The sequence below is a fragment of the Roseibium sp. genome (assembly GCF_965229775.1).
Lineage (GTDB): Bacteria > Pseudomonadota > Alphaproteobacteria > Rhizobiales > Stappiaceae > Roseibium.
On the sequence record NZ_OZ245929.1, the window covers coordinates 748,763 to 864,105 of the forward strand.

A 115,343-nucleotide genomic window follows, 5' to 3' on the forward strand; every position below is an offset into this window, starting at 1 on the left:
CAGGATGTGACAGTCTGGTGCTCCAATGACTATCTCGGCATGGGCCAGCATGAAAAGATTGTCGGTGCGATGCAGGACGTCATTGCCAAGTGCGGCGCCGGTGCCGGTGGTACACGCAACATTTCCGGTACCAACCATTACCACGTACTTCTCGAGCAGGAGCTTGCGGACCTGCACGCCAAGGAAGCCGCGCTGATCTTCACGTCGGGCTACGTGTCCAACTGGGCCGCCCTCGGAACTCTGGCGTCCCAGGTTCCTGGCATGATCGTCTATTCCGACTCGCTGAACCACGCCTCCATGATCGAGGGTATCCGCCACGCCCGCTGCGAAAAACGCATCTTCAAGCACAACGACTATGAAGACCTGGAACGGCTGATGGCAGCCGACGATCCGGACGCGCCCAAGATGGTCGCCTTCGAAAGCGTCTATTCCATGGACGGCGACATTGCCCCGATCCGGGAAATCTGTGACGTCGCGGACAAGTTTGGCGCGATCACCTATCTTGATGAAGTCCACGCTGTCGGCATGTACGGCGCGCGCGGCGGCGGTGTTGCCGAACGCGAAGGCCTGATGGACCGGCTGACGATCATCGAAGGCACGCTCGGCAAGGCTTTCGGCGTCATGGGCGGCTACATCACCGGCAGCAGAACGGTTGTCGATTTCATCCGTTCCTTTGCCTCCGGCTTCATCTTCACCACCGCGCTGCCGCCGGCACTTGCCGCCGGCGCGACCGCATCGATCAAGCATCTGAAGGAAAGCCCGTTCGAGCGCAAGGCGCACAAGGACCGGGTGGAACAGCTGCGCGCGGCGCTCGACAAGCGTGGCATCCCGCACATGGAAAACCCGAGCCACATCGTGCCGGTGATGGTCGGCGATGCCAAGAAATGCAAATGGATTTCCGACATCCTGCTGGAGACCTATGGCATCTACGTGCAGCCGATCAACTACCCGACCGTTCCGGTCGGCACGGAACGTCTGCGCTTCACGCCGACCCCGCTTCACACGGCAGCCGATATCGAGCATCTGGCCGATTCAATCAACGATCTTTGGTCGCAATGCGCGCTCGCCCGCGCGGTCGCCTGACCGGTTCCTTCTCCTCCCGAAGGTACATCCTGCCCGCCCCGATGGGGCGGGTTTCTTTTTGCGCAAAAGCAAGCGGCCGGGCGCCGAACAGGCCTGTGCCGCCTTTTCGGTGATGCCAGCGGGCTTTCTCTTTTCGCATCGCTGCCCTAGCTTTCATCGAGGAGCCTGTTTTCGGGGAGCGGAAATATGAGAATCGCGTGCATTGTTGTTGCCTGGCTTTTGCTCTTCGTGACGCCTTCGGTTTCCGAGGAACTCGACCTCGAACTCGTTCTCCTTGCAGACGCCACCGGTTCGATCGATGAAGCCGAAATCCGCTTTCAGCGCGCCGGATATGCCGCCGCCATCACCGATCCGTCCGTCTTGAATGCCATCGCGGGCAATGCCTATGGCAAGATTGTCGTCACCTATGTCGAATGGGCCGACATGTTCTCGCAGGATGTGGTGGTTGACTGGACGGTGATCGACGGGAAGGCCTCGGCAGACGACTTTGCCGCCAGGCTCATGGAAGCGCCGAGACAGGCCTATGGACGCAACGCCATCGGCGCGGCACTTCTGAAGGGCAAGGAACTCATCGACACGAACGACTACACGGGTCTGCGCCGCGTGATCGATCTTTCGGCGGACAGCGCCAACAACTGGAACGGCCCGCCGATCCGCGAGGCGAGGGACATCGTGGTCGGTTCGGGCATCGTCATCAACGGTCTTGCCGTCCTCTGCCGTCACTGCTCCGGGCGTCCGGTCTCATACGATCTGGAACAGAGGTTTTACGACGAGATCATCGGCGGCCCTGCCGCCTTCGTCGTCACCGCCGACAGCGCGGCAACCTTTGCGGATGCCGTGCGCAAGAAACTCATTCTCGAGATCGCCGCCAGGCCGGAAGATGCGGAGCGCATCCTGTTGCGGCTTGCCCGCGCGGACTGAAGCGCGGCAGCAATTCTGCAATGCTGCAACCGGCGTCAATCACAATTCTCCCCTTCGGTAAATTCACGATTGCCACACGGCAGTGTCATCTGCTTATGATTTGAATCAGGGGGCAGCCGTCTGCATTTGTATCGCGTGGGCTTCGGGAGAGAGAACGTAATGGCCACCGGTCTTTTGATGCTGGCGATGTTTACGGTCTGCTACACGCTGCTGGCGAAAACGCTGTCGAACGGAATTCTGACCGCCCCGATCCTCTTTATCGGTTTCGGTTATGTCATGGCCCAGACAGGCCTGATGCCCTTCGCCGAAGCTGAACATCTTCTGCACATTGTTGCCGAGCTTGCCCTGATCATCCTGCTGTTCCTGGACGCTGCTCAGATCAATCTGCGCGCGCTTCGCGAACGCCATCAGTGGCCGCTCCGGATGCTGCTTGTCGGCCTGCCGCTTGCCGTCGTGATCGGCACGGCCGCTGCCGCACCGTTCATGACATCCTACCCGCTGATCGTCGCCGCGCTGGCCGCTGCCCTGCTCGCCCCGACGGATGCGGCCCTCGGTCAGGCTGTCGTCACAAACGAGGCCGTACCGGAAAGGGTTCGCCGTGCGCTCACCCTCGAAAGTGGACTGAATGACGGCCTCGCCCTGCCGGTCATTCTGCTGTTTGCCAGCCTGACAGCCGAAGTGATGCATCAGGACGCCACCAACTGGCTGGTCTTTGGCGCGAAACAGCTGATCTTCGGGCCGCTCGTCGGCGGCATCATGGGGCTTGTCGGCGGCTATCTGTTCCTTGCCGCCAAGCGCCGCAAGATGACCTCCGTGACGATCGAAGGCATCGGCGCCATCGCCATGGCGGGCGCGGCCTATCTCGCTGCCGGTCTTTTGGACGGCAACGGCTTCATCTCCGCCTTCGTTGCCGGCCTGTGCTTCGGCAACATCATCAAGGGCCAGTGCGCCTTCATCTACGAATTCACCGAAAACGAAGGCCAGATGCTCGCCTGGGGGGCGTTCTTCCTGATCGGCCTTGCCTTGCTGCCGGGCGCTATCGCGCATCTGGATACCGGCATGCTGGCGATCATCCTGACCAGCCTGTTTGTTGTCCGCCCGCTCGCCGTCTGGCTGTCGCTGTCGGGAACGGATGCCGCCCCGGTGACGAAACTGTTCTTCGGCTGGTTCGGGCCGAGAGGCCTCGCCACCGCCCTGTTCGCCCTTCTCGTGGTCGACCAGATCGATCATGACATCGGCGAATATCTGTTGAACCTTGCCGTCAACGCGGTCTGGATCAGCGCCGTGCTGCATGGCGTGACCGCCGTTCCGTTCGCCAGGTGGTATGGTGCGCGCATGTCGGACGACGAAGACGCCGCGGAGATGGCCGCCGTCCCGCCAATGCGCCCGGAAGGGGCAGCCAAACACTAATTAACCCAAGAAAACACCAGAATATCAGCCAAGGTTTCACAAAGAATCAGAAGCCGTTAGCCGGGGGAAAAAATGAAAAAACACGCTGTAGCCACCTTGAGCGCCCTGCCGGACCGCGACCCGCAATACGCCCTTGTCGCGGATGTCGATCTGGTGGTCGTCCGCTTCGATGAAGAGGTGTCCGTCTTTTACGGCCGGTGCCTGCATCGCGGCGCGCTGATGTCCGATGGCTACGTCCAGGGGGACAATCTCATTTGCGGTGTCCACTACTGGGACTACCGTGTCGACAGCGGCGTTTCCGAATACAACAATTCCGAGGCCCTGCCCAAGTTCAAGAGCTGGATCGAAGGGGACGAGGTTCTGGTCGATGAGGACGAGATCGCGGCCTGGGCGAAGGACAACCCGCAGCCGTTTCAGCGCGATCGGTACCTGGGCCTTTATGCCGACACCAGCCACGGCACGGAGGAAGAACCTTACAACGGCCTGATCCAGCAATATGCGCGCGACGGCCTGAGCAAGACCGGTCACCATGGCCGGGTCGATGCAATGGGTGTGCCCCGCACCCAGCTGCCCGACTGGGACGACATCCAGATCCTGACTGCGCAGCTGCAGCGCTTTCCGCTTCTAGACGATGATCCGGTCGGAACCGACGTCGTCATCGGACCCAATGCACAAAAACCGCTCCGCCTGAAAATCCCGCTCTTCGTGTCCGACATGAGCTTCGGTGCGCTGTCCGAGCCGGCCAAGGTGGCGCTTGCCCGCGGCGCGGAGCTCGCCGGCACCGGGATATGTTCCGGAGAAGGCGGCATGCTGCCGGAGGAACAGGAAGCCAATTCCCGCTATTTCTATGAACTCGCCTCGGCCCGTTTCGGCTTCGACTGGGAAAAGCTCGACCGGGTTCAGGCCTTCCATTTCAAGGGCGGTCAGGGTGCCAAGACGGGAACCGGCGGTCACCTGCCGGGGGCCAAGGTCAAGGGAAAGATCGCCGAGGTGCGCGGCCTGCAGGAAGGCACCGACGCGATCTCGCCGCCCCGTTTCCCGGACTGGACCGACGTCTCCGAAGTCAAGGACTTCGCCGACGAAGTGCGCACCCGGACCGGCGGCATTCCGATCGGCTACAAGCTGTCAGCGCAGCATATCGAGAAGGACATTGACGCGGCGCTGGAAATCGGCGTCGACTACATCATCCTGGACGGGCGCGGTGGCGGCACCGGCGCGGCCCCCATCATTTTCCGTGACAACATTTCCGTCCCGACCATTCCGGCTCTTGCCAGGGCGCGCCGCCACCTGGACAAATCCGGAAGGTCGGACGTCAGCCTGGTGATCACGGGGGGCCTGCGCAAACCGGCCGACTTCGTGAAGGCAATGGCGCTCGGCGCGGACGCCATTGCGGTCTCCAATGCGGCCATGCAGGCCATCGGCTGCATCGCCATGCGCGCCTGCCACACCAACAACTGCCCGGTCGGTATCGCGACCCAGAAGCCGCATCTGGTCAGCCGCATTCAGGTCGAAAAGTCCGCCCGCCAGCTCACCAACTTTTTCGACGCGTCGGTGGAACTGATGCAGGTGATGGCGCGCGCCTGCGGCTACGCGCACCTGAACGAATTCAACCCGGACGACCTGACCACCTGGAAGCGGGAAATGTCCGACCTGTCGGGCGTCGCCTATGGCGGTGTTGCCTGACCCGGTCAGAAAGTTTTGAGGGAGACGAACATGAACACCCAATCGCTTGACTGGATCAGGGTCGGCCACACCGACGATCTGCCGGAAGGCCGCGTGAAGACAGTGACCGCGCGCACCACCTCCATCTGCCTGTCGCATTTCGACGGCCAATGGGCCGCCATGGAAAATCACTGCCCGCACCAGCGCGGGCCGCTCGGGGAAGGATCAATCGAAAAGGGCACCGACGGCAAGTGCTGGATCCGCTGCCCCTGGCACGGCTGGGATTTCGACCCGCTCACCGGCAAGCCGCCCGGCGGACACGAAGACAGCGGCCAGCAGATCTACCCGCTCAAGATCGAAAACAACGAGATCTTCGTCGGCCTCGAGCCCGAACCCGAGCACGAGCGCACCGCAACCGATGTCATGGCCGAGACCATGGTCAACTGGGGCGTCAAGCGTGTTTTCGGCATGGTCGGCCACTCCAATCTCGGCCTTGCCGATGCGATCCGGCTGCAGGTCAACAAGGGCAAGCTCGGTTATGTCGGCATCCGTCACGAGGGAGCAGCGGCCTTTGCCGCCTCGGCCTATGGCAAGCTGACAGGCAAGCCGGCCGGCTGCCTGACCATTGCCGGCCCGGGCGCGACCAATCTGATGACCGGCCTTTGGGACGCCAAGGTTGATCGCGCCCCTGTCCTGGCGCTCACCGGTCAGGTGCAGACCCAGGTTTTCGGCCCCGGTGCGTTTCAGGACATTGACCTGAAGTCCGCTTTCGAAGCCGTTTCCAGGTTTTCCCAGCCCGTCCTGAGCACCTCCAACCACGCCGAACTCATGTCGCTCGCCCTGAAGACAGCCATTGTCGAGCGCGATGTCGCCAACCTGATTTTCCCCGACGATGTCCAGACGATCCCGAGTGAAAAGCCCGCGGGGCATCCGGAAGGACGGCTCGGCGGAACCGGTATCTCGCCCTCGCCGGACGATCTCGCGAAAGCCGCGGAAATGATCAACGGCGCGAAACGGCCGACGATCGTCCTCGGATACGGTGCCAAGGACGTGCGCGACAAGGTCATCGCACTGGCCGAGAAAATCGGCGCTCCGGTGATGACCACCTTCAAGGGCAAGGGACTGATCCCGGACACCCATCCACTGGCCGCGGGCGTGCTCGGGCGGTCCGGCACGCCGATCGCCAGCTGGTTCATGAACGAGGCGGACCTGATTATCTCGCTCGGCTCGTCCTTTGCCAACCACACCGGGATCGCGCCTTACAAGCCGATCATCCAGGTGGATTTCGAGCGTATGCAGCTCGGCAAGTTCCACCCCGTGACACTTCCGGTCTGGGGTGAAATCGGTACCTTCTGCGACCTGATTGCCAGCTCCGTGTCCAAGGCGGCGGATGCCGCCGACCAGAAGGCGGAACTCGTCGAGCGGTGGGCCATCTGGCGGCAGGAAAAGGAAACACGCCTGTCGGAAGATCATGGCGGCGGTATTCATTCCGCCGCGATCTTCAAGGCGCTGACCGAGCTGTGCCCGGACGATGCCATCATCCCCGTGGATGTCGGCAACAACACCTATTCCTTCGGCCGCTATTTCGAACCGCGCGGCCAGCGCATCCTGATGTCAGGCTATCTCGGCTCCATCGGCTTCAGCTTGCCCGCCGCGCTCGGAGCCTGGTGCGCAACACAGGATTTCGAGGAATATCAGGGCCGCAAGGTCATCTCCATTTCGGGTGATGGCGGCTTCGGTCAATATGCGATGGAATTCACCACCGCCGTCAAATACGGGATGAACATCACCCATATCCTGCTCAACAATTCCGAACTCGGAAAGATCTCCAAGGAACAGCGTTCCGGGGAATGGCCCGTCTGGGAGACCAACCTCACCAATCCGTCCTTCGCCGCCTTCGCCCGTCTTTGCGGAGGACACGGGCACCGTGTCACGGAAGCATCCGAACTCGGCGATGCCATTGCCACGGCCATCGCTTACGACGGCCCGTCGCTTGTAGAGATCATCACCGACGCGGATCTGGTGTGACCGGCCTTGCAGCGCGCCAGAACCTCATCCTGAGGAGGGCCGGCAGGCCCGTCTCGAAGGGTGGCGACAAAACGCTGGATCAGACCGGCCATCCTTCGAGACAGCGCTTTGCGCTTCCTCAGGATGAGGCTAACGTTACGTGTCGATCCCGGCCTCGCGCTTCGCTTCAGCCGGGATGACAAACGAAGGAAATACGGAGGGCACCCGTTGCAGACTGCAGAACTACTCCTTGAGCTGGGCCGCATCTACCTGATCACCGGCGGGATTGTTGCCGCGCTGTTTCTGGTCATCGGCATCGATCGCGTGGAACCGTCCGCGCGCGGGTCCTACGCGTTCCGCCCCCTGCTGATACCGGGCATCTGCCTGATCTGGCCGCTGGTCCTGTATCGCTGGATCACACTCGAAAAACACGGAGAAGATGCCCGGTGAAACGCGCCCATCGCACAGCCCACGCACGGATCTGGACGGTCCTCGGCATCCTGCTGCCCCTCGCCTTTTTCACGGTCCTGGCGTTGCGTCAGACGCCGCCTGCTGACCGGCCCGCCATTCTGATCGAAGCACCGGCCGGCGGTGCGAACGGGACGGAGGCCGCGCAATGAGTGTGCAATACACACCGGTCATCTGGAATCGGAACAAGATCTTCTATGACGCCGTCCTGCTGATTGCCGTGGCGCTTTATCTCTACATCTATATCCGCGTGGCCCCCGGCTTCGAGGATGTGACCAAGCCGATTGACGGCGCGACCCTGCGTATGCGCGCCTTCGGCAGTTGCGCCTTCCTGATGCTGACGGTGATCCTGTGCATCGGGCCGCTTGCTCGGCTTGACCGCAGGTTCCTGCCGCTTCTTTACAATCGCCGTCATTTCGGTGTCATGACTGCCGGGATTGCGGCCGTGCACGCCAACTATGTGCTGGGCTGGTATTACAATTTTTCGCCGACCGACAAGTATGTCGCGCTTCTGTCCTCCAACACGAATTACGGCCAGGTCCTCGGGTTCCCGTTCGAGACACTCGGCATAGCCGCGCTCCTGATCCTGTTCGTGCTTGCTGCCACCAGTCACGATTTCTGGCTGAGTTTCCTGGGGGCACCGATCTGGAAAGCGCTGCACATGTTCATCTATGCAGCCTACGCCTTCGTCGTGCTGCATGTCGCGCTCGGCGCGCTTCAGGGAGCGGGCGATCCGATCTTCACCAGCGTCGTCGCAGCCAGCGTCGTTCTGGTTTCCGCGCTGCACGTCACCACGGGCCGGATGGAAGCAAGACGCGACCGGGGCGAGGAAACCGCGAAGGCATCGCTCCAGCAACAGGGCTGGCTGGTCGCAGGGGAACTCGACGAGATCGACGACGACTGTGCCAAGGTCGTGACCCTGTCGGACGACGAACGCGTCGCCATCTTCAAGTATGACGGCAAGCTGTCCGCCATCACCAATGCCTGCGCACACCAGAACGGTCCGCTCGGAGAAGGCAAGGTTCTGTGGGGCTGCATCACCTGTCCCTGGCATGGCTACCAGTACAATCTAAGCGACGGGCGCGCCCCGGCGCCCTTCACCGAGAAAATATCCACGTACCGGCTGCAGCTGATCGGGTCGACAATCCTGCTCGACCCGAACGCATTGCCACCCGGCACCCATGTTGACCCAGTCGAGATCGGAGAACCGGCATGAGCTGGAGACAGACAAAAGACGCGCCGTTCTATGTCGGCTATCTCAACGCCGTCCCGAAACCGCTCGTGACCTTTCTGGCGGTCTTCGCAATCTGTTTCACCGGCGGGCTCGGGCTTGCAGCGCTCGCCCTGTCATCCACCCAGAACGATCCCGGCAGCGGCGGCTTCCAGTGGGGCAACCGCTTTGAGAATGTCGGCATTCTGGAACTGCGCCCCTATCCGGTCCTGAGGATCGCGGCGGATGGCGAAACCGGGGCACGCACCTACATGCTCGCCGGACAGGGCAAACGCGGCGCCTTCAACCAGGCGGAGAAGCACGGCAGCACGCCGGTGACCCTGCGCGGCGTGCCGGTCAACCGCGGCGATCTCACCATGATCCAGGTCGGCAGGGTCGAGACCGCCGGGGATACAGGTGCATCCTTCACCCCGTCCGAACCGGTGCCGCTCGGGCGCTGGAAGCTGACCGGAGAAATCTGCGACGGCAAATGCTATGCCGGGGCGATGCGGCCGGGACGCGGTCTTGCGCACAAGGCCTGTGCCGACCTCTGCCTGACCGGAGGCATCCCGCCGGTCTTCGTTTCATCCGGCCCGGTCGAGAACCGCAACTTCTTCCTGATGGCGGACAAGGACGGCAATCTCCTCGGCGATGAAATCAAGCCGTTGCTTGCGCTCTATGTCGAGCTGGAGGGAGACGTCGAACGCCTCGATGATCTGATGGTCTTCAAGGTCGACCTCGCAAAGGCGAGGATCCTGAAATGAGCGAAGACCAGACCCCGAGGCCCGCCTGGCAGACCATCCTGATCTCGCTCGTTCTGACGGCTGCTCTCACAGCAATCGCCTATTACGCCTGGATCTACGCCAATATCGGTGTGCGCCAGTGGGACATCACCAAGAACAGCCTGACAACGGATCTCCGGTTTTTTGTCGGACTGCTGACGGTCTTCGTTGTCCTGACATTCCTCGACAAGATCATCATCTTCGTGAAATCGAAGATCGGCGGCGGCGACTGAGACGCCGTCAACGCTGGTCGATCAGATCCGTGAGCAGCGTGTTGAACCGGGCTGGTTCTTCCATATGCGGCGCGTGGCCCGAGCGGTCGAAAAGGTGCAGCTGAAAGTCGGGCACATGCGCTTCATGCCAGCGATGGACGCCTTGCCCATAGAGCTGGCTCCTGCGTCCCGCGACAAGGTGAAACGGCACCGGAAAATCCTGCAACAAAGACCGGAAGTCCTGCGCGGTGAGCGACGCCCACATCGGCTTCAAGAGCACGGGATCGGCTTTCGCGATCTCCTGCGCCGCCCTTTCCTTCTGCGCCTGCGTGACGGGCAGCCCATCCGCGAACAGCCGGCTCGCGATCCGTCCAGGCAGCTTCGGCCAGTCCGGAACGATGGCATCGAGGAACACCTGGTTGAGCTCCGCATTGAGCCCGTTCAGCGTTCCGTTCTGCCAGGTGGACGTGTTCAGTACTTTCGGCGTCATGTCGATCGCAACGAAAGCCGACAGCCGATCCGGGCCGTAGCGCTCGATCATCGAATAGGCGACCAGAGCCCCCATGGACCAGCCGCAGACGATGGCGTCGGTTATGTCCCGTTCCGCCAGTTCGGCATGCACCGCGTCGGCCGCCGCCTCGATCGAAAGCGGCAGGCGGTCGCCGGTCAGCCCGTGCCCGGGAAGATCGGGCACGAGGCAACGCGCTTGCCCCTGGAGGCCGTCAATCTGATTGCGAAAGAACTGGCCGGGACAGGACCAGCCGTGAATGAGCACCACGGGGCGTCCTGCCCCGGTGTCGCGTATGTAAAGTCCCTCGTTGCTCAAGCACGCCCCGCCCGCAATCTTCCGACAATCCCGCTCGGAAAGAAATAAACCGAGAGGATAAATAGCACGCCAAGCCAAAGCAGCCAGCGTTCCGGCGCAACAAACGTGGAGACAAGCGGCACGGAGCTTGTCGCCTCCGCCGCAACACCCATCAGGTTTTGCAGATAGGTCTGCGCGAGAATGAACAGCGTCGCTCCGAGAACAGCCCCGTAGAGTGTGCCCATGCCCCCGATCACCACCATCAGCAGGATGTCGATCATGATCTCCATGGAGAGCGTCGTGGCCGGTCCCGTGTAACGCAGCCAGATCGCCAGCAGGGATCCGGCAAGCGCTGCCATGACGGCGGACAGGACCGTTGCGGTGGTGCGGTACCAGACCACCTTGTAGCCGATCGCCTCGGCCCGGAACGCATTGTCCCGAACGGCCTTGAGCGTCCGCCCGAACGGCGAATTGACGACCCGGAGCATGACCAGAAAAAGCGTCAGCGACGCAAAGAACACGAGGTAATACGCCAACAGCTTGCCGTTGATCCGGACACCAAAAACCTTCTCCTTGACCAGCTTGAACGCCGGTGTCAGCTCGCGCGGGATCTTGTAGTTGAGCCCGTCCTCGCCACCCGTCAGCCAGGACATCTGCGACACGAAAACCGCGAACGCGCTTGCCACCGCCAGCGTCACCATGGCGAAGAAGATCGCCTTGACGCGCAGCGAGAAGAGACCGATTGCGAGGGCAAAGACAGCTGCGACGAACGCTCCGGCAAGGGTCCCCCAGGTGAGCGACCAGTAGCTCGGGCCGGAGGTACTGAGCGCGAGCGCCGTCCCGTAGGCGCCGATACCGAAGAACATCGTGTGCGCGAACGAGACAATCCCCGAATAGCCGAGCAGGAGATCATAGCTCGCCACCAGCACGATGAAGATGCAGATCCGCGCCGCGGTTTCCAGCGACTTGGTTCCCGGGAACAGGAACGGCGCAAAGGCGAGCGAGATCAGAACGGCCAGGAGCAACAGGGTCAGGAGACCGCTGCGCGGTGTGTCGCCGGAAAGAAGTCTGGTGAGCATGTCCGGCCCCTCACTTTGCCTTGACGACGGGATAAAGGCCCTGCGGCCGCCACATCAGGATCACCACCATCAGCGCGATCGTCGAGATCAGCGCCACCTTGGGCGCGAGGAACGCGGTATAATTGGCGAGCAGACCGACCAGCAGCGCGCCGATGAAGCAACCCTCGACGGACCCGAGCCCGCCGATGATCACCACGATGAAGACCAGCACCATGATCTCCGATCCCATATGCGCGGTGATCGTCTCTTGATAAAGGCCCCACATCACGCCGCCGAGACCGGCAAGTGCCGACCCGGTCATGAACACGATCAGGAACAGCCTGCGGATCCTGTATCCGAGTGCCTCGACCATTTCGCCGTTCTCGACCCCGGCCCTCACAAGCAGGCCGACCTTCGTGTTCTTCAGGACATGGCGCATGGCCAGGAACAGGGCGAGCCCGATGGCGACCGCCACGAGCCTGTATTTCTCGATGGCCGCCTCACCGAACACCACTGAGCCCTGAAACGCCTCGGGGCGCGAGATATGCAGTTCGTCCGGCCCCCAGACCACATAGATCATCTGCTGGGCAACAATCAGACCGCCCATCGTGACGAGGATCTGCTTGAGATGCTCGCCATAGACCGGCATCACGATGACCCGTTCGAAGGCGTAGCCGAGCAGACCGGTCACCACCATCGCCGCGAGGATGGCAATCAGAACCGCGGCGAGATTGAGCAGGACGCTCGGCGAGGCCGTCCAGCCCGCGAGCCAGGCCAGGACCGTGAAGCCGACGAAGGCGCCGACCGCAACAAAGGCCCCGTGGCCGAAATTGATGACATCCATCAGTCCGAACACCACGGTCAGCCCGGAGGCCATGATGAAGATCATCATGCCCATGGCCAGGCCCGCCACGGTCAGCGTCAGCCAGCTTGCCGGGTTGCCTATGGCGATGAGCCCCAGCAGCGCGAGCACGGGCACCAGCAGAACGGGCAGTTTCTGCAACACCTGTTCGCGAAGCGGCACCTTCTCGATGCGCGGCTTGATTGCGGTTTCGCTCATTGATGCGCCTCCAGGCTCAGCCCCATGAGTCTCTCCTGCAGGTTCTCGTCTGCCACCAGGTCCTGCATCTCGCCTGCGTGGATGATGCGGCCGTCATCCATGACGGCGACCGTGTCTCCGATGGCGGACGCCATCGCGAAATTCTGTTCCACGAGCAGGATCGTGGTGTCGGTCTGTTTCAATTCGCGCAGGGCGTCGGTCATCGCGTTGATGATTGCCGGTGCGAGCCCCTTGGTCGGCTCGTCGATCAGGATCAGCCGGCGCGGTTCGATGATGGCGCGGGCGACGGACAGCATCTGTTTCTGACCGCCCGATAGCGTTCCGGCGGACGCCTCCCAGAAGGTGCCGATCGGTGGAAACAGATCCTTGATCCACCCGAGGCGTTTTTGATCGATCGGTCCCGCCGAGGCCGCGAGCGCCATGTTCTCGGCGACCGTGAGATCCGTGAAGATGCCCATGTCTTCCGGCACATAGGCAACGCCGCGCCGGGATATGTCGGGGGTATCCAGCTTCGTGATCAGGTGATCATCGAAACGGATCTCGCCCTGGCTGGCGGTCCACAGACCCATGATGGTCCGGAGCGTCGTTGTCTTGCCCGCACCGTTTCGCCCGAGGAGAACGGTCACGCCGCCTTCCGGCACAACAAGATCAACGCCTTGCAGTATGTGATAGGGCCCGATCAGGGTGTGTACGCCGGAAAGGGAAAGCAGGGTTCCGGACATCAGGCCGCCTCCGGAGCTTTGCCGAGATAGGCCTCCTGCACCACGGGAAGCGCAATCACTTCGGCAGGTTCCCCGTCGGCGACCAGTTCGCCGTTATGCAGGACGACGATGCGGTCCGCCAGCGACCGGATCACGTCCATCTTGTGCTCCACCAGCAAAATCGTCCGGTCCATGTCCGCCTTGAGCTTCCGGATCAGCTCCAGAATGACCGGAACTTCGTCGACGCTCATTCCTGCCGTCGGCTCGTCGAACATCAGAACCTGCGGCCCGAGGGCAATCAGGAGGGCCACTTCGAGCTTGCGCTGGTCGCCATGGGGCAGTGCTGAAACGATTTGGTCGGCCTGATCGATCAGCCGCACCTCAGCCAGAACATGATCGGCGCGCTCCAGAAGTTCGACATGGCTTTCCGCGATCGAAAACAGATCGAACCCCTTGCGTGCCTTCGATTGTGCGACAAGGCGCACGTTCTCGCGCACGCTCAGGGTCGGAAACAGGTTCGTCAGCTGGAAGGCGCGGCCGATGCCGCGATCGGTGCGCTCGGGGACGGATTGCCTGGTGATGTCCTCGCCGTTCAGCGTCACGGTGCCGCTCGTTGGCCTGAGCTGCCCCGACACGAGATTGAAATAGGTCGTCTTCCCTGCACCGTTCGGTCCGACGATTGCCGTCAGCGTTCCCCGGTCGAAGCTGCACGACACACGGTCGACCGCGACGTGACCGCCAAACCGGATCGTCAGGTCACGGGTTTCGAGAATGGGCTTTTCTGTCGCCACCGGAACGCATCCTGTGAATTTGAAGACATTTGCCGGCAAAGACCCGGCCGGCCGGGCTGCTTTGCCGGCCGGGTACCTTACAGGATTTCTGGAAACGGCGCGTGGTCGATGGGGTGAAACGCGCCACTCGCTTTACTGGTTACGGACCGGAATGTTCATGTCCTCGATCTTCAGTTCGCGAACAAGTTCCGGAATGCCCCATTCCACGTCCGGGTCGACCCGGATCTTGAAGTGATACATGGGCTGCAGGGCCTGGTGGTCTTCGGCGCGGAACATCATCTTGCCCTTCGGCGTTTCGAATTCCATGCCTTCCATCGCACCGATCAGGTCTTCCGTTTCCGTTGACCCCGCCTTGCGGATGGCCTCAACAATCGCGATCCCGGCAGACATGCCGCCTGCGGTAAAGAAATCGGGCGGCGCGTCGAACCGCTTCTGGTGCTCGGACACCAGCCAGTCGTTCACCGGGTTCTTCGGGATCTCGTAGTAATAGTAGGTCGCCCCTTCCATGCCAGGCAGTTCCTTGTAGGCTTTCATGGCCGCCAGGATGTTGCCGCCCGTCGCGATCTCGACGCCGAACCTCTCCGGCTCCATGGCCTGGATCTTGCTGATCGGATTGCCGCCGCCGGCCCAGATCACGAACAGGAATTTCCTGCCCGGTTCATCCTTCAGGGCATCGAAGATGCGCTGCGCATTTGCCGTGAAGTCCTTGGTATCCGTCGGTGCGTATTCCTCGAAAACGAGATTGGCGCCGGTGCCCGCAAGGGCCTCCTTGAAGGCGGCAACTCCGTCCCGTCCGAAGGCATAATCCTGCGCGAGCGTAGCGATCGAAACACCCTCCTGCCCGAGCGCAACGGCGTTGGCGATCGCGTCCTGCGAGGAGTTGCGCGACGTCCGGAACACATACCGGTTCCAGTTGCTGCCCGTAATGGAATCGGCCACGGCCGGCTCCACGATCAGCAGCTTTTCGTACTCCTCCGCAACCGGCAGCATCGCGAGCGCGACGCCGGAAGACACCGGCCCGACCGCAATATCGACCTCGTCGTCGCCATAGGCTTCCGCCAGCGCCGCCTTGCCGATATCCGGCTTCAGCTGCGTGTCCTTTTCGATCACAACGATCTTGCGGCCGTCAATCTCCATCGAGCCGTCAGTGGCATATTCAAGCCCCATCATTAGGCCGGTATGGGACTGTTTGGCGTAGGCCTCGAACGGCCCCGTCTTGCCATAGACATGCGCGATCTTGATGTCTTCAGCCAAGGCGCCGGCAGTACCGGCGGCGAGCAGTCCGACAGATGCGAAAAACGGCAGAGACCAGCGGAAAAGGCGTTTGGTCATCATGTTTCCTCCCAGTGCGCGAACAGGCTTCCGTGGATCCTCGAACGTGCGCTTGACACCCGAATGACACTGGACCTTCCCCTGACGCGTGGATATATATGAAACCTGAATCAGTATTCATGTCAAGGGCAGACAGAGCCAACCACCGCATGCCGCCCACCTTTCGCCGCGCTCGCTGAGCGTGCGTCCACCGGATGAGGAGTTCCACTCCTTGTTGTCATCCCGGCCAAGCGGAGCGCAGAGCCGGGACCCACTCGTTTCCGGAGCCGACGGAAGAAGGCTGGGAGGCGGCGGTTGTTGGACCAATCCCGTCTGTATGTGATAATGGCCCCGCACCCCGCGCCGTCCCGGACCTGATCCGGGTCACTCCAACCCACAACCTCATCCTGAGGAGCACGCCTGCGTGCGTCTCGAAGGATGGATTGCGGGCACCCTGCCGTGCAGCCGATCCTTCGAGACAGCGCTTGCGCGCTTCCTCAGGATGAGGTTTTTTTGGCGCCCGTCACCCCGGACGCAGCGTAGCGCAGAGCCGGAATCGGGGAGGCAGAGGACTTGAGGGTCTTGCTCCGCCCTCCCGGAACACCGGGGCTCCCCGGCCCCGGGTCTCACGATGATCGCCCGGGGTGACGAAGGAGGGGATCGGTTGCGTTTCCCTCCGTCATTCCAGACAGGTTGGTATTCGGCTATGCTGAACGCTGATCCGGAACCTTTGCCTGGCTTGATCCGGTAACCGGAAATCAGTGTGAGTGCAACGAACCTGCATATCAATTGAGCAGGACGGGACTTGCGGCAAAGATGCGGTCTGTCGTTTTCCGGAGGGATTTTTCATGCAACCCAAGATTTCGCTTTCATCGTAAGAAATGACAGGCTAAATCTGTTCAGGTGTGGGGGACGTCAGTACCAGTAGGCGTCCAGAATGAAGAAGTTTTCTCGTCAGCTGCTGCTGACCATCTTTTCCGCCGGTGCGCTCGTTCTTGCGCTGGCCTCCCATGCCCTTTCCCAGGATCTCATCATCGATGGGCCCGTCACCAATACACAGACCGTTGACAGCATCACCTACGACACGATCGTCATCACCGGCGACGGCAGTATTTCAACGACAGGCAATAACAACCATGGTGTTTCCAGCACGGGCGGCGGCAATACGGTCCGCAACCAAGGCCTGATCCTGACGGAAGGGGACTACGCATTCGGGATTTACAGCACCGGTGCCAACGCCACGATCACCAACAGCGGTGACATCCTGACAACAGGGGTCGACGCATACGGGATTCTCAACATCGGTTCCGACGCCACGATCATCAACAGCGGCGATATCCGGACATTCGCGGACAGCGCAGGCGGGATTTCCAACATCGGTTCCGACGCCACGATCATCAACAGCGGCGATATCCGGACATTCGCGGACAGCGCAGGCGGGATTTCCAACATCGGTTCCGACGCCACGATCATCAACAGTGGTGACATCCGGACATTCGGGGACAGCGCACGCGGGATTTACAACTGGGGTAACATCACCACGATCATCAACAGCGGCGATATCCGGACAAGCGGGCAAGACGCAATCAGCATTTACATCTACAGTTCGGATTACACCAAGATCACCAACAGCGGAGTGATCGTCAGTGAAAAGAGCCACGCAATCTTTGTTGACTCCTTCTCCACCAGCACCACCGTCAATCTGAACGTCCCCTCCTTTCTCGGCGGGGCCATCACCTTCGATTCCGAGACGACGCTGAACCTCACCACCGGGGCCTCGCATTCGGTGCTCTGGCAGCTGCCGACGACGAATGTCGCGGGCGGTCAGGCCAATGTCTCGGGTCCTGTCCCCTGGTTCTATGACAGTACCACCGGCCAGTTCGCCACCTTCGACCCGACGGGCCTCACCGCCAGCTTCAACCAGATGGCCAACACTGCCAACATGCTCGGCCGTCTCGGGCGCTACGGCCTCCGGCAGGCGGGGCGCGGCGGGTCTGCGGGTGCACCTTCGTCCGCTCTGGCCTATGGCGAGGACGGAACACAAACACCAGAAAGCTTCGATCAGCTGCTCGCCACCAATTCCGGACCGAAAGCGGCTTATGGCCTCAGGACCGGGTCCTTCTGGCTCACCGGTTTCGGCGGCGAAGCCAATTATGATGGCGATGACACCACCCTCGACCACACAATTGATCAGATCGGGGCGGCCCTCGGCTATGCCTGGAACCAGTCGCCCGATATGCGCCTCGGGTTCATGGCAGGCTACATGAACGGTTCCATCACCGCGAAAAGCACCTGGGCGGATTCGCAGGATATCACCAGCAACGGCGTCTTTGCCGGTGTCCATGGCGACCGGCGCTTCGGGCGGCTGACATTCGGCCTCGGCCTTGCCGGCGGCTGGCAGACAAATGACAGCAGCCGCTTTGTCAACGACAACACGGCGCTGACCGGCGGTCTCACGCTTGGCGAGAGCACCGCCGATGCCTCCTATGACAGCTGGTTCGTGACCCCGGAAGCATCGCTCTCCGCCGACATCGGCCTTGGGCGAACCGGCATCGTGCTGACCCCCTCCATACGCGGGCGCTATGCCCTGCAGCAGACCGGCAGCTACACCGAAAGCGGCTCTGCCGCCAATGCCACGGTGGACAGCCACACGTTCGGTGTTGTGGAAGGCGATTTTGAACTCGCCCTTTCCAGAAGCTTCGGCATTGCAACCGTGACAGGGCGCGCGGGCTATCTGCTGCGCAGTTCCACCGGCGATGATAATGTACCGGTGACGCTGCTCGGCATCACCAATTCCATCGGTCTCGGCGAAACCGGCCGCTCCGCCGCCTATCTCGGCGCGTCGATGGACCTCAACCTCGGCCCGCAGGCCAGCTTCACCCTCGACGGTCAGGGATACCTTTCCGATGACATCGACGCGCTGGAAGGCATGGCCCGGTTTGCGATCAGGTTCTGATGATAGCCCCGCAGCCCGCGCCGTCCCGGACATGATCCGGGACCTGAGCACTTGGCAATGTGGCCCCGGCTCAGGGCCGGGGCGGCGCTCGGGATTGCCTCGTCCTTCTTCTTGCAACGAGGTATTGCGTCGTGCACTCGACCCACCGCAAGGTCGATAACCTCTCCCGGTGGGAGAGGTCAGCCTGAAAGGCCGGGTGAGGGATGAGATCTGACAGCACGCCTCAGACATTTGCCCCCTCACCCTGCCCTCTCCCGGCGGGAGAGGGAAACCGGGGCGGCGGCTTTTCGACCAATGCCGTCTGTATGTGATGACGGCCCCGCAGCCCGCGCCGTCCCGGAGCTGAACACGGATGGCGGGGGCCCCGGCTCAGGGCCGGGGCGGCGCTCGGGAATGCCTCGTCCTTCTTCTTGCAACGAGGTATTGCGTCGTGCACTCGACCCACCGCAAGGTCGATAACCTCTCCCGCTGGGAGAGGTCAGCCTGAAAGGCCGGGTGAGGGATGAGATATGACAGCACGCCTCAGACATTTGCCCCCTCACCCTGCCCTCTCCCGGCGGGAGAGGGAGAACGGGGCGGCAGTCGTTGGACAAACTCGGTCTGATTTTTGATGTTGACCTGCAGCCGGCAACATCCAACTCCTGATCTGGAGACCTCATCAAGCTCCGACCTCATCCTGAGAGACAGCGCTGCCGCGCTTCCTCGAAGATGAGGTGTTCAAGTGTCACGCCTCTCCGGTAAAACGTGACCCTGTGCGGCAAGGTCTGACACGGCGGCAGCTCTTCCCGAACTCACCGCAACCGCTTCACTGCCTCCGCATCGAAGAAGAAAGCCGAGGACGGATCTTCTCTCTTATTTGCCAACCCGGTCATACGCAGCGCAGAATTGGGACCCACGCGTTTCCGGAGGGGTTAGAGGGGCAAAGCGGCGAAAGGAACCTGCCGGTTGAGCAAGCAGAGATGAGAGGAGGTTCCGGTTCGAGGCCAGAACCGCACGACGTCCATCCGCTGTTTTACTGAAACACGAATTGGCATATCCGTTTACCGTGGGCACCTAGTCTGCCGATTGGCCCAAAAAACTGATCGACTTTCATTGTCCGTTCAGGACACTTGGGTTAAAAAATGGGTGTGTGGGGGACGTCCGATTCGAGAGACGTCCGAAATGTCGAGCTTGTCCCGTCAGCTTCTGCTGACCACCTTATCGGCCGGCGTATTTGCCGCCGCGTTGAACGCGCCTGCAATACGCGCCGACGACTTTGTCGTCGAGACGCCCGAATTCACCACACAGTCGGTTGATGGTGACGACACGCTCACTATTACCGAAGATGGCAGCATTTCGACAACGGGAGCCAGCGAGTACGGCGTCTTCAGCTCCGGCGAGAATACGATTGTCAACAGTGGCAACATCCGAACGGGCGGCGACGATGCCGACGGGATTCGCAACAACACAAGCGGCGCCAACAGCACGATAGTCAACAATGGCAATATCCAAACGGACGGGCAAGATGCCAACGGGATCTACAACCAGGGATCCAACGTCACGATTACAAATGAAGGCGCAATCCTTACGACCGCGAATGGTGCAGAAGGGATTTTCAACTTAGGAAATGACGCCGAAATCACCAACAGCGGTATTGTCAGGACGACGGGCAACGGTGCAAGCGGTATTCGCAGCTGGGGAGATCGTACCGTTATCTCCAACAGCGGTCGTATCCATACGGCCGGGCAAAATGCGTATGGGATTTACATCTACAACTCTGACGATGCCGTTATCTCCAACAGCGGCGTGATCATCAGCGATCAGAGTTATGCAATCCGTGTAAACAATGCTTCCAACGGCACCTCCGTAAATCTCAACGCCCCCGGTTTCCTTGGCGGGGCCATCTGGTTCCAGCGCGCGACAACGCTGAACATCAACACCGGGGCCTCGCATTCGGTGCTGTGGCAGCTGCCGACATCGAATGTCGCGGGCGGTCAGGCCAATGTCTCGGGTCCTGTCCCCTGGTTCTATGACAGTACCACCGGCCAGTTCGCCACCTTCGACCCGACGGGCCTCACCGCCAGCTTCAACCAGATGGCCAACACTGCCAACATGCTCGGCCGTCTCGGGCGCTACGGCCTCCGGCAGGCGGGGCGCGGCGGGTCTGCGGGTGCACCTTCGTCCGCTCTGGCCTATGGCGAGGACGGAACACAAACACCAGAAAGCTTCGATCAGCTGCTCGCCACCAATTCCGGACCGAAAGCGGCTTATGGCCTCAGGACCGGGTCCTTCTGGCTCACCGGTTTCGGCGGCGCGGCCAATTACGACGGCGATGACACCACCCTCGATCACACCATCGACCAGATCGGTGCGGCCCTCGGCTATGCCTGGAACCAGTCGCCGGGCACTCGCCTTGGTCTTATGCTCGGCTACATGAACGGCTCCATCACCGCGCAGAGCACCTGGGCGGAGTCTCAGGACATTACCAGCAACGGCGTCTTTGCCGGTGTCCATGGCGACCGGCGCTTCGGACGCATTACGTTCGGCCTCGGTCTTGCCGGCGGCTGGCAGACCAGTGACAGCAGCCGCTTCGTCAACGACAACACCGCCCTCACCGGCGGTCTCACGCTCGGCGAGAGCACCGCCGATGCCTCCTATGACAGCTGGTTCGTGACCCCGGAAGCGTCGCTCTCCGCCGACCTCGGCCTCGGGCAAACCGGCATCGTGCTGACCCCCTCCATACGCGGACGCTACGCCCTGCAGCAGACCGGCAGCTACACCGAAAGCGGCTCTGCCGCCAATGCCACGGTCGACAGCCACACGTTCGGCGTTGCGGAAGGCGATTTTGAACTCGCCCTTTCCAGAAGCTTCGGCATTGCAACCGTGACAGGGCGCGCGGGCTATCTGCTGCGCAGTTCCACCGGCGATGATGATGTACCGGTGACGCTGCTCGGCATCACCAATTCCATCGGACTTGGAGCAACGGATCGCTCCGCCGCCTATCTCGGTGCGTCCATGGACCTCAATCTCGGCCCGCAGGCCAGCTTCACCCTCGATGGTCAGGGATACCTTTCCGATGACTTCGACGCCCTGGAAGGCATGGCCCGGTTTGCGATCAGGTTCTGATGATGGCCCCGCAGCCCGCTCCGTCCAGGGCATGATCCGGGACCTGAACACGGATGGCAGGCGGCCCCGGCTCAGGGCCGGGGCGGCGATGGTGGGTGCAACACGCTCCCGCCGTCATCCCGGCCAAGCGTAGCGCAGAGCCGGGATCGGGGAGGCAGAGGACTTGAGGGTCTTGCTCTTCCCTCCCAGAACACCGGGGCTCCCCGGCCCCGGGTCTCACGCTGTTCGCCCGGGGTGACGATCGAAAAGAGGAGGCTGTTACCGTAGACATGGTTGCTTCGAGACAGCGCTGCCGCGCTTCCTCGAAGATGAGGTGTTCAAGTATCACGCCTCTCGAGTCAAACGTGACCCTTTGCGGCAAGGTCTGACGCGGCGGGCAATCTTGCCGGACTCAGCGCAGACGCTGCTCTGTCTCCACATCGAAGAAGAACGCCGAGGACGGGTCGAAGGATATCTCGACATGCCCTTCCGTGACGGGCGCTTCCTCGCCCTTGGTTTCCACGATGATGCGTTCTCCGGTCGGGCAGATCAGGTAGGAATAGGCGACACCGCCGAGCTGCTCGCAAAGGTCGACCGTTGCGCCTTCCGCGCTTGCGGCAATCTTCAGATGCTGCGGGCGGACGCCGACGAGAACTTTCTTGCCTTTTTCCGGAAGCGCAACCGGCGTCGGAACGCTCGCACCGCCGAAGGCCGGCACCGAGACGGCGCCGTCGTCTGCGACGCCCTCCACGAAGTTCATGCTCGGCGAGCCGATGAACCCTGCAACGAACCTGTTATCGGGGTCGGAATAGAGCTTCATGGGCGATCCGACCTGTTCGATCTTGCCCGCACGCAGGACGACGATCTTGTCCGCCAGCGTCATCGCCTCGACCTGGTCGTGCGTCACGTAGATCATGGTCGCGCCGATATCCTTGTGCAGCCGCGCGATCTCGACCCGCATGTCGACACGCAGTTCGGCGTCAAGGTTGGACAGCGGTTCGTCGAACAGGAACACTTCCGGTCCGCGAACGATTGCGCGTCCGATGGCGACACGCTGACGCTGGCCGCCCGACAGGGCCTTCGGCTTGCGCTTGAGGTAGGGGTCGAGTTTCAGGATCCGGCTCGCCTCACCGACCTTTTCGGCAATTTCCGCCTTTGGGTGGCCGTTCATCTTCAGGCCAAAGCCCATGTTTTCCTCAACCGACATATGCGGGTAGAGCGCATAGGTCTGGAACACCATCGCGACGCCGCGCTCGGACGGGTCAAGCCTGGTCACGTCACGGCCACCGATATGGATATTGCCGTCGCTGGTCTCCTCCAGACCCGCGATCATGCGCAACAAGGTGGATTTGCCGCAGCCGGACGGGCCAACGAACACACAGAACTCACCATGTTCGATCTGAAGATCCACGCCGTGGATAACTTGCAGTTCGGCATATTTCTTGACAGCTTTGGTCAGCGTGACGCCAGACATTTGGTTTCTTCTCCCTGGGAATTTCTTATGCGGGGAACTGCCAGTCTTCAACGGCTGCAGCGATTTCGGAAGCGGTCTTCAAAAGCACGGGCTGTACCTTTGAAAGCTCTTCCAGACCCTTACGTGTGGTGGACGTTGTAACGGACAGGGCCCCGATCGGGCGCCCCTTGGACGATAGCACCGGCGCAGCGATGCAGACGATACCGGGCTCATGCTCCTCCCGGTCGAACGCGACACCCTGCCGCCTGATCTCTTCCAGGTCGGCTCTCAGCTCGGCCTCTGAACTGAGTGTTGCCGGCGTGTAGCGGTAGAACGACTGTTTCTTGATGGCCTCTTCGAGCTCGGAAGGTTCGAGGAAAGCCAGCAGGGCCTTGCCGACGCCGGTGCAGTATCCCGGGCCGATCTTGCCAGCCTGAGAGTACATGTCGATGGGGTTGATCGCGTTCCGCTTGTCGACGTAAAGCACCTGGCCGCCGTCGAGCTGGGCAAGGTGGACGGTTTCACCGACCTCCTCCGACAGCTTGCGCACGAACGGGCGCGCGATCGGCGCAATGGAGCTCTGGCGCCACGCGGCATGCGCCAGGCGCACGAGACGAATTCCGAGCGAATAGGTCTGCTGCCCTTCGTCATAGGCAAGCATGCCCTGGCTCACCAGTGTCTGCAGCAAGCGGTACAGCGTCGCCTTGGGATGGACGCTGTCGGAGAGCAGTTCGGTGAAGCGAACCGGACGTCCGACGGCAGCGACCCTGTCGAGCACGTCGAGCGCTTTGCCGACAGTTCCGTCGCCGGTGGCCTGCTTGTTCATGTTTTCCTCCATAGGCCCGTTTCTTTTCGCCGAACCTGTTGACAACTTAACCTGATCGCATCAAGGTATCAATATACAAAACCAAGTTTCACATAATGGAACCTAAAGGGAGGACACCATGCGTTCCATGTTGAAGACGTCCGCGGCTGCTTTTGCCATTCTGGCAGGCACGATGGGCGCTGTTTCTGCTGACGGCCTGACGGGCGATCTGAAAATTTTCCTCGACACATCCAACCCGGCGCCGCGGGCTACGATGGAACAGATGATCGCGCAGTTCCAGGAGAAGAACCCTGACCTCAACATCGAGACGACCGTGATCGATCGCGAGGCCTACAAGACCCAGATCCGCAACTTCCTGACTGCGAATGCGCCTGATGTCGCGACCTGGTACGCTGCCAACCGCATGCGTCCCTATGTCGAGGCAGGTCTCTTCGAAGATGTTTCCGATCTCTGGGCCGAGCCCGCGATCGCCGACAACCTGGCATCGACCAAGGGCGCGATGACCATCGACGGCAAGCAGTGGGGCGTGCCCTATACCTACTATCAGTGGGGCGTTTACTACCGCAAAGACATCTTCGACGAACTCGGCCTGAGCGAGCCGGCGACGTGGGAAGAAGAAAAAGCCAATTGCCAGAAGATCATCGATGCCGGCAAGAAGTGCTACACGATCGGCACCAAGTTCCTCTGGACCGCAGGCGGCTGGTTCGACTACCTGAATATGCGGACGAACGGTTTCGACTTCCACATGGACCTGCTGACGGGCAAGGCGTCCTGGCAGTCCGATGAAGTCCGCAAGACCTTTGCCAACTGGCGCGAACTCATCGACATGGGCGCGTTCATCGACAACCACCAGACCTACAGCTGGCAGGAAGCCCTGCCGTTCATGGTCCAGGGCGATGCAGCGGCCTATCTGATGGGCAACTTCGCGGTAGCGCCTCTGCGTGACGCCGGCCTGAGCGACGACCAGCTCGATTTCTACCAGTTCGTCGAAATCACGCCGGGTATCGAAAAGGCGGAAGACGCTCCGACCGACACCTTCCACATTCCGGCAAATGCCCAGAACAAGGAAGCGGCCCGCGAGTTCCTGCGCTTCGTCGTGTCTCCCGACGTTCAGACCGAAATCAACAACGGCAAGAACCTCGGCCAGCTGCCGGTCAATGCCCAGTCTTCGGTTGACGACGACAAGTTCCTCGTCGAGGGCTTCGAGATGCTGTCCACCAACTCTCCTGGTGGTGTTGCCCAGTTCTTCGACCGTGACGCACCGGCTGAAATGGCGAAGGTCGCCATGGAAGGCCTGCAGGAATTCATGGTTAAGCCGGACAACCTGGACAAGATCCTGGCCCGTCTGGATCGCGCCCGTGAGCGCATCTACAAGTAAGTTCCGCGTCTCGGAACCGGACAGGGTGCCCGTGCACCCTGTCCTTCTTGAAAAGGTCCCGGTAGCCAAATCCTGAAGAGGCAAACATGGCCCAAGAGTCCGTTGCCCAAGACCACCAGAGCTCGTGGTGGCACAGAAACCAGCAGCAGCTGACACCCTGGCTGTTTCTGGCTCCAGGAATCCTGTTCTTCCTGTTTTATGTGATCTTCCCGATCTTCCAGTCCTTCAACCTGTCGCTCTACGAGTGGGACGGGCTCGGCAAGGCGGAATATGTCGGTCTCTACAACTACGAAGAACTCTATTGGGACGAGGCGTTCTACACGTCTTTGAAAAACAACGTCATCTGGCTGTTGCTGTATCTTCTTGCGATCCCGGCCGGCCTGTTCATCGCCCTGTTCCTGAACCAGACGGTTACCGGAATACGGCTCTACAAGTCCCTGTTCTTTTTCCCGTTCGTCATCTCCCAGGTCGTCGTCGGTCTCGTGTTCACGTGGTTCTACGATCCGACCTTCGGCATCCTCAACGTTCTGCTTGGCTCCATCGGACTGCCACCGATGAACGTGCTCGGCGACGAGAACTGGGTGACGGTTGGCATCATCGTTGCCGGTCTCTGGCCGCAGACCGCCTATTGCATGATCCTCTACCTGACGGGTCTGAATGCGGTAGACCCGGAGCAGATCGAAGCCGGTCGTCTCGACGGGGCAAAGGGCTGGAAAATGCTCTGGTACATCATCGTGCCGCAGCTGCGCCCCGCCACCTTCATCGCCTTCGTTGTCACGATCATCGGCGCGCTGCGCTCGTTCGACCTGATCTCGGTCATGACCAACGGCGGCCCGTTCGGCGCCAGCCGCGTTCTCAGCTTCTACATGTTCGAGGTCGCCCTGTCCGAATACGGGTTCCGCATGGGCTATGGCGCTGCGATTGCCGTCGTCCTGTTCCTGATCATGCTGGCCTTCATCGCCTACTTCCTGTGGTCGATGTATAAAGAAGAAAAGGCGCGCTGAGATGTTTCCGACACCGATCGAACGCACACCGCGCTCCTGGCAGGTCACGTATCAGGCCTTCCTTCCGCTGGCGCTGATCCTCTGGCTGCTGCCGCTCATCGCCGTCGCCATCTTTTCCATCAAGCCGGATTCCGATTTCGCCAACGCGAACTATTGGGGATGGCCCTCCGAGTTCAAGGGCTTCACCAACTACTGGCTGGTGTTCACGGCATCCGACATGCCGCAATACCTGCTGAATTCGTTCAAGATCACGATCCCGACGGTGATCGGTGCGGTGGCGCTCTCCTGCATGACCGGCTTCGCGCTCGGCATCTACAAGTTCAAGGCGAATATCTGGATCTTCTTCATGTTCGTCGCCGGCAACTTCGTGCCGTTCCAGATCCTCATGGTGCCGGTCCGCGACCTGACGCTGCAGCTGGGTCTCTACAACACGATCACCGGCCTCGTCCTGTTCCACGTCGCGTTCCAGACCGGGTTCTGCACCCTGTTCATGCGCAACTTCATCCGCGCACTCCCCTTCGAGCTCATCGAGGCGGCGCGGGTTGAAGGCATCTCGGAATGGCGGATCTTCTGGTTCGTGGTCCTGCCGCTGATGAAACCGGCGATCGCGGCTCTTGCGGTGCTCATGTTCACCTTCATCTGGAACGACTACTTCTGGGCGATCGTGCTGACGCAGGGTGTCGAAAGCCAGCCTGTCACCGCGGGGATCACCTCCTTCAACGCGCAGTACCGTGCCGCGTATCACTTGATGAGCGCAGGCTCCATCGTTGCCGCGTTGCCGCCGGTCGCAATGTTCTTTTTGATGCAACGGCACTTCATTGCCGGTCTGACACTCGGGGCTGTGAAATGATCGGCCTCCGAAAGGCCGGTCTGGACACAAGAGAGAGTGCGGGAGTCTTGGGAATGCAGGCGAAGACCTGGCATCTTGGCGATTCTCATCAGAGCCTGGTTCTCGCCAGCTTTGGAGATGGCCTGCCCGAGGCGGTTTATTGGGGCCCGCCTCTTCCCGAACACGAAGACCTGCCGTCGCTGGCGGCGGCATCGGCAACCGATGTCACCGGCGGCATGGTGGACAGAAACGCTCCGATCAGTCTCTGTCCGGAAGCCTCGCAGACCTTCCCCGGCCAGGTCGGCCTGACTGGACGTGACGCCGAAGGCCGGACCCTTTTGCCAAGGTTCCGCTTCGAGAGCGAAACCGTGTTGGAACACGGTCTGATCCTGGTCTACACCGACACCGACCTTGAACTCTGTCTCGTCCTCGATCTGTCTCTGACACCCGGAACATCGCTGTTCCGGATGCAGACCCGTCTGGAAAGTGCACGCGAGATCACTGTCGACTGGCTGGCGGCACCCGTCTTCCAGGTCCCGGCCCATATCGGCGACATGATCGAGTTCTCGGGCCGCTGGTGCGCGGAGTTCCAGACCCGAAGGCTGCCTTTTGCCCCGGGGGCCCGGACGCGCGACAACAGGACCGGCAGATCGGACCACGCCCATTTTCCAGGACTGATTGCCTGTTCCGGCCGGACCTGCAACACCTCCGGCGAGGCCTATGCATTCCATTATGGCTGGTCGGGCGGACATCGGATGGTTGCCGAACAACTCGCCGACGGCAGACGTCAGGTTCAGTTCGGACACGCGTCGGCGAGCATGAAAAGGGATCGCAGCTTCAGCACAGCGCCGCTCTATGCCACCTATTCCGGCGCGGGTTTCAACGGTGCGGCTGTCCGCTTCCAGAGACATCTGCGCGACCACATCGTGGTCGGTGCGAGACAGCCACGTCCCGTGCATTACAACTGCTGGGAAGCGGTTTATTTCGACCACGACCTGGAAGAACTGAAGGCGATCGCAACCAGGGCGGCGGGCCTGGGGGCCGAGCGTTTTGTCCTAGATGACGGCTGGTTCGGACTGAGGGACGACGACACGTCTTCTCTCGGTGACTGGGGTATCGACAAACGGAAATACCCCGACGGACTGACCCCGTTGATCGATCATGTCAAAGCGCTCGGCCTCGAATTCGGGATCTGGTTCGAGCCTGAAATGATCAACGAGGACAGCGACCTGTTCAGGAGCCGTCCGGACTGGGTCCTCGGTCCGCTGGACCAGGTAAGGGGACGCCAGCAGCTCGTTCTGGACATGGCGCGCGAGGACGTGCGCGCCTATCTCTACGACTGCATCTCGGCAACCCTTGCCCAGAATGACATCGGCTACATCAAGTGGGATCACAACCGGGTTCTTCCCGTTGTCGACGCGGCCCAGACCGAGGGCGTCTATGCACTGATCGACAGGCTGCGCGCCGACTTCCCCCACGTCGAAATCGAGAGCTGTGCATCCGGCGGCGGCAGGATCGACTTCGGCATCCTCGAACGTACACAGAGAGTATGGCTTTCCGACAGCAACGACGCCCTTGAACGCCAACGCATTCAGCACGAGGCTGCACTGTTCCTGCCGGCGTCCGTCACCGGGTCCCATGTCGGGCCGCGTGTCAGTCACACCTCCGGGCGCACGCTCGACATCAGGCTGCGCGCCTGGACGGCTGCCCAGAGGCACCTTGGCTTCGAGATGGACCCGCGCGAGTTGTCCGACAGCGAGATTGCGACCCTGAAGGAGGTCACCGGCTGGTGGAAGGCGAACCGGGACTGGATGATGCGGGCCGACATATTGCGGCTTGACGCGTCCGACCCGGCCGTTGTCGCGGAACAGCAACTGGCCGAGGATGGCGCCAGGTTCGTGGTGTTCGCAGCGCTCTTGCGCGCCTCGGACCCGATCCTGCAGCAACCGCTGCGCCTGACGGGTCTCGACGCGGAGGCGCGCTACAGGATCAGCCTTATCAATCGCCAAGATGCGCCCGGGCTGTCCCGCGGCGCACCGCTCCTGAAGGAAAAGGAACTGGACGTGAGCGGGCAGTACCTGATGTCACACGGACTCATCCTGCCCTGGCGGTTCCCGGAAACGATCTGGGTGATTGAAGGCCACCGGCAATAACACGGAATGACGTCGCACGGCCCTGGACAAGGGCGGACGCGACACGAAAAGAGGAAGCGTCTGATGCACGCAAACTATCCGGACCTCAAGGGAAGGTCGGTCTTCATCACCGGAGGCGGCTCGGGAATCGGTGCCGCCCTGACGAGCGGATTTCTGGCGCAGGGCGCGCGCGTTGCCTTCGTCCAGCGCTCGGATGCGAGCGAGTTCTGCGACGAGATGGAACGCCGGCACTCCAACCGCCCCTTCTATCAGCCGTGCGACATATCCAACATCGCCGAGCTGAAAGGCACCATGGACAAGGCTGCCGAGGCGCACGGGCCGATCACGGTTCTCGTCAACAACGCGGCCAATGACAAGCGCCACGCCACCGAGGACGTGGACGAGGATTTCTGGGACTGGTCCCAGGCGATCAATCTCAAGGCGTATTTCTTTGCCTGCCAGCATGTCATTTCGGGCATGCGGTCCGCCGGTGGCGGCTCGATCGTGAACTTCACGTCGATTTCCTACATGATGGGCAACGCCGGTTATGCGGCCTACACGACCGCCAATTCCGGCATCAACGGCATGACACGCAGCCTCGCGAGGGAATTCGGCCCGGACAACATCCGCGTCAATGCAATCGCACCCGGCTGGGTTCTGACGCAAAGACAGAAAGATCTCTGGGTGACACCGGAGGCCCTCGCCGCGCATATCGACCGGCAGTGTCTCAAATTCGAGCTGTCGCCGGAAGATATGGTTGACCCGGTGCTGTTCCTTGCGGCAAAGACCAGCCGTGGAATGACCGGACAATCGCTCGTGGTTGACGGCGGAGTAGTGGTGACGGGATGAGCCTTCAGGCAAAAGCGGACTGGATCGCAGTGGATTGGGGCACAACCAATCTGCGCGTCTGGGCGCTTGATTCTCGTGGCGACGTGTTGGCCCACCGCACATCCGGCAAAGGCATGAGCAGTCTTGCCCGTGACGAATTCGAACCGACACTGCTGACGCTCATCGATGACATTCTCGTCCCGGGCGTCGAAACCCCGGTGATTGTCTGCGGCATGGCCGGCTCACGCCAGGGCTGGGCGGAAGCGCCTTACAAGTCCACACCCTGCACGCCCCCGGAGCTCAAGGACGCGACCATCGTGGAAACGGCCGATCGCCGCCTTGACGTCCATATCCTTCCCGGCATCAAGCAGGCCGACCCCGCCGACGTCATGAGGGGCGAAGAAACACAGATAGCCGGTTTCCTCGCGGCAAACGCCGGTCATTCGGGAACGCTCTGTCTGCCGGGCACGCACACCAAGTGGGTTGCCATGAGAAACGGGGTTGTCGAGCACTTCAGAACCTGCATGAGCGGCGAACTCTTTGCGCTCCTGACACGGCAATCGGTCTTGCGCCACAGTGTCGATTCCCCCGAACTTGACGAGACCGCGTTCGAAAACGCCGTTCATGAGGTCACGCAGCGCCCGCAGGCCCTTGCCGCAAGCCTGTTCGGCATTCGTGCATCGGGTCTCGTCTCGGGCATGCCTGCAGATACCGCTAGGGGCCGTCTCTCCGGTCTTCTGATCGGCGCGGAAATCGCAGCCGTCAGGGATGACTTCGACCTGGCGTCCGTGTCTCTTCTGGGCAGCGATCACATCGCAAAGGCCTATCACGCAGCCCTGGGCAAACTCGGGCATACCGCATCGATGCTGGACGCGGCCTCCATCACGCTGAACGGCCTCGCGCTGGCACATTCAACATATTCGAAGGTTTCCTGATGAGCCGAAATCTGATTGCCATTTTGAGGGGCGTGACCACCCAGGAGGCGTTGCCCGTCACCGAGTGCATCCTGAATGCAGGTATCACCCGGATCGAGGTGCCGCTGAACTCGCCCGAACCGCTGAAGAGCATCGAGGCCATGGCAAAGACCTTTGCCGGCCGCGCCGAGATCGGCGCCGGCACCGTGCTCTCCGCGGATCAGGTGCTTCAGGTCAGGGCGGCCGGCGGAACCCTCATCGTGTCGCCGGACTGCAATCCGGACGTCATCCTGGCAACAAAGGCGGAAGACATGTTGTCCTTCCCCGGCGTCATGACGCCGAGCGAGTGCTTCACGGCATTGCGCAACGGTGCGGACGGATTGAAGTTTTTCCCGGCCTCGCTGATCGGGCCGGACGGCTTGAAAGCCGTGCTTGCCGTTCTTCCCAAGGGAACTCCAACCTACGCGGTCGGCGGGGCCGGTCCCGACAATTTCGGCGCCTGGCTTGCAGCCGGCGCGACCGGCTTCGGGATCGGAACCGCTCTCTTCAAGCCGGGTCTGACGGTTGCGGAAGTCAAGGACCGGGCCGAGCGGATCGTCGAGGCCTATGACGCCGCCACGTCGGCAACTGGATAAACTGGCATGAGCAACGTGTTTGACGAGCGCCGCTGCGTGCTCGGTGAAGGGCCGCTCTGGCACCCCGAGCGGCAACAGCTGTTCTGGTTCGACATCCTGAGCAAGCAGCTGATGACCCGCGAGAACGGCAAGGCCGGCAGCTGGGAATTCGACGAGTGTGTTTCCGCGGCGGGCTGGGTCAGCAAGTCGGAGCTGATCATCGCAAGCGCGAGCAGGCTGTTCCTGTTCAATCTCGACACCGAGGCACAGACAAAGCTCTGCGACCTGGAAGCGGACGACCCGGTGACGCGCTCGAATGACGGGCGCGCCGACCCGAAGGGCGGCTTCTGGATCGGGACGATGGGGTTCAATGCCGAACAGGGCAAAGGGTCGATCTACCGCTACTACAGAGGCGAGCTGCGACGGCTCTACAGCGGCATCACCATCTCCAATGCGATCTGTTTCTCTCCGGACGGCCGGACCGCCTATTTTGCCGATACGGCAACCAGATCCATTCAGCAGGTCGCCCTGGATGCCGACGGCTGGCCGGACGGCACACCGACGCTCTTTGCTGACCTGTCGCAGGAGGGTCTCAATCCCGACGGGGCCGTCATCGACGCGGACGGTCATCTTTGGAACGCACAATGGGGCGCGAACCGGGTTGCCAGATACGCGCCCAACGGCAGTTTCGTGGAGGAAATCGGCTTCACTGCGCATCAGGTGTCCTGCCCGGCTTTCGGTGGCGCCGATCTCGGCACGCTCTTCGCCACCACGGCTGCCGAAGGGCTGGACGGGACGGTCGAGGGCCAGACCTATTTCGCGCAGACAGCCGCTGTCGGTCAGCCGGAACACCGCGTCATTCTTTGAATACATTTGGATGCCAACCAACCGGACGAATGTTCCTGCAGTCCGGGCCGAATGGCCCCGTATTGTTCAAAAGGGCTCTAACATGAAGCGTACGCTTGGAACCTGCTACTACCCGGAACACTGGCCGGAGGAGATGTGGGAAGCCGATGCCCGGCGCATGGTGGACGCGGGCCTCACCTGGGTCCGTATCGGCGAATTCGCATGGTCCAGGCTGGAACCCGCTCCCGGCGATCTGAGATTCGAGTGGCTTGACCGGGCGATCGATGTGCTCGGAAAGGCAGGTCTGAAGGTTGTCCTGGGCACGCCCACGGCGACCCCGCCGCGATGGGTTGTCGCGAAACATCCAGACATGGTCGCACTGGACGCGGACGGCAAGGAACGCGGCTTCGGATCCCGGCGCCACTACTGCTTTTCCCATGAAGGCTATCGCGAAGAGTGCGACCGCATCGTCAGGCTGTTTGCCGAACGCTATGGCAGGAACAGCCATGTCGGCGCCTGGCAGACCGACAATGAATACGGCTGTCACGACACCACGCTTTCCTATTCTGCCGCCGCGCTCGCTGCCTTCAGAACCTGGCTCGAAAACCGGTATGGAACCATTGAGGCGCTCAACCGCGCCTGGGGCAACGTCTTCTGGTCGATGGACTACCGCGCGTTCGACGAGATCGGACTGCCCAACCTGACGGTCACCGAGCCGAACCCGTCGCACACGCTTGCGTTCCGGCGGTTTTCCTCCGATCAGGTGGCAAGCTTCAACAGGCGCCAGGTCGAAATCATCCGGGCCCATTCGGACGCGCCGGTCAGCCACAATTTCATGGGCCGGATCACCGAGTTCGACCACTTCAAGGTGGGCGACGACCTCGACATCGCGACCTGGGACAGTTACCCGCTCGGTTTCCTCGAGGATCGCGTCGGTGCGGATGCCGCGCACCAGCGTGCCTATGCGCGCCAGGGCGATCCCGATTTTCAGGCCTTTCACCACGATCTCTACCGGTCCGTCGGCAAGGGGCGCTGGTGGGTCATGGAACAGCAGCCGGGCCCGGTCAACTGGGCGCCGTACAATCCCGCACCCCTGCCCGGCATGATGCGCCTCTGGGCCTGGGAAGCCTACGCGCATGGAGCGGAAGCGGTCTGTTATTTCCGCTGGCGGCAGGCCCCGTTTGCGCAGGAGCAGATGCATGCCGGCATGCTCCGCCCCGACAATGCCGACGCACCGGCTCTCATCGAGGCCCGTCAGGTGGCCGACGAACTGCGCAACGCAGGCGTTGTTGCCGTTCATAAAGCGCCGGTCGCCCTCGTCTTCGACTACGATGCGGACTTTGCCTGGGCGACCCAGCCGCACGGCGCCGGGCTGAATTATTTTCAGGTCGTCTTCGACGCTTACCGGGCGCTTCGCAAACTGGGCCTCTCGGTCGATATCCTGCGGGCGCAGACACGTGATTTTGCAGGCTACGGCATCGTGGCCGCCCCCGGCATGATCTACATGCCCCAGGACCTGAAGCGCGCACTTGCCGAAACAGACGCGGAGATCGCGCTCGGACCGCGCTCCGCCGCGCGCAATGCCGACATGATCATCCCGGTCCCGCTGCCGCCGGACATGCCGGATCTCGACGTGACCGTTGCCCGCGTTGAAAGCACGCGCCCCGACATGCCGATGCCGCTCAAGGGCGGTGGCCATTTCGTCGGTTACCGGGAAGAGCTGGAAGGATCCGCCGACGTCGTTTTCGAACTGGAAGACGGCCAGGCCGCCGTCATGCGCTCAGACAACCTGACCTATGTCGGCGGCTGGTGCGATGACGCGGCCTGGACACGCCTCTTCAAGGATCTGTGCGGCAAGGCCCGCATTCCGACAATGGATCTCGCCGGCGGCGTGCGCTGCCGCGACGCTGGTGATCTCAGGATCTGGACAAACTACGGCTCTGCGCCGGCAGATACGCCCGCCGGCCGGATCGAGGCCGCCGGGGTCCTGTTCGAACACCTGTGACGCGGTCAACTCCAACGCCGCCTGAGCTGTAGATAGGGATACCGGTTTTTCCAAGAGATTGTCATCCCGGTTTGCCGCACGAGCGGCAAGACCGGGATCCAGTATTCCGGGCAGCAGGCGATTGGAAAAGACACATCGACAAGCGAATACTGGGTTCCGGCCTTCCGCTTCGCTCCAGCCGGAATGACAATCACAGGCGGAAGAGGGAGGCCGCTGTCGCCTCCCTGAATATTGCCTGAGGCTCTCCTTGCAATCTTGAACCCACGCCTTTGTAGATCCACACCGTCTCGCCTGCGGCTCTGGTCACCGCGTCAGGCCGCCTCGCCGTTCGTAAGCTGCCGGATGATCGCCGTGTAGTTGTCGACGCCCTGTGCCCCGGACACGAGATGGCGGCGCTCGAAGATGACGGCGGGTACGCCGTGAATTCCGTTCTGCGTCCAGAAGGTTTCCTCCTGGCGCACCTGGTCTGCGTAGCGGCCGTCTTCCAGCACTTTCAGTGCCTCGGCACGATCAAGATCCACAGCTGCCGCGACGCCGGCAAGGACCTCGTTCTCGTTCAGGTTTTTCCGCGCCTGAAAATAGGCTTCGAACAGCGCCATTTTCAGCGCATGCTCCTTGCCCTCACTGGCCGCCCAGTGAATGAGCTGATGCGCCTTGAACGTGTTCACCATGCGCATGTCGTCCGTGAAGCGGAAATCGAAACCGAGACCCGACCCGATTTCGGTCAGGCGCTCGCGCGCTTCCTGGGACTGCTCCCGGCTTGTCCCGTATTTGCGCATGATGTGCTCACGCAGGTTCTCTCCTTCGTCCGGCATGTCCGGATTGAGCTCGAACGGATGCCATTTTACGGCGGCGGAAACCCCTGTCTGCGCAATTGCCGCTTCCAGCTGCTTGAAGCCGACGATGCACCAGGGACAGACGACATCGGACACGATGTCGATCTGCAGAACGTTTTCCAAGTCGAGGTCAGCCATGTCAGCCACGATTGTCTTCTCCTTCCGGCGTCAGTCCCAGGGTCGCATCGCTCTTCGGAGGCGGGTTCCAGCCCCGTTCCGTGCGTTCGTGGCGTTCTTCGCCACGGTCGACCTTCATGATGTCAAACAGCGTTTCCGCATGCGCGCGCATGGCATCGAGATAGGACTTGTCGACGCCGCCGTCATTGTAGTTCTCGCGAAGGTCATCAAGCATCGCGAAGTCGTGATTGCGGAACTCCTTCGCCTTGGTCTGCGCCCGGAACGGATGGCTTCCGAGCTCGACGAGCGCCTGCTTTCCAAGCGCCAGCGCCCCTTCGAAAACCTCGCGTTCAGCCACATGCGCACCGACATTTTCCAGTTCGTAGACATGGTGGCGGTCGCGTGCCCGCGCAAGGATCTTGACCTTCGGATAGGTCTTGGCGACGTGTTCGACCACGAGCGTCTGCTTGTCCCGGTCATCGATCGCGGCGATGAAGAGATCCGCCTCGCCGACGCCGGCCGTGTGCAGAAGATCGGGCCGCGTGGCGTCGCCATAAAACGTCCGGATGCCGACCTTGCTGAGATTTTCGACCGTTTGCGGATCGTGGTCCAGAATGACGACGTCATAACCGCTGGTCAGTAGGAGCCGCCCGACGATCTGGCCGAAGCGCCCCATGCCGACGATCACCACGCGGCCCTTGCTGTCGACGACATCCGGCTCCCGGTCCGACCGGGCCGCGGCCCTTGGCGCGATCACCTTTTCATAGAGGATGAACAGCGCAGGTGTCAGCAGCATCGAGATGGCAACGACAAGCGTCATCGTCTGCAGCAGGCTTTGCTCGAGCGCGCCGGAACTGCTGGCAAAGCCGAACAGCACGAACGCGAATTCACCGGCCTGCGCCAGCCCGAGCGCAAACAGCCATCGGTCCGGACCATCCAGGCGGAACAGCGTACCGAGGGCGAACAACAGCGCGAACTTGACGGCCATCAGCCCCAGCGCCAGCCCGAAGATGGTGACCGGTGCCCCGAACAGGAGATTGAAATCGATCCCCGCGCCGACGGTCAGGAAAAACAGCCCGAGGAGCAGGCCCTTGAACGGTTCGATGTCGCTCTCAAGCTCATGCCGGTAATCGCTGTCTGAAAGAACGACCCCCGCGAGGAAGGTTCCGAGTGCCGGAGACAGGCCGACGAAATCCATCAGGAGGGCGATCCCGATCACCAGGAGGAGCGCGGTTGCGGTGAAGATTTCGCGCAAATGCGCTTCGGCGATGAACCGGAATACGGGTCTGAGCAGATGCCGTCCGGCGACGATGATCGCGATGATGACGGCGATGATCACCAGCGCCTGGGCCCAACCGGGCAGCGCGGCGAGTGCCTCGCCGCCATGCGCGCCGCCACCTTCGTGTCCCCCATGGCCGTCCGAATGCGCCACGCCGCCGCCGGTGGCGTGGCCAACTGCAAGAAGCGGCAGGATCGCCAGCATCGGAATCACGGCAATGTCCTGGGTCAGGAGCACGGAAAAGGAACTCTGTCCGCCCTGGGTCTTGAGCCAGCCTTTTTCATTGAGGGTCTGAAGAACGATGGCGGTCGAGGACAGGGCGAGGATCATGCCGAGCGCAAGGGCCGCCTGCCAGGCAAGGCCGAAGGCAAGCGCGATCCCGGCAAAGACGGCAGTCGTGCCGACGACCTGCAGCCCACCGAGGCCGATCAGCTGCTTGCGCATCTTCCAGAGCACGGCGGGTTGCAGCTCCAGGCCCACCAGGAACAGCATCATCACCACGCCGAATTCGGCAAAATGCTGCACCTCCGTGGTTTCGGACCCGACGATCCCGAGCACCGGCCCGATGACAACGCCGGCAATCAGGTATCCCAGGACCGAGCCGAGACCGAGCCTGTTGGCGATCGGCACGGCGATGACGGCCGCGCACAGATAGACGAATGCGTCGCTGAGAAGCTCCATCAGGCCGGCTCCCCCTTGAGAAGAAAATCGTAAAGGTCTTCGGTCAGAACGTCGGCCCGGGCCGCCTTTTCTAGGTCCAGCCGCTCGGCCACCAGCGCTTTCAGCAGGTCGTCATAGGCGTTGCGATGCACATCGAGACGCCCCTCTTCCACCGCCCGCCCGGCACCGAACAGAACAAACGGCGCGAGATATGTCATCCGGCACAGATCGGCGGTTTTTTCAAACGGGGCCAGCAGGCTGCGCAGGTCCGCGTGGTTCATGCCCTCTTCCGAGTAGGCCGCCGACTTGGCACCTGTCGTCACCGCGTTCAGGAACACCTTGTCATCGAGCGCGTGTCCGTGCTGTCCGTAGGCAAACCCGTATTCCAGGACGAGATCCTGCCATTCCTTCATGATCGAGGGTGCGGAATACCAGTAGAGCGGGTGCTGAAAAATGACGACGTCATGCTCGGTGAGACGCGCCTGTTCGGCATCGACATCGATATTGAAGTCCGGATAACGCGCATAAAGATCAACGGCGGTGACACCTTGCACCCCCTGCGCCGTTTCGAACATCGGGAGATTGACCTCCGACCTGTCCGGTCTCGGATGTGCGAATAGTACCAGTACCTTGGCCAAGAGTTCCCCCGTCCGCCCAATTGACACCGGGCGGCTTTGCCGCCCGGTTGAAAACAAGTCTGTCCTCATCGCGGCGAAGACCGCAAGGCCTGCATCCCGCGATGAGGGTCTGACGTCTTGCCCGCTCCGTCACCGGCCATGCGGCTCAGGTTGCCGGAGGAGGCCCCTCTCCCGAAGAGGTTACGCGTCCTTTACGTCGCTGGCAAAACGCGCCGCATTTTCTTTCAGGAATTCAGTTTCGTCCGCCTGTCCCCAGAAGGCCGGCTGCGCCTTCGGTATCGTCAGCGCCTTGCGGACCGCCGGGCGGGCATCGATCCGGTCGAACCATGCCCTGAGGTGGTCGAGACCGTCCACGGACACCTTCGCCCAGACATAGGCGCGCGCCCAGGGATAGGTTGCCATATCCGCAATCGTATAGGCATCCCCCGCCAGCCACTCACGGCCGTCAAGCCGGGTGTTCAGCACTTCCAGCAGGCGGCGCGTCTCGTCGACATAGCGCTTGATCGAGAAGGGTTCTTCCTGTCCGTTCGGAGCCGCGATCCGCTGAAAATACATCGCCTGCCCCATCATCGGGCCGATCCCGCCCATCTGGAACATGAGCCACTGCAGCGTTTCCGATCTCGCCTTCGGGTCTTGAGGCAGGAACTGTCCGTACTTCTCGGCAAGGTACCAGAGGATCGCCCCGCTTTCGAAAACCGCGAAGTCATCATTGCCCCGATCGACGATCGTCGGGATGCGGCCGTTCGGATTGAGCTTCATGTAGTCCGGTGCCTTCTGCTCCTTCTTCGCGAAGTCGATGAAGGTCAGGTCATAGGGAACACCCGCCTCCTCCAGGAAGATCACCGGCTTGTAGCCGTTCATGGTGGCGGCGGTGTAAAGGTGGATATCAGGCTGCGGCATTCAACGTCCCTCCCGAAAACGGATGAGTCTGGTGGCCCTTGATGATCAGGACTTTTGCCATGGTGTGCTCGACCTCCCGGCTTGCCTGCCGCCGCAGCAGCAGCTTCATGTTGATTTCCGCCAAGAGATGAGGGACAAGGTAACAAAAATCAACCAGTATACTTTTTGTAACCTGAAAAGAAATTGGAGATCGGCAATGACGGGACGCCTTGCAACGGTCGGCAGGAGCAGAATTGTTCTGGAAGCCTGCACCGAACCGTGTCCGATCGAGCGCGGCATGCGCATTCTCGGCGGCAAATGGACCGGGTCGATCCTGTGGCACCTGAAGGACGGGCCGGTCCGCTTCAACGACCTCTCGCGCATGCTCGGCGGCGCCAGCAAGAAGATGATCGCGGAGCGCCTGAAACAGCTGGAAGCGCGCCGCCTGATATCACGGAACGTGCTGCGGACGGCGCCTGTAACGGTGCAGTACGAGATAACGGAATTCGGCCGGACCGCCCTGAAATTCCTGGACGAACTCAGGATTTGGAGCGAGACGCTCCCCGAAGATCAGATGCGGCCGACCTGAACCCTCTGCCCCGTTTCGCCGCTTTCCGCGATCGCGTGAATGACGGCTTCGAAGTGGAGCGCTTCCCTGAAGGACGGCACCGCTTCCCGGTCTTCCGAGATCGCACTCAGGAACTCGTGAACCTCGATGACCTTCAGATCGTTGAAACCGAGCTGATGCCCCGCGGCAGGCACGAACTGGCCATATGGCGGATGGGCCGGCCCCGTTAATAGCGTCTTGAAGCCCTGCTCCGCGAGCGGGCCACGGTTCTGGTATAGCCGCAACTCGTTCATGCGTTCCTGGTCGAAGGTGATCATGCCTTCGGTTCCATGCACTTCGAAACCGATGTAGCTCTTGCGTCCCCACGCGCTGCGCGATGTCGAAACAACACCGTGCACACCGTTTTCAAAGGTCAGCAAAGCCGAAGCGATGTCCTCGTTCTCGACTTCGCGCCGCTCGCTCGATCCGTCTCCCATCGGCCGCGTGACATGGACAGTCCTGGTTTCCGCGATCAGGCTTTCGACCGGCCCGGCGAGAGCCGTTGCCAGTGAGATCACGTGACAGCCGAGATCGCCGAGGGTACCCAGACCCGCGTCGGCCTTTGTCGCCCGCCAGGTCCAGGCGAGGTCCGGGTCTGCCTGATAGTCTTCATCGACCATTCCGCGGAAATGTACGATCCGCCCGATCGCGCCATCGGCGATGAGTTTCTGCGCGTGCCGGAAGGCCGGATTGTGCAGGTAATTGTAGCCGACGATCGTCCTTGCGCCCGTTTCTTGCGCCAGCGCCAGCATTGATTTGGCATCATCGAGCGTGAGCGCCATCGGTTTTTCCAGGTGCACGTGCTTTCCGGCGGCAAGAGCGGCCATCGCCATGTCCTTGTGCACCTTGTTGGGCGTCGTGATGCAGACGATGTCGACCTTTGGATCGGCGACAAGATCCCGCCAGTCATCCGTTCCCCGCGCAAAGCCGAACTGGTCTGCAAGGCGCGCGGCCTTGTCGGCCGGAACGTCGCAAAGAACTTCCAGACGCGTCGCGGGGACGTCCCCGAAAACGGCGCGCACCGAGCCATAGGCAAGTGCATGGCACTTGCCCATGAAACCGGTGCCGATCAGTCCGATGCCAACGCTGTCCATTTGCTGTGATCCTTTGTTGCGATCCGGAAGTACTGCACGGTCGTCAAGGCGCGCGCCTCAGATTTCGTCAACGCCCACGGAACGGCGTTCGGCCACCGACTTGAGCGCGGCCTCGGCGAGTAGCAGTGCCTTGAGCCCATCATCCCCGGACGGATGCGGCGGCGTCCTGGTCTCGATCGCTTTGACGAACGCCGCAATCTCGGCAGCATAGGCATCGATATATCGGGTCATGAAGAAATCATGCAGCGGCGGCCGCACAAAACCCGCATCCGTCGCGACTTCGATTCCGACCGGCCGCTGGTTTTCCGCGGCAACCGCGCCCTTCGATCCATGCACCTCGATCCGCTGGTCGTATCCGTAGGTGGCCCGGCGCGAGTTCGAGATGGAACATTGCTTGCCGGACCCGGTCGTCAGCACGACCGTCGCGCTGTCATAGTCGCCGAGCTTGCCGATCTCCGGGTCCACCAGAACCGAGCCGGTCGCGTAGACCGTCGACACTTCCTCGCCGAGCAGAAACCGCGCCATGTCGAAATCGTGAATGGTCATGTCACGGAAGATCCCGCCGGAGACCTGAATGTAGGTACCGGGAGGCGGGCCGGGATCGCGCGAGGTGATGTGCACCATCTCGACATCGCCGACGAGACCGTCGTCTATCGCATCGCGGACCGCCTTGAAATGCGGATCGAAGCGCCGGTTGAATCCGATCATAAGCGTTGCGCCGAGCTCTTCAACGGTCGCGAGGCAGGCCTTGACCCGTTCCACGGAAAGGTCGATCGGTTTTTCGCAGAAGACCGCCTTGCCGACCCTGGCGAACTGTTCGATCAGATCGGCATGGGTATCGGTGGGCGTACAGATCACCACCGCGTCGATGTCGTCCGCCGCGGCGATTTCATCGATCGTGCTCACCCGCGCACCATGGGCACCGGCGAGCGATTCGGCGGCTTCTGCAAAAACATCGGCAACGGCCACCAGCGACGCTCCTTCGGTGGCAGACAGCGCCTTCGCATGTGCCTTGCCGATGCGGCCGGCTCCGAGCAATCCTATTCTTACAGTCATGTCTCTCTCTCCCGAAGTTTCCGGTACGCGTATGGCCTTCACTGCCACCTTGCCATTTTAGAATAAAAATTCCAAAATCACTTTCAACGGAATGTGTCAAGTAAGAAAAGAAGACGGACATGAGTGAGCCTGACCCCGATCCGGTATCCGCCAGCCCCGCACCGGAATCGATGGACGCCTTCTTCCGGCGTCTGGGAAGCACCACGGAAAAGCTCCCGAAGCGGCTGAAGCAATTCGCACAATACATAGCCGCCAACCCGGACCGGGTGGCCGTCTCGACAATTGCCGAACTCGCCGAAGGAGCAGCGGTGCAACCGTCTGCCGTCATGCGCTTCTGCCAGGAGATGGGGTTCTCCGGTTTCTCCCATATGCAGAAACTGTTCCGGTCCGATTATTCCGACAAATGGCCCGACTATGCAACTCGGCTGGAACAGCTTCGGGAGCAAGGATCCGACACGCCCTCGGCGCTTCTGGCGGAATTTGTCGATGTCGGACGCTCATCCCTGGAAAATCTGACGAACACCGTGGATCCGCGTGCACTGCAGCAAGCCGTCGATGTTCTGGCACGGGCGGAAACAATCCATCTTGTCGGGTTCCGGCGCGCCTTTCCGGTCACGTCCTACCTCGCCTATGCCTTCGAAAAAATGGAGGTGCCCGCCATTCTTCACTCCGGGCTCGCCAATATGAACATGGACCATTTGATCCGGCCCAACGATGCGGTCATTGCGGCCACATTCGCACCCTATACGGAACTGACGCTCGATATCGCCGCGAAAGCGCGCGGGACCGGTGCGGATATCGTCGCCATCACCGACGTGGTGACCAGTCCGCTGGCGCGGCTGAAGGCCATCCAGCTGCTGGTCGCAGAACTTGATGTCGGCGCCTTCCGCGCCCTGTCGGCCAGCCTGTGTCTCGCGATCACCCTCGCCGTTTCGGTCGGGGCGCAACGAAATGGAAAGTGATTTTTCAGAAAATTTCTGTTGCAAATAGGAAAAAACAGAATATTAATTCCAAAATCAGAATTCAGAGCGGGTCCGGCTGAGTAAAAACGCTTGGGCGCGCCGGGGGAGCCCGGGAGGGCATGCGCAGATGACAGAATGGGCTGCAACACGGCGCAGCAGTGTCTCGAGGGTTTGCCGATGACCGTCAGGATCGGTTGCTGTACCTGGATTTTCGGCGACGCCCCGCTTGCGAAAATTGCGCAGCGCGTCAGGCGCAGCGGCCTGGACGGGGTCGAGCTTTTTGGCGATGTTGACGGCCTCGACCCCGCCAGTGCGCGCAAGGTTCTGGACGGCGAAGGCCTGGAAGTCTTCTCGATCACACCGGCAGATGCGGATATCTCCCATCCCGACGCCGATATCCGGAAGGCCGGCATCGACTACTACGACCGGCTGATGGACTGGGCCGGCGATCTGGGAGAACCGCTGATTTCCTGCCATGGACAGGTCGGCCGCATCAAACCGGTCGCGAGCCAGCAGGAAGAAGACGATCTGCTGACCGCCTCCGTGGACCGGATTTGCGCAATGGCCCGGGCGCGCGGCCTGGACGTCGTGTTCGAAATCCTCAACAGGTACGAGACCCATCAGATCCGCACGGTGGCGGAAGGCTGTGCGCTGCTGGACGCTGTCAGGGCGGACAATCTCAAGCTTCTGCCGGACGCCTATCACATGAATATCGAGGAAGACGATCCGGCCGCCGCGCTCAGGCACGGTGCAGGCCGCATCGGTCTCTATCACGCCGCCGACAGCAACCGGTGCGGCATCGGCCAGGGGCATACCGATTTCGCCGCCCAGCTTGGAGCCTTGCGCGACATTGGCTACGGCGGGCCGATCATCCTGGAAACGAATGCGCCCGGACCAAACCCGTTCACGCCGGCAAAGGGCCGGGATTTCAGGGAGATTGTCGAAGCGCAGCTGTCGGCTTCCGGCACCGAGCTCAGGAGGCTGGCGGCATAGAATTCGGCCAAGGGCCGATAGTGAACCGCGATCCCGCGGTTGGTTTGTAAAAAACACTCGGGAGGAGTGAGTAAATGAAAAACTTCGTAAAAGGTGTGGTCGTTGCCAGTGCGATGGCTCTGACAACCCCCGCATTTGCGACGGACATCATTGTTGTGTCGCATGGTCAGGCGAATGATGCGTTCTGGTCTGTTGTGAAGAACGGTGTTTCGCTTGCGGCCGAGCACACGGGTGCGAATGTGGACTACCGGGCTCCGGAGACGTTTGACATGGTGGCCATGAGCCAGCTGATCGATGCGGCCGTGAACCAGGAGCCTGACGGGCTTGTCGTGTCCATTCCCGATGGGGATGCGCTCGGGCCGTCGATCCAGCGTGCGGTCGAGGCCGGCATTCCGGTGATCTCGATGAACTCCGGCTCCGATGTTGCCCCGGGTCTCGGCGTGACGCTTCACGTCGGCCAGTCCGAGTATGACGCGGGCGAGGCGGCCGGCAAGAAGCTGGCCGAGATGGGCGGCAAGAAGGCCGTGTGCGTGAACCACGAAGTGGGCAACGTCGCGCTTGACCTGCGCTGCGAAGGCTTCACCAAGGGCTTCGGCGGTGAGGTGACGGTTCTGCCGACCTCCAACGATCCGGCCGAGATCGAAGCCAAGGTGGCCGCGGCCCTGTCGTCCGATGAGGACGTCGACACGGTCATGGCGCTGGGTGCCAGCACCGCCGGTGAGCCGACCGTTGCCGCTGCCAAGGCCTCCGGCCGGGACCTCAACGTGGCGTCCTTCGACCTGTCCGCGAACTTCCTGCAGTCCATCGTTGACGGCGATGCCGCCTTCGCGATCGACCAGCAGCAGTTCCTGCAGGGCTATCTCCCGGTCGTGTTCCTGGCCAACAATGCGGCCTACGGCCTGATGCCGGGCGGCAACGTTCCCTCCGGTCCGAACCTCGTCACCAAGGACAAGGCGGCCCAGGTGATCGATCTGTCCGCCAAGGGCATCCGCTAAGCGCGTGCCGCTGGGCAAATAACAAACAGAACAAGGGGGCGGCGCGCCCGCGCGCCGTCCTTCCATGAAAGGGAGGCAACAATGAGCGACGCCGCTCCGACAGATGCAGACGAACGGGTCAAGAAGGAATCGTTCTTCTCCAAACTCATGAAGAAGCCGGAACTCGGCGCGATTGCGGGCGTGATCCTTGTCACCCTGTTTTTCCTGGCAACCGCCGACGAGGCCATGTTCAGCCTGTCCGGCATCATGAACTTCATGACCCCTGCGGCCCAGCTCGGCATTCTGGCCATCGGCGCCGCCATGCTGATGATCGGCGGCGAGTTCGACCTGTCGATCGGCTCCATGGTTGCCTTTGCCGGCCTGTTCTTCGCCGCCTGCGTCGTCACCTGGGGACTGCCCCTGGTGCTGGCCATTCCCCTCACCTTCGTCTTTTCCGCCTGTGTCGGCGCCATCAACGGCACCATCGTGATCCGCTCGGGCCTGCCCTCCTTCATCGTCACCCTGGCCTTCCTGTTCATCCTGCGCGGGCTGTCCCTCGTCGGCCTCAAGTGGGCCACCGGCGGCGCCACCCAGCTGCGCGGTGTCCGCGATGCGGTCGAGGGCGACTGGCTCGCCCCGTTCTTTTCCGGCGATGCCTTCGGCGGTCTCTTCAACTGGCTGGCCACCAACGGCATCGTCGACACCTTCAAGAGCGGCGCGCCCAAGGTTCCCGGCATTCCGGTCGAGATCCTCTGGTTCATCCTGATCGCCCTGATCGCGACCTACATCCTCCTGCGCACGCCCGTCGGCAACTGGATCTTCGCCGCCGGCGGCGACAAGACCGCCGCCTCCAATTCCGGTGTTCCGGTCAACCGGGTCAAGATCTCCCTGTTCATGCTGACCGCCTGCTGCGCCGCCCTGGTGGCCATCATCACCGTCATGGATGCCGGCTCCACCGATGCCCGCCGCGGCTTCCAGAAGGAGTTCGAGGCCATCATCGCGGCCGTCATCGGCGGCTGTCTGCTGACCGGCGGCTACGGCTCGGCCATCGGCGCCTTCTTCGGCTCCATCATCTTCGGCATGGTCGTCATCGGCCTGACCTACACCAACTTCGACCAGGACTGGTTCCAGGTCTTCCTCGGCTCCATGCTGCTCATCGCCGTTCTGTTCAACAACGCGATCCGCAAGCGCGTCACGGGGGAGCGCTGACATGACCCAGGACACCAAGTTCCATCACGGCGATGCGCCCGAGTTCGAACCCATCATCCACATGGTCGACATCGAGAAACACTTCGGCAACATCATCGCCCTGGCCGGCGTCAGCTTCGACGTCAGGCCCGGCGAGTGCCACTGCCTGCTCGGCGACAACGGCGCCGGCAAGTCGACCTTCATCAAGACCATGTCCGGCGTGCACCGGCCCACGAAAGGCGAGATCTTCTTCGAAGGCAAGCCGCTCAGCTTCGCCACCCCGCGCGATGCCATGGAGGCCGGCATTGCCACCGTGTTCCAGGATCTGGCCATGATCCCGCTGATGAGCGTGACCCGCAACTTCTTCATGGGCCGTGAGCCGACCAAGGGGCGCGGCCTGGCCAAGCGCTTCGACGTGACCCGCGCCAACGAGATCACCATGGAGGAGATGCGCAAGATGGGCATCAACCTGCGCGGTCCCGACCAGGCGGTCGGCACCCTGTCGGGCGGTGAACGCCAGACGGTCGCCATTGCCCGCGCGGTCTATTTCGGCGCAAGGGTCCTCATCCTCGACGAGCCCACCTCCGCCCTCGGCGTGCGCCAGACCTCCAACGTGCTGGCCACCATCGACAAGGTCCGCAAGCAGGGCGTCGGCGTCGTCTTCATCAGCCACAACGTCCGCCACGCCCTTGCCGTCGGCGACCGCTTCACCGTCCTCAACCGCGGCAAGACACTGGGAACCGCAAAACGCGGCGAGATCACCCCGGAACAGCTCCAGGACCTCATGGCTGGCGGACAGGAAATGGCACAACTCGAAGGATCCCTCGGAGGAACCGTTTAGGAACGCCTCCCGCATCCGTTTCGACACGGGGCCAAGGCAAAGTCCACGGCCCTTCAAAAATGGAAGACTGACGTGAAAAAGCTCGATGTCATCACCATCGGCCGGTCTTCGGTCGACCTTTACGGCGCACAGGTCGGCGGCCGGCTCGAGGACATGTCGTCCTTCAACAAGTATATCGGCGGTTCGCCCACGAACATGGCCGCCGGAACTGCGCGTCTCGGATTGAAGTCCGCCGTGATCACGCGTGTCGGCGATGAACACATGGGGCGCTTCATCCTCGAGGAACTTGAACGCCACGGCGTGGACACGCACGGTGTCGTCACCGACAGGGAGCGCCTCACCGCGCTTGTTCTTCTGGGTATCCGTGACCAGGAACAGTTTCCGCTCATTTTCTACCGCGAGAACTGTGCCGACATGGCGCTGTGCGAAGATGATATCGATCCTGACTTCATTGCCTCGGCGAAGGCCGTCGTTGCGACGGGAACCCACCTGAGCCACCCGCAGACGGAAGCGGCCGTCCTTAAGGCGCTGAAACTGGCGCGCAAGAACGGTGACCGCACCGCGCTTGACATCGACTACCGGCCAAATCTCTGGGGCCTGTCCGGTCACGGCGACGGCGAAAACCGGTTTATCGCGTCGGAAAAGGTCACGGAAAAACTTCAGTCGACCCTGCACCTGTTCGATCTCATCGTCGGCACCGAGGAGGAGTTTCACATCGCGGGCGGGACGACCGATACCATCGGGGCGCTTAGGAATGTGCGCAAGGTGTCGGGTGCGACGCTGGTCTGCAAGCGCGGGCCGATGGGCGCGTCCGCGTTTGAAGGCGAGATACCTGACCGGCTGGATGACGGTGTTTCCGGACCAGGGTTCCCGATCGAGGTGTTCAATGTGCTGGGTGCGGGTGACGGCTTCATGTCCGGCCTTTTGAAGGGCTGGATCACCGGAGAGGACTGGGTCACCAGTCTCACCTATGCAAATGCCTGCGGTGCCTTTGCCGTCTCCCGCCACGGATGCACGCCGGCCTATCCGAGCTGGGAAGAACTCCAGTTCTTTTTGAAGCGCGGTGTCAAGACGAAGGCCCTGCGCAAGGATCCTGAACTGGAGCAGATCCACTGGTCGACGAACCGTCATTACATTCACGGCGGCGACTGGTCGACGATGCGGGTGTTCGCCTTCGACCACCGCATCCAGCTCGAACAGATGGCCGATGAGGCGGGTGTGACCCACGAACATATCGGCTTCTTCAAGAATCTGTGCCTGGACGCGGCGCAGAAGGTAGCCGGTGGCCAGCCGGGCTACGGTATCCTCTGCGACAGCCGCCTTGGCCAGGACGCTCTGTTCCGCGCCGCCGGAACCGGTCTCTGGATCGGGCACCCGGTTGAATGGCCGGCGTCGCGTCCGCTGAGCCTGGAACCCGAAATCGGTGAAGATTTCGGTGGTTTGAGCGAGTGGCCGGCCGAACACGTGGTCAAGGTGCTGTGTTTTTGTCATCCGGACGATGACGGCGGCATGAGAGCGCAACAGGAAGACGTCCTGAAGCGCCTGTTCGCGGCCTGCCGGCGCAATCGGCTGGAACTGCTGCTCGAGGTCATTCCTTCCAAGGTTGCTCCGGTCAATGACGATACCAACGCGCAGATCATCCGCCGCATCTACGAACTCGGCATTTACCCGGACTGGTGGAAACTGGAACCGATGACCTCACTGGACGCCTGGTCGAAAGCCTGCGCGGCCATTACGGAGAACGATCCCTACACGCGCGGAATCGTGGTTCTTGGCCTCGACGCACCAGAAGAGCAACTGGCCGAGAGCTTTGCTCAGGCAGCCCGCTTTCAGCTGGTCAAGGGATTTGCGATCGGGCGCACGATTTTCGGCGACGCTGCGCGTGGCTGGCTGTCCGGAAAGATCACCAACGAAGCGGCGGTTGAGGACATGTCTAACCGCTTCGAACGCCTTTGTCAGATCTGGGACAACGCGCGTGACGAGGCGCGCCTCAACTCCCTGCAGGGAGAACCGGCATGAAGACGATCCGCCTCACGGCCGCGCAGGCGATGGTGCGCTATATCGCGGCCCAGATGAGCGAAGACGGCGACCGCTTCATCGACGGGATCTGGGCCATCTTCGGTCACGGCAATGTGGCCGGTCTCGGCGAAGCGCTGCAACAGGCGGGCAATCAGCTACCGACCTGGCGCGGCCAGAACGAGCAGACCATGGCCCATACCGCCATTGCCTATGCAAAGGCCAGGAAGCGCCGGCGGGCGATGGCGGTGACGTCGTCCATCGGCCCCGGCGCGACCAACATGGTCACGGCCGCGGCGCTTGCCCATGTGAACCGTTTGCCCGTGCTGCTGATACCGGGCGATGTCTTTGCCAACCGGGCACCGGATCCGGTCCTGCAGCAGGTGGAGGATTTCGACGACGGCACGGTCTCGGCGAATGACTGTTTCCGGCCGGTATCGCGCTATTTCGACCGGATTGCCCGGCCCGAGCAACTGCTCACCGCTCTGCCGCGCGCCTTCCGCGTCCTGACTGACCCCGCCGCGTGCGGTCCGGTGACCCTGTCTTTCTGCCAGGACACCCAGGCCGAAGCGTTCGATTATCCGACGAGCTTTTTCGAACCGAAGGTCTGGCGCATCCGCCGGCCCCAACCCGACAGCCGTGACATTGCCGATGTTGCGGAACTGATCAGGTCTTCGGCGGCACCTGTGCTGGTGTGCGGCGGCGGCGTCGTTTATTCCGGCGCAGAGGACACACTCGCCGCTTTCGCCACCCGTCACGGTATCCCGGTGATCGAAACGCAGGCGGGCAAGTCCGCCCTTGCCCAGGCGCACCCGATGAACTTCGGCGCCGCAGGTGTCGACGGCGCGGAAAGTGCGAACAAGCTGGCGGAAGCCGCCGATCTCGTGATCGGTGTCGGCACCCGCTTTCAGGATTTTACCACCGGGTCCTGGGCGCTTTTCAAGCAGCCGGACCGGAAGCTGGTTTCCATCAACATTCAGGGTTACGATGCCGACAAGCACGGCGCGGTCGGTGTTGTCAGCGATGCAAAGGTTTCTCTGGAACGCCTGTCCGCTTCCCTTGAAGGCTATCAGGGCAGCGCTTTCGATCCGCAATCCCGCCTTGACTGGCTTGCCAAGGTCGATGCCCATTGCAGCGCCAGGACCGGAATGCCGGAGGGCTATCTGCCGCTCGACGCGGAGGTGATCGGCGCCGTCCAGCGCACCGCGACGGAAAAGACGATCGCCATGTGCGCGGCCGGGACCATGCCCGGTGCGCTGAAGCTTCTGTGGCAGGCACCGCAGGGCGGCTATCACATGGAATACGGCTATTCCTGCATGGGCTACGAGATTGCCGGCGCCATGGGCATCAAGCTCGCCCAGCCGGACCGGGACGTGGTCTGCTTTGTCGGCGACGGATCCTACATGATGGCCAATTCCGAACTGGCGACGGCGGTGATGCGGCGTGTTCCCTTTACGGTGGTCCTGACCGACAACCGCGGATTCGGCTGCATCAACCGGCTGCAGATGGGCACCGGCGGAGCCCAGTTCAACAATCTCTACCGGACGAGCAATGTCGAGGCCCAGCCGGATATCGACTTCGTCGCCCACGCTGCGGCGATGGGCGCGTATGCGGTCAAGGCGAAGGACATTGCCGCTCTCGAGGCCGAGATCCTGGCAGCGCGCGATCGTGAGATCCCCTCGGTGATCGTGATCGACACCGACCCCATGCACGGTCCGGGCGAGGCCGGCGGCGGTCACTGGTGGGATGTCGCCGTGCCGGAAGTCTCTGCACGCCCGGAAGTGAAGGCGGCGCGCGAGGGCTATGTCGCGGCCCTGAAGGATCAACGGGCGGCGGATTGAACGCTGGAAGCAAGAAAGAACAACCGAACCGAAATCCTCATCCTGAGGAGGGCCAAAGGCCCGTCTCGAAGGATGGGCCGCAGGGCACTGAATATGCCGCCCTTCCTTCGAGACAGCGCTGTCGCACGTCCTCAGGATGAGGCTCCCGGGAAGAAACCAACCAATAGAACGGTGCAAGGAACGTTACAGGACGAATGCCATGATCCTATTCGGCGCAAATCCCATTGCCTGGGCCAATGACGACGACCAGTCGCTTGGCGCGCACATACCAACGGAACAGATCCTGTCGGAGGCATCGGAAATCGGCTTTGACGGCATCGAGAACGGTCACCGCTGGCCGGACGATCCGGAGGAACTGAAACAGCTGCTCGGAAGCCACGGCCTCAAGTTCATTTCCGGCTGGTACTCGCTGAACCTGCTGGCGCAGACGGTCGAGGATGAGAAGACGGCGATCCAGCCGCACCTCGACAAGCTGAAACACAATGGCTGCAAGGTCTGCATTGCCTGCGAAACCTCCAACACCATCCAGGGGTCGGATGTCGACATCTCCACCAGCCCGGTGCTGAGCGACGCGGAGATGCAAGCCTTCGGCGCGAAAGTGGAAGAACTGGCCGTCTTCTGTGCGGGTCAGGGCATCGACCTCGTCTATCACCATCACATGGGAACGGTGGTCGAAACGCTGCCCGAAATCGATGCCTTCATGGCGGCGACAGGACCGGCGACAAAACTGCTGTTCGATGCCGGCCATTGCTACTTCGGCACCAGGGGAGAAGACCCGGCGCCTGTCTTGCGGAAATACATCGACAGGGTCGGCCATTTTCATGCCAAGAATGTACGCCCGGCCGTGATGAACGACATTCGGTCGCACGGAAAGTCCTTCATGGATGGCGTCAGGGCGGGTGTCTTCACCGTTCCGGGCGACGAGGAAGGCGGCATCGAGTTCACTCCCCTTCTGCAGATCCTGAAAGACGCGGACTACAGGGGCTGGATCGTCATCGAGGCCGAACAGGACCCTGAAGTCCATAATCCGTTCAAGTATCAGAGCCTGGGGCTGAAAACGCTCAAGGCGATCGCAAGCGAGTTGGATTTGAAATGAGCGATCTGTTGCGCAAACCGTCGGCAACCTCCGGCAAGGTTCACGACATCACCATTGAGAGCGCCAGGGGGCCAAAATCTTCTGACTGGGGTTATGTCGGCTTCGGTCTCTACCGGCTGCGCGCCGGGGATATCGTTTCGGAACAGACCGGCGACCTGGAAGTCATTCTGGTGATGGTCGAAGGCAAGGCGTCGATCTCCGCCGGCGGCACCGATTTCGGTGAGCAGGGCAACCGCATGAACGTGTTCGAGCAGTTGCCGCCGCACAGCGTCTATGTGCCGAACGGATCGGACTGGTCGGCGACGGCGACGACCGACTGCACCATCGGGGTCTGCACGGCCCCCGGCAAGGGCGGGCATGAAGCGCGCGTTCTGCCTGTTCCGGAGAAGGTCATCCGCGGCAAAGGCGCCAACACCCGCTACATCTTTCCGATCGCGATGGAAGAAACGGACGTTGCCGACAGCCTGCTGGTGACGGAAGTGTTCACGCCCCAGGGCAACTGGTCGTCCTATCCGCCGCACCGGCATGACGAGGACAACTTCCCGGACATGACCTATCTGGAAGAGACCTACTATCACCGGCTGAACCCGGATCAGGGCTACGGCCACCAGCGTGTCTTCACCGAGGACGGTTCCCTTGACGAGACGATCTCGATGAACAGCCACGACGTGGTTCTCGTCCCAAAGGGGCACCATCCTTGCGGCGCGCCCTATGGCTACGAGATGTACTATCTCAACGTCATGGCGGGGCCCATGCGCAAGTGGCGCTTCAAGAACCATCCCGAGCATGACTGGATCGCGCAACGGGACGCGTAAGCCGGAACGTGAACAAGAAAAGGGGCGCTGCAATGCAACGCCCCTTTTGACTTCGCATTGGATGCGATCAGGCAGCGACAAGGACGTGATCATCATCCAGACGATCAACGAATTCGATGCCGCAGCTTGACCCGGTTTGCCGGGCGACCGTTCCACGCAGTTGCGTTCCGTCCTTGAAGCTGAGCGACAACCGGGCACCGACCGGCAGATCGGGCATATCGACGATCTGGGCGCCCGAAACGCTGACATCTACAAGCTGCACCGAATGGGCAGCGCCGTCCTCAAGTGTCAGGGTCACGTTCTCGGAAAGCGATTTGCGTTCGACTTTCCGTCTGTCTTCGACATCCTTTGTGACCTCGAACAGGAATTGTTCAACCTCCTCGGCGAGCGTCGTGCTTGCCTCCGACACGAGGTCGGACGCCGAGTTGACCGAGCTTGCCTCTTCCGATGTCTGCTGTACGGCGGTTGAAACCGTCTGCATGCTGCTCGCCGCTTCGCCGGTGCTGTCGCTCGCGGACTTTGCAGAACGTGCGATCTCCTGGTTTGCGGAACGCTGTTCCTCGATTGCACCAGCAACGGAACTTGTCAGGCTCTTGATTTCGGACACCTTGTCGGCAATGTGCTCGATCGCGCCTGCCGCGTCTTTTACCGAGGTCTGGATGCCGGTGATCCGGCCGGAAATCTCGTCTGTCGCCTTGGAGGTCTGCTCCGCGAGTTCCTTGACCTCGGACGCGACAACCGCAAAACCACGTCCTGCTTCCCCGGCACGGGCCGCTTCGATTGTGGCATTGAGCGCAAGGAGGTTCGTCTGTTCAGCAATGTCGCGGATCAGGTTCACCACGCTGCCGATATGTTCGGCCGCTTCCGAAAGCGTCTGAACGTTCTTGTTACTTGCCTCGGCAGCCTCCACGGTTTCGGTGACGATCCGGGTGGTTGTTTCCGTCTGGTTCGCGATTTCCTGCACCGTCGCCGTCATCTCCTCAGTAGCTGCAGCAACCGCAGCAACATTATCCGACGCGCTGGACGATGCATTGCCCGCCTGGTCGGCTTCCGACCTTGCGTTAGTGGCAAGTCCGTCCAGTGTCGTGGCGGCCTGGCGCATCAACCCCATCTGTTCGGAGACCGTTGCCAGGCGCTGCGAGATTGTGGACTTGAAATCGTTGATCAGGCCTTCAAGGAATACCTGGCGCTGACGTTCCCGGTCTCTTTCACTGCGCGCATGCGTTTCAAGTTCGTGACGCTTCAGGGCGTTTTCCCTGAAGATGACGACCGCCTTGCTCATGTCGCCGATTTCATCCACGCGGTCGGCATCGACTATGTCGAACTTGGTATCCCCGGTGGCAAGGCTGTTCATGGCCCTGACGATCCGGTCTATCGGACCCGTGATGCTCCGCGCGGCGAAATAGCCGCCAATCGCTGCAACCACCAACAGTCCCAAACCGACGAGAAGCATTCTGTTGCGCATGGCGACAACAGGGGCGATCGCTTCTTCATGGGCCTGCATGGCAAGCAGCATGAAGTGTTTGCCCTGATAGTCGAACTTGATTGCCTCGACATCCATGAGTTGGCCGCGATAAAGATCCGAGTATCCGAACGCCATGCCATTGGCCTTGGCTTCCTCGACAACCGGTGCGTCGATTTTCGTGGTCAGAATGTCATTCACGTCCGGCGTGCTCGGTGTGTCGTTGCGCATGAGACCGTCTTCGCCGATCAGCGCGAGTTCGCCTGTCTCGCCAAGCCCGAGGTCGTGTTGCATCAGTTCGTTGATGCGGTCGACCGGCATCTGAAAGGCCAGGACACCGACTGTCCTTTGCTCCGCGTCAACAACCGGGTGCGCCACAAAACTCGCCGGTGCGTCATAGCTCGGCCCGTAGGGTGCAAAATCCTCGAAGGCCACATCGGAACGGCCCGTAATCTTCATCGCCTTGCGGTACACTTCGCCAAGGTCCGATCCGGCCCATTTGCCGCCGTCCGGCTTGAAATTGGTTGCGTAGTCCAGCTCCTTGAACACGGAGTAGATCAGGTTTCCCTCGGTATCGAACAGGAAGACATCGTAATAGCCTTCATCCTGCTGAAGCTTGTGGAACCAGGGATGGTATTTCGCATGCACCGCGTCGTAGGCTGTGTCGGTCGCCGCTGCGTAAAGCTTGTCTTTTTCGCCTGTCGGATGCGGGTTCTCGGTGATGTAAGCCTTCTGAAGTTCGCTCTCCATGTCGATTCCCTGGTTCGACATGGTCTGCCAGACATCCGCGAATTCCTCGACCGCGCCCACCGTTCCCGGGTGCTCCGCGACCAGCACGAGCTGGTTCTCGATGGCTTCGAGATAGGAATGGATCTCGTCGGCTCCCGACTGAGCGGCTGCAAGAAGCCGCTGCTTCGTCAGATCCTCAAGACTGGCAACGGAGGTGAGGTAGCTGGCCACCCCAATGCCGATGCCGACAACGGCGGCGGCCCCGACCAGCAAAGCAGGAATTTTCTTCGACAGTCGCATACTTGAGAGCATAAAAACCTCGCAAGGAAACAGATGCCTGCCGCCCGGCATAAACAGCGGAGGACCTTCGGATTTCCGATGATTGTTTGTTTCAATTACTTGAAACTAATATCTTGGATAGGGCCAGAATGAATGGTTAAGAAATTTCGCCAGACACGGCTTAGAATTGACCAATTACGACATTTTCTTTGCAAATTGACCCAGATGGACCCAGTCATAATACTAATGCAGAAAAGTCGTAATGAAGAATACACGTACGTATAATTCTGCACTACCCGCGAACAATCTTGCCTTTTGCTCTGAAGACTTCGGGTGACCGTTGCATATTCCACCGAGCGTGCATCATGCGTGCCGGCTGTCTTTTCAATCGCAAATGAAAGTTGAACCAGTCCGGGAACCGGACTGGTTCGTGTTTGCAGGCTTCGCGGACACGCACTCATGGCCGCGAAGCTGCGTGGGAATCAGGTAAACTTCTTGATTTCGTTGCTCTTCAGCCGCGTCAGGTAGCTGTCCAGTTCGCGCTTGACGATCGGCATCAGCGCGTAGAGCGCCACGATGTTGACAACCGCCATGGCGAAGATCGCCGCGTCGGAGAAGTCGATGACCGGGCCGAGGCTGGCAGCCGCGCCGATTACGACGAAGATGCAGAAGATGACCTTGAAGACCAGTTCCTTGGTCTTGCCTTCGCCGAACAGGAAGGTCCAGGCCTTCAGGCCGTAGTAGGACCAGCTGATCATGGTGGAGAAGGCAAACAGCACCACGGCCACGGCCAGCACGTACTGGAACCATCCGAAGGCGGACGAGAAGGCTGCAGAGGTCAGCGCAACACCCGAATTCCCGTCAACGGTCTGGATTGCGGAACCGCCCTCATTGAGAAGGTAGAGACCGGTTTCCGGGTCGGAGACCAGCTGTCCCGTGATGATGATGACCAGCGCGGTCATGGTGCAGATCACGACGGTGTCGATGAACGGTTCCAGAAGCGACACGAAGCCTTCCGTGATCGGTTCCTTGGTCCGTACCGCCGAGTGCGCGATCGCCGCCGAGCCGACGCCAGCCTCGTTGGAGAAAGCTGCCCGCTTGAAACCCTGGATCAGGGCGCCGACAAAGCCGCCGGCAACGCCGAGACCGGTAAACGCACCTTCAAAGATCTGGCCGAAGGCCCAGCCGATCTTGTCCGCATTCATCAGGAGGATGACCAGTGCGGTAAGGACATAAAGAACGCCCATGAACGGAACGACTTTTTCAGTGACCGATGCGATCGACTTCAGACCGCCGACGATCACCGCAAAGACGATGGCCGCGAAGATGAGACCGGTGATCCAGCCCGGGTAATCGCCGACTACGTTGGCGATCTGCGCATGCGCCTGGTTGGCCTGGAACATGTTGCCGCCGCCGAACGCGCCAAGGATACAGAAGATCGCGAACATCACCGCGAGGATCTTGCCCGCAGGCAACCCGCGTTCCTCGAACCCCTTGGTCATGTAGTACATCGGTCCGCCGGAGACGGTGCCGTCGGGAAATTCGTTCCGGTATTTCACGCCGAGGGTACACTCGGTGAACTTGGACGCCATGCCCATCAGCCCGGCAAGGATCATCCAGAAGGTCGCGCCCGGACCGCCGATGCCCACGGCAACCGCGACACCGGCAATGTTGCCGAGACCGACGGTGCCCGAAAGAGCTGTCGCCAGCGCCTGGAAATGGCTGACCTCACCGGCATCTTCCGGATCCGAATAGTCGCCGCGCACCAGCGCGATCGAATGCGGAAACGCTCGGAACTGGATGAAGCCGAAATAGATCGTAAAGACGGTTGCCGCGATCACCAGCCAGCCGACGATCCACGGAAACGACGTTCCGGGAAACGGGCTGAAGATGAAGCTGACGAACCAGCCTGTCGAATTTGCGAACAGCGTGTTGACTTGTTCGTCGATGGATTGAGCCATTGCCGGCAGCGTGCAGGCAAGGACAATGGAGGCGGCAAGAGCCGCTGCGAAGGATTTTTTCATTTTCTGAGCCCCTGGAAGTTTTATGGAACGATGGTCACCGGCACCGGTGACGCCTGCGCAAGGCTGCCCGCGACGGATCCGAACACCCGGGTGGACAGCTGCGAATGCCCTGTCCGGCCAATCACGATCTGCTCGACACCGTCCTCGTCGGCAATCTTGATCAGCGTTTCGGCGATGTGCCCGTACCGAAGTTCGGATGTCGCTTCCAGGCCGTCGCTCGAAAGCTTCTGCATCACGGGATCGAGCACGGCCTTGCGTGCACGCTCAAGCTCCTCGGTCCTGCGCGCGTGCCGTTCTTCAATTTCGTTTGGCGTCAGGAATGTGTAGGGCGACCATTCAAGTACATGTGCAATCACAAGCCCCGCTTGACTGGCCTTTGCCAAGTTAACAGCGAAATCGACCGCGTTGTCCGATGCGCTGCTGCCGTCGTAACCGACGACTATTTTCTTGTTCATTTAGGTTCCCCTTTTCAACGGCCCCATGCCGTAGAGGAAACGATATCCCACGTTGCAAAGGAAAGGTTCTCATTTTTCAATTGAATTCAGAAATTTTCTCAATAATTATCGAAATATCGCAAATTTTTCGGAATTCTTACGATGGATCGGCTTGATCAGAAAATACTTTCGATTTTGCAGAAAAACAGCCGCATTTCGATGGCGCGGCTGTCGGAGCAGGTTGGACTGTCCCTGTCGGCATGCCACCGGCGGGTCAAACTTCTGGAATCGAGCGGGATTATCGAGGCCTACACGGTCCGGCTGGACCGGGCATCGCTGAACCTGGAAATGCAGGTCTTCATCGAGGTGAAACTGACCAGCCCGCGCAGGGAGGACGCACTGGCGTTCGAAGACGAGATAGCGCGCATGCCGGAGGTCCTGGAATGCCACCTGATTTCCGGCGAATTCGATTATCTGATACGGCTGATGACGAAGAACACGGCGGCTTACGAGAAGCTCTACAGGGGCAGGCTGTCACAGATCCCGTCGGTCGCGCAGATGAAGACGCTGCTGAGCCTCAGCACGGTCAAGGAATTCGAAGGCCTCAACCTGGACGAAACCACCATCACCGCCACCGACAACGCCGTCATCTGACCGTGGTTCAGGCAGGCTCGAAGCAGTCCACCAGGGCGCCGCGATGCTGGATCACCGTTCCGGCGAGCCGGGCACCGGCATCGACACTGGCGGCGATGTTGCCGCTGACCAGGTATTCCGCCAGAAACGCGGCGTTGAAACTGTCTCCGGCGGCGGTCGTGTCGACGATATTGGAGACCGGCCTGGGCTGAAACGCCTGCCGGCTTTCGCTGGAGGCACAGATGACCTCTTCCGGCCCGTTCTTGACCACGACCATGCCGGCCCCGGCAGACAGGTAGCGGTCGGCGCTGACCTCTGCCGTCCCATCCCCGAAATGGGCCAGCTCATCCTCGAAGGACGGCATGACGAAGTCGCACAGCCCGGCAGCTTCGGTGACACAGGCGCGCATCGTGTCTTCCGTTTCCCAGAGACGCGGGCGCAAGTTCGGATCGAATGCCGTTTTAGCGCCGCGTGCACGGGCAGCTCTCAGCACGTCGAAAAAGGTATCGCGATCCCGCTCCGGCAGGATCGCAAGGGTGATACCGCTGAAATAGATCAGCGCGGCATCGGCAACCGCTGCCTGCAGCTGACCGGCATCGGCCGCGAGTTGACGCGCAGCCGCCTGGGACCGCCAGTAGGCAAAGCTGCGCTCCCCGTCCTTGAGCTGGATCATGTAAAGCCCGACGGTCCTGTCGTCCAGCCGCCGGACCGGTCCGACATCGATGCCGGACTGCTGCAGAAACCCGAGCATCTGGTCCGAGACCTGGTCGCGGCCGACCGCGGTGCAGTAGCCGACAGTCCAGTCTGACGGCAGGCACTTGCGGGCATACCAGGCCGTGTTCAGCGTGTCTCCGGCAAATCCCATGGCAAACGTGCCTTGACCGGTCGGAGCCATCTCGACCATGCATTCGCCGACGGCCAGAAAAGTTTTGGACACAGGTTTCCTCCCAGGAAATCACAGCGCACAGCGTTGTTCAAAGTCGCTGATTTCTGCAATTTAAATCCATTTAAATTCGCCTTGAGTTAATAGCATGAATGCAGCGCGCGTCAATCATCCTAAAGATTGAATTCGGTCGCCGGCCGGTGACGCCAACCGGTACCGAAACCCGTCACCGCGCGAAAATTTCCGAAGATTTGGCCGGTTGACGCCAGGAATTTCTATTTGATGCCGGCGCGCATGAAGCTCTGGACAAACTGCCGCTGGAACAGGAGAAACGCGATCAGCAACGGCCCGGAGGTCATCAGGGTCGCCGCGTTGATCACGGACCATTCGATGCCGCTGTCGATGGCCGAGAAGATGCTCAGACCGACCGTGACGGGGCGCGTCTCGACGGAATTGGTCACGATCAGCGGCCACAGGAAGTTGTTCCAGTGATGGCTCACCGACACCAGGCCATAGGCGAGATAGGTCGGCTTTGCGAGCGGGATATAGACCTTCCAGAGCACCCCGAGAACCGACGCCCCTTCGATGCGGGCCGCCTCGTCCAGCTCCTTCGGAATGGTCATGAAGGTCTGCCGCAGCAGGAAGATGCCGAAGCCGGACGCGACATAGGGCAAGGCGATGGCCGGGATGGTATCGACGAGATCGAGGAGCCGCATGGTCTTGTAGTTCTCGACCATCAGGATGTCCGGCATGACCAGAAGCTGCAGCAGCACCAGCGCAAACAGGATGTTGCGGCCCGGGAACTCGAACCGGGCGAAGGCAAAGGCCGCCAGGGTGCACAGGAAAAACTGGCCCGCCAGGATCATCGTCACCAGGATGAAGGTGTTCAGGAAGTAGCGGGCAAACGGTGCCGCATCCCAGGCCTTTGTAAAATTCTCCAGCGTCAGGGGCGCAAACAGTTCAAACCGCGCCTCGTAGGCAGCCGGGTGAAACGCGGTCCAGACCGCATAGGCCAATGGCAGGACCCAGAGCAGCGCAAGAGCCCAGGCTGCAATGGTGTTGAGCGCGCGGTCGAAGACGTCGGAAGGGCCGGTCATTTGTAATGCACCTTCCGGTCAAAGAAGAAGAACTGCCCGATCGCCAGCAGCGACAACAGCGCGAGAAGGGCGACCGTCAGCGTCGCGCCATAGGCCGTTTCCCAAAAACGGAACGCGACTTCATAGATGTAGAAAAGCAGAAGCGCGGAGGCATTATCCGGACCGCCGTCCGTCAGGATGAAGATATGGTCCACGAGGCGGAAGGAATTGATCACCGCATTGACACAGACGAAGAGCGTCGTCGGCATCAGTAGCGGGAAGGTGATCCGCCAGAAGATTGTCCAGCGCCCTGCCCCCTCGATCTGCGCCGCTTCCTTCAGCGAGACGGGAATCGCCTGCAGCGCGGCAAGGTAGAAGATCATGAAGAAGCCGGCTTCCTTCCAGACGGTCACCACGATGATCGCGTTGAGCGCGGTATCAGGGTTGCCGAGGTAGTTGCTGGCAGGCCACCCGAACAAGAAGCCCGTGATCTGGTCGAACAGGCCGAAGCCGGGCGTATAGAAGAACAGCCAGATATTGGCGACGGCGATCAGCGGCAGGACGGTGGGGGTGAAATAGGCCATGCGCACGAAACTGCGCCCCGCGAGCTTGTCGTTGACCCACAGGGCCATGACGATCGCCAGGGCGACGGAAGCCGGGATCGTGCCCAGCGCGAACCAGAGATTGTTCCAGAGCACTTTCCAGAACACCGGGTCGTTGATCATGCGGTCATAATTGTCGAGACCGATGAATTTCGCCGACCGGCGGCCGCGCGGCGTCGAAAAGAAACTGTTGATCAGGGTCGTGACCGCCGGAATGTGCGTGAAGGCAAACAGGAACACCAGCGCCGGCAGCAGCAGCAGCCATCCGTGGATCCAGTCCCGCTTCAGTTTCAGTTCCCGCATCGTCGTCCCAGTCAGACCGTTGAATTCAGTTGAATGAAGGCGGAGCGCCTCAGTGGGGTGGCGCTCCGCTTCGACAGGACCTTAGCGATACTCGGCCAGGATCTTGTCAGCCTGCTCCTGCGCTTCCTTCAGCGCCGTGGCAGGGTCCTTCTGTCCGGTGATCGCGGACGCCAGCGCGTCGTTGAAGATGCCGGTGACGCGCTGGTTCTGGAAGGTGGAAAGCTCCGCCTTGGCAAACTCCAGCTGGTCGCGGGCAACAAGGGCCGGAGCGAAGTCGGCCGTATAGGCTTTCATCGTTTCCGTGTCCCAGGTTTCTGCACGCGGCGCCACATAACCGGTTGCGATGGTCCACTTCGCGGCCTGTTCCGGAGCCGTGATCCATTTCACGAACTCGACCGCGGCCTTGGACTGTTCATCGGAGGCACCCTTGAACAGGTAGAAGTTGCCGCCACCTGTCGGCGCGCCGCGGGTTTCCTTGGCCGGAAGCATCGCGACCCCAAAGTCGAACGGTGCATTGTTGCGCACGTTGGTCAGGTTGCCGGTGGACGTCCACATCATCGCCGTCTGCCCTTCGAAGAACGCTTTCGGTGTCGCGCCCCATTCGATGATGCCGGGTGCCATGACCGCGTCCTTGGTGCTCAGATCGACCAGGTACTGAAGTGCTTCGACAACTTTCGGATCGTCGAAATTGGTCTTGTTGCCGTCGGCATTGGCCAGGATCGCGCCATTCTGGATGGCCAAGCCCTGGAACAGCCAGTAGGGGAAACCGGACGAGGGAATGCGCACACCCCACTGGGTGACCTTGCCGCTGGCATCCTTCTTGGTCAGCTTCTTGCCGAACTCGACCATTTCATCCCAGGTTTCAGGCGCGACATCGGGGTCGAGACCGGCTTCCTTGAAAGCTTCCTTGTTCCAGTAGAGCACCGGCGTCGAGCGCTGGAACGGAATTCCGTAGGTCTTGCCGCCGGTCTGGCTGTTTTCCATGAAGGCCGGGTAGAACCCCTCGATCCATGTCTTGTCTTCGTCGCCGGAGAGATAGTCGTCGAACGGCACGATCAGGTCTTCGTCGATCAGCGTGAACATGTCGACGGACAGGATCACGGACAACTGGGGCGGATTGCCGCCGCGAGACGCGGTGATCGCCTTGGCAACCGTGTCCTGGTAGGAACCGGCGTAGACAGCATCGATGTTCACATCCGGGTTCTGAGCGACATATTCATTCGTCAGCTCCTGGATGGTTTCAGCGGCCGTACCGCCAACGGCGACCGGGAAATAAAACTGCAGGTCAACGGCCTGAGCGGACGCCCAGGTGCTGAACGTAAGAGCCGTTGCCGCAACGGCTTTCAGGAAAGTGGACTTCAACATCTCAATACTTCCTAAGGTTTGAACATCCGCATCATTGCGGCTGATCTACGCAGGCGCGCGCAGTCGGTCAGGAACGCAAAAGCGTTCCGAATTCGGTCACGAGGTCGTCCCGCCGCCGGCCTGTATCGGCGTCGAAAACGTGAAGGGCGTCGGGTTCGAATCCCAATTGGATCGATTGCCCCGGCGCCACGGATCGGTTGGTCGGCAGCCGCACCTGGAAGGAGGTATCGGCAACGACGCAATCGGCCAATATGTCCGCGCCCAGATATTCAACGGCCCGGATGTCGGCCGTCATGGGCCCGTCGTCGGCAAGGTGCATCGCCTCCGGACGGATGCCGAGCTGGAAATCCGGCGCGGTGGACAGTTTCTTGAAGGCATTCGCCGGAAACAGGTTCATGGGCGGCGTCCCGATGAACTTCGCGGCAAAGGGGCTAGCCGGTTTCTCGTAAAGTTCACGCGGTTCTGCCGCCTGTTCCAGCTGGCCCTCGTTCAGGAGCACGACCTGGTCGGCCATGGTGATTGCCTCCACCTGGTCGTGCGTCACATACACCATCGTGAAGCCGAGCTGCTGCTGCAGCGACCTGATCTCCAGGCGCATTTCGTGCCGGAGCTTGGCGTCGAGATTGGACAGCGGCTCATCCATGAGGCAGATGGGTTTTTCGCCGATGATCGCGCGGCCGAGCGCCACACGCTGCTGCTGTCCGCCCGAGAGCTGGCCCGGCTTGCGCTCCAGCAGAAGCGACAGGCCCAAGAGGTCGGCAACACGCTTCAGGCGCGCATCGCGCTCGCTCCGGTTCACCCGGCGCACCTTCAGCCCGAAGATGATGTTCTCGGCGACACTGAGATGCGGAAACAGGGCATAGGATTGAAACACCATCGACAGATCGCGCTTGGAGGACGGCTTTCCGGTCACGTCGTCACCTCCGATCAGGATCCGTCCCGCGTTGACGCTTTCCAGCCCTGCGATCATGCGCAAGGTGGTGGACTTGCCGCAGCCCGAAGGACCGAGCAACGCCGTGAAGGAACCGGCCGACACTTCGATGGACAAGTCGTCGACGGCCAACGTTTCTCCCCAGGACCGCGAAACATGCTCAAGCGTTATCGGCTTGCCGGATATCTCAAGGGCAGTTTCCGCCATCAGGCTGCTCCCTCCTGATCCGCAATGAAGACATCCGTTTTGGAACCCTTGAGACTTTCAAGAAAGACCGCGGGAACCGGGCGGTCGCAGAATACGGCGTCGACATCCGAGAGATGACCGCCGCGCACATGAGCACTGCGTCCGAACTTGCTGTGATCCAGAACCAGGCAGGACGTGCGGCAGTTCTTCAAGATGGACTGGCGCGCGGCAACTTCGTCTTCGTGAAAATCGAGCAGGGTGCCGTCTTCATCGACGCCGGCAACGCCGAAAACACCGACATCGACCTTGTAATTCGAAAAGAAGTCCTGCGCTGCCGACCCCAGGATGTCGCGGTCGCCGTGCCGGAGGCGTCCACCGGCGATCGTCACCTGAAAGGACGGGTTGCTGGACGCGGTGAAGGCGACATTCAGATTGTTCGTGAAGATTGCCAGCTGCTCATGGCCTGCCAGCGCCTGCATCACGATCTCCGGTGTCGTGCCGATGGAAAATGCGAGCGACTGATGGTTCTTTATCCGCTCCGCCACCAGTCTCGCGATCTGCTGCTTCTGCCGCAGATTGAGGATCTGCCGGGTCGAATAGTGGATATTCGAGGCAGGGGCCGGCGGCTCGACACCGCCATGGGTCCGGCGAAGCATGCCGAGTTCGCACAGGCCGTTGACGTCCCGGCGGATGGTCTGCGTCGTTACATCAAAACGTTCGGCGAGCTCTTCGACGGACGCAAAACCGGTCTTCTGAACGAGATCGGTGATCTCGGCCTGGCGTTTGGAAATTTCTATCTGGCCCAAGGTGCGCATATATGTCTGTGCCCATTGCCCAAACCAGCCGGAACCGGCCTGGTTTCATTAGACGTCAATTGAACGGCAGCGAGGTGAACCGTTCTGGAAACATCATACACCATTTTCATATGAACATAATTCGACGTTCATATGAAAATCATATGACAAGAACGAACAGGCGTGAAAACAACGGGATGCCAACAAAAATTCATGCCGGCGGAGGTCGGGCACGGCGCGAACGGGCTGCAAAACAGGCGCCGCGGCCGTCTGCGCAGGCAGGCCGCGTCGACCGGCGGGCATGCCGGAAACTCAGGTAAACGGACTGTCGTCTCCGGGCCGCGTCTTTCGGCGAACCCGGGTGGTCAGCGGCTCTACAGACGGAAAATCGGTCCGTCTGGCCAGGGTCCGCACCCTAACGGTACAGGAACGATCTGCCGTCGCTGTCGAACAGATGCAGCTTTTCCGGAACCGCCGTCAGACGGATGGTCGTGCCCTTGTCGATCTTGTGAATACCGGGAAGCTTGGCGATGAGCGCATCTTCTCCGTTCTGCGACTTGAAATAGAGCACCGTCGTCTCTCCGAGCGCCTCGACAATCTCGACTTCCGCGGACACGAGATAGTCGTCGCTTTCGGTAACCGTGAGATCTTCGGGACGCACGCCGAGCTTGACGGCATTTGCAATGTCGCCGTCGCGCGACTGAATGGGAACATCCGCGTGACCGCCGTCGGACATCTTGACGGACGTCACGTTGCCGGTTGCCGTCACTTCAGCCGTGATCAGGTTCATCGCCGGCGACCCGATGAACTGCGCCACGAACGTGTTGGCGGGCCGTTCATAAAGGTCCAGCGGCGCGCCGAACTGTTCGACATTGCCACCATGCAGCACGACGATCCGGCTGGCCAGCGTCATCGCTTCCACCTGGTCGTGGGTGACGTAGATCATCGTGCTTTCCGGCATGCTTTCCTTGAGCTGCGCAATCTCGATCCTCGTGGCCACCCTGAGCGCCGCATCCAGGTTGGACAGCGGCTCATCGAACAGGAACACCTTGGGATCGCGCACGATCGAGCGGCCGATGGCGACCCTCTGGCGCTGCCCGCCCGACAGCGCTTTCGGCAGCCGGTCGAGATACTGCGTCAGCTGCAGCGTTTCGGCCGCGCTCTTGACGGCCTTGTCGATCTCTTCCTTCGACTTGTGCGCCAGCCTCAGGGCGAAGGCCATGTTGTCATAGACCGTCATGTGCGGATAAAGCGCGTAGGACTGGAACACCATCGCGATGCCGCGCTGGGCCGGCGGCACGTCATTGACGACCACGTCATCGATCTCGAGCGTGCCGCCCGTAATCTTCTCCAGGCCGGCGATCATGCGGAGCAAGGTGGACTTTCCGCATCCCGACGGCCCGACGAATACGATCAGTTCGCCCTGCTCGATCTCAAGGTTGATGTTCCGCAGAACCTCGATTTCACCATAGGACTTGCTGACATCTTTCAAGGACAAGGAGGTCATGCCGGCTGCTCCCCAATGTGTTTCTTGTTCATGTTATTTGACCGATCCTGCAAGGAGACCACGAACCAGGTACCGCTGCATCGCGAAGAAGACGGCGAGCGGAACGGCAATCGAGACGAAGGCCGCCGTCGCCAGGATTTCCCAGTTGCCGCCGCGTGTACCGAGCAGTTCGACGATCTGGTTGGTCATGACGGTCGTCGATCCCGTCGCGTCGATCAGGAACACCTTCGCGACCAGAAGGTCGTTCCAGGTCCAGAGGAACTGGAAGATGGCGAAGGACGCGAGGGCGGGAAAACTGAGTGGTAGGATGATCCGGGTGAAGATCTGGAAATCGGTGGCGCCGTCGACCTTGGCGTTCTCGATGATATCCCGCGGAAGCCCGACCATGTAATTTCGAAGGAGATACACGGCCAGAGGCATGCCGAAGGCTGTGTGCGCAAGCCAGACCCCGAGATAACCCTTGCCGATGCCGATGCCCAGATGCAGCCGCAACAGCGGTATGAGCGCCAGCTGCAATGGCACGACAAGCAGCCCGACGACCGCCGCGATCAGCAGCGCACGGCCGGGAAATTCCATCCAGGCGAGCGCATAGGCGGCAAAGGCCGCGACCACGATCGGTATGATCGTTGCCGGGATCGTGACCGTCAGCGTGTTGAAGAAGGCCTTGGCCATGTTGTCCTGGCCCGAGCCGGAAAACAGGATCGTGCGGTAATTGTCGATCGTGAACTCGGGCGGAACTGTCGCGGTAATGAAGATACGCTGCCCGCGCCCCGACAACTGCTTGTCGTTGCCGCGCCAGACATAATTGCCGTCGGCGTCGAGCGTGACGCTTTCGCCGTCCTTCATCTCCGCGGTTTCACCGGGCTGAAACGCCGAGACGTCCCTGGACGAGATTCCCCAGGCCCGGATCTGGCGGGGATCACCGTCGAAGATGTTTCCGGTCACCACAAACATGTCGCCGTCGGCAACCCGGTTGTCGTCCGGATCGGCGGCGCGGTAGACCTCGTTCTGTTCGGATTCAAACAGCGCGGCCCACCAGCCGGAACTCGAGATCTGGTCGGCGGTCCGGAACGACGACACGAACAGGCCGATCGTCGGAAACAACCAAAGGAGGACAAGGAAGACGACGGAGATATGGACTGCCCAAACCAGTCCGGATTTCTTGCCGGCGATCGTGGCCATTATCTCATCTCCTTGCGCGCGTTGTAGACGTTCCAGACGAGGATCGGCGTCACCAGCAGCATGATGATGATCGCGCTCGCGGACCCGACACCCCAGTCATTGGCGCGGAACAGCTTGTCGTACATGTAGTTCGCCAGGACCTGTGTCTCCCACTGACCGTTGGTCATCGCGAAGACGATATCGAAGACCTTCAGAACGGTGAGCGTGATTGTCGTCCAGACGACCACGATCGTGCCCATGATCTGCGGCACCTTGATCTTGAAGAAAATCTGGAAGGGATTGGCCCCGTCGATGATCGCCGCCTCAACGGTCTCCTCCGGAATGCCGCGCAGGGCGGCACTCAGGATCACCATCGCAAAACCGGTCTGGATCCAGATCAGCACGACCATCAGGAAGAAATTGTTCCACAGCGGGATCGTCAGCCAGGTCTGCGCTTCACCGTAAGGCAATTCACCGATCCAGAGCCCGATCAGGGAACTGACGGAGACCCAGATCAGCCACAGCGCGCCGCCGGCAACAAGCAGGCGGAGCGGCAGCAGCCAGACGGACTTGTCTTCGCCCTTGGCGATGATGCCGCGTGCGAATGACCAGGCGACGGAGGCGACGATGACGATAAACCCGATGAGCAGCATCGAGGGCAGCACCTGCAGCATCAGCACCGAGCCGATGCCGCCGTCGAATTTCAGCCAGACGGCGTTCAGGATACCGATCTGGTTCTGATCCTCCGGCCGGGTATCGTAAATCAGCTTGAAGATGACCGACGCGCCGACGAAGGAAATCGCCATCGGCATGAAGATGAGGGACTTGGCAAGGTTGCCCCACCTGATCCGGTCTGTCAGCTGCGCGACGAGAAGACCGAAAGCGGTGGAGATGGCTGGCACCACGATCAGCCAGAGCATGTTGTTGCGCACGGCCTCCCAGAACTTGGGTTCCGCCATCATCTGCTGGTAATTGGCCAATCCGACGAAAGCGCCGCCCTGGTCCCTGTCCGTCAGCGACAGGCGGAGCGTTTCGAAGACGGGATAGGCAAGATAAAGCAGCAGCGCGAACAGGGCCGGGAACAGAAACAGCCAGGGCCGCACCATGTTCGCCCGGTTGATGTTCCGGCCCGCATTCGGTCCGGAAGCCGGAAAGATGACCTTGTCCAGAACTACGTTCGAAAAGAAGAAGTAACCAAGGCAGGCACCGACGCCGATAACGATGGTCGCCAACCCGAGGAGTGCCGGGTTATCCGCAAACATGGCCGTTCCATCCCATATGTCGTTATGGAGGTTTTCCGGTCGAGCCGGACAACACGTCTCATTCAGGCAAGGCGCGAAGTTGACGCTGCCTCGCCGGAAACGGCCGGCCGCCTGTCACATGGAAGGGCGGCCGGCAGAGTGCTACTTCAGAGCGTCCCAGCTTTCCTGGATCTCTTTGGTCACCGCCGCGGCATCCTTGCCGCCGGTGTAGTCGACCATGCCGGTCCAGAAGGTGCCGGCACCGACACCGCCCGGCATCAGGTCGGATCCGTCGAAGCGGAAGGTCGTCGCATTGATCAGGATCTCGCCCTGGCCCCGCAGCGTGTCGTTCAGATAGGCGTCGAGATTGACACCCTTGTGCGGCGTCAGGAAGCCGGTCTGCGCCATCATGATTTCATGCGACAGCGGCAGCTGGAAGAACTTCATCAGCTCGGTCGTCGCGTCGGACGGCTTGGTGATCGCCATCAGCGTGCCGCCACCCAGAACCGGGTTGCCGAGATCTTTTTCCGCATAGGCAGGGAAATAGAAGAAGTCGACATCCGCACCGAACTCGACACCATCCGGGAAGAAGGCCGGAACGAACGACGCCTGGCGGTGCAGGTAGCACTGCGGCGGCGAGGAGAACAGGCCCTTCGGGCTGTCGCGGAAGTCGGTCGAGGCGACTGCATCGGCGCCGCCGGCAACCTTGTCGTCGTCACGGGCGAACCAGCCGAACTCCTCGATGGCCGCGACAACGCGTTCGTCATTGAACGGAATTTCGTTCGAGACCCACTGGTCGTAAACGTCTGCCGGCTGGGTGCGCAGCATCATGTCTTCCACCCAGTCCGTCGCCGGCCATCCGGTCGCAGCGCCCGATCCAAGGCCGATGCACCACGGCGTTTCGCCGTCGGCAACGATCTGCTCAGTCAGCGCCTTGAGGTCTTCCATGGACTCCGGCACTTCATAGCCGGCATCCTCGAAGTTCTCCGGCACGTACCAGACGAGGCTCTTGACGTTGACGTTGTAGAAGAAGCCGAAAAGCTGGTCGTTGCCGTCACCGTCCTTGTAGGTGCCGAGATTGACCCAGCTTTCGCCCGCACCGTAATTGTCGCCGACCCAGCTTGCCATGCCCTCGGGAAGCGGCTGCAGGAGACCGCGCGATGCCATGTCCGACGCAAGGCCCGGCTGCGGGAACACGGCGATGTTCGGCGCAGCGCCCGCTTCCGCGTCGATCACGATCTGCTGTTCGAAGGAATCGGAACCGGTGTAGATGACTTCAGCACCGGTTGCCTCCGTGAAATAGGCGAGCACATTGCGGAAATAGCCGTCTTCCGGCTGCAGCCACGGGCCTGCGATCGTCACGGTCTGTCCCGAGAGATCAGGCGCACTTTCCGCCCACGCAGTGTAGCTGTCCCAGGTGAAGGGGCCCTCGCCCGGAGGGAATTGCAGCTCCGCAGAAGCGCTTCCAAGTCCCAGCGAAACGCTTAGTGCCAAACCGGCCGCACAGGCCATCAAACGTGATTTCATGTCAGTCCTCCCAGATTGTCCCCTTGGCGGGACATTCCCTTTAAAGTGGCACACCTTACCAGCCGGCAGCAATACCGAGGCTCCTCCCTCATGCAGCAAACCAACCGGAACCCGGCATCCAAACCGCTTTGGATTTGCCCTAAACATGTCGCTACGCTTCGGACTTGTCAAGCGAACAACTCACGAATTAATGTTGCATTTCAATAACAGCCTGAAGGGAGGGCGCTTTCAAAGCGTTTTGGGCACACATGAGCAAGGGTGTGAATCTGAAGGAACTGTCGAATCGGCTGCAACTTTCGCAGACGACCGTCAGCCGTGCATTGAACGGATATCCGGAAGTCAGTGCCGAAACGCGGCGCAGGGTTGCCGAAATGGCGGAGAAGCTCGGATACGCCCCCAACAGCCAGGCTAGGCGCCTTGCCACGGGACGATCGATGGCGATCGGCCATGTCATCCCGCGATCGATCCACGAGATGATGAACCCGATCTTCCTGGAATTCATTGCCGGTGCCGGTGAAACCTATTCCAAGCACGGCTACGACATGATCATTTCGGTGGTCGAGGACGATCACGAGGAAGATGCCTACCGCCAGATCGCCTCCCGCAAGAAAGCCGACGGCGTGATCATTCATGGACCCGCAGCTGATGAAAGCCGGCACAGGCTGCTGCGCCAAATCAACCTTCCCTTCGTCGTTCACGGCCGCATCCCCGGTGCCGAAAAGGAAACGTCCTGGGTCGACATGAACAACCGACGCGCCTTCGAGCGGGCGACGAACCTGCTTCTCGATCTCGGTCACAAGCGGATCGCCCTGTTGAACGGCCTCGAGCACATGGACTTTGCGCGCCGGCGCCGCGTGGGCTTTGAAGACGCACTCAAGGCAAGAGGCCTGACACCGGACACTGAGATCATGCGCAGTTCCGACATGACGGAGCCCTACGGCTGTGACAATGCAATGGAGATGCTCAGGTCCGGCAACCCGCCGACCGCCTTTCTGGTGTCCTCGATGATTTCGGCCATCGGCGTCGCGCGCGCCATCGGCCAGTGCGGGCTGGAAACCGGGAAAGACGTCTCCATCATCACCCATGACGACGCTCTCTCGTTCCTGCCGAACAGCGGTGAAGTTCCGATTTTCACCTGTACGCGTTCGTCCGTGCGCTATGCCGGTCAGCGCGCCGCCGAACTGCTGCTCGACCACATCGCCGACCCGGAGCGAGAACCCTCATCCTTGCATCTCGATGCGGAATTGATCGTCGGCCAGTCGACCGGACCGGCGCCCGATCGCTGAACAACAACCGGCAGGACCGTCACCGGTCACACATAGGAAAGACCGCTGTTTCGAAGCAGATCGTCCATCGTTTTCAGACCACTGAGGCGGTGCGCATTTGCAAGCTCGGCGGCTTGCTCCGCCTCGCCGGCGGCAATCGCGTCGACAATCTTGCGATGCGTCGCATCGCGCGCCGCAGGGGCATTGTTCAGCCGGAGCAGCACGGAGTTCGCCCTGAAAACCTGGTCCAGGAGACCGCAGATCTCCGAATGCAGTCTGTCGTTGCCCGAAAGCCCCGCAACAAGGCGGTGAAACGTGTCGTCGAGTTGCGCCCAGGCCGAAATGTCTTTCGCCCGAAGCGCCGTTTCACCTTCTTCCAGAACCTGGCGAAGACCTGAGAGCGGTTCGCTTGCAATACCGATCTGGGCGGCAGCATGTGCCGCCAGGCCTTCAAGCACGGCAAGTATCTCGAAAATCTCGCGAAAGTCCTTCTGCGAAATCGCAACAACGCGTGCGCCGCGGCGCGGAATCAGGTCGATCAGCCCTTCCGCCTCAAGCCGGATCAGGGCCTCCCTGACGGGTGTCCGGCTCATGCCGAGACGACTGGCAATGTCAGGTTCCGGCGCTTGATATCCGGGCGGCAGCACACCATGCAGGATCTCGTCTTTCAGACGGTCATAGGCGCTGTCGACGCGCGTTGACTTGACTTTCGCTAACATTGCGGAGGCTCTCAGAACACGATTTCGAAAATGACGGCGCGCCCGGATCACTCGGCGGAAATGGCCTCGCCGGACTTTGATGTTCTTGCAAACAAACCCATTCAGCATTGATAATAATACTGATAAAATTTTACTCAAAGTGGATCGAAACTGGAAAAGACGCGGCGCGATCGGCCTTCGACACCACTCAAAATATTGATTTTAAACGTGAAAATCACACAGTTCAGCAAAAAACATCGTAAAAATTACTGACTTATTTCAGCGCGAACGCGTTTCCGGAGTGTGGATTCGAACGAGTGCGGCTGCAGGCGTCTTAACGGTTTATGCATACCCCGTGCAGGTGCACGCCTTGACGCACGGATCGCCGGCATCTTCCTGCTTGGCGATATGGGCCGTCTTGCACCGGGCCGCTCCCCGTTTGGCGCACCGTGTCCGGACCGGCTTCTGCCACGCTGCCTTCCTCTTGTGCCGGGCGCCGCTCCTGCACTAGAGCATTTTCCGACCAATTTGGATCATTTGACCGAGGCCCTTTTTCGCGCTGGCGAGACGGTTCGCCCGCCGTGGTGTTGCCCACCACAAGGGTGAACCAACGACGCCAGAGCGGAAAAGGGCCCGGCCAATCTTGATGTTTGTCGCTTGAATGCGTTCCACAAAGGGTGAGGATATCCAGCCCATCGGCTGCGTTGTGCCACTTGCACGATGCACCGCATCGCGCTTCGTGACCCGCCTGGCCGAGTGAACCGGATATCCGCATCAAATGATTCAAATTGGTCGGAAAATGCTCTAGGGTCAGGACTTTCCCTTTCATGCGCGCGGGTTGTGTTTGCGAACCGATGCGTTTTCCGGAGCTGCCATTGATGAAGCCAGTTGTTCCCTTCATTCCCGAAGCCCATTCGCATGAGCGGGAGGTCTGGCAGCAGGAACTGTCCGGATCGCTCAGTGACCTGGCCGAACTCAAACCGTTCGACGCGCTCAGCGAAGAGGAGCGTCTTGCCGCCAGAGTTGCCATCGTCGCAAATCCGGACCCGGCCCATGTCGCGGCCCTGCCAAACCTTGTCTGGGTGCAGAGCCTTTGGGCCGGCGTCGAAAGGCTGATGTCCGAATTGCCGGAAGAGGGTCCGCTGATTGTGAGGCTTGCCGATCCGCAAATGGCCGAAACCATGTCCGAGGCGGTTCTGGCCTGGACGCTCTACCTGCATCGCGACATGCCCCGTTACATGGCGCAGCAGCGCCGGGGCGTGTGGCAGGAGCATTTTCTGAAAACCCCGGCGGAACGCACGGTCGGAGTTCTCGGACTGGGCAATCTCGGCACGGCTTCCGCACAGCGCCTGCGGGCCAACGGGTTCACGGTTGCCGGTTGGAGCCGGACGGAGAAAACCATTGACGGGGTCCGCTGTTTTCACGGTCCGGACGGTTTGAAACAAATCCTCGGCGAAGCCGACATCGTCGCCGTGCTGGTCCCCCTGACAGACCAGACGCGGGGACTGCTCGGCACGAACGAATTCGGTTCCTGCAAGCAAGGCGCCGCGATCATCAATTTCGCGCGCGGCGCGGTGATCGAGACCGGTGCATTGGTCGACGGTCTCGACACCGGGCACCTGTCTCATGCGGTTCTCGATGTTTTCGATGAAGAGCCGCTGCCATCCGAAAACCCGCTCTGGCGGCACGAGAAAATCACCGTGCTTCCGCACATCTCGGCGCCGACGATCATCAGCACGGCCTCGAAGCTTGTTGCCCGCAATCTCAAGACGTTCCTGGAAACGGGCGCAGTTCCCGATCACGTCGACCGAAAACGTGGATACTGACCTTCCCTTGCCCGGGCGTCGCAATACCGTCAAGGATTGCACGGTATCAGGCAAACAGATTCACTTGCCTTGAAGGTACATCATGCCGACCCTTCCGATCCTGGGCGCAGCGCTCAACGTCAACAGCCTGGAAACCCATCGCAAGCTCATGCTCGACAAGCCACGGGACCTCGAGCTTCAGGATTTCTGGCCCGGCGAGGTACTCAACGGAGACTGGATGCCCCTTGTGGAGCGCGCCAGGGCATTGCTTGACGGCCACGAAGGCCGCCTCGGTATCCATGGGCCCTTCTGGGGCTTCACCATCGATGCGGTCGACGTGGACGTGCGCGAAGTGGTCAGGAAGCGCCTCCTGCAGGGTCTCGAAGTCTGTGAAGCGCTCGGCGCAACGCACATGGTCGTGCACAGTCCCTATTCCACATGGGATCACAACAACCTCGACAACTACGAGAACGGGCGCGAACGCAAGATCGAGCTCTGCCACCTGACCATGGGGGCTGCCGTTAAGCGGGCTGAGGACATCGGCTGCGAGCTCGTCATCGAGAACATCGAGGACAAGGATCCGCATCTCCGGAAGATACTCGCCGATAGTTTCGGGTCCCCGATGGTGAAAGTCTCCATCGACACGGGCCATGCCCACTATGCCCACGGGTCCACCGGGGCTCCCCCGGTCGACTACTACGTGAAGGCAGCCGGAAACGACCTGCGCCACGTGCATCTTCAAGATGCCGATGGCTATGCCGACCGCCACTGGGCGCTTGGCGAGGGAACCATCAACTGGCACGCGGTCTTTGCGGCCCTGTCGAAACTGGAAAGCGATCCGCGCCTCATTGTCGAGGTCCGCGATCACGCCGACGTGCCCGTTTCGATCAAGAACATGGCCGCTCTCGGACTGGCACAATGATGCCGAGAAACGGCCCGCAAGCCCGACCCCACAAATTTGTGAAGAGGCGTTAGCGGACAGGTCGCCGGCCTTTGCCTAAGTACAGGTCTGAACCGAGGTGTGTTCCGGCGTTCCGCGACCGGAACGGGCTCTTGCAAAGGTGTGCTGACAAATATGCTTGAACTGCCGCTTGCGTATCTTGCCGGTCTTCTGACCCTCATAAATCCCTGCGTCCTGCCGGTTCTGCCGATCGTGCTTGCGTCAGCGCTCAATGCGGACAAGCGTGCACCAATCGCGCTTGCGGCGGGAATGAGCGTTTCCTTCGTGACCGTCGGAATGCTGGTTTCGACGGTCGGTTACGCCATCGGCCTGACAGAGGATGTCATGGCAAGGGTCGGCGCGACGCTGATGATTGTCTTCGGCCTCGTGCTGCTGGTGCCGGCGTTCAGCCAGCGCTTCGAACTTGCCACGGCCGGCTTTTCCGGTTCGGCCGGACAAAAGCTGCACAGCACCGACACCAGTGGCCTGCGCGGTCAGTTTCTCGGTGGAGCCCTGCTCGGTGCGGTCTGGTCGCCCTGCATCGGTCCAACGCTCGGCGGCGCAATCGCCCTTGCCTCCCAGGGCCAGAGCCTCACCTGGGCCGCCGCCATCATGTCCTTCTTCGCGCTCGGGGTTTCGACCTTCATCGTCGGTCTCGGGCTCGGTGCCGGAGAAACCATCCGCCGCAGGGCCGACAGATTGCGCGGTCTTGCGGAGAAATCCAAACCCCTCATGGGGGTCGTATTCATCGCAGTCGGCGTGCTGCTGCTGCTCAACGTCCACAAGATGTTTGACGCGTGGGCCCTGAGCGTGATGCCGATCTGGCTGCAGGATCTTTCGGTCCGGTTTTGATCTTGAAGTGAAGGGAAAGGAACGAACATGAACCGCCGTCGCTTTCTTGTGACAACTGCAGGCGCCGCGCTCACGGCAACCCTGCTGCCCGCAACCGCGTTTGCAAACGGAATGGTCGACTATTCGCCGGGGCTCATCCAGAAGCATCTTGCTGCCGGCAAGACGGTCTTCGTCGACTATGCCGCCTCATGGTGCAGCACCTGCGCGCGCCAGGAGCGGGTGATCTCCGCCCTGCGCCAGGCCAATCCGGAATACGACCGGACGATGGTCTTCGTCCGCGTCGACTGGGATGCCTATGGCGGTCACGAAGTCACCACGTCACGCAAGATCCCGCGCCGGTCCACCCTGCTCGTCTTGAAAGGCGACCAGGAGCTGGGCCGCATCGTTGCCGGGACGAGCGAACAGCAGATCAAGGCATTGCTGGATACCGGCCTGCAGGCAGGAAGCTGACATTAGAGCTCACGGTGTCAGCTTGGCCCTGCGGATGAAGCAAGCGGCCGGCGACGCCAGGATGATGGCGTGGCTGTCGTCTCGATGATTTGGTCTGAATGCGATGACGAAAGAGCCTCCGCGAACAATCGCGGAGGCTTTTTGCTGGCCGATCAGCCCATCGCCCACGGGCCGTGATAGCCGCCGCCGTCCTTGTCCGTGCGCTCGAAACCGTGCGCGCCGAAAAAGTCCCGCTGGCCCTGCAGCATGTTCGCCGTCGAGCGCGCCGTGCGCATGATGTCGAAATAGGACAGCGCTGCGGACAGAGCCGGGACCGGCAGGCCGTTGAGGGCCGCCTGCGCCACCACCTGCCGCAGTTGGGCTTCGGTTTCCTTCAGCTTGGCCGAAAAGAAGGGTGCCAGCATCAGGTTGCGTTCCGCATCCTCGGCAAGCGCAGCCGACATGTCGTTGAGCATGGCGGAGCGGATGATGCAGCCGTTGCGCCAAATCTTCGCGATCTTTGGCAGGGGCATGGCCCAGCCATACTGGCGCGCCGCCGCCAGGATAAGACCGAAGCCTTGCGCATAGCAGACAATCTTGCCGGCCACGAGTGCCGCTTCCAGCGCGTCTATGGCGATCAGGTCCCGGCCGAGAGCCGTCGGCGCGGCACCGAATTCCGCCTCTCCTGCCGTCCGTTCGTCAAGCCGTGACGACATGTTGCGCACGGCAACCGCCGCCTCGATGGTGCTGGCAGGCGTGCCCAGCATCAGGGCCTCGATGGCGGTCCAGCGGCCCGTGCCCTTCTGCCCGGCACGGTCGAGGATGATGTCGAGCATCGGCCGGCCCGTATCCGGGTCCGCTGTGGTCGCCACCTTTCCCGAGATCTCGATCAGATAGGATTGCAGGATGCCCTGGTTCCACGTGTCGAAGACGGCGCCGATTTCTGCAGCCGGCATGCCGAAGCCGTCGCGCATGACACCGTAGACCTCGGCGATCATCTGCATGTCGGCATATTCGATGCCGTTGTGGACCGTCTTGACCAGATGCCCCGCACCGGCTTCGCCGAGATGGGCCGCGCAGGGCTCTCCCTCGTGCTTTGCGGAGATGGCTTCCAGAATATGGCCGACCTGATCCCAGGCATCGTTTGCGCCGCCGCCCATGATGGACGGCCCGTAGCGCGCCCCTTCCTCCCCGCCGGAAACGCCGATCCCCATGAAGCGGGGTCCGTGTTCCGCGGATGCGGCAGCGCGCCGGTTGGTGTCGTGGTAGTTCGCGTTGCCCGCATCGATGATGAGGTCCTGGGCATCCAGCAACGGGCGCAGCGCCTCGATCTGTGCGTCCACGGCCTCTCCGGCCGGCACCATCAGGATCACGGCGCGCGGCGACTTGATCGAAGCGACAAACTCTTCGAGTGTTTTCGTGGGGACGAGTTTTCCGGCCAGGTCCCCGGCCTTCGCCATGAACTGGTCCGTCTTCTCCGTGGTCCTGTTATAGACCGCAATCTGGAATCCGTTCTCGGCAATGTTGAGAGCAAGGTTGCCGCCCATCGTGCCCAGGCCGATCAGGCCGATTTCCGCAACAGCGCCGTTTGAACTCATCAAGGAAGCCTTTCTCGGATCGATTTAATTTGTCGTTACGAGGTGATAACCGACCCGCCTCCTCCGGGCAATGGCTGCAAGGGAGGATCGCGGTACAGGCATCCCATATCTTGCAGCCGATCGCGAAAACCTGAAACCGGAATCCGGAAAACGACCCGATCCCGTGATTCTCCCGGGCGATCGAAAAAGACTGTCACATAAGCCTGCTAACCACCTTTGCACCCGCATCCTCCAGCGGCTTTGCTCAAAGGATTAGTCAGATGAAGAACATGTTGATCGCAGCCGGCCTTCTGGCCATGGCATCCACGCCTGCCTTCGCGGACGATATTTCCGGAAAACTGGTGCTGTACACCTCGCAGCCGAACGCCGATGCCCAGGCGACTGTTGACGCGTTCACGGCAAAACATCCGGGTGTCGAAGTCGAGTGGGTCCGAGACGGCACCACCAAGATGATGGCAAAGCTGCGCGCGGAGTTCGAGGCCGGCGCACCGAAACCGGATGTGCTTCTGATCGCCGACATGGTCACCATGGAAGGCCTGAAGAAGGAAGGCCGGCTGATGGCGCATGAGGGTGCAGATGTCTCGGCTTACGACCCGGCCATCATGGATGGCGACAAGACCTATTTCTCCACCAAGCTGATCACCAGCGGCATTGTCTACAATACCAATGCGCCGTTGAAGCCGACATCCTACAAGGACCTTCTGAAGCCGGAAGCGAAGGACAAGCTGGCCATGCCGTCGCCGCTCACCTCCGGTGCTGCGACGATCCACATGGCGGCCCTGACCTCGAATCCGGACCTTGGCTGGGCCTACTACGAGGGTCTTGCCGATCAGGGTGCCAACCCGAAGGGTGGCAACGGCGGCACCTACAAGGCGATCGCAGGCGGTGAGAAGCTCTACGGCTTCGTCGTCGACTTCCTGCCGATCCGCGAAAAACTCAAAGGTGCTCCTGTTGAGTTCGTCTTTCCCGAAGAAGGCGTTTCCGCAGTGACCGAGCCGGTTGCGATCCTCTCCACCGCACAGAACCCAGACGCCGCAAAGGCCTTTGTCGATTTCCTGATTTCAGAAGACGGCCAGGAGCTTGCCTCTTCCCAGGGCTATCTGCCGGCACACCCGGCTGTCGCGGCCCCGGAAGGCTTTCCGGCACGCGATGAAATCAAGCTGATGGAGTTCGATCCGGCTGCAGCACTGGACCAGGACCAGGCCAACAAGATCAAGTTCACGGAGATCTTCGGCGGCTGATCTTAGCAAGCTTGAAAATTCACGCGTCAGCGCGGCCGAAGCTGCGCTGACGTGCTTTCGTTCCACAAGTTGTACTGCCCATCCCCTTGCAAGCGTCTTCGCCCTCGGAAAAAGCAACCCTTGTTGCGCTCGTCGCCGGTGCAACGGCGATTTGCGGCCTCCCGCTCCTCCTGCTTTTCAGGACCGGCCTGACCGGGGAAACCGGGCTGGATCTGGCACCATTGCTTGAAGCAATCCAGAACCGTTCCGTACAGCGCGCCCTTTGGAACTCGATTGAAAGCAGTTTTCTGTCCGCACTTGCAGCAACGATGCTCGGAGCGCTGCTCGCCCTTCTTGTCGGTCTGACCGACATCCGGGCCAAAGGTCTGCTGGTCTTCCTGCTTCTGCTGCCGATGATGATCCCCCCGCACGTGACGGCAATAGCCTGGATCCAGGCGCTTGGACCGGCTAGCCCTGTTCTGCGCTGGCTGGGGATTGCGCCCGAACTCGGCTCCACCCACCCCCTTTATTCGCGCGAAGGGCTCGTGCTTCTTCTCACGCTTCAGCACAGCCCCCTCGTTTTTCTGCTTGTACGCGCTGCCTTGAGATCGTTTCCGCGGGAATTGTCGGATGCCGCCCGCATATCCGGTGCGGGAACCTGGACCTTGTTGCGCCGGATCACGTTACCGCTCCTAGGCCCTTCCCTGCTTGCGGCCTTCGCCCTTGCCTTTGTCGCGGCGCTCGGCAATTTCGGCATCAACGCGCTCATCGGCATTCCTGCGCGCTACACCACGCTGCCTGTTCTGGTCTGGCGCCGACTGGCAAGTTTCGGACCGGATATCCTGCCGAATGTCGCAGTGATTTCCGTCATCCTCGCAGTGGTCGCGCTTTTGGCCATCACGATCCAGAGCCTTCTGCAAAGGCGCATGCGTGCCAGCCTGATCGGGTTGCCACAGGACCCTCTTGCCATTTCTCTCGGACGGAAACGACCTTACATCGAGGCGCTCCTCTGGGGCTTCGTTGCCCTGGTTCTGCTTCTGCCTGCGGCATCCCTGGTCGCAACGTCCCTGGTCCGGACCTACGGATTGCCGCTTGGGTTGGACACGCTGACACTGGAGAATTTCGTGGAAGTTGTCTGGCGGCAGTCGGTGACCTTGAGGGCCTTTGCCAACTCCACATTCATTGCCGGTATTGCAGCGCTCGTCATCGCGGCGACAAGTCTGTTGCTCGGCTATTTCCTGACTCACAGGAGACGGGCACATCGCCAATGGGCAGGGCTTGCACTGACCCAGTCCGAAATCGCGTTTGCGGTGCCGGGACTGGTGATGTCGATTGCGTTCATCCTGGCGTTCATCCGCCCCGTGCCGGTTCTCAATGTCTCGCTTTACGGCACCTTGTGGATCATCCTGATCGCCTATGTCTCAGTCTTCCTGGCCGTCGGCCTGAAGCCGGTTCTGGCCGCCTTCCTCCAGATGGACGGATCCCTGGAAGACGCGGCACGGGTGTCCGGTGCCGGGTTCTTCACGCGGATGAGGCGCATTTTCACTCCGCTCGCGGCCCCGTCTGCTGCCTCCGGTGCCATCCTGGTCTTCCTGACGGCCTATAACGAGGTCACGGTTTCGGCGCTCCTCTGGTCGACGGGGAACGAAACCATCGGAACGACCATCTTCAACTATGAAGACGGCGGCTACACCACGCTGGCTGCCGCCATGTCCGTGGTCGTGGTTGCGGCAACACTTCTGATCATGCTGGCAATGAACGCACTTTCAAACCGGGTTCCGGCGGGAACGATTCCCTGGAAGGACTGATAACAACGGCATCAAGGACCTTGTTCCGGAAGCACCCAGCTACGTGTGACCGCAAGCGGCAGAACGGCGCCCACCGCCGCCTTGGTGTGAAGTGTCACAAGCAGCGGGTCTTCGAGCCCGTCGACAGCGACGAACACGTCCCAGGCCCCGCCCCGGTAAACCGTGCGCAAAACTGTCCCCTCGAGATCCGGGTTTTCGGCATCGGGGACAAGATGCTCCGGACGGATGAGAAGCGTCACGCGTCCGGGCAAGGTTCCGGCTGTGCAGTCCGACAGGATCGAGCTGCGTCCAAGCGACACCTTCGCCTGCTCACCGATCACATCGTCGACCCGGACCGGCACCAGAGAGCTGCGCCCGATAAACCCGGCAACGCGCCGGGAACCCGGACGACGGTAGAGGGTGTCAGGCTCGTCGACCTGCAGGATCTCTCCGTCCCACATCACCGCCACCTTGTCGGCGAGCGCCATCGCCTCACGCTGGTCATGGGTGATGAACAGGGTCGTGGCACCGCTCGCTTCATGAAAGGCATCCAGCTCTTCTTCCATGACGCTGCGCAGGTGCGGATCGAGATTGGCAAGCGGTTCATCCATCAAGACGGTCTTGGCACCCTGGGCAAGACAGCGGGCAAGCGCCACCCGTTGACGTTGACCGCCAGAAAGCTCAGCTGGCTTTCGGCTCGCAAAGGCCGTCAGGGACACGGTCTCCAGACAATGCGAAACCCGCGCTGACACGTCACCACGCTTTTGTCCTGCCGTTTCGAGGGGAAAGGCGACATTGCCGGACACGCTCATGTGCGGCCAGAGGGCGTAGGACTGGAAGACAACACCAACCTGCCGATGCTCGGGTGCCATGTGGAACCCGTCACGTGCGACCTCACTGCCTCCAAGCGCGATGCGTCCCGCATCGATCGGCTCAAGGCCCGCGATGGCGCGCAACAGGGTCGATTTTCCGCAGCCCGACGGGCCCAGAACGACAAAGAAGGTTCCCGTCTCGATGGAGAGCGACACGTCGTTCAGAGCCCTGTGCGGGCCGAAGGATTTCGAAACTGAAGAAACCGAAATGGACATGCCCTGCGGTTATCGCCCGTCCATGACAGGAAGATTACACGGCAAACTTTTCGAAAGACTACTTGCTTCTGAGCCTGAGCAGCAGATCGACTTCTTCTTCCAGCGCACGGCCATAGGCGCGTGCAGCCGGTGCATTGGTCTGGCCGAGCGTTTCATGCCGGAACAGGCAATAGGCCGCCAGCCGCCAGTGATAGGCGCTCCGCTCTTCCAGGAACCTTTCGGCGGTTTCCTGGTTCGGATAGTGCTTCAGGAACATTTCTTCCGCATAAGCGACCAGCGGATGCAATCCGTAAAGCTTCAGGAGACCCGGCGACACGAAGCCGGCAATATCCTCGACCGGATCGCCATACCCGGCGAATTGCCAATCGATCATGCGCGCCCCGTGCTCGGTCGACTGGATCGTCCCGAGGCAGAAACTGCGATGCACGAGCACGCGCTTGATCTTCCGCCGTTTGACGGCATTCTCGCTCGGCCTCAGCCGCTTGAGGTTCACGGCTTTCCGGCTGTCCGGAATGGCGGCGAGCATCGCATCTCCGTTTTCCAGGACGTCGTGATATCCGGCCGGCACTTCCCGGTGCCCGGGCACCGGCTCCTTGAGTTCGGCGATCCGGCCGATCAACTCGGCGGCTTCCCCGACATCGATCTGGTCTGTCACCGGCGGCCCGTAGCCATAGACCAGCAACGGGGTTCCGGACGGGCTTTGGGTATAGGTTTCCAGCGCAGGGGCAAGGTCGTACCTTGCCAGGAAAGTCAGCGCCTCGGCTTCCTGGTCAGGCAGGGTTGGATAAAGCGGATTGACTTCAGCGCCCGGAAAAAACTCCTTCACCACAAAGATCCTTTCCGGCGTGTCAAGACGCCAGAAACGGCTGGTGTAGTTCACCGGAAGCGGGCGCAGGCGCGCGCTGGCCCAGTCCTTGACCGGCAACAGGCCCTTGAGGAAGGCAAGAAGATCTGAATCAGTGAGCCGTTCGTTCACGCCGGTTGGGTCCACATTCCATTTGACTGATCTCTGATCGCTGTGAAGCTCCAATTCGTCAAGCTTAACTTTGAAAGAAGCCTGTTGATGGGGCCCGGTGCACGTCCGGCATGTCGGAGTTGAAGCAAAGGCCGTCGTTCTGAGACTGCCCGTAAAAACAGGGCGCTCCGCTACAGTCGGCTCATCCTGCGATCTTGCCGGTCAAGCCACACGGCAACGCAAGACCTGCAAATCGCGAAACAATGGCGGATCGGATGACAGACGAAGCTGGCACTGTTGCCTTGAACGAAACGGCCCCTCCACGGCGCGGACGCCGCCGCAGGGGCGGCGGCGAAAAGGCGGGACCGGATCTCTTCCCGCAAAAACCCTTCAGGCAGCCGCGGCACATCTTTAAACCGATCGAAGCAATTTCGGCAGACGAACTGGAATCGATCCACGATGCTTCCATGCGCGTGCTGGAAGAAATCGGCATGGACTTCCTCCACGAGGACGCGAAGGCGATGCTCAAGGCCGCCGGTGCCGACGTGAAACCTGGCGAAGACCGCGTGCGCATGGACCGCGCCATGGTCGAGGAACTGATCGCCAAGGCGCCAGCCGAATTTACGCTTCGCGCCCGCAACCGCAACCACGACCTTCAGATGGGCGGCGACGCGATCGTGTTCTCCTGCGTTGCCAGCACGCCCAATGTCGTCGATCGCGACGGCGGCCGCAGGCCCGGCAACCGGGAGGACTTCCAGAAGCTCCTGAAACTCGGCCAGTTCTTCAACATCATCCATGCGCCGCTCGGTTACCCAGTCGAACCCGTGGACCTTCATGCCTCCATCCGTCATCTGGACTGCATCGCGGATGCGATCCGCCTGACCGACAAGGCCCTCCATCTCTATTCGCTCGGCATGGAACGCAACCACGACGGCATTGAGCTCGCCCGGATCGCCAACGGCCTGACACACGAGGAACTTGTCGACACGCCCTGCACACTGACCGTGATCAACACCTCGTCCCCGCTGCGCCTCGACACTCCCATGCTTCAGGGCATCATCGAGATGGCCAGGGCCGGGCAGGTGTCCGTCGTCACGCCCTTCACGCTTGCCGGCGCGATGGCGCCCGTCACCGTCGCCGGCGCATTGACACTGCAAAACGCCGAAGCGCTGGCAGGCATTGCCTTCGCGCAACTTGTCCGTCCGGGAGCGCCGGTCATTTATGGCGGCTTTACCTCGAATGTCGACATGAAGTCCGGCGCACCGGCTTTCGGCACGCCGGAATACATGAAGGCGGCACTGGTCAGTGGCCAGCTTGCAAGGCGCTACAAGCTGCCGTTCCGCTCCTCCGGTGTCTGCGCCGCCAACACGGTCGACTATCAGGCGGCGCTCGAGACGACGCTGTCGGAATGGGGCGCGATCAATGGCGGTGCCAATCTGATCAAGCATGCCGCCGGCTGGCTTGAAGGCGGCCTCAGCGCCGGCTTCGAGAAATTCATTGCCGACATCGACCTGCTGCAGAAGATCGCCGAGTACCTGACCCCCCTGGACGTGTCCGAGGCATCCCTTGCCGTCGATGCGATCGAGGACGTCGGGCCTGCGGGCCACTTCTTCGGCACCGAACACACGCAGGCCCGCTACAAGGATGCCTTCTACCCGCCGATCGTGTCGGACTGGCGCAACTATGAGACATGGTCGGAGGCCGGAAGTCCGATCGCCTATGACAAGGCCAACATGCTCTACAAGAAAGCGCTCGAGGCTTACGAGCAGCCTGCCCTCGACCCCGCGATCGACGAGGAAGTCACCGCCTTTGTCGATCGGCGCAAGGCCGAAGGCGGTGTCCCCACCGATTTCTAGATCATCCCATTGAAGGCCCCGCCGAACCCTGGCGGTCAGTCCGGAGCAGACGCATGAAAACTCACACTCAGGTCGTTGTCATTGGTGGCGGCGTTGTCGGCTGCAGTGTTCTTTATCACCTCACCAAACTTGGCTGGAAGGACGTCGTCCTTGTGGAGCGCGACGAGCTCACCTCCGGATCGTCCTGGCACGCGGCCGGAGGCTTCCACACGCTCAACGGCGACCCCAATGTCGCGCAGCTTCAGAGCTACACGGTCGATCTCTACAAGGAACTGGAGGAGATTTCCGGCCAGTCCTGCAGCCTGCATCTGACCGGTGGCGTGATGCTGGCGGACACGCCCGAGCGCATGGACTTTCTGCGCCTCGCCCAGGCCAAGGGCCGGTATCTGGGCATGGAGCTGGAACTGATCTCCGTCCTGGAAGCCAAGGCCATGTTCCCGATGCTCGACGAAAAGCATTTCATCGGCGCGCTCTGGGACCCGATCGAAGGCCATCTCGACCCCTCCGGCACGACCCACGCCTATGCCAAGGCCGCGCGGGTGAACGGCGCCACCGTCTACCGGCACACCAAGGTCGAGGAGCTGGTTCAGACGCCGGACGGCACCTGGGACGTCGTCACGAGCAAGGGCACGATCCGGGCAGAGCATGTCGTCAATGCCGGCGGCCTGTGGGCGCGCGAATGCGGCCGAATGGTCGGGCTCGAATTACCCATACTCGCGATGGAGCACATGTATCTGCTGACGGACGAAATGCCGGAAGTGGTTGCCCATAACGAGGCAACCGGCAAGGAGCTGATCGGCATCCTGGACTTCGGTGGCGAAATCTACACGCGCCAGGAAGGCAAGGGCATGCTGCTGGGAACTTACGAGCAGAACTGCCGTCCGTGGAGCCCGCGCGAGACACCCTGGGATTTCGGCCATGAACTGCTCGCGCCGGATCTCGACCGCATCGCACCGGAACTCGAAGTCGGCTTCGAGCACTTCCCGGCGCTGCAAACGGCGGGCATCAAGCAGATCATCAATGGCCCCTTCACCTTCGCCCCCGACGGCAACCCGCTCGTCGGGCCGGTCCGGGGCCTCCGGAACTACTGGGTCGCCTGCGGCGTGATGGCCGGGTTCAGCCAGGGCGGCGGCGTCGGGCTGACGCTTGCGAACTGGATGATCAACGGCGATCCCGGTTACGACATCTGGGGCATGGATGTCGCCCGCTACGGCGACTGGGCGACGCTCTCCTACACCAACGCCAAGGTGCAGGAAAACTACCGCCGCCGGTTCCGCATCCGTTTCCCGAACGAGGAACTTCCGGCCGGCCGGCCGCATCAGACCACCCCGCTCTATGACCGCATGCTCGCGCAGGGGGCCGTGATGGGAGACAGCTGGGCGCTCGAAACGCCGCTCTGGTTCGCGCCGGAGGGAGTGGAGGCCAAGGACATCTTTTCCTTCCACCGGTCCAACGACTTTGAGCATGTCGGCGCCGAATGCCGGGCAGTCCGGGAGAGCGTCGGCATCACCGAAATCGCCAATTTCGCGAAATACGAGATCAGCGGACCGGGCGCGGAAGACTACCTGTCGCTCTTGATGACCAACACCATGCCGAAGGTCGGCCGCATCGTGCTGACGCCGATGCTCAACGAAACCGGCAAGCTGATCGGTGATTTCACCATCGCACGCGCGTCCGACGAGACATTCTACATGTTCGGGTCCTCGCAGGCCGAGGTCTATCACATGCGCTGGTTCGAGAAGCACCTGCCGGAAGACGGCTCGGTGACCTTGAAGGCCATCAATCTCGGTTGGGTCGGTCTCTCCATCGCCGGTCCGAACGCGCGCAAGGTGCTTGAGAAAGTCACCGGAGAAGACGTATCAGGCACGGCCTTCCGGTTCATGGACTTTCGTGAAATGGACGTGGCCAATGCGCCGTGCAAGGTCAACCGGATCACCTATACCGGCGACCTGGGCTACGAGATCTGGATGACGCCGGAATATGAGCGCCAGGTATACGAGGCGCTGATGGAGGCCGGGGCCGAATTCGCCATCCGCAATTTCGGCATGCGGGCGCTGCTGTCCCTGCGCCTTGAAAAGAATTTCGGCACCTGGTTCCGCGAATTCCGTCCGATCTACGGGCCGTACGAAGCCGATCTCGGCCGGTTCGTGAAGCTGTCGAAGAACCGCTTCATCGGCCAGGAGGCCGCAAGAACCGAATTCGAGGAAGGCCCCAAACGCCGCCGTGTCAGCTTTGCCGTCGACGCCTCCGATGCCGATGTCATGGGCGATGAACCGGTCTGGCATGGCGGCAAGGTCATCGGCTGGATAACCTCCGGCGGCTACGCCCATTGGGTCGAGAAGTCTCTGGCCCAGGGATACATCCCCGCAGAGCTTGCCGAAGACACCGGCGAAGGCGCGTTCGAAATCGAAATCCTGGGCGAAATGTGCAACGCGACCATCCTTCCCGATCCCCCGTTCGATCCGAAGGCCGAGCGCATGCGCATGTAAGTCACGACAAGGGCCGGCTACACAGGGAGGAGGTGTCAGCGCCATGAACACGGAACATTTTGGCCGCCACAGGCGGAAGATCATGCCGGCCGAACTGCCGCTTCACCCTGGTGATGCGGCAGGCTACGAGGCGCTCGCAGCCTATGCCAGCGAAAAGGCGACGGTGCTGAACAGGCATGTGCTCGGCTATGGCGACCTCGCCGAGGCCGAATGGGCCGCACAGGGTCTGGAAGCCCCCGACCTGGACGCCATGCGCGCCTACCGGCTCGCCCGGATCCGCGGGCAGCTCGAAAAACACGACCTGAGCGCCGCAATTCTGTGCGACCCGCTGAATGTCCGCTACGCGACGGACGCAACCAACATGCAGGTCTGGTCGACGCACAACGCCGTCCGCTACACCTTTGTTGCCCTGGACGGGCCCGTCGTTGCGTTCGATTTCCACCACTGCGAACACCTGTCCGGACACAACCTGCTGGTCGACGAAGTCCGCCACGGCATTCCCTGGTTCTACTTCGAAGCCGGCCCGCGCTCAGAGGAACTTGCGCTGAAATGGGCGGACGAGCTCGCCGATCTGGTCAAGACCCATGGCGGCGGCAACCATCGCATTGCGCTCGACAAGGCCCGCCGGGAAGGCGTTGCCGCATTGCAGGCTCATGGGCTGGAATTCCATGACGGTGAAGAGGTCATGGAACTGGCACGGTCGATCAAGAGCGCCGACGAGATCAAGGCGATGCGCCGGTCGATCGCGTCCTGCGAGGCGGCCATGCGGGAAATGGAAGATGCGCTCGTACCCGGGATGACGGAATGGGACCTCTGGGCCCTCCTGCATGCAGGCAACATCAGACGGGGCGGCGAGTGGATCGAGACCCAGCTCCTGGCGTCCGGTCCGCGCACCAATCCCTGGTTCCAGGAGGCATCGTCCCGCGTGATGGAGGATGGTGACCTGGTCGCGTTCGACACGGACCTTGTCGGGCCTTACGGCATGTGCTGCGATATTTCCAGAACATGGCTCTGCGGCTCCGGCATGCCGTCCAACGAGCAGCGCAGCCTCTACCAGATGGCCTATGAGCAGATCGAGGCCAATATCGGCATGCTCGCGCCCGGCCGCAGCTTTCGCGAGCTGTCACATGAAGCCGTGAGCTTGCCGGACGACTATCTCGCAAACCGGTATTCCGTGCTCTTTCACGGGGTCGGCCTGTGCGACGAATACCCGGCGGTGCCCTATCCGTCCGACTGGGAAAGCGGCGGCTACGACGGCAGCCTTGAGCCCGGGATGGTCGTTTGCGTGGAGAGTTATGTCGGCCGGCACGGCGGCCACGAGGGCGTAAAGCTTGAAGAACAGCTTCTGATCACCGACACGGGATACGAGCGCCTCAGCACCTATCCCTATGACGAGAGACTGCTGGGCCGTTCAACATGACGGCCCGGCAGTCGGAATAGCTCACTTCAGGCGCAGGACCTTCGATCCCAGTCCGCGGGCATAGTCGTCGCGGGTGAAGACGACGACATTCGTTTCGCGAACTTCGGTCATTTTCAGGTCAAGCGGCGTTTTCCCTTCCGGGTTGACGATCACTTTGCGGGTCGGCGGCAGACCCCGGAAAACCAGCACACCGGCTTCCTTGGTGACAATCGCCCCGTAGGGTTCGTCGTGCACGATGCGGGTGGTGCCGCTCTCGGCATATGCGGCGGTTGAAACAACTGCAAGAAGACCTGCTGCGGCAACGACTGATTTGAAAACCGTTTTCATGACGCACTCACTGTTAACTATTGAGTTACCGAGAATCGTAACGCCTTGTTAACTTTTGCGCCAGCATTTCAGCCGAATTCACCAGAAAAGTGTGCCATCAAAAAAGAACATCGTTAACGAATGTCTTAAAATGACACACTTCAATACTCAGGCAGCCACCTTCGGATGAACCTCGACACCTTTTTCAACAAACCCGGCATTTGCTGACAAGAGATCCGACAGGCCTTTCCTGAACTGCGACTTCAACAGGGGTGTCATCAGCCACCCGACAGGTCCGAATTTCGGCGTGAAGGCGATCCGCATGGTCACACGGCTCCGGTCGGGTGACAGCGCCTCGAAATCCAGGGTTACGACGGCCTTCTTGAGCGGCAGGTTGGCGTCGAAGATATCGACGACAATATGCTCTTCCGGCTGATAACCGATGATCCGTTCCTTGAGATAGGTTTTCCCGTCGATATGCCTGCAGATGCGCTCGGCGCCCATGCCGGTCGGCGCGCTCCTCGGAAGGAGCGGCGACTGGTTGATGACGGGATTGAACCTGTAGATCTCGTCGAAACTGTCCCAGCTGCGCCAGAGATCGGCCAGCGGGGCGTTCACATCCTGTTTGACGACGACTTCCGCCATTGTTTCCTCCTGTTTTGAATGAAATCAGATCCGGCGCAGCCAGTCGGCGATGCCCTGGCCGATGACATGCGGATGATCTTCCTGGAGAAAATGCGATCCGGCTCCGACGAAACGCGCTTCGATATTGGCAACGTTCGCCGTCAGGTAGTCCGCGACGGGCTTCGGCATCAAGGCTCCCGGTTCGGCATAGAACATCAGCTTGGGGATCTGGCTCGACAGGAGCCATTCACCGTTGAGCCTGACCTCTTCGACGACGTCGGCGGGCTTGCCTTCGATCGGCACTTCGCGCGGCCAGGCAAGGACTGGCTTGCGGCTTTCAGGTGTCGGAAAGGGTTTGCGGTAGTGATCCATCTCCGCTTCTGACATGGTGCGAACGACACCCATTTGCGGCAGCACGAACTCGACGAAGAAGTTCTGGTTGAGCACCATGTCGGCGCCCTTGTCGCTGTGCATCAGACGGAAGAAGTCCGCAAGCGGTCCGGGCATGTCGTCGAAGGATGCGACCGGCAGAACGGGCGGCACGATGGCCTCCAGGAACACCAGACCGGCTATACGCTCCGGGTTCAGGCGGGCATAGCGCATGCCGAGCGCCGACCCCCAGTCATGAACCACCAGGATGGCGTCGCTCAGATCCAGTTGATCGAGGAACGTGTCGAGATACCGCGCATGATCCTCGAACCGGTAGCCGCTGTCCGGCTTGCCGCTGTCACCCATGCCGATCAGATCGGGGGCAATGGCCCGGTATCCCTCCGGCACATGCGGAATGATATTGCGCCACAGATAGGACGAGGTCGGGTTGCCGTGAAGAAAGATGACCGGGCGGCCCGCACCTTCATCGACATAGGCGATGCTTGAATCGAGTACCGGCATCTCTTTCTTCTGGAATGGAAACGCGCTGCCGATTGGAACACCGTAGGGCGCCGCAGGGTCGGAGCCCAGCGTCTTTTCGCTCTGTTGAGCAGCTGCCGGAAGCGCGGGTATCAGCGCCAGGGCCACTCCGCCGGTTGCCGCGCCTTTGAGCAGGGCGCGCCGCCCAAGATCGGGTTTGGTTTCCTCTGTCATTCTCGATCCACCTTTGTCAGTTGCCGGAAACCGCGCTGATTGCGCGTCCGGGTGAAAATGTGGCGGATTGATTTTTAAATGGAATACACCCAAATTCACCAGAGCGGATAAAAAACGATCCACCAGGTAACAAGCGGGAGTTTGACATGAAGCCGGATCTTGATTGGGATCACGTGCGCACATTTCTCGCGGCCGTGCGCTGCGGCAGTTTCAGACAGGCCGCCGAGAAACTCGGGGTCAATCACGGCACCGTACACAGGGCCATTTCCGCACTGGAAACAAGCCTGGGGACACGTGTCTTCGATAGGACAACAAGCGGCCTGCAACTGACTCAATCGGGCGAGGCACTGATCGAGCCCGCGGAGGAAATGGAAACCCAGGCCAACACGATCACCCGGAAACTCTCGGGTCTCGACCTGGAACCGGCGGGAACCGTTCGCCTCAGCCTGCCCCCTGCGCTGTCGCACGGGTTGCTGTCGGACATGCTGTTTGAGTTTTCAGAGCAGTTTCCGGAAATCTCGGTCCGCACGATTTCGACAAACCGCGTCTCCGACCTGCAGCGGCTGGAAACGGATATTTCCCTGCGGGTGGCCCGCAACGTCGACGAGGACGTCCTCGGCCGGAAGCTCCTGACCTTCGTTCAGGCCGTTTACGCGGCGCCCGGCTATCTGCGAAAGCACGAGGATCTGCTTGCGACCGGCGGCAAGGGCGCACACTGGATTGCCTGGAGCGAATTGCAGGACTGGGTGGCAGACAGCCCGTTTCCGAACGCAACGGTCCGGCACGTCCTTCCCGAGGTATCCATGCAGATCGAAGCGGCCGCGAAACAACTCGGGCTGATCAAGATCCCGGCCTTCACCGGCGACGCCGATCCGCGTCTCGTGCGCGTGCCGGATGTGCCGCTGCAGCCGGGCTATCCCGTCTGGCTGCTGTATCACCGGGACTTGCGCCGGGTGGCCAGGGTGCGCGCCTTCGTCGACTTCGCGATTGCGTATTTTTCGAAGAACGAGCGGCTATTTACCGAGTAACCCGGAAGATCTCATAAAGCGTCAGGCGAGCTCCGGGTATCCGCGCCTTGCCGCGTTGCGTTCCATTTCAAGGATCGGTGCATAGTCCGCTTCCGATACGCGCGAAAATCCATTGATGAGGAGCCTTTCCCGGTCTTCAGCAATCGCGGCGTCCGCAAAAACGGCTTGCACCACAATTGCGATTTGTTCGGCCTCGGCCTCCGTGAAGCGCAACGAAGTCACGAGCGGAAGACATGGAACGGAACCGGTCCGCCCGATTGAACGGAGCCGCGATACAAGGCCGGGCAATTCCTGGCAGGCAAGCGCCCAGCAGACCGCATCGACGCTCGCTATGTCGGCCGTACCTTCTGCAACCGCGTGCAGGGACGCCAGATGACCGCCGCTCTCTCTCACGCTTGAAAAGAACGGCGCGCCGCCGGCGATCCGGGACACCTCATGCCGGAAGACGTTCATGCCCGACTGGCTGTCAGGCCCGTTATAGACCGCGCGGCTGTCCTGCAGATCGGCAAGCGTTTGATAGCCGCTGTCCCGGTCCACGACGAGATGCGAACAATAGCGTCCGCCGTCGCAGCCGTCGGCGGCATAGTGGGGAACGCCGACGGGCCGTACACTCCCTGAAAGCGCATGCGTCAGCGGATAGCCGCAGGTCTGGCTGAGGAGCAGGCCCGGCTGGAGCCAGTCGACCTCCAGACCCCGGTCCTCCGGCCAGGGGACGCAGTCGGAAGGGGGAAGTCCGAGCGCGCCGGCAATAGCGTCCTGCAACGCGGTCTCCAGCCGCTTTGTCGAGGCCCTGACCTCCGGCCAGTCATACATGGGCAGCCGGACAGGGTGATAGCTCCGGCGGCTCACCTGTCGGCCTCACCCGCAGGCCGGCGTCTCAGGGGATGGGCGACCGGTTCCTTGACCTTGAAGAGAAAATTTGCGGCAAGCTGCAGGTAACTGCTGAACACATATCCCCCGTTGCGTTGCTGCCAGGTCTGTTTGTTTGCGCGGTACATCGCCGGCAGGTCATACCACGGCGCACGCGGATGGGCGTGATGGACGACATGAAGATTGTTGTTGAGAAAGAGAAGCGAGAACAGCGGGCAGAATTCCACGATGATCGAGCGGGCTTCTGCTCTGTCATGGGCACGGTGTTCGGCGTAGGTGCGCAGCATCAGAAGGCTCATCGCGGGATAGGAGATGCAGCAGACATAGAGCCAGAGCGGCATCCCGCCGACCAGGGTGATGAAGACCACGACCGGAACAGCGCCGGCGATGTGATGCAGCCAGGCGCGCAGGACAATCGTGTCCCCGGAGCGGATCATCCTCAGCTCGGAACCGAGAAAACCGATGACCGACACGAGCGGCCCGATCAGCAGACGGCCGAGCAGGGTATTGTTGACGGTCAGCACCGCTTGAAGGAAAGCGGGCAGTTTCTGCCAGTCCGACCAGGCCATGTAGAAGGTTTCGGGATCATCATAGGGATCGGTCAGCCGGTCATTGTTGTGATGACGCAAATGCAGCGACTTGAAACGGCGGTAGGGAATGAAGAGCCCGAGGGAGCAATAGACCAGCGCCTCATTCACTGCCGGATTGCGTGTCGGATGACCATGCAGAACTTCATGCTGCAGCGACGATTGCAGGGTGACCACAAGAACCGCAAGCGGACATACGATCCATCCGCCCAGCGATGTGTAGTTGCCGATCAGCAGCATCCATGTTGCCGCGGCGGTCAGAATCAAGGCCAGCGTCGGCCATTCGCGAAAGCTTGCCCGCGTCAAGTGTCACTCCAAATTGTTGAAAGAACCGGCAAATCCGGCGCCCAACACCAGCATGCCCAATCACGGCCACCGCTGCAATTTGAGAGTTTAGAACAAAATCCGCATGATTTCGCAAAGTCATCAACTTGGTTAAATAAATAAGCAATGCGATTTTTTATGAGCATTTCGCGCAGTTTCTCATCACGCATGCCTGTTTCGGAACACTCAATGGCGGATTTTATTCTGGACAAACCGGACGCCATCGCCTGACCTGAAGACCTTGTCCACACGCAGTACGCTGCCAGACCGGTCTGGCAGGAAACAGCCGTGCATCCGTGTGCCGCGAGACCTACCGCCCGACCCGCCCGAAGTGCGCAGATCAATGGAAATCGAACATATGCCCGCCAGCCAAACTGACCCGACCCGCACCCCGCAAACCTATGATGTGATCATTATCGGGGCCGGTGTCATCGGCTGCGCGATCGCCTACAACATGGCCCGGGACGGCTTGAAGACTTTGAATGTCGACGCCCTGCCTGCCGCCGGTTACGGATCGACGTCAAGTTCTGCCGCGGTGATCCGGACCTACTATTCCACGCTCGACGGCACGGCGATGGCCTATGATGGCTATCACGACTGGAAACACTGGCCCGAAACGCTCGGAGCGTCTTCAGAGGAAGGTCTGGCCCGCTTCGTCCAGACCGGGACGCTGATCATGAAAACGGCGTCCAACAACCTGGACAATGTCCTCAAGCACGCCGACACGCTCGGGATCACCTACGAGATCTGGACGCCGGACCATATCGTGGAAAGCATGCCCGGTTACAATCTGGAGTGCTTTTCCCCGGTCAAAACGATGGACGATAATGCCTTTGGCACGCCGACGGGCGGACGCATCGAGGGCGGTGTCTTTTTTCACGCGGGCGGCTACGTCGACGATCCGCAGATCGCGGCGCGCAACCTGAAGGACGCCGCCGCGGCGCTCGGCGCGGAGTTTCTGTTCAACACCCGCATCGCCAGGATCCCGGCGGAAGACAACCGAGTGACAGGTGTTGTCTCGGACCAGGGCAGCTTCTTCCGTGCGCCCGTCGTGATCAACGCGGCCGGCCCGCATTCTGGCAAGGTCAACGGCCTGCTGGACGGCGATGCAGGCGTCAGGATCGGCCACAGGCCGCTGCGGCAGGAAGTCGTGCAGGTCAAGCCTCCGGAAACGCTCGGCTATTCGCGGGAGGGCATGCTGATCGCCGACAACGACATCGGCGTCTACATCAAGCCCGGCAGCGGCGGGCAGCTGATGATCGGCAGCCTGAACCCGCCCTGCGATGAACATATCGTGGAAGATCCGGACGATTTCCGCAGGGATCTGACCGACCGGGCGCTGACCTACGCCTACCGGTTGTCGCAGCGCCTTCCCAGCCTCGGCGTCTCGCAGCATCCCCTTGGTGTTGCCGACCTCTACGATGCGACCGACGACTGGCTGCCGGTCTATGACCGGAGCGATGTCGACGGCTATTACCTGGCCATCGGCACCAGCGGAAACCAGTTCAAGAACGCGATCGTCGCCGGCCGCCTCATGACACGGCTGGTCGCCTATTGCGAAGACGGCAACGATCACGACCGCGCCCCGCTCCAGTTCCGTCTGAAACACATCGATCACACGCTCAACGCTGCGACCTTCTCCCGCAAGCGCGAGCTGACGAAGGAGAGTTCGTTCTCCGTTCTCGGTTAGGGTCAGGACCCATTGATTTGGATGAATTGGTGGGGATGAATTTGTTCGGATACGAGGCGCGAAGCTGCAGGAAACCGTCCGGTTTCCAAAGATTTGCAACGACGTTGCCGGGCAAATTCACCCTATCCCTGCGGGACGCAATAACGGCTTCGATCTGCTTCGTCAAACCGCTCAACCGGGCAGGAAGCCCGCTTGTCGCGCCTTTCCTCGCAGCTCATCGCCGTTTGCTGCGCCAATTCAACCAAATTAATGAGTCCTGACCCTGGGATCGCCGGAAGGTGCAGCGGGTGCCGGCCGGAATTCGCGCTTGGAGGAATCGGACAAATCAGGTTAAGCAACCGGGTCCGCAATTCTCGGGAGCACATCCGTGGCCTGGTCTCCGCAACAAGACGATGCACTCAACGAAGCCGCTGCATGGCTCAAGCGCGGCGACCGGCAGGTCTTCCGGCTGTTCGGCTATGCCGGGACCGGCAAGACAACCCTGGCGCGGCACCTAGCCGAGGATATCGACGGTGATGTCTGCTTCGGTGCCTTCACCGGCAAGGCCGCTCACGTCCTTCGGCAGAAGGGCTGCGAAGATGCCGGCACGATCCATTCCCTCATCTATCGCCCACGCTCCGCCAAGGAAGAAGAGGACCTGGACGACGATGAGGAGGACAGTGGCCCGCAATTCGCCATCAAGCGGGACAGCGCCGCCGCAACCGCGAAACTGATCGTGATCGACGAATGCTCCATGGTCGACGAGGAACTCGGCAAGGACCTCCTGTCCTTCGGCACCCCTGTTCTCGTCCTTGGTGATCCCGCGCAGCTGCCACCGGTGAAGGGGGGCGGATTTTTCACCGAGGCCGAGCCGGACGTCATGCTGACCGAGGTCCACCGGCAGGCCCAGGACAACCCGATCGTGCGCATGTCCATGACGATCCGCGATGGCGGCAAACTGGACTATGGCACCTACGGCGAGAGCAAGGTCATCCACCGGACCGAGATCGACAAGGATCAGATCCTGTCCTCCGATCAGGTTCTGGTCGGCACCAACAAGACACGGCGCCTCTATAATGGCCGCATTCGCGAGCTCAAGAATTTCACCACGCCGATGCCGGCGGTCGGCGACAAGCTGGTCTGCCTGCGCAATGACAAGACCAAGGGCCTGTTGAACGGCGGCCTGTGGGCGGTCAAGCGGTTGCGTCAGCCGCGCGGCAATACGCTCCGCTTCGATGTTGTCTCGGAAGAAGACATCGCCAAAACCACCGTGAAGGTGAAGGTCCTGCCGGCCATGTTCGAGGATGGTGCGGAGAGTATCCCCTATGCGATCCGGCGCAAGGCGGACGAATTCGACTACGGCTATGCGCTCACGGTGCACAAGGCACAGGGCTCGCAATGGGACGACGTCATCCTGTTTGACGAGAGCTGGGCGTTTCGGGAGCACAAGAGCCGCTGGCTCTACACCGCCGTCACGCGCGCGGCCGAGCGCATCACTGTCGTAAAGTAGGCAGGCTGATTGCGTCGCCGCCGAAAACCGACTCGGGATCACGGATCGGCAGGGCACGCAATCCCGTCTCGACGAATGTCTTCAGGTCAGGTTCGCTGATGCCGCTCCGTCCGAGCATCGCGATGGCTGAAAACTGTCCGTCAAGAAAGGTCGCCGCACTGTCGATATCCGCGTCGGGCGCCATTTCGCCGGCGGCCGCGGCCTTGAGCAGCCGGTCGCGGATTGCCGCGTAGCGGGATTCCCGCAGGCCGTTCACGACCTCGCGGTGGCGCTCGGTGCCATAAGTGCAGTCGACGATGGCGTTGACCAGAAAACAGCCTGAGGGGGTGTTCCTGTCCAGCGTCAGGTCTGCGATCGCTCCCAGGAAATCCCTGAAATCATCGACCACGTGCTTCCGCGCTTCCTGGAGCCGCGCAAACACGGGTCCGCCATAGGTTTCGAAATAATGCAAGAGCGCTTTTTCGAACAGGGCTTCCTTGTCACCGAAGGCCGCGTAAAGCCCGGGCTTCGCCATGCCCGAGGCTTCGGCAAGATCGTTCATGGACGTGCCGGAGTATCCGTTTTGCCAGAATGCGGCCATCACGGATTGCAGGGCATCCTTGGCCTGTATTTTCCTTGGCCGTCCACGTGCCATCTTGCGCCTTCCCTTTTGCCATACAGCGGTTGATCGCGACCACGGACCAATCCGGAAGCTGTGCACATCCCCCGAAACACGTCTATACGCTGCACAACCTTAAAGTCGATCACGACAACTTTGCAAAAGAATAGCGCCAATCAGGTACTGCAAAATCCGCATTTTGTTGCATTTCGTTCGACAAACTTCGAAAAACAATCAGCAAGTGTGTCCCGATTGCATGATGTTCCCAGACTTGGCTCGGAACGGAACAGTATTGATCAAGGTCTCGAAAGCACTTGATAACGACCGTTCTACCTGTCTGGAAATTGCCGTGGACGGCGAAACCGGATCTCTTTTCCGAGCGGTCAAGGCGGCATATCTTGCACCGTTCGGACCCGACCATGCATGAGACGCAGCAACCATGACCAGTATTTCTTCCAAGAGCAGCGCACAGGCAATCGGCGGACAGGGGGCATCCGGCGATGTCGCCCTGCGCATTGCGCATCGAATTGCAGACGAGATCGGATGCAAGGCGGGCCAGGTGAATGCAACCGTTCAGATGCTGGACGAAGGATCGACCGTTCCCTTCATCGCGCGATACCGCAAGGAAGCGACAGGCGGGCTGGACGACAGCCAGCTCCGCAAGCTGGAGGAACGGCTGATCTACCTGCGCGAGCTGGAGGACAGGCGCGGCGCGATCACCCGCTCGATTGAAGAACAGGGCAAACTCACCGACGAGCTCACGGCCGGTATCCAGGCCGCCGAAACCAAGTCACAGCTGGAAGACATCTATCTGCCCTTCAAGAAGAAGCGGCGGACGAAGGCACAGATCGCACGCGAGGCCGGGCTGGAGCCCCTGGCGGACCTGCTGCTCGGCGATCCGGCCAGGACGCCGGAGACCGAAGCGTCCGCCTTCGTGGATGAGGCGAAGGGCGTTACCGACACCAAGGCGGCACTCGACGGTGCCCGCCAGATCCTGATGGAGCGCTTTGCTGAAAATGCCGAACTGGTCGGCCGCCTGCGCCGCCATGTGGAAGACCGGGGCGTCGTGCAATCGAAGCTGGTCGACGGCATGGCGGAAAAAGGCGCCAAGTTTGCCGACTATTTCGATTATTCGGAAAAGTGGTCGAAAATTCCGAGCCACCGGGCGCTCGCCCTGTTCAGAGGCCGGAACGAGGGCATTCTCGCCGTTGACCTGACCGTCGATGCCGACGATGTCTCCCCGGTGCTGCCGGCGGTGAAGATGGTCGCAGACACTTACGCGATTGCCGACCGCGGCCGGCCGGCGGACAAGTGGCTGATGGATGTCGCCCGCTTCGCCTGGAAGGTGAAACTGGCCCTTCATCTTGAACTCGACCTGATGGGTGTCCTGCGCGACAAGGCCGAGGAAGAGGCGATCCAGGTCTTCGCAAGGAACCTGAAGGATCTCCTCCTCGCAGCACCTGCGGGCGCAAGGTCGACGCTCGGCCTCGACCCGGGCATTCGCACCGGCGTGAAGGTCGCGGTCGTGGATGAGACGGGAAAGCTCGTCGACACGGCAACCATCTATCCATTCCAGCCGCGCAATGATGTCTCCGGATCCCGGTCGGCCCTCCTGGCGCTGATCGCAAAACACAAGGTCGGCCTGATCGCCATCGGCAACGGCACGGCGAGCCGGGAAACCGACAAGCTGACCGGTGATGTGCTCACCGATATTCCTGCCGCGCAGCGCCCGGTCAAGGTGATCGTCAACGAGGCCGGGGCCTCCGTCTATTCGGCGTCCGAACTCGCGGCGAAGGAAATGCCCGATATCGATGTCTCGCTGCGCGGCGCGGCCTCCATCGCGCGCCGCCTGCAGGACCCGCTGGCCGAACTCGTGAAGATCGAGCCGAAATCCATCGGCGTCGGCCAGTACCAGCACGACGTCAACCAGACCCGCCTCGCCCGTGCGCTCGATGCCGTCGTCGAAGACGCGGTGAACGCGGTCGGTGTCGACCTCAACACGGCTTCCGCGGCGCTTTTGTCCAGGATCTCCGGCCTTTCGGACAGTCTGGCCAAGGCCGTTGTCGACCACCGCGACGCGATCGGGCGTTTCGAAAAGCGCTCGCAACTGAAAGACGTTCCCCGTCTTGGTGCCAAGGCCTATGAGCTTTGTGCCGGTTTCCTGCGCATCACCGGCGGCAGGGAACCGCTCGATGCCTCTTCGGTGCATCCGGAAGCCTATCCGCTGGCCAAGCGGATCGTGAAGGCCTGCGGCCGGGATGTACGCCAGATCATGGGGGATGCGTCCGCGTTGAGCGCACTGGACGCCTCGGACTTCACCGACGAAAAATTCGGGCTGCCCACTGTCCGTGACATTCTCGCCGAACTTGAAAAGCCCGGCCGCGACCCGCGCCCGGAATTCAAGACCGCGGCGCTTCAGGATGGTGTCGAGGAAATCTCGGACCTGAAACCGGGCATGAAGCTGGAAGGGACGGTCACGAATGTCACCAACTTCGGTGCCTTCGTCGATGTCGGCGTGCATCAGGACGGCCTGGTTCATGTCTCCCAGCTTGCCGACCGTTTCGTCGACGATCCGCATCAGGTGGTCAAGGCCGGCGACATCGTCAAGGTGACGATCCTCGACGTGGACGTTCCCCGCAAGCGGATCTCCATGACCATGAAATCCCAGGCCGACTACCAGGGGCAGCGGGAGCGCTCGGACAGGGACCGCTCCGGGTCAAACAACCGAAATCAGGGCAACCGCAACCCGGGTCAGCGCGGTCCGGGCGGCCGAGGGCCCGGAGACGGCAGCCCGCGTGGTGGCGGCGGTGGCAAAGGCGGCGCGCCGAAGAGTTCCGGCGACGGCGGTGGCAACAACGCCATGGCCGCTGCGCTGGCAGCCGCGATGAACAAGAAGCGGAAATAGGCTTCAGGCGAAGACGTCCGCTTCCGCGACGGGCGACTCGCCCCGTTCTTCAAGGTCCTTCAGGTAAGCCCTGCAGACAATGACCGAAAACACGGCAAACCCGTAGCCGGACACCAGTTTGGCAAGCAGCAGGACGATGCCGCCGGGTACATTCGGTGTTCCCGCAGGCGTGATGGCATCGGAACCGATACCCGCGTTTTCGGCGAACAACAGGATCAGCACTGCTAGACCCGCCAGGGCGCCGGACCCGAATAGAAGTCTCGGAAGCAGGTATCCGGCTTGACGGAGCGACCGGCCGACCGCTGGTCCGATCCCGGCGTTGACGCCCTTCAGATGCGCGGGAAAAACCGTGCCGAACAGGAACGTGGTCAGGAAGGCCACGCCAGCACCGGCCAGAACCGTGAAGACAAGAAAGATCTCCTGCCCCTGCAAACCCGCTGGAAACACGGACATGGCGCCGAACACGACAACCAGTGAGATCACGACGACCGGCAGATAAAGCAGCAGTATGTAGCGAAGCATGAACCCGCCGTATTTCTTGTTGATGTCCTTGGACTTGAGATCCAGCCCCATCAAGGCCGCACAAAGATAGAAAACGATCCCGGATTCGACCAGCGCCCGTGCTACTGTCAGTGCGTTGGCAAGGTCGTAAACGATGCCGGCGGTTTCAAGCACCCAGATCGCCGCGATAAATCCAAAAAAATACGTCCAGCACCCGGCGATCGCCGAGAATGCTTGCATGAAAATGTTCTGATCCGGTTTCAAGAATCACCTCTGGGTTGCGGCTGGATCGTCGTTAGGCCACAGATTGCTTTCCCACACAACAACAATCGGATCACCGGTCGCCGGCAAGAACGGGCAGGCTCGACGCTGACGGCAGCAAAGGCTAGGGTACGGACCCAAAAATGAAGTCAATTTGGTTTGGATCGTTTTGACCCGCTGTAAGGAGCGAAAGCGCAGGAAATGTGGCTCATTTTCAAGGCTTTCGCGACGATGCAGATGGTCAAAACGGCCAAATCCGAAGGACGGCAAAATGGCTTCATTTATGGGTCCGTACCCTAGTTCTACAGAACAAACAGACGAGGCACAGGGCATGTCGGAGGAAGATGCCAGGGAGGACTGGCCAAAGCAGGACATTGAATCCGGCACGATCGGTGCGCTTGCCCACCTTTACCGGGCCGAGGTTTTCCGCAGCACCCATTGGCGCACGCGCCTGGACAACACGACCAACTGGGCCGTTGTCACGACGGGCATCGCTCTCTCCGCCACGTTTGCCAATCGCGAGGCCTCGCCCCTGCCGATGGTGCTCGTCGGCCTGCTGGTCACCGTCTTTTTGATCTTCGAGGCGAGGCGCTACCGCTACTACAACATGTTCCGCGCGCGCGCCCGGCTGATGGAGTCGGATTTTTACGCACCGATCCTCTACGGCAAAAAGGTTCCCTGGAACGGCGATTGGGCGAAGCTTCTGGCCGACGACTACGAAACGCCGCACTATCACATCAGTCTCGTCCGCGCCGCCGGACGGCGCCTGCGCAGCAACTATTCCTGGATCCTCGCCATCCAGGCCGTTGCCTATTTCGGCAAGCTCGCCATTCACCCCGTTCCCCTGACCGAGCTATCCGAGGCCTTCGAGCGTGCCGCGATCGGTCCCGTGCCCGGCTATCTCGTCTTCCTAGCCGGCGTGATCTTCCACACCAGCTGGATCGTCTTTGCCATCGTCACGCTGCGCCTCGACAAGCGCTACCGCAAGAAGCGCAAGTCGCCGATGCAGGCGATCTGACGGGGCACGCCCGGCAGCACAGGAACCGCTCAAAAGTTGACGCAGCTCGAGGGACCGGTTGAAATTGCCCCTCTATGGTCGGTTGAGTGGCGTTAAGGCATGAGTTACGTCGAGATCTCGTTTGCGGATGACAAGGACAAGGCGGCGATTGCCGCGACCGTCGAAGATCGTCTGCTGCACGCGCTGGCAGAGGAAAACGAGCAGTCAGACAACGAGGCCTTCGTACTGAAGGCAACCGATGACAAGGGCAGGCTTCTCGGCGGCCTCACAGCGAGCACGTCCTATCACTGGCTCCTGATCAAGACGCTCTGGGTGGATGACAGCGTGCGCGGCGCAGGTCTCGGCGCCCGGCTCGTGGAACTGGCCGAACACGAGGCCCGCCGTCTTGGCTGCCATGCGGCCTGGCTGGACACGTCCAACCCAGACGCGCACAGGTTCTATGAGAAACTCGGCTACGAGGATTTCGGCATCCTGGGTAACCTGCGCGGTCAGCCTTTGCCGGATCACCGGCGCTGGTTCATGAAGAAGGATCTTTGAACCAGCGCCCGTTCCGTTAGCCGGTTGTGCCCGGATTTGCAGACTTTTCCGAAATCAGAAGCCAGGAGAAAAGGGCAAGCGCCAGTGCAGCCCCGATGAATTCCGCAACAATGAAACCCGGCAGGTCGATCGGACGGATGCCCGCGAACGTGTCGGTGAACGCGCGCGAGATCGCAACCGCCGGATTGGCGAAGGAGGTCGACGCGGTGAACCAGTAGGCCGCCGTGATGTAGAGGCCGACCAGCCAGGGCACGGCGGCTTCGCGAAACCGGATACCGGCGAGGATGCTGGCCAGCAGGCCGAAGGTCGCGACGATCTCCGCGACCCATTGCGCAGGCCCGGTCCGGGCCGTCGTTGAGGCCTGAAGGACCGCTTCCTCGAACATCACGTGGGCGATGAGCGTGCCGCATATTCCGCCGGCGATCTGGGCCGCGATGTAACTGAGGCCGACTGTCAGGCTCAGGTTGCGTTTCAGCCAGAAGACGAAGGTCACGGCCGGGTTGAAATGCGCGCCGGAAATCGGCCCGAGGATCGTGATCAGGACGACCAGGATGGCGCCCGTTGGGATGGTATTACCGAGCAGGGAAACCGCGACATCGTCGGAGAGCCTGTCGGCCATGATGCCCGATCCGACCACCGTGCCGACGAGCATTGCGGTCCCAAGCGCCTCGGCGGTCAGGCGCCGGTTCAAACTGAATTCTGACATGAAGGAAACCCCGGTTAGTCGGATGTGGCGCCGATGGCCGCCAGTCTGCTTTTGCCGTCCTCGGCCTCAAAGACATCGTCGCCAAGCGCGAGCATGGCGTTGATCCGCCGTTCCAACCTTTGATAGGCCAGGTCGAAGGCCGCGCCGCGCGCATCATCGTCGCCTTCGACAGAGGCCGGGTCGGGAATGCCCCAGTGCACGACCATCGGGTGACCGGGCCAGACCGGGCAGGCTTCGCCTGCCGCGTTGTCGCAGACGGTAATGATCAGATCCATTTTCGGCGCATCCGCGCCCGCGAACTCTTCCCAGCTCTTGGACCGGAACCCTTCGGCGGAAAGTCCGTGCCTTTCAAGACAGGTCAGCGCGTCGGGATTGACCGTGCCCCTTGGAGTCGAGCCGGCAGAAAAGGTCGCGAACCGGCCCTTGCCGAGATGGCGCAGCAGCGCCTCCCCGAGCACCGAGCGGGCGGAATTCGCCGTACATAAAATCAAGGCATTGCGCATTGTCGGATTGACCGCCTGGAACCTGGCTTCAGAAACCCTTTGTTTCCGAGCACGAACTGGAAGAGAACAGATTGGCGATTGGCGCACACAGGTCCGGGTTTCCACCGCAGCAGTCCTGCAGAAGATAGGTCACCAGATGCTGCATGGTCGCCAGCTCCGCACTGTAGTGAATGGAGCGCCCGTCGCGTTCGGCCTGCACAAGACCGGCCCGCGACAGGGCGCTAAGATGGGTCGACAGGGTGTTCGGACGAACGTATAGGGCGTCTGATATGGCACCGGCGGACATGCCCTCTTTTCCGGCTTTCACCAGAAGGCGAAATACGTCGAGGCGTGTTTCCTGTCCAAGGGCGGCCAGCGCATTCAGGGCGTCGTCTTTTTCCATAGTTCGAGAATACTCGAAATAACGAACAATTCAATCTATTTGTGGGACGCTGACGGCGGAAAGTCCGTGCATTCAGACCTTCCGGTAAGCAAACAACGCATAGACGAAAGCGAGCGCGACCAGCAGCGCTGCGAGACCCAGAACGGCTTCGTAACCACCGATGGCAAAGGCTGCGCTTGAGGCCGACAGGCCGACGGTGCCGCCGATCATCTGTGACGCCATCGCGATGCCGCCGCCCTGTCCGTGCTTGTATTCGGGAAGCGACCCCATGATGGCGGCCCGGCTCGGCAGAAACAGAAACGGAAAGGCGATACCGGCAACCAGCAGACCCGGCGCAATCAGGTAGATGTTGTTCAGCGGCTCGACGAGAAACAGCCAGAGCAGGCACGCGAACAGAAGCAGATGGCCGACAAAAGCGAGCTTGCGCGGATGCGTCCTGCCGACAAGCCGCCCGCAATAGGCGGCGACAAACGGCTGCGGGATCGGGGTCAGCACGATCAGGAATCCGGCGGCCAGCGCGCTGAGTTTCAATTCTGTCTGCGCATAAAGGGCCATGAAGACGAAGATCGGCATCTTGGCGTATTGCGCCATGAACAGGTTCACGTTGCTCGCGGAGAACACCGGGTTGGTGAAGAGGTCGACTTCAATGAGCGGTGCCTCCTGCCGCAGTTCAAACCTGCAGAACCCACCAATCATCGTCCCGCCGCAAAGAAGCAGAAACCAGATCAGCGGACTTTCCCAGCCCCAGTCATCGGCCTCCATGAGCGCAAAGACGATGCAGAACATCCCGATTGCAATCAGCAACAGCCCGGTCCAGTCGATGCGCCGTCCGGGCGGCCTGTCGACGTCACGCCAGGTGAGCGTGACGACAATCGCGATCCCGATCACCAGGAACGGATTGATCCAGAAGATCCAGCGCCAGCTCAGGAACTCGGTGAACGCACCACCAGCCAGCGGGCCGAGGGAAAGAAAGATGGTCCCGACGGACCCGGTGACCGCCAGCGCCATCCCGTGTTGTTCCTTCGGGAAGGTCATAGTCACCATGGCCATGAACAACGGAAACATCACCGCGGCCCCGAGCCCCTGAAAGGCGCGTGCAATGATCAGCACCTCTCCGGATGGCGCGAAGCCGCAGACCACAGAGAAGACACCGAATATCGCCAGTCCCAGGAGGAACATGCGCAGGGTGCCGAACAGATCCCCGAGCTTGCCGCCGACGGCGACGAAACAGGCCAGCGTCAGCAGGTAGGCGTTGACGATCCAGTGCGCTTCATTGCTAGACAGCGAAAAGGTTTCCTGAATGGAGGGCAGCGCGATGCCGACAACTGTCTCGTCCAGGAGCACCAGTCCGAGCACGCAGCTGACGGCCCCGAGCAGCCACCACTTCCGATTCGCCTCGCCGATTACCTGCATGGCGCCCCCACACCGACCCTTCGCGAAGGGGCGATCTCCCCATGCGCGAGACGGAAAGGGTGGCGGAAAAGTCATGAGGAAACAAGGCGAAGGTCTTGGCCGCGGCGTCTGCACCTTCGCCCCGAAGAAAAAAGCTCCCGCCTGAACGGGAGCCTTTGTCTGATCAGTCAGCGCTTGTTCGGGTGCGCGTGACCGCGTCCTTCCACCCGGCCAGAAGCCGTTGTCGATCGGCCTCGGACAGTTTGGGCTCAAACCGCCTTTCCAGCTGCCATTGTGCTGAAAACGCGTCCTCGCCGGGCCAGATACCCGCCTTCGAGCCTGCCAGCCACGCGGACCCGAGTGCGGTCGTTTCCGCAACGGTCGGACGGTCGACGGGCGCTCCGAGGATGTCGGCCAGGAACTGCATGGTCCAGTCGGAGGCCGTCATGCCCCCGTCCACGCGCAGGACCGGCTTTTCCGCATCCGACCAGTCGGCCCGCATGGCATCGACCAGATCGCTGGTCTGGTATCCGACACTTTGCAGCACGGCGCGCGCGATTTCCTTCGGCCCTGTGTTGCGCGTCAGGCCGAACATCGCACCGCGGGCATCGGCGTCCCAATAGGGCGCACCCAGCCCGACAAATGCCGGCACCAGATAGACGTCGTGGTTCGGGTCCGCCTGTTCGGCAAGCGACTGTGTCTGCTCAGCACTGTCGATCAGGCCAAGCCCGTCGCGCAGCCATTGCACCGCCGCGCCGGCAACGAAGATCGATCCTTCCAGCGCATAGGTGGTCTTGCCGTTCAGCCGGTAGGCGATCGTCGTCAGCATCCGGTTGTGCGAGCGCACTGCCGTTTCACCCGTGTTCATGAGCGCGAAGCAGCCTGTGCCGTAGGTCGACTTCACCATGCCCGGTTTGAAACAGGCCTGGCCGACGGTCGCAGCCTGCTGGTCGCCGGCAACGCCCAGGATCGGGATCGGTCTGCCGAATAATTCCGCATCGGTCGCCCCGAACTCGTCGGCGCTGTCCTTGACCTCTGGCAAGAGGCTCAGCGGGATGTTGAGCACCTTGCAAAGGTCCTCGTCCCAGCGATTTTCGTGAATGTTGTAGATCAGCGTACGCGCCGCATTTGTCGCGTCGGTCACGTGGACAGTGCCGCCGGTCAACTGCCAGATCAGCCAGGTGTCGACGGTTCCGAACGCAAGTTCACCCCGTTCCGCACGCGTCCGCACCCCGTCGACATTGTCGAGCAGCCAGGCGATCTTGGTTCCGGAGAAATAGGGATCGAGCAGCAGGCCGGTCTTGGCGGTGAACGTCTCCTCAAGCCCCTGTTCCCGCAAACCCGCGCAGAATTCCGAAGTTCGCCGATCCTGCCAGACGATGGCGTTGTAGACCGGCTCGCCGGTCGACCTGTCCCAGATCAGCGTCGTTTCGCGCTGGTTGGTGATCCCGATCGCCTCGACGCCTGCGCCCTGGTCCGGGGCCTTTTCCATCGCCTCGCGGCAGACCCGCAAGGTGCTGGTCCAGATATCCGACGGCGAATGCTCCACCCAACCGGATTTCGGAAAATGTTGCGGAAACTCCTGCTGTCCAACACTGACGGGGCTGAAGCCGTCGTCGAAGACGATCGCACGGCTTGACGTTGTGCCCTGGTCTATCGCCAAAACACATCCGGCCATGGCGCACCTCCCACTTTTATTGCTTGTTGAGAAGAACTGCCGGCGCGCCCGGCAGCCTGAAATCCGCTCCGACTATGCCGCAGCCCCGGTCCGGTCTGCAAGTTGGCCGGACATGTACGCATCGAGCGCGTCCACTTCCTGCTTGCCGAGGCGCAGCCCGAGTTTCGTTCGCCGCCATAATACGTCTTCGGCCGTGCGCGCCCACTCGCGCTCCATCAGCCACTTGACTTCCGCTTCATGCAGATTGGAACCGAAGGCCTTGCCCAGGTCGGCCAGCGAAGCGGCCTCGCCCAGGATCCGGCGTGCATCCGTTCCGTAGAGACGGACCAGCCGTGTGGCGAAACCGGTATCCAGGAACGGGTAGTCGTTTTCCAGTCCGGACACCTCGGCGTCGAACGCATCGACCTTGAAGCCCCCGCCCGGAAGCGGTTTTTCCGACGTCCAGACACCGCTCTTGAACGGAACGAAATCCTCGAGCTTGGCCAGCACCTGCTCGGCCAGCTTCCGGTAGGTTGTGATCTTGCCGCCGAAAACGGACAGGACCACCGGCCGTTCGCGGTCACCATCCACTTCAAGAACATAGTCGCGAGTCGCGGCTTTCGCGTCCTTGGCGCCGTCGTCGTAAAGCGGCCTGACGCCGGAATAGGTGTGCACCACGTCTTCAGGCGTGATTTTCTTTTCCAGGTATTCGCTCGCGGCGGCACACAGGTAGGACACCTCGTCCTCGGAAATGCGCACGTCGCTGAGATCGTCCTGGTAGTCGACATCCGTCGTCCCGATCAGCGTGAAGTCCTGCTCATAGGGAATTGCAAAGACGATCCGGCCGTCGCCGTTCTGGAAAATGAAACAGCGGTCGTGATCGAACTGGCGCGGCACGATGATGTGGCTTCCCTTGACCAGCCGGATCCCGGACGTGTCGTTTTCGCCGACCACACCGTGCAGAAAATCAGCAACCCAGGGCCCGGCCGCGTTGACGAGGGTCCCGGCCGTGACCGTCCTCTCGTCTCCCGTGGCGAGGTCCTTCAGCGTGACCGTCCACTTGTCGCCGTCACGGCGGGCACTCACGCATTTGGTCCGCGTCAGGATTTCCGCGCCCCTGTCGGCGGCATCGCGTGCGTTGAGCACGACGAGACGTGCATCGTCGACCCAGCAATCGGAGTATTCGAACCCCTTGTGGAACAGCTTTTTCAGGCCTTGCGAAAAAGGTGCCTGATCGAGCCGCACCGTCTTGGTTGCGGGCAGACGCTTGCGGCCGCCCAGATGGTCATACATGAACAGCCCCAGGCGCAGCAGCCAGGCAGGACGCAGGTCCTTGTGGTGCGGCAGAATGAACCGCAGCGGCCAGGCGATATGCGGCGCGATGGCCCAGAGAACCTCGCGTTCCTTGAGCGCTTTGCGGACCAGGTCGAACTCGTAATATTCCAGGTAGCGGAGCCCGCCGTGGATCAGCTTGGTGGAGGCCGACGAGGTCGCTCCGGCCAGATCCCCCATCTCGGCGAGAAGGACGGATGCACCGCGTCCGACCGCATCCCGGGCGATCCCGGTTCCGTTAATGCCACCCCCGATTACCAACAGGTCGTAGTCAGCCGCCATAGCCTCGTCTCCGGCTCGAATTGATATGCGCAATCATCCTGAAACGAAAATAAAGCGAAACTTTGCGAAATTCAATCAACAATCAGAAAATCTTCCGCGCCAATCCGCACGTGCGCCATTGCGCGCGGTCGAACGCGCGCCAGACGGTGGCTGAAAAGGTCGTGGTGGCGTTTGCAGTGAGGCAACACCCCGCGCATGCAAATTGCTGCGGATACACAACGTCAGATCAGGTCGATCATTCCGGCCCTTATGCCGGGGTTCGAAACACGGCCCTCAGCGCCCGTCCTCTTCCGGCGGCGCATCGTCGGTCGGTTCGGGTGTCTTGCCTTTCTTCTTGCCGCCGGCCTTCTGCAGCGCAGTCTCGGCCGCGTAGGGAGGTGTCGCGGCATGGTAGGTGACCTGCGGGAACGGGATTTCAATGTTCCGCTCGTCGAACACCTGCTTGATGTATTCGTTGTAGGCCCGCCCGATGCTCCACTGGTCGCCCGGCGTTGTCTTGATCCGGGCGCGGATATCGATCGAGCTTGCACCGAACATGGTCACGCCGTGCATTTCCAGGTCGCCGAAGATCTTGGACTTGAAATCGGTCTCCTGCAGGCGCCTGAACGCCTCGACCATCGCCTCCTTGGCGTAGGCAATGTCGGTGTCGTAGGAAACACCGATAAGCGCGACGTGATAGGAAAAGCCGCGCATGAAGTTCGACACCATGTCGACGGAGGAAAACGGAATGATATGCGTCGTGCCATCGAGGTCCCTGATCCGGACCGAGCGGATGGTGATGCCTTCCACCGTGCCGGTAATGCCGGCAACCGTGACCACGTCGCCTTCGTTGATCGCGTTTTCGATCTGGATGAAGGCACCGGTGATGATGTCCTTCACCAGCGTCTGCGCACCGAAGGAAATCGCCAGGCCGACCACGCCGGCACCGGCGATCAGCGGGCCGATATTCACCCCGATTTCCGACAGCGCCAGCAGCGCCGCCATCACCATGATGATGATGGTGAACGCGTTGCGGAACAGCTGGAACAGGGTCCGCTCGCGCGCACTGACGATGTAACCCGCCCGCGACTGCAGGCGCAGGTCCACCCAGGACATCACCGCAAGCCAGATCAGGAAGGCAACCAGCAGCACCATGATCGCCGCCCCGTAGCTGCTCACCAGCGCGGACCCGGTCTCGCTGTAGAACCAGTCGATCACAGCCAGTAGGCCCCAGATGTCGAGCAGCAGCAGGATCGTTCCGAGGAACACCACAAAGCGGATGATCTTCAACAGGCGCGGCACGAAGGCGTTGAGCCGGTACTGAAGCGCCGGAAGCTTCTGGTTCAGGTCGTCCGGCAGCCTGATGCCGCCCTTGATGGCCCGGGTCATGACCAGCGACAGCAGCATGCCGGCCATGATTGTCACGATGGAAAGCGCAGTTGCGCGCAGGATGATCGTCGTCGCGTCGAAGGGCCGCGTGACCCAGACGAGAAACACCGCAATGATGTAGCCGTAGGCGCCGACGTGCCAGAGATTGCCCAGATTGGCGAGCGCCCTTTGCGCAAGGGTGGTGTGCATGGTTTCGGCATAGGCTTTCGCACCCTCGCGGACGCTGACCCGGTTCCGCTTGATCAGCACCATCAGGTAGAGCATGCCGGTGAGCACGATGATGAACCGGAGCGCGTTGCCGAGCACGAACGATACAGCGAGATTTGCGGCCGGCACCGCCAGAAAGACACCGAAATTGTTCCAGTACATGTAGATCCGGAGCCGGGAATACCAGTAATCCGCGCCGTTGTCGGAAAACGGCAGCAGGCGCAGTTCCGGCCGCTTGGGCGCGAACACGAAGCGAAGCGCGACATTCGACATGCCCGTGATGAAGAAGGCGTTGAGCGCAAGGCTCTCCTGGATCGTGACGCCGGTTTCAAGACCGCCGAACCCCGTCAGTGCCACCAGGTAGCCGACACCGAGCCCGATCGCCACGGTGGCCGCGTCGATCGTCGTCGTCACCAGCAGGATACCGGCGCGCATCAGCCCGCCTCCGTAGCGCGCACGAACCGACATTTTCGGATAGACCAGCCGCGCGACGACCTGTGCCGCCAGGAACGCAGCATAGGCCGCCACCAGGACGATCGCCACCTGCAGGAGAACCTCCTGCACCCGGTCCCATCTGATCGGAATGTCACCTCGCAGGACCAGCAGAAGCCCTCTGAGTGAATGACGTGAGCGATCCAGAACAACGCCGATTTCATCGGCAACCGCCCGCGTATATTCCCCCACGCGAATAACAAAGCTCTGTCCGGCCGACACGGTGTCAGCCGCGTTCTCTGCAGGCGGCGGTGCCGAACTGTCTGCGTCTGTACCCGTCCCGGAAGCCGCCGGTTCGGTTTCCGCATTCTTTTTCAGAAGCTCGATCAACTCGTCGCGGCTCTTCGGATCGTTCAGGATCTTGATCAGAGCCTCGCTCGCCTGTTTGACATCAGGGGCTTCGGCCGAGGCGCTCCCTTCGGCAGGGGCAGCACTTTCACTCTGTCCGGCGGCAGGAACCGCTGAACACAGAATGGCCCCGAAAAACACGGCAAGACACAGGCGCATGATCTTCATGTCGAATTCGCTTTGTTGACGCGCGAAGGGCGCACTCTTTCACTTCCGAACAATAGAAAGGAACCTTGCAAAAAGGAAAGCCATTTGCCTTTACATTCAACGGTTTTCGAAGAACAGGAATTTGAGAACACGGTTTTTCGAAAGATTCTTAAACCTGATCAAACAATTGCATCACTATTCGCGCTTTTCGACACCCCGTTGAAGACTACGCATGCAAACTACTGGAGCGCCACTTTTCGGTAACGTAAAAATAACAATATTGACTAATCATTCCTCGAACGGAGGAAAAATGCCCAGTTCACTCATCAGGCTTGCGAAAGATGAGACTGCAGAGGCGAGGCAAAAACTGTTTGCCGAGGTCAGCAGGCTTGTCGCGACGGATCTGGAAGACAGATCCGACTCCGAGCTTGAGCTGTTCGCGGAGGTGATGCTGAAACTTTACGGCAGCAGCGCCACCGATGACCGACTGCAACTGGCTCAGAAACTCGCCCCAAGCACACAAAGCCCGGCGGACCTGCTCCGCAGGATCGCACGGGACGAGGTGAAGATCGCCATGCCGGTCCTGGCGGAAAGCCAGACGCTGACCCGGCAGGATCTCCTGGATCTCGTTGAGCAGGTGAGTGAAGAGCACATTCAGGTGCTGGCGCGCCGCAAGGATTTGCCTGTCGAGGTCTCCGATGCCCTTGCCGCACGAGGCAGTGCGGCCGTTCTCAGGATACTCGCGGCAAACAAGAACACCAAGCTCTCGCGCGAAACCATGGGCGCACTGGTCAAGCTCGCCGCCGAAGACGAGGTGCTGCGGGCAGGACTCGCACAGCGAAGCGACCTGACACCGGCCGTGTGCCAGGAATTGCTGCCGATTGTCGACGATGAGACCAAGAAGAAGCTGCGTAACGTCATCGAGGGGTCCCTTTCCAAGGAACAGCTTGACCAGATTGCGCGGCTGAAGGTGTTGCGCAAGACCTTCGGCGAAGCTTTGGGCAACCAGGACGTCGGGAGCCTGTGGCGCGAGGCCGAACGCTCGGCGGTGACACTGGACGAACTCATGATCCTGCTCTTGCAGGATGGGCGCTTTCACCACGCGATCGAACTATTGGGCGCCAGAGGCAGGATCGCGCAATCCGCGCTCAAGGATGCCATGTTCAACGGCAAACGCGACGTGGTCATAAGAACGGCTCTCAAGGCCGGGCTGGACGTTCCGGCGTTCGCCCTGCTCGCCAAGGCGCGCTGTGCGCATCTCAAGCTTCCTGCAGCACAGGGCGGCGAGTGGACATCGGCCTATGCGAAGCAGATCGCGGACGCTGCCAAGGCCAGGGAAGGCCGCTGCGACGACTTTCAGGCGCGCCGGCGCGACAAGAGCTGAACCTGGAATTCGTTCCGACCACTCCACCCCAACAAATGGGTCCGTGCCCTAGATCCGTTTGCAAATGCTGGCGGCTGCAGCCGTGGTGAGCGTTGCTCCGGCGTAAAACCACAGTCCCGGCAAAATTGTCGCCGCAGCCAGTCCGCTTGTCTTGGCCGCGAACAGGACCAGCGCAACGAGCATCACGTCCAGCATGGACCATTTGCCGACCGTGGAAAGCAGCGCGAGGGAACGGGACGAGCCGCCGGTAAACGCGGCGACGTGGATGAGCGCGATCTTCACGGCCGGAAACCCGACCGAGAAAAGCCCGACAACGGACGCAAGGGCCACGTCCCCCTGCTTCCAGAGCTCCAGGATCAATTCAATGAGACTTGGACGCTCTTCGAGAAAGTAGAGCTTTTCAAATCGCATGAGGGGTTGGGTCAGCCCGAGCGCAAACGAAAATGTGGACAATGGCAGCAACAAGGCCAGAAACAGTTTCATTGGAATGGGGCGCTCCGTGGCGTGCGAAAAAACGTCATCAGAGACAATTGTCGACGCAGTGCCCGGATTGCAACGCGCAACGCCGCTGAACCACCGATAAAATACAATTTTCACGAAAAAACCCCGATCGCCGGATTATGCGATCAGGGAGACGGGCATGTTGGCCGCCGGGCAAAAACGAGACGCCCGGCCTGGGGAGGCAGGCCTGCGCGCGCTATCTGAGGCGCGCTCTTGCGGCTACTTCGTCGAGCTGTTCCTGCTCGGCCATTTCCTGGGCCGAGCGCTCACGCTGATGGTCGCGTTCTTCCAACTGTTCGAATTTCTTCAGCTCTTCGATTGCGGCACTCAATTCGTCCTGCGCACGCTGGAGCTGATCATCGAGCTCATGCGCGGAGTTGCGCAGATTGTCGCGCCGGTCGGCTGCGGCCTTGGCAAAGGTCGGATACGCAAAATGTGTGACATCCGTGATGCCGACGCGTTCCTGCTCGGTCCGGATCTGATCGTCCAGTTCATCGGCCATGCGATTGAACTCGGCAATCATGCTCTCGATCTGAGCCAGCTGGCGCCGTTTTTCATCAACTTGAAACCGCTTCAAACGGATCAAACTGTCGCGGGTTTTCATAACTCAATACTCCCCTAACATGGGCAGTCTACCCCGGAGTCATTTCCAAAAGGTTGGCAAGATGCAAATAACCTTCAGAAAGTGACGTCGCCTCGTCCTTTCCCTGATTCAGGAAGTCGTCGATCAGCTCGAACCTGTGGATTGCCTCGTCAACGGTTGGGTCCGATCCCTTTCGGTAGGCGCCGAGACGGATGAGCTCTTCCATATCCGTATAGGTCGACAGCAACTGCCTCGCCTTACGTAGTACAGGCTGATACTCGGGCGGAACGCAACGTGGCATCGTCCGCGAAACGGATTTCAGCACGTTGATCGCAGGATATCTTCCACGCTCCGCAATCGCGCGCTCCATGACGATGTGCCCATCCAGGATCCCGCGTACGGCGTCCGCGACCGGTTCGTTGTGGTTGTCGCCCTCGACAAGCACCGTGAAGAGACCCGTGATCGACCCCGTACCCGTCTTGCCCGGACCCGCCCGTTCCAGAAGGCGCGGCAACTCGGTGAAAACGGTTGGTGTATAACCCTTGGATGTCGGCGGTTCACCGACGGACAAGCCGATCTCCCGCTGCGCCATCGCAAACCGCGTGACGGAATCCATCATGCACAGGACATTCTTGCCCTCGTCCCGGAAGTGCTCGCTGACCGTCATGGCAAGATAGGCAGCCTGCCGGCGCATCAGCACGCTCTCATCCGACGTCGCGACAACGACGACCGAGCGTGCCAGGCCGTCTTCGCCCAGGTCGTCTTCAATGAACTCCTGGACTTCCCGGCCGCGCTCGCCGATCAGGCCGATGACGGCAACGTCGCAATCGGTGTTGCGCGCCAGCATCGACATCAGAACCGACTTGCCGACCCCGGACCCGGCGAAAATGCCCATGCGCTGCCCTTCGCAGCAGGTAACGAATGTGTTCAGCGCCCGCACACCCAGATCAACCGGTGCCCCCACCCTCTGCCGCTCGGACGCCGGCGGCGGCGAACTTCGCAACTTGCGGGGCACCGCGCCGCTGGAGATCGGTCCCTTGCCGTCGATGGGATCCCCCTGTGCGTTTACGACGCGCCCGAGCCAGGCGTCCCCGGGATGGACGACGCTTTCGCGCGAACTGATCACCGCGCGGCAGCCCATGCGCACGCCCTCAAGCCCGGAGAACGGCATGCAAAGCGCCTTGTCCTCCCGGAAACCGACCACTTCCGCCGGAACCTTCGGGTTGTCCTCGCCATTGTCGATCAGGAGACGCGAGCCGACGCTCATCTCGTGGATCGGGCCGGCGATTTCCACAAGCAGGCCCTGAACCGCCGTGACCCGCCCGTAAATTTCGGTCGGCAGAAGCGAATCAATCTCGGCAAAAAGCGCCTTCAAATGAAATTCCTTTCACTGTTAACCGTTTTGGTAACCGATCGTTTACGAGTCTGGTTAATCTTAACCTTTGGAAGGCTGACAAGCGATAGCCATTTCGAAGTCAGACCGGCTTTGTCGAAAGGAATCTGAACGGAATCGGTTAGATCTGTTTCTTAATGTTCAACATTAAGCTTTGTGAATTCGTGTTTTTTTTGGGGATTCAACAAGTTGCCCGTTGTTCACAGATTCATTTCTTCGGAGCTTGCCGCTGCGAATCATATTTTGTTAACCATTAACCGGTAGCTTTGAGTCGGGGTTAACAACAGTCCTTCGTAGCGCACCGACAGAGCCGTTGCGACTTGCCCAGGAAAGGCAGAACAAGGGGATTGGCATGCGTGTATTGTTGATTGAGGATGATAGCGCCACAGCGCAGAGCATCGAGTTGATGCTGAAGTCCGAGAACTTCAACGTCTACACGACAGATTTGGGCGAGGAAGGCATCGACCTCGGCAAACTGTACGATTACGACATCATCATGTTGGATTTGAACTTGCCGGACATGTCCGGATATGAAGTTCTCCGGACACTTCGCGTGTCGAAGGTCAAGACGCCGATCTTGATCCTGTCCGGAAATGCCGGCATCGAGGACAAGGTTCGCGGTCTGGGCTTCGGCGCCGACGATTACATGACCAAGCCGTTCCACAAGGACGAGCTGGTCGCACGCATTCATGCGATTGTCCGCCGGTCCAAGGGACATGCCCAGTCGGTCATCGTCACCGGCGACCTGAAGGTGAACCTGGACACGAAAACAGTGGAAGTCGGCGGCCAGCGTGTCCACCTGACCGGCAAGGAATACCAGATGCTGGAGCTGCTTTCGCTCCGCAAGGGAACGACACTCACCAAGGAAATGTTCCTGAACCATCTCTACGGTGGAATGGACGAGCCAGAGCTGAAGATCATCGATGTCTTCATCTGCAAGCTCAGGAAAAAGCTCGCTTCTGCCACGTCCGGAAAGAACTACATCGAAACGGTGTGGGGCCGCGGATACGTTCTGCGCGAGCCGGAAGTCGAGGCGGCGGCTTAACCGGCAAGACCACACGGAA

At 61.1% G+C, this 115,343-nt stretch carries 99 protein-coding genes (1 of these 99 cut by a window edge); 50 read left to right on the forward strand and 49 right to left on the reverse strand.

The features are described 5' to 3' along the window. The 10 genes from hemA to ACO07N_RS03265 all read left to right on the forward strand — a co-directional run. On the forward strand, window positions 1-1,083 hold the 3' portion of the coding sequence (hemA, locus tag ACO07N_RS03220; RefSeq protein ID WP_421979646.1) for a 5-aminolevulinate synthase. The gene continues 135 nt to the left of window position 1, outside the view; 1,083 of the gene's 1,218 nt are visible here — the last part of the coding sequence; its start codon lies off the left edge, out of view; its stop codon occupies window positions 1,081-1,083. Window positions 1,084-1,269: 186 nt separating this feature from the next. Further along, on the forward strand, window positions 1,270-2,004 hold the full coding sequence (locus ACO07N_RS03225) for a DUF1194 domain-containing protein (protein WP_421979647.1): 735 nt from the start codon (window positions 1,270-1,272) through the stop codon (window positions 2,002-2,004). 159 nt (window positions 2,005-2,163) lie between these two features. Then, complete coding sequence (locus tag ACO07N_RS03230) at window positions 2,164-3,414, forward strand: cation:proton antiporter (protein WP_421979648.1); 1,251 nt, start codon at window positions 2,164-2,166, stop codon at window positions 3,412-3,414. 72 nt (window positions 3,415-3,486) lie between these two features. Beyond that, window positions 3,487-5,097: a glutamate synthase-related protein gene (locus ACO07N_RS03235; protein WP_421979649.1), complete on the forward strand. Its 1,611-nt coding sequence runs from the start codon at window positions 3,487-3,489 to the stop codon at window positions 5,095-5,097. Between the two features lie 30 nt (window positions 5,098-5,127). After that, complete coding sequence (locus ACO07N_RS03240; protein WP_421979650.1) at window positions 5,128-7,104, forward strand: thiamine pyrophosphate-dependent enzyme; 1,977 nt, start codon at window positions 5,128-5,130, stop codon at window positions 7,102-7,104. A gap of 207 nt (window positions 7,105-7,311) precedes the next feature. After that, on the forward strand, window positions 7,312-7,533 hold the full coding sequence (locus tag ACO07N_RS03245) for a hypothetical protein (RefSeq protein WP_421979651.1): 222 nt from the start codon (window positions 7,312-7,314) through the stop codon (window positions 7,531-7,533). Next, entirely contained in the window at window positions 7,530-7,703 is a 174-nt protein-coding gene (locus ACO07N_RS03250; RefSeq protein WP_421979652.1) for a hypothetical protein, read from the forward strand. Before ACO07N_RS03245 ends, ACO07N_RS03250 begins: the two co-directional genes overlap by 4 nt. Then, entirely contained in the window at window positions 7,700-8,767 is a 1,068-nt protein-coding gene (locus ACO07N_RS03255; RefSeq protein WP_421979653.1) for a Rieske 2Fe-2S domain-containing protein, read from the forward strand. Before ACO07N_RS03250 ends, ACO07N_RS03255 begins: the two co-directional genes overlap by 4 nt. Beyond that, window positions 8,764-9,525 (forward strand): hypothetical protein, encoded by a 762-nt coding sequence (locus ACO07N_RS03260; RefSeq protein ID WP_421979654.1) that lies wholly within the window; start codon window positions 8,764-8,766, stop codon window positions 9,523-9,525. Before ACO07N_RS03255 ends, ACO07N_RS03260 begins: the two co-directional genes overlap by 4 nt. Continuing rightward, a complete protein-coding gene (locus ACO07N_RS03265; protein WP_421979655.1) occupies window positions 9,522-9,776 on the forward strand; it encodes a hypothetical protein in 255 nt (84 codons plus the stop codon). The genes ACO07N_RS03260 and ACO07N_RS03265 overlap by 4 nt, the downstream gene beginning before the upstream one ends. Before the next feature lie 7 nt (window positions 9,777-9,783). Here ACO07N_RS03265 and ACO07N_RS03270 read toward each other — a convergent pair whose 3' ends face one another. From ACO07N_RS03270 to ACO07N_RS03295, 6 genes are all read right to left on the reverse strand, one after another. Next, complete coding sequence (locus tag ACO07N_RS03270; protein WP_421979656.1) at window positions 9,784-10,581, reverse strand: alpha/beta fold hydrolase; 798 nt, start codon at window positions 10,579-10,581, stop codon at window positions 9,784-9,786. Next, window positions 10,578-11,639: a branched-chain amino acid ABC transporter permease gene (locus ACO07N_RS03275; protein WP_421979657.1), complete on the reverse strand. Its 1,062-nt coding sequence runs from the start codon at window positions 11,637-11,639 to the stop codon at window positions 10,578-10,580. The genes ACO07N_RS03270 and ACO07N_RS03275 overlap by 4 nt, the downstream gene beginning before the upstream one ends. A 10-nt stretch (window positions 11,640-11,649) precedes the next feature. Beyond that, window positions 11,650-12,678, reverse strand: coding sequence for a branched-chain amino acid ABC transporter permease (locus ACO07N_RS03280; RefSeq protein ID WP_421979658.1), 1,029 nt, complete (start codon window positions 12,676-12,678; stop codon window positions 11,650-11,652). Further along, the gene (locus tag ACO07N_RS03285; RefSeq protein WP_421979659.1) at window positions 12,675-13,400 is read right to left on the reverse strand and encodes an ABC transporter ATP-binding protein; all 726 of its coding nucleotides are present in this window, start codon (window positions 13,398-13,400) and stop codon (window positions 12,675-12,677) included. Before ACO07N_RS03285 ends, ACO07N_RS03280 begins: the two co-directional genes overlap by 4 nt. Further along, a complete protein-coding gene (locus ACO07N_RS03290; RefSeq protein ID WP_421979660.1) occupies window positions 13,400-14,170 on the reverse strand; it encodes an ABC transporter ATP-binding protein in 771 nt (256 codons plus the stop codon). Before ACO07N_RS03290 ends, ACO07N_RS03285 begins: the two co-directional genes overlap by 1 nt. 132 nt (window positions 14,171-14,302) lie before the next feature. Beyond that, entirely contained in the window at window positions 14,303-15,502 is a 1,200-nt protein-coding gene (locus ACO07N_RS03295) for a substrate-binding domain-containing protein (RefSeq protein ID WP_421979661.1), read from the reverse strand. A 916-nt stretch (window positions 15,503-16,418) separates the two neighbouring features. On the opposite strand from ACO07N_RS03295, the gene ACO07N_RS03300 reads away from it, so the two are divergent. Further along, window positions 16,419-18,437, forward strand: coding sequence for an autotransporter domain-containing protein (locus ACO07N_RS03300; RefSeq protein ID WP_421979662.1), 2,019 nt, complete (start codon window positions 16,419-16,421; stop codon window positions 18,435-18,437). A 1,161-nt stretch (window positions 18,438-19,598) separates the two neighbouring features. Next, window positions 19,599-21,542, forward strand: coding sequence for an autotransporter domain-containing protein (locus tag ACO07N_RS03305; RefSeq protein ID WP_421979663.1), 1,944 nt, complete (start codon window positions 19,599-19,601; stop codon window positions 21,540-21,542). Between the two features lie 391 nt (window positions 21,543-21,933). On the opposite strand, the gene ACO07N_RS03310 is transcribed toward ACO07N_RS03305, so the two are convergent. Beyond that, the gene (locus ACO07N_RS03310) at window positions 21,934-22,995 is read right to left on the reverse strand and encodes an ABC transporter ATP-binding protein (RefSeq protein WP_421979664.1); all 1,062 of its coding nucleotides are present in this window, start codon (window positions 22,993-22,995) and stop codon (window positions 21,934-21,936) included. A 25-nt stretch (window positions 22,996-23,020) separates the two neighbouring features. Then, complete coding sequence (locus tag ACO07N_RS03315; RefSeq protein ID WP_421979665.1) at window positions 23,021-23,800, reverse strand: IclR family transcriptional regulator; 780 nt, start codon at window positions 23,798-23,800, stop codon at window positions 23,021-23,023. A gap of 118 nt (window positions 23,801-23,918) precedes the next feature. On the opposite strand from ACO07N_RS03315, the gene ACO07N_RS03320 reads away from it, so the two are divergent. The 9 genes from ACO07N_RS03320 (at window position 23,919) to ACO07N_RS03360 (ending at window position 34,350) form a co-directional block, all read left to right on the forward strand. Next, a complete protein-coding gene (locus ACO07N_RS03320) occupies window positions 23,919-25,178 on the forward strand; it encodes an ABC transporter substrate-binding protein (protein ID WP_421979666.1) in 1,260 nt (419 codons plus the stop codon). A gap of 86 nt (window positions 25,179-25,264) precedes the next feature. Next, entirely contained in the window at window positions 25,265-26,182 is a 918-nt protein-coding gene (locus ACO07N_RS03325) for a carbohydrate ABC transporter permease (protein ID WP_421979667.1), read from the forward strand. A 1-nt stretch (window position 26,183) separates the two neighbouring features. Further along, window positions 26,184-27,032, forward strand: coding sequence for a carbohydrate ABC transporter permease (locus ACO07N_RS03330; protein ID WP_421979668.1), 849 nt, complete (start codon window positions 26,184-26,186; stop codon window positions 27,030-27,032). Between the two features lie 53 nt (window positions 27,033-27,085). Continuing rightward, entirely contained in the window at window positions 27,086-29,164 is a 2,079-nt protein-coding gene (locus ACO07N_RS03335; protein WP_421979669.1) for an alpha-galactosidase, read from the forward strand. A gap of 63 nt (window positions 29,165-29,227) precedes the next feature. Then, window positions 29,228-29,992 carry an SDR family NAD(P)-dependent oxidoreductase gene (locus tag ACO07N_RS03340; protein WP_421979670.1) on the forward strand — a complete coding sequence of 255 codons (765 nt, stop codon included), beginning with the start codon at window positions 29,228-29,230 and terminating at the stop codon, window positions 29,990-29,992. Beyond that, window positions 29,989-30,906 (forward strand): 2-dehydro-3-deoxygalactonokinase, encoded by a 918-nt coding sequence (locus ACO07N_RS03345; RefSeq protein ID WP_421979671.1) that lies wholly within the window; start codon window positions 29,989-29,991, stop codon window positions 30,904-30,906. The genes ACO07N_RS03340 and ACO07N_RS03345 overlap by 4 nt, the downstream gene beginning before the upstream one ends. Further along, a complete protein-coding gene (locus ACO07N_RS03350) occupies window positions 30,906-31,520 on the forward strand; it encodes a 2-dehydro-3-deoxy-6-phosphogalactonate aldolase (RefSeq protein WP_421979672.1) in 615 nt (204 codons plus the stop codon). The genes ACO07N_RS03345 and ACO07N_RS03350 overlap by 1 nt, the downstream gene beginning before the upstream one ends. Before the next feature lie 6 nt (window positions 31,521-31,526). Continuing rightward, window positions 31,527-32,366, forward strand: coding sequence for an SMP-30/gluconolactonase/LRE family protein (locus ACO07N_RS03355; RefSeq protein WP_421979673.1), 840 nt, complete (start codon window positions 31,527-31,529; stop codon window positions 32,364-32,366). Window positions 32,367-32,448: 82 nt separating this feature from the next. Further along, a complete protein-coding gene (locus ACO07N_RS03360) occupies window positions 32,449-34,350 on the forward strand; it encodes a beta-galactosidase (protein WP_421979674.1) in 1,902 nt (633 codons plus the stop codon). A gap of 311 nt (window positions 34,351-34,661) precedes the next feature. On the opposite strand, the gene ACO07N_RS03365 is transcribed toward ACO07N_RS03360, so the two are convergent. From ACO07N_RS03365 to ACO07N_RS03385, 5 genes are all read right to left on the reverse strand, one after another. Continuing rightward, complete coding sequence (locus ACO07N_RS03365; RefSeq protein ID WP_421984372.1) at window positions 34,662-35,324, reverse strand: DsbA family oxidoreductase; 663 nt, start codon at window positions 35,322-35,324, stop codon at window positions 34,662-34,664. Window position 35,325: 1 nt separating this feature from the next. Further along, a complete protein-coding gene (locus ACO07N_RS03370; RefSeq protein ID WP_421979675.1) occupies window positions 35,326-37,263 on the reverse strand; it encodes a monovalent cation:proton antiporter-2 (CPA2) family protein in 1,938 nt (645 codons plus the stop codon). Beyond that, window positions 37,263-37,880: an NAD(P)H-dependent oxidoreductase gene (locus ACO07N_RS03375; RefSeq protein WP_421979676.1), complete on the reverse strand. Its 618-nt coding sequence runs from the start codon at window positions 37,878-37,880 to the stop codon at window positions 37,263-37,265. Before ACO07N_RS03375 ends, ACO07N_RS03370 begins: the two co-directional genes overlap by 1 nt. 180 nt (window positions 37,881-38,060) lie before the next feature. Continuing rightward, complete coding sequence (locus ACO07N_RS03380; RefSeq protein ID WP_421979677.1) at window positions 38,061-38,780, reverse strand: glutathione S-transferase family protein; 720 nt, start codon at window positions 38,778-38,780, stop codon at window positions 38,061-38,063. Then, window positions 38,767-38,889, reverse strand: coding sequence for a hypothetical protein (locus ACO07N_RS03385; protein ID WP_421979678.1), 123 nt, complete (start codon window positions 38,887-38,889; stop codon window positions 38,767-38,769). The genes ACO07N_RS03380 and ACO07N_RS03385 overlap by 14 nt, the downstream gene beginning before the upstream one ends. An 87-nt stretch (window positions 38,890-38,976) precedes the next feature. On the opposite strand from ACO07N_RS03385, the gene ACO07N_RS03390 reads away from it, so the two are divergent. Beyond that, window positions 38,977-39,348: a winged helix-turn-helix transcriptional regulator gene (locus ACO07N_RS03390; protein WP_421979679.1), complete on the forward strand. Its 372-nt coding sequence runs from the start codon at window positions 38,977-38,979 to the stop codon at window positions 39,346-39,348. On the opposite strand, the gene ACO07N_RS03395 is transcribed toward ACO07N_RS03390, so the two are convergent. After that, window positions 39,330-40,460 (reverse strand): Gfo/Idh/MocA family protein, encoded by a 1,131-nt coding sequence (locus ACO07N_RS03395; RefSeq protein WP_421979680.1) that lies wholly within the window; start codon window positions 40,458-40,460, stop codon window positions 39,330-39,332. The two genes, ACO07N_RS03390 and ACO07N_RS03395, sit on opposite strands and share 19 nt — an antisense overlap. A gap of 57 nt (window positions 40,461-40,517) precedes the next feature. After that, a complete protein-coding gene (iolG, locus tag ACO07N_RS03400) occupies window positions 40,518-41,516 on the reverse strand; it encodes an inositol 2-dehydrogenase (RefSeq protein WP_421979681.1) in 999 nt (332 codons plus the stop codon). 119 nt (window positions 41,517-41,635) lie between these two features. Between iolG and ACO07N_RS03405 the strand changes: the two genes are divergently transcribed. The 9 genes from ACO07N_RS03405 (at window position 41,636) to iolB (ending at window position 52,242) form a co-directional block, all read left to right on the forward strand. Beyond that, entirely contained in the window at window positions 41,636-42,478 is an 843-nt protein-coding gene (locus ACO07N_RS03405) for a MurR/RpiR family transcriptional regulator (RefSeq protein ID WP_421979682.1), read from the forward strand. 135 nt (window positions 42,479-42,613) lie between these two features. After that, on the forward strand, window positions 42,614-43,471 hold the full coding sequence (locus tag ACO07N_RS03410) for a sugar phosphate isomerase/epimerase family protein (RefSeq protein WP_421979683.1): 858 nt from the start codon (window positions 42,614-42,616) through the stop codon (window positions 43,469-43,471). A gap of 113 nt (window positions 43,472-43,584) precedes the next feature. Continuing rightward, window positions 43,585-44,466 (forward strand): sugar ABC transporter substrate-binding protein, encoded by an 882-nt coding sequence (locus ACO07N_RS03415; RefSeq protein ID WP_421984373.1) that lies wholly within the window; start codon window positions 43,585-43,587, stop codon window positions 44,464-44,466. Window positions 44,467-44,547: 81 nt separating this feature from the next. Continuing rightward, window positions 44,548-45,654 carry an ABC transporter permease gene (locus tag ACO07N_RS03420; protein WP_421979540.1) on the forward strand — a complete coding sequence of 369 codons (1,107 nt, stop codon included), beginning with the start codon at window positions 44,548-44,550 and terminating at the stop codon, window positions 45,652-45,654. Window positions 45,655-45,715: 61 nt separating this feature from the next. Continuing rightward, entirely contained in the window at window positions 45,716-46,474 is a 759-nt protein-coding gene (locus tag ACO07N_RS03425; protein WP_421984370.1) for an ATP-binding cassette domain-containing protein, read from the forward strand. 72 nt (window positions 46,475-46,546) lie between these two features. Continuing rightward, window positions 46,547-48,493 carry a bifunctional 5-dehydro-2-deoxygluconokinase/5-dehydro-2-deoxyphosphogluconate aldolase gene (locus tag ACO07N_RS03430; RefSeq protein WP_421979684.1) on the forward strand — a complete coding sequence of 649 codons (1,947 nt, stop codon included), beginning with the start codon at window positions 46,547-46,549 and terminating at the stop codon, window positions 48,491-48,493. Then, the gene (gene iolD / locus ACO07N_RS03435) at window positions 48,490-50,331 is read left to right on the forward strand and encodes a 3D-(3,5/4)-trihydroxycyclohexane-1,2-dione acylhydrolase (decyclizing) (protein WP_421979685.1); all 1,842 of its coding nucleotides are present in this window, start codon (window positions 48,490-48,492) and stop codon (window positions 50,329-50,331) included. The genes ACO07N_RS03430 and iolD overlap by 4 nt, the downstream gene beginning before the upstream one ends. A 199-nt stretch (window positions 50,332-50,530) precedes the next feature. Next, window positions 50,531-51,427: a myo-inosose-2 dehydratase gene (gene iolE / locus ACO07N_RS03440; protein ID WP_421979686.1), complete on the forward strand. Its 897-nt coding sequence runs from the start codon at window positions 50,531-50,533 to the stop codon at window positions 51,425-51,427. Beyond that, window positions 51,424-52,242 carry a 5-deoxy-glucuronate isomerase gene (iolB, locus tag ACO07N_RS03445; RefSeq protein WP_421979687.1) on the forward strand — a complete coding sequence of 273 codons (819 nt, stop codon included), beginning with the start codon at window positions 51,424-51,426 and terminating at the stop codon, window positions 52,240-52,242. The genes iolE and iolB overlap by 4 nt, the downstream gene beginning before the upstream one ends. 67 nt (window positions 52,243-52,309) lie before the next feature. Here iolB and ACO07N_RS03450 read toward each other — a convergent pair whose 3' ends face one another. From ACO07N_RS03450 to ACO07N_RS03460, 3 genes are all read right to left on the reverse strand, one after another. Beyond that, entirely contained in the window at window positions 52,310-54,745 is a 2,436-nt protein-coding gene (locus ACO07N_RS03450) for a methyl-accepting chemotaxis protein (RefSeq protein ID WP_421979688.1), read from the reverse strand. 449 nt (window positions 54,746-55,194) lie between these two features. Further along, window positions 55,195-56,736: an alanine/glycine:cation symporter family protein gene (locus ACO07N_RS03455; protein ID WP_421979689.1), complete on the reverse strand. Its 1,542-nt coding sequence runs from the start codon at window positions 56,734-56,736 to the stop codon at window positions 55,195-55,197. A 20-nt stretch (window positions 56,737-56,756) separates the two neighbouring features. Next, window positions 56,757-57,191: a universal stress protein gene (locus tag ACO07N_RS03460; RefSeq protein ID WP_421979690.1), complete on the reverse strand. Its 435-nt coding sequence runs from the start codon at window positions 57,189-57,191 to the stop codon at window positions 56,757-56,759. A gap of 141 nt (window positions 57,192-57,332) precedes the next feature. Here ACO07N_RS03460 and ACO07N_RS03465 point away from each other — a divergent pair, with 141 nt between their 5' ends. Then, a complete protein-coding gene (locus ACO07N_RS03465; protein ID WP_421979691.1) occupies window positions 57,333-57,824 on the forward strand; it encodes an Lrp/AsnC family transcriptional regulator in 492 nt (163 codons plus the stop codon). 7 nt (window positions 57,825-57,831) lie between these two features. On the opposite strand, the gene ACO07N_RS03470 is transcribed toward ACO07N_RS03465, so the two are convergent. The 10 genes from ACO07N_RS03470 to ACO07N_RS03515 form a co-directional block, all read right to left on the reverse strand. Continuing rightward, a complete protein-coding gene (locus tag ACO07N_RS03470; RefSeq protein WP_421979692.1) occupies window positions 57,832-58,740 on the reverse strand; it encodes a sugar kinase in 909 nt (302 codons plus the stop codon). A gap of 221 nt (window positions 58,741-58,961) precedes the next feature. Next, on the reverse strand, window positions 58,962-59,783 hold the full coding sequence (locus ACO07N_RS03475; RefSeq protein ID WP_421979693.1) for a carbohydrate ABC transporter permease: 822 nt from the start codon (window positions 59,781-59,783) through the stop codon (window positions 58,962-58,964). After that, window positions 59,780-60,667 carry a carbohydrate ABC transporter permease gene (locus ACO07N_RS03480; RefSeq protein WP_421979694.1) on the reverse strand — a complete coding sequence of 296 codons (888 nt, stop codon included), beginning with the start codon at window positions 60,665-60,667 and terminating at the stop codon, window positions 59,780-59,782. The genes ACO07N_RS03475 and ACO07N_RS03480 overlap by 4 nt, the downstream gene beginning before the upstream one ends. 81 nt (window positions 60,668-60,748) lie before the next feature. Continuing rightward, complete coding sequence (locus ACO07N_RS03485; RefSeq protein ID WP_421979695.1) at window positions 60,749-62,032, reverse strand: ABC transporter substrate-binding protein; 1,284 nt, start codon at window positions 62,030-62,032, stop codon at window positions 60,749-60,751. Window positions 62,033-62,099: 67 nt separating this feature from the next. Continuing rightward, window positions 62,100-63,170 (reverse strand): ABC transporter ATP-binding protein, encoded by a 1,071-nt coding sequence (locus ACO07N_RS03490; RefSeq protein ID WP_421979696.1) that lies wholly within the window; start codon window positions 63,168-63,170, stop codon window positions 62,100-62,102. After that, complete coding sequence (locus ACO07N_RS03495; protein WP_421979697.1) at window positions 63,170-63,964, reverse strand: DeoR/GlpR family DNA-binding transcription regulator; 795 nt, start codon at window positions 63,962-63,964, stop codon at window positions 63,170-63,172. Before ACO07N_RS03495 ends, ACO07N_RS03490 begins: the two co-directional genes overlap by 1 nt. Window positions 63,965-64,358: 394 nt before the next feature. Continuing rightward, window positions 64,359-65,450 carry an ABC transporter ATP-binding protein gene (locus ACO07N_RS03500; protein ID WP_421979698.1) on the reverse strand — a complete coding sequence of 364 codons (1,092 nt, stop codon included), beginning with the start codon at window positions 65,448-65,450 and terminating at the stop codon, window positions 64,359-64,361. 33 nt (window positions 65,451-65,483) lie between these two features. Then, on the reverse strand, window positions 65,484-66,632 hold the full coding sequence (locus ACO07N_RS03505; protein ID WP_421979699.1) for a carbohydrate ABC transporter permease: 1,149 nt from the start codon (window positions 66,630-66,632) through the stop codon (window positions 65,484-65,486). Beyond that, window positions 66,632-67,873, reverse strand: coding sequence for a carbohydrate ABC transporter permease (locus ACO07N_RS03510; protein WP_421979700.1), 1,242 nt, complete (start codon window positions 67,871-67,873; stop codon window positions 66,632-66,634). Before ACO07N_RS03510 ends, ACO07N_RS03505 begins: the two co-directional genes overlap by 1 nt. A gap of 141 nt (window positions 67,874-68,014) precedes the next feature. After that, the gene (locus ACO07N_RS03515; protein ID WP_421979701.1) at window positions 68,015-69,379 is read right to left on the reverse strand and encodes an ABC transporter substrate-binding protein; all 1,365 of its coding nucleotides are present in this window, start codon (window positions 69,377-69,379) and stop codon (window positions 68,015-68,017) included. 248 nt (window positions 69,380-69,627) lie between these two features. Here ACO07N_RS03515 and ACO07N_RS03520 point away from each other — a divergent pair, with 248 nt between their 5' ends. Beyond that, complete coding sequence (locus ACO07N_RS03520; RefSeq protein WP_421979702.1) at window positions 69,628-70,665, forward strand: LacI family DNA-binding transcriptional regulator; 1,038 nt, start codon at window positions 69,628-69,630, stop codon at window positions 70,663-70,665. A gap of 26 nt (window positions 70,666-70,691) precedes the next feature. Here ACO07N_RS03520 and ACO07N_RS03525 read toward each other — a convergent pair whose 3' ends face one another. Continuing rightward, window positions 70,692-71,363, reverse strand: a complete 672-nt coding sequence (locus tag ACO07N_RS03525) for a GntR family transcriptional regulator (RefSeq protein WP_421979703.1) — start codon at window positions 71,361-71,363, stop codon at window positions 70,692-70,694. 857 nt (window positions 71,364-72,220) lie between these two features. Here ACO07N_RS03525 and ACO07N_RS03530 point away from each other — a divergent pair. The 4 genes from ACO07N_RS03530 to ACO07N_RS03545 all read left to right on the forward strand — a co-directional run bounded on the left by ACO07N_RS03530 (window position 72,221) and on the right by ACO07N_RS03545 (window position 75,389). After that, the gene (locus tag ACO07N_RS03530) at window positions 72,221-73,168 is read left to right on the forward strand and encodes a 2-hydroxyacid dehydrogenase (RefSeq protein WP_421979704.1); all 948 of its coding nucleotides are present in this window, start codon (window positions 72,221-72,223) and stop codon (window positions 73,166-73,168) included. Between the two features lie 82 nt (window positions 73,169-73,250). Next, the gene (locus ACO07N_RS03535; RefSeq protein ID WP_421979705.1) at window positions 73,251-74,069 is read left to right on the forward strand and encodes a sugar phosphate isomerase/epimerase family protein; all 819 of its coding nucleotides are present in this window, start codon (window positions 73,251-73,253) and stop codon (window positions 74,067-74,069) included. A gap of 153 nt (window positions 74,070-74,222) precedes the next feature. After that, window positions 74,223-74,939 carry a cytochrome c biogenesis CcdA family protein gene (locus tag ACO07N_RS03540; RefSeq protein WP_421979706.1) on the forward strand — a complete coding sequence of 239 codons (717 nt, stop codon included), beginning with the start codon at window positions 74,223-74,225 and terminating at the stop codon, window positions 74,937-74,939. Between the two features lie 27 nt (window positions 74,940-74,966). Next, complete coding sequence (locus tag ACO07N_RS03545) at window positions 74,967-75,389, forward strand: thioredoxin family protein (protein WP_421979707.1); 423 nt, start codon at window positions 74,967-74,969, stop codon at window positions 75,387-75,389. A gap of 152 nt (window positions 75,390-75,541) precedes the next feature. Here the strand turns inward: ACO07N_RS03545 and gndA are convergent, their stop codons facing one another. After that, window positions 75,542-76,966, reverse strand: a complete 1,425-nt coding sequence (gndA, locus tag ACO07N_RS03550) for an NADP-dependent phosphogluconate dehydrogenase (RefSeq protein ID WP_421979708.1) — start codon at window positions 76,964-76,966, stop codon at window positions 75,542-75,544. Between the two features lie 260 nt (window positions 76,967-77,226). Between gndA and ACO07N_RS03555 the strand changes: the two genes are divergently transcribed. Next, window positions 77,227-78,207 carry an extracellular solute-binding protein gene (locus ACO07N_RS03555; protein WP_421979709.1) on the forward strand — a complete coding sequence of 327 codons (981 nt, stop codon included), beginning with the start codon at window positions 77,227-77,229 and terminating at the stop codon, window positions 78,205-78,207. 86 nt (window positions 78,208-78,293) lie between these two features. Continuing rightward, window positions 78,294-79,994 carry an ABC transporter permease gene (locus ACO07N_RS03560; RefSeq protein WP_421979710.1) on the forward strand — a complete coding sequence of 567 codons (1,701 nt, stop codon included), beginning with the start codon at window positions 78,294-78,296 and terminating at the stop codon, window positions 79,992-79,994. An 11-nt stretch (window positions 79,995-80,005) separates the two neighbouring features. On the opposite strand, the gene ACO07N_RS03565 is transcribed toward ACO07N_RS03560, so the two are convergent. Together ACO07N_RS03565 and ACO07N_RS03570 are read right to left on the reverse strand one after the other, a co-directional pair. Then, window positions 80,006-81,061: an ABC transporter ATP-binding protein gene (locus ACO07N_RS03565; RefSeq protein WP_421979711.1), complete on the reverse strand. Its 1,056-nt coding sequence runs from the start codon at window positions 81,059-81,061 to the stop codon at window positions 80,006-80,008. A 58-nt stretch (window positions 81,062-81,119) separates the two neighbouring features. Further along, on the reverse strand, window positions 81,120-82,037 hold the full coding sequence (locus tag ACO07N_RS03570; protein WP_421979712.1) for a phosphotransferase: 918 nt from the start codon (window positions 82,035-82,037) through the stop codon (window positions 81,120-81,122). Window positions 82,038-82,291: 254 nt separating this feature from the next. Between ACO07N_RS03570 and ACO07N_RS03575 the strand changes: the two genes are divergently transcribed. From ACO07N_RS03575 to ACO07N_RS03585, 3 genes are read left to right on the forward strand one after another with little or no spacing between them, the layout of a single operon-like run. After that, window positions 82,292-83,872: a trimethylamine methyltransferase family protein gene (locus tag ACO07N_RS03575; RefSeq protein WP_421979713.1), complete on the forward strand. Its 1,581-nt coding sequence runs from the start codon at window positions 82,292-82,294 to the stop codon at window positions 83,870-83,872. Window positions 83,873-83,925: 53 nt separating this feature from the next. Then, a complete protein-coding gene (locus tag ACO07N_RS03580) occupies window positions 83,926-86,361 on the forward strand; it encodes a GcvT family protein (protein WP_421979714.1) in 2,436 nt (811 codons plus the stop codon). A gap of 43 nt (window positions 86,362-86,404) precedes the next feature. Next, the gene (locus tag ACO07N_RS03585; RefSeq protein ID WP_421979715.1) at window positions 86,405-87,781 is read left to right on the forward strand and encodes a M24 family metallopeptidase; all 1,377 of its coding nucleotides are present in this window, start codon (window positions 86,405-86,407) and stop codon (window positions 87,779-87,781) included. 21 nt (window positions 87,782-87,802) lie between these two features. On the opposite strand, the gene ACO07N_RS03590 is transcribed toward ACO07N_RS03585, so the two are convergent. The 3 genes from ACO07N_RS03590 to ACO07N_RS03600 form a co-directional block, all read right to left on the reverse strand. Beyond that, on the reverse strand, window positions 87,803-88,108 hold the full coding sequence (locus ACO07N_RS03590; protein WP_421979716.1) for a hypothetical protein: 306 nt from the start codon (window positions 88,106-88,108) through the stop codon (window positions 87,803-87,805). A gap of 147 nt (window positions 88,109-88,255) precedes the next feature. Then, complete coding sequence (locus ACO07N_RS03595; RefSeq protein WP_421979717.1) at window positions 88,256-88,732, reverse strand: SRPBCC family protein; 477 nt, start codon at window positions 88,730-88,732, stop codon at window positions 88,256-88,258. Window positions 88,733-88,756: 24 nt separating this feature from the next. Further along, complete coding sequence (locus ACO07N_RS03600) at window positions 88,757-89,794, reverse strand: haloalkane dehalogenase (protein WP_421979718.1); 1,038 nt, start codon at window positions 89,792-89,794, stop codon at window positions 88,757-88,759. A 146-nt stretch (window positions 89,795-89,940) separates the two neighbouring features. Between ACO07N_RS03600 and ACO07N_RS03605 the strand changes: the two genes are divergently transcribed. After that, window positions 89,941-90,822, forward strand: a complete 882-nt coding sequence (locus ACO07N_RS03605) for a LysR family transcriptional regulator (protein ID WP_421979719.1) — start codon at window positions 89,941-89,943, stop codon at window positions 90,820-90,822. A gap of 21 nt (window positions 90,823-90,843) precedes the next feature. Here the strand turns inward: ACO07N_RS03605 and ACO07N_RS03610 are convergent, their stop codons facing one another. Next, entirely contained in the window at window positions 90,844-91,671 is an 828-nt protein-coding gene (locus ACO07N_RS03610) for a phosphate/phosphite/phosphonate ABC transporter substrate-binding protein (RefSeq protein WP_421979720.1), read from the reverse strand. Beyond that, complete coding sequence (locus ACO07N_RS03615) at window positions 91,668-92,585, reverse strand: fatty acid desaturase (RefSeq protein WP_421979721.1); 918 nt, start codon at window positions 92,583-92,585, stop codon at window positions 91,668-91,670. The genes ACO07N_RS03610 and ACO07N_RS03615 overlap by 4 nt, the downstream gene beginning before the upstream one ends. Before the next feature lie 376 nt (window positions 92,586-92,961). Here ACO07N_RS03615 and ACO07N_RS03620 point away from each other — a divergent pair, with 376 nt between their 5' ends. Then, window positions 92,962-94,293, forward strand: a complete 1,332-nt coding sequence (locus ACO07N_RS03620) for an NAD(P)/FAD-dependent oxidoreductase (protein WP_421979722.1) — start codon at window positions 92,962-92,964, stop codon at window positions 94,291-94,293. Window positions 94,294-94,660: 367 nt separating this feature from the next. After that, on the forward strand, window positions 94,661-95,782 hold the full coding sequence (locus ACO07N_RS03625; RefSeq protein ID WP_421979723.1) for an ATP-dependent DNA helicase: 1,122 nt from the start codon (window positions 94,661-94,663) through the stop codon (window positions 95,780-95,782). On the opposite strand, the gene ACO07N_RS03630 is transcribed toward ACO07N_RS03625, so the two are convergent. Beyond that, entirely contained in the window at window positions 95,766-96,416 is a 651-nt protein-coding gene (locus tag ACO07N_RS03630; RefSeq protein ID WP_421979724.1) for a TetR/AcrR family transcriptional regulator, read from the reverse strand. The genes ACO07N_RS03625 and ACO07N_RS03630 overlap by 17 nt on opposite strands. A 403-nt stretch (window positions 96,417-96,819) precedes the next feature. On the opposite strand from ACO07N_RS03630, the gene ACO07N_RS03635 reads away from it, so the two are divergent. Next, complete coding sequence (locus tag ACO07N_RS03635) at window positions 96,820-99,285, forward strand: Tex family protein (RefSeq protein ID WP_421979725.1); 2,466 nt, start codon at window positions 96,820-96,822, stop codon at window positions 99,283-99,285. 3 nt (window positions 99,286-99,288) lie between these two features. Here the strand turns inward: ACO07N_RS03635 and ACO07N_RS03640 are convergent, their stop codons facing one another. Next, window positions 99,289-100,026, reverse strand: coding sequence for a hypothetical protein (locus ACO07N_RS03640; protein ID WP_421979726.1), 738 nt, complete (start codon window positions 100,024-100,026; stop codon window positions 99,289-99,291). Between the two features lie 352 nt (window positions 100,027-100,378). On the opposite strand from ACO07N_RS03640, the gene ACO07N_RS03645 reads away from it, so the two are divergent. Both ACO07N_RS03645 and ACO07N_RS03650 read left to right on the forward strand, forming a co-directional pair. Then, window positions 100,379-101,065, forward strand: coding sequence for a DUF2270 domain-containing protein (locus ACO07N_RS03645; RefSeq protein ID WP_421979727.1), 687 nt, complete (start codon window positions 100,379-100,381; stop codon window positions 101,063-101,065). Between the two features lie 99 nt (window positions 101,066-101,164). Continuing rightward, window positions 101,165-101,602, forward strand: a complete 438-nt coding sequence (locus ACO07N_RS03650; protein ID WP_421979728.1) for a GNAT family N-acetyltransferase — start codon at window positions 101,165-101,167, stop codon at window positions 101,600-101,602. Between the two features lie 16 nt (window positions 101,603-101,618). Here ACO07N_RS03650 and ACO07N_RS03655 read toward each other — a convergent pair whose 3' ends face one another. From ACO07N_RS03655 to ACO07N_RS03685, 7 genes are all read right to left on the reverse strand, one after another. After that, window positions 101,619-102,308, reverse strand: a complete 690-nt coding sequence (locus ACO07N_RS03655) for an aquaporin (RefSeq protein ID WP_421979729.1) — start codon at window positions 102,306-102,308, stop codon at window positions 101,619-101,621. A 14-nt stretch (window positions 102,309-102,322) separates the two neighbouring features. After that, window positions 102,323-102,811 (reverse strand): arsenate reductase ArsC, encoded by a 489-nt coding sequence (locus ACO07N_RS03660; RefSeq protein ID WP_421979730.1) that lies wholly within the window; start codon window positions 102,809-102,811, stop codon window positions 102,323-102,325. 28 nt (window positions 102,812-102,839) lie between these two features. After that, complete coding sequence (locus tag ACO07N_RS03665; protein WP_421979731.1) at window positions 102,840-103,193, reverse strand: ArsR/SmtB family transcription factor; 354 nt, start codon at window positions 103,191-103,193, stop codon at window positions 102,840-102,842. A gap of 72 nt (window positions 103,194-103,265) precedes the next feature. Then, a complete protein-coding gene (locus tag ACO07N_RS03670; RefSeq protein WP_421979732.1) occupies window positions 103,266-104,606 on the reverse strand; it encodes an MFS transporter in 1,341 nt (446 codons plus the stop codon). 163 nt (window positions 104,607-104,769) lie between these two features. Next, entirely contained in the window at window positions 104,770-106,263 is a 1,494-nt protein-coding gene (gene glpK, locus ACO07N_RS03675; protein WP_421979733.1) for a glycerol kinase GlpK, read from the reverse strand. Between the two features lie 72 nt (window positions 106,264-106,335). Next, on the reverse strand, window positions 106,336-107,856 hold the full coding sequence (gene glpD, locus ACO07N_RS03680; RefSeq protein ID WP_421979734.1) for a glycerol-3-phosphate dehydrogenase: 1,521 nt from the start codon (window positions 107,854-107,856) through the stop codon (window positions 106,336-106,338). 273 nt (window positions 107,857-108,129) lie between these two features. Beyond that, the gene (locus tag ACO07N_RS03685; protein ID WP_421979735.1) at window positions 108,130-110,439 is read right to left on the reverse strand and encodes a mechanosensitive ion channel domain-containing protein; all 2,310 of its coding nucleotides are present in this window, start codon (window positions 110,437-110,439) and stop codon (window positions 108,130-108,132) included. Window positions 110,440-110,728: 289 nt separating this feature from the next. Between ACO07N_RS03685 and ACO07N_RS03690 the strand changes: the two genes are divergently transcribed. Further along, window positions 110,729-111,802, forward strand: coding sequence for a DUF2336 domain-containing protein (locus ACO07N_RS03690; protein WP_421979736.1), 1,074 nt, complete (start codon window positions 110,729-110,731; stop codon window positions 111,800-111,802). A 48-nt stretch (window positions 111,803-111,850) separates the two neighbouring features. On the opposite strand, the gene ACO07N_RS03695 is transcribed toward ACO07N_RS03690, so the two are convergent. The 3 genes from ACO07N_RS03695 to fliI form a co-directional block, all read right to left on the reverse strand. Further along, on the reverse strand, window positions 111,851-112,285 hold the full coding sequence (locus ACO07N_RS03695; RefSeq protein WP_421979737.1) for a paraquat-inducible protein A: 435 nt from the start codon (window positions 112,283-112,285) through the stop codon (window positions 111,851-111,853). Window positions 112,286-112,499: 214 nt separating this feature from the next. Then, on the reverse strand, window positions 112,500-112,907 hold the full coding sequence (gene fliJ / locus ACO07N_RS03700) for a flagellar export protein FliJ (RefSeq protein ID WP_421979738.1): 408 nt from the start codon (window positions 112,905-112,907) through the stop codon (window positions 112,500-112,502). A gap of 28 nt (window positions 112,908-112,935) precedes the next feature. Continuing rightward, the gene (fliI, locus tag ACO07N_RS03705) at window positions 112,936-114,261 is read right to left on the reverse strand and encodes a flagellar protein export ATPase FliI (protein ID WP_421979739.1); all 1,326 of its coding nucleotides are present in this window, start codon (window positions 114,259-114,261) and stop codon (window positions 112,936-112,938) included. A 370-nt stretch (window positions 114,262-114,631) separates the two neighbouring features. Here fliI and ctrA point away from each other — a divergent pair, with 370 nt between their 5' ends. After that, entirely contained in the window at window positions 114,632-115,324 is a 693-nt protein-coding gene (ctrA, locus tag ACO07N_RS03710) for a response regulator transcription factor CtrA (RefSeq protein ID WP_029064643.1), read from the forward strand. Window positions 115,325-115,343 lie beyond the last annotated feature (19 nt).

What these genes read in the sequence shown, in the direction of transcription:
- ACO07N_RS03225 (WP_421979647.1), top strand. Translation starts at nt 1,270, where the DNA reads ATGAGAATCGCGTGCATTGTTGTTGCCTGGCTTTTGCTCTTCGTGACG.
- ACO07N_RS03230 (WP_421979648.1), top strand. Translation starts at nt 2,164, where the DNA reads ATGGCCACCGGTCTTTTGATGCTGGCGATGTTTACGGTCTGCTACACG.
- ACO07N_RS03235 (WP_421979649.1), top strand. Translation starts at nt 3,487, where the DNA reads ATGAAAAAACACGCTGTAGCCACCTTGAGCGCCCTGCCGGACCGCGAC.
- ACO07N_RS03240 (WP_421979650.1), top strand. Translation starts at nt 5,128, where the DNA reads ATGAACACCCAATCGCTTGACTGGATCAGGGTCGGCCACACCGACGAT.
- ACO07N_RS03255 (WP_421979653.1), top strand. Translation starts at nt 7,700, where the DNA reads ATGAGTGTGCAATACACACCGGTCATCTGGAATCGGAACAAGATCTTC.
- ACO07N_RS03260 (WP_421979654.1), top strand. Translation starts at nt 8,764, where the DNA reads ATGAGCTGGAGACAGACAAAAGACGCGCCGTTCTATGTCGGCTATCTC.
- ACO07N_RS03265 (WP_421979655.1), top strand. Translation starts at nt 9,522, where the DNA reads ATGAGCGAAGACCAGACCCCGAGGCCCGCCTGGCAGACCATCCTGATC.
- ACO07N_RS03275 (WP_421979657.1), bottom strand. Translation starts at nt 11,639, where the DNA reads ATGCTCACCAGACTTCTTTCCGGCGACACACCGCGCAGCGGTCTCCTG.
- ACO07N_RS03280 (WP_421979658.1), bottom strand. Translation starts at nt 12,678, where the DNA reads ATGAGCGAAACCGCAATCAAGCCGCGCATCGAGAAGGTGCCGCTTCGC.
- ACO07N_RS03285 (WP_421979659.1), bottom strand. Translation starts at nt 13,400, where the DNA reads ATGTCCGGAACCCTGCTTTCCCTTTCCGGCGTACACACCCTGATCGGG.
- ACO07N_RS03295 (WP_421979661.1), bottom strand. Translation starts at nt 15,502, where the DNA reads ATGACCAAACGCCTTTTCCGCTGGTCTCTGCCGTTTTTCGCATCTGTC.
- ACO07N_RS03300 (WP_421979662.1), top strand. Translation starts at nt 16,419, where the DNA reads ATGAAGAAGTTTTCTCGTCAGCTGCTGCTGACCATCTTTTCCGCCGGT.
- ACO07N_RS03305 (WP_421979663.1), top strand. Translation starts at nt 19,599, where the DNA reads ATGTCGAGCTTGTCCCGTCAGCTTCTGCTGACCACCTTATCGGCCGGC.
- ACO07N_RS03310 (WP_421979664.1), bottom strand. Translation starts at nt 22,995, where the DNA reads ATGTCTGGCGTCACGCTGACCAAAGCTGTCAAGAAATATGCCGAACTG.
- ACO07N_RS03315 (WP_421979665.1), bottom strand. Translation starts at nt 23,800, where the DNA reads ATGAACAAGCAGGCCACCGGCGACGGAACTGTCGGCAAAGCGCTCGAC.
- ACO07N_RS03320 (WP_421979666.1), top strand. Translation starts at nt 23,919, where the DNA reads ATGCGTTCCATGTTGAAGACGTCCGCGGCTGCTTTTGCCATTCTGGCA.
- ACO07N_RS03325 (WP_421979667.1), top strand. Translation starts at nt 25,265, where the DNA reads ATGGCCCAAGAGTCCGTTGCCCAAGACCACCAGAGCTCGTGGTGGCAC.
- ACO07N_RS03330 (WP_421979668.1), top strand. Translation starts at nt 26,184, where the DNA reads ATGTTTCCGACACCGATCGAACGCACACCGCGCTCCTGGCAGGTCACG.
- ACO07N_RS03335 (WP_421979669.1), top strand. Translation starts at nt 27,086, where the DNA reads ATGCAGGCGAAGACCTGGCATCTTGGCGATTCTCATCAGAGCCTGGTT.
- ACO07N_RS03340 (WP_421979670.1), top strand. Translation starts at nt 29,228, where the DNA reads ATGCACGCAAACTATCCGGACCTCAAGGGAAGGTCGGTCTTCATCACC.
- ACO07N_RS03345 (WP_421979671.1), top strand. Translation starts at nt 29,989, where the DNA reads ATGAGCCTTCAGGCAAAAGCGGACTGGATCGCAGTGGATTGGGGCACA.
- ACO07N_RS03350 (WP_421979672.1), top strand. Translation starts at nt 30,906, where the DNA reads ATGAGCCGAAATCTGATTGCCATTTTGAGGGGCGTGACCACCCAGGAG.
- ACO07N_RS03355 (WP_421979673.1), top strand. Translation starts at nt 31,527, where the DNA reads ATGAGCAACGTGTTTGACGAGCGCCGCTGCGTGCTCGGTGAAGGGCCG.
- ACO07N_RS03360 (WP_421979674.1), top strand. Translation starts at nt 32,449, where the DNA reads ATGAAGCGTACGCTTGGAACCTGCTACTACCCGGAACACTGGCCGGAG.
- ACO07N_RS03365 (WP_421984372.1), bottom strand. Translation starts at nt 35,324, where the DNA reads ATGGCTGACCTCGACTTGGAAAACGTTCTGCAGATCGACATCGTGTCC.
- ACO07N_RS03370 (WP_421979675.1), bottom strand. Translation starts at nt 37,263, where the DNA reads ATGGAGCTTCTCAGCGACGCATTCGTCTATCTGTGCGCGGCCGTCATC.
- ACO07N_RS03380 (WP_421979677.1), bottom strand. Translation starts at nt 38,780, where the DNA reads ATGCCGCAGCCTGATATCCACCTTTACACCGCCGCCACCATGAACGGC.
- ACO07N_RS03385 (WP_421979678.1), bottom strand. Translation starts at nt 38,889, where the DNA reads ATGAAGCTGCTGCTGCGGCGGCAGGCAAGCCGGGAGGTCGAGCACACC.
- ACO07N_RS03390 (WP_421979679.1), top strand. Translation starts at nt 38,977, where the DNA reads ATGACGGGACGCCTTGCAACGGTCGGCAGGAGCAGAATTGTTCTGGAA.
- ACO07N_RS03395 (WP_421979680.1), bottom strand. Translation starts at nt 40,460, where the DNA reads ATGGACAGCGTTGGCATCGGACTGATCGGCACCGGTTTCATGGGCAAG.
- iolG (WP_421979681.1), bottom strand. Translation starts at nt 41,516, where the DNA reads ATGACTGTAAGAATAGGATTGCTCGGAGCCGGCCGCATCGGCAAGGCA.
- ACO07N_RS03405 (WP_421979682.1), top strand. Translation starts at nt 41,636, where the DNA reads ATGAGTGAGCCTGACCCCGATCCGGTATCCGCCAGCCCCGCACCGGAA.
- ACO07N_RS03410 (WP_421979683.1), top strand. Translation starts at nt 42,614, where the DNA reads ATGGGCTGCAACACGGCGCAGCAGTGTCTCGAGGGTTTGCCGATGACC.
- ACO07N_RS03415 (WP_421984373.1), top strand. Translation starts at nt 43,585, where the DNA reads ATGGCTCTGACAACCCCCGCATTTGCGACGGACATCATTGTTGTGTCG.
- ACO07N_RS03420 (WP_421979540.1), top strand. Translation starts at nt 44,548, where the DNA reads ATGAGCGACGCCGCTCCGACAGATGCAGACGAACGGGTCAAGAAGGAA.
- ACO07N_RS03425 (WP_421984370.1), top strand. Translation starts at nt 45,716, where the DNA reads ATGGTCGACATCGAGAAACACTTCGGCAACATCATCGCCCTGGCCGGC.
- iolD (WP_421979685.1), top strand. Translation starts at nt 48,490, where the DNA reads ATGAAGACGATCCGCCTCACGGCCGCGCAGGCGATGGTGCGCTATATC.
- iolE (WP_421979686.1), top strand. Translation starts at nt 50,531, where the DNA reads ATGATCCTATTCGGCGCAAATCCCATTGCCTGGGCCAATGACGACGAC.
- iolB (WP_421979687.1), top strand. Translation starts at nt 51,424, where the DNA reads ATGAGCGATCTGTTGCGCAAACCGTCGGCAACCTCCGGCAAGGTTCAC.
- ACO07N_RS03450 (WP_421979688.1), bottom strand. Translation starts at nt 54,745, where the DNA reads ATGCTCTCAAGTATGCGACTGTCGAAGAAAATTCCTGCTTTGCTGGTC.
- ACO07N_RS03455 (WP_421979689.1), bottom strand. Translation starts at nt 56,736, where the DNA reads ATGAAAAAATCCTTCGCAGCGGCTCTTGCCGCCTCCATTGTCCTTGCC.
- ACO07N_RS03460 (WP_421979690.1), bottom strand. Translation starts at nt 57,191, where the DNA reads ATGAACAAGAAAATAGTCGTCGGTTACGACGGCAGCAGCGCATCGGAC.
- ACO07N_RS03465 (WP_421979691.1), top strand. Translation starts at nt 57,333, where the DNA reads ATGGATCGGCTTGATCAGAAAATACTTTCGATTTTGCAGAAAAACAGC.
- ACO07N_RS03475 (WP_421979693.1), bottom strand. Translation starts at nt 59,783, where the DNA reads ATGACCGGCCCTTCCGACGTCTTCGACCGCGCGCTCAACACCATTGCA.
- ACO07N_RS03480 (WP_421979694.1), bottom strand. Translation starts at nt 60,667, where the DNA reads ATGCGGGAACTGAAACTGAAGCGGGACTGGATCCACGGATGGCTGCTG.
- ACO07N_RS03485 (WP_421979695.1), bottom strand. Translation starts at nt 62,032, where the DNA reads ATGTTGAAGTCCACTTTCCTGAAAGCCGTTGCGGCAACGGCTCTTACG.
- ACO07N_RS03490 (WP_421979696.1), bottom strand. Translation starts at nt 63,170, where the DNA reads ATGGCGGAAACTGCCCTTGAGATATCCGGCAAGCCGATAACGCTTGAG.
- ACO07N_RS03495 (WP_421979697.1), bottom strand. Translation starts at nt 63,964, where the DNA reads ATGCGCACCTTGGGCCAGATAGAAATTTCCAAACGCCAGGCCGAGATC.
- ACO07N_RS03500 (WP_421979698.1), bottom strand. Translation starts at nt 65,450, where the DNA reads ATGACCTCCTTGTCCTTGAAAGATGTCAGCAAGTCCTATGGTGAAATC.
- ACO07N_RS03505 (WP_421979699.1), bottom strand. Translation starts at nt 66,632, where the DNA reads ATGGCCACGATCGCCGGCAAGAAATCCGGACTGGTTTGGGCAGTCCAT.
- ACO07N_RS03510 (WP_421979700.1), bottom strand. Translation starts at nt 67,873, where the DNA reads ATGTTTGCGGATAACCCGGCACTCCTCGGGTTGGCGACCATCGTTATC.
- ACO07N_RS03515 (WP_421979701.1), bottom strand. Translation starts at nt 69,379, where the DNA reads ATGAAATCACGTTTGATGGCCTGTGCGGCCGGTTTGGCACTAAGCGTT.
- ACO07N_RS03520 (WP_421979702.1), top strand. Translation starts at nt 69,628, where the DNA reads ATGAGCAAGGGTGTGAATCTGAAGGAACTGTCGAATCGGCTGCAACTT.
- ACO07N_RS03525 (WP_421979703.1), bottom strand. Translation starts at nt 71,363, where the DNA reads ATGTTAGCGAAAGTCAAGTCAACGCGCGTCGACAGCGCCTATGACCGT.
- ACO07N_RS03530 (WP_421979704.1), top strand. Translation starts at nt 72,221, where the DNA reads ATGAAGCCAGTTGTTCCCTTCATTCCCGAAGCCCATTCGCATGAGCGG.
- ACO07N_RS03535 (WP_421979705.1), top strand. Translation starts at nt 73,251, where the DNA reads ATGCCGACCCTTCCGATCCTGGGCGCAGCGCTCAACGTCAACAGCCTG.
- ACO07N_RS03540 (WP_421979706.1), top strand. Translation starts at nt 74,223, where the DNA reads ATGCTTGAACTGCCGCTTGCGTATCTTGCCGGTCTTCTGACCCTCATA.
- ACO07N_RS03545 (WP_421979707.1), top strand. Translation starts at nt 74,967, where the DNA reads ATGAACCGCCGTCGCTTTCTTGTGACAACTGCAGGCGCCGCGCTCACG.
- gndA (WP_421979708.1), bottom strand. Translation starts at nt 76,966, where the DNA reads ATGAGTTCAAACGGCGCTGTTGCGGAAATCGGCCTGATCGGCCTGGGC.
- ACO07N_RS03555 (WP_421979709.1), top strand. Translation starts at nt 77,227, where the DNA reads ATGAAGAACATGTTGATCGCAGCCGGCCTTCTGGCCATGGCATCCACG.
- ACO07N_RS03565 (WP_421979711.1), bottom strand. Translation starts at nt 81,061, where the DNA reads ATGTCCATTTCGGTTTCTTCAGTTTCGAAATCCTTCGGCCCGCACAGG.
- ACO07N_RS03575 (WP_421979713.1), top strand. Translation starts at nt 82,292, where the DNA reads ATGACAGACGAAGCTGGCACTGTTGCCTTGAACGAAACGGCCCCTCCA.
- ACO07N_RS03580 (WP_421979714.1), top strand. Translation starts at nt 83,926, where the DNA reads ATGAAAACTCACACTCAGGTCGTTGTCATTGGTGGCGGCGTTGTCGGC.
- ACO07N_RS03585 (WP_421979715.1), top strand. Translation starts at nt 86,405, where the DNA reads ATGAACACGGAACATTTTGGCCGCCACAGGCGGAAGATCATGCCGGCC.
- ACO07N_RS03590 (WP_421979716.1), bottom strand. Translation starts at nt 88,108, where the DNA reads ATGAAAACGGTTTTCAAATCAGTCGTTGCCGCAGCAGGTCTTCTTGCA.
- ACO07N_RS03595 (WP_421979717.1), bottom strand. Translation starts at nt 88,732, where the DNA reads ATGGCGGAAGTCGTCGTCAAACAGGATGTGAACGCCCCGCTGGCCGAT.
- ACO07N_RS03600 (WP_421979718.1), bottom strand. Translation starts at nt 89,794, where the DNA reads ATGACAGAGGAAACCAAACCCGATCTTGGGCGGCGCGCCCTGCTCAAA.
- ACO07N_RS03605 (WP_421979719.1), top strand. Translation starts at nt 89,941, where the DNA reads ATGAAGCCGGATCTTGATTGGGATCACGTGCGCACATTTCTCGCGGCC.
- ACO07N_RS03620 (WP_421979722.1), top strand. Translation starts at nt 92,962, where the DNA reads ATGCCCGCCAGCCAAACTGACCCGACCCGCACCCCGCAAACCTATGAT.
- ACO07N_RS03630 (WP_421979724.1), bottom strand. Translation starts at nt 96,416, where the DNA reads ATGGCACGTGGACGGCCAAGGAAAATACAGGCCAAGGATGCCCTGCAA.
- ACO07N_RS03635 (WP_421979725.1), top strand. Translation starts at nt 96,820, where the DNA reads ATGACCAGTATTTCTTCCAAGAGCAGCGCACAGGCAATCGGCGGACAG.
- ACO07N_RS03640 (WP_421979726.1), bottom strand. Translation starts at nt 100,026, where the DNA reads ATGCAAGCATTCTCGGCGATCGCCGGGTGCTGGACGTATTTTTTTGGA.
- ACO07N_RS03645 (WP_421979727.1), top strand. Translation starts at nt 100,379, where the DNA reads ATGTCGGAGGAAGATGCCAGGGAGGACTGGCCAAAGCAGGACATTGAA.
- ACO07N_RS03650 (WP_421979728.1), top strand. Translation starts at nt 101,165, where the DNA reads ATGAGTTACGTCGAGATCTCGTTTGCGGATGACAAGGACAAGGCGGCG.
- ACO07N_RS03655 (WP_421979729.1), bottom strand. Translation starts at nt 102,308, where the DNA reads ATGTCAGAATTCAGTTTGAACCGGCGCCTGACCGCCGAGGCGCTTGGG.
- ACO07N_RS03660 (WP_421979730.1), bottom strand. Translation starts at nt 102,811, where the DNA reads ATGCGCAATGCCTTGATTTTATGTACGGCGAATTCCGCCCGCTCGGTG.
- ACO07N_RS03665 (WP_421979731.1), bottom strand. Translation starts at nt 103,193, where the DNA reads ATGGAAAAAGACGACGCCCTGAATGCGCTGGCCGCCCTTGGACAGGAA.
- ACO07N_RS03670 (WP_421979732.1), bottom strand. Translation starts at nt 104,606, where the DNA reads ATGCAGGTAATCGGCGAGGCGAATCGGAAGTGGTGGCTGCTCGGGGCC.
- glpK (WP_421979733.1), bottom strand. Translation starts at nt 106,263, where the DNA reads ATGGCCGGATGTGTTTTGGCGATAGACCAGGGCACAACGTCAAGCCGT.
- glpD (WP_421979734.1), bottom strand. Translation starts at nt 107,856, where the DNA reads ATGGCGGCTGACTACGACCTGTTGGTAATCGGGGGTGGCATTAACGGA.
- ACO07N_RS03685 (WP_421979735.1), bottom strand. Translation starts at nt 110,439, where the DNA reads ATGAAGATCATGCGCCTGTGTCTTGCCGTGTTTTTCGGGGCCATTCTG.
- ACO07N_RS03690 (WP_421979736.1), top strand. Translation starts at nt 110,729, where the DNA reads ATGCCCAGTTCACTCATCAGGCTTGCGAAAGATGAGACTGCAGAGGCG.
- ACO07N_RS03695 (WP_421979737.1), bottom strand. Translation starts at nt 112,285, where the DNA reads ATGAAACTGTTTCTGGCCTTGTTGCTGCCATTGTCCACATTTTCGTTT.
- fliJ (WP_421979738.1), bottom strand. Translation starts at nt 112,907, where the DNA reads ATGAAAACCCGCGACAGTTTGATCCGTTTGAAGCGGTTTCAAGTTGAT.
- ctrA (WP_029064643.1), top strand. Translation starts at nt 114,632, where the DNA reads ATGCGTGTATTGTTGATTGAGGATGATAGCGCCACAGCGCAGAGCATC.